Genomic DNA, 115,343 nt, shown 5'->3' with positions numbered 1-115,343 from the left:
TCACATCGAGCCCCGCCACATCGGCGGGATGGCCGCCGATCGACCGCGCGGCCTTCTCGTAGGCACGTGCCTTGAACGCGTCCCCGCCCGTGATCAGGAGGAGATCGGCGTACTCACGCAGGAGGGCTTCGACCTCCTCGTTGGAGCGAGCCATGGGACAGATTCTAGTCGCCGTACGGCCGGACGGCCCTGGCGATCCCGTGGACCTGGAGGGATCCTTGATGCGTGAAGCGCCCCACGCGGCCGCTGGGGCGCGGCGATCCGGACGCCCGTCCGGGTCGTGTGTTTCCCCGGTTTGGGGGAGGTCATGGACGTTGGATTCCTGAAGCCGTTGTTCGATCGCCCCGGCCCGTGGGCGTGCGTCTACCTCGACACCTCGCGTGTGACGGAGGACGCCCCCACGCGGCGCCGGCTGCGGGAGCGGTTCGTGGCCGGTCAGCTGACCGCCCAGGGCGCCGACCCCCGCACCCGTGAGGCGCTGGTGAGCAGGCTGGCCGGCCGGCGGGCGGCCACCGCGTCCGCCGGACGGGCGCTGTTCGCCGCGGACGGCGAGGTGGTGCTCGACCTGCCGCTGGCCGCGTCCCCGGGCGACGTCGTGACGTCCTGGTCGCCACTGCCCCGGGTGGCGCCGCTGGCGTCGCTGCGCGGCGAGTGGCCGTCGTGCCTGGTGGCGTACGTGGACCGGACGGGCGCCGATCTGGAGCTGCGCGACGAGGGCGGGGCCCGCCCGGTGTGCCGCGCCACAAGCGGGGCGCCACGGGGCCGCGGCCACCGCTCGGTGCCCGCCGACCGGTACGAGTGGCACTACCGCAACCGGGTCGAGAACGACTGGGAGCACACCGCGGACCTCGTGGCCGAGGAGCTGGTACGGCAGTGGCCGGACAGCGGGGCGCCGCTGCTGGTCCTGGCGGGCGATCCGCGCGAGCGCAGGGCGGTGCGCGACCGGCTGCCCGAGCCATTGCGCGACCGGGCGGTGGTGGCGCGGCACGGCAGCCGGGCGCCCGGACCGGCCCGGGAACTCCTGGAGGCGGAGATCGACCACGCCCGCGCGGACCACGCCCGCGCCCATCTGGAAGCCGTACTGGATCTCTTCCGTGCCGGGCGCGGCCGCCCCGGCGGGCACATCGCGAGCGGCCACGACGGCTCCGCGCCCAGCGGGGCGGCGGAGGGGGTGCCCGCGGTGGTGGAGGCGTTGCGCAGCCATCAGGCGGCCACTTTGCTGCTCGGGCAGGCGGGCGGCGACATGCGCCATGAGGTGTGGGTCGGCCCCGGCGCCGATCAGGTGGCGGTGCAGCGGGCCCAGGCGCGGGCGCTGGGAGTGAGCACGCCCGAGCCGGCGCGCGCGGACGACGCGCTGATGCGGTCCGCGGCGGTGGCCGACACCGAGGTGCTGCTGGTGCCCGAGGGCGTGGCAGGACCGGCCGGGGGACTGGGCGCGGTGCTGCGCTGGCACGGACAGGCCTGAGCGCCGACAGGAGCCCTTACCGCATCTGACAGCGTGTCGAAAGCTCATCGCCTTCGAAAGCTCATCGTGTCGAAAGTTTCTTTCTCGGCGAGTCAGACACATGGGGTAAGTTCACACTTTTGTATGCTTTCTCCAGCGCGTCGTTCCCCCCTGTCGGACAGTCACTGTCCGTACGGTCACGAAAGGGGCTCCATATGCAGACGATGGAGGTTCGCCCACCGGTACCCAGCCGTTCCCGTAGTAGATGGCGTCGATACGGTCGGCTCGCCGCCGCGAACTTCGTGCGCGGCGCGTCGTACGCATCCGGCACCGCGGCCATCGGTCTGATGGCGTGGTGGGTGCAGACCCATTAGCCCACAGGTTGTCGCGACAGCCGCTCGGGGCGGCTGTCGCGGTGGTTCTAGGCTTGCGGATGGGGCTGATGGCGGAAGCGGAATCCGTGATGTGCCTGGCGGGGGGCATGGCCTCCGAGCCGGGCCCGCAGCTGGATCCCGTGAATGACCTCGATGATGCCCAGGACCAGCAGCCAGACGCCGGTCACCAGGGTGAGCGCGGCGATGGAGCCGAAGGGCGACACGATCAGCACGATTCCGGCCAGGGCGGTGATGACACCGAGGAAGATCTGCCAGCCGCGGGCGGGGATTCCCGTGTCCTGGACGGCCATGACGGTGTGCATGACACCCCGCAGCAGCCAGGCGAATCCGATCCACAGCGCGAGCAGCAGGATCGACTGGGCCGGACCCCGGAAGCAGATCAGGCCGAGGAACACGCTCACCGCGCCGCTGACGAAGCTGAGGACGCGCATCGATCCCGGGATGTGCGCCCCGAAGGCCGCGACCAGCTGAACGATGCCGGTGATCAGCAGATAGACACCGAACAGGGCGCCGACCACCGCAAGGGTGGCCGCGGGCCACACCAGCACCAGCAGCCCCAGCACGATCGCGACCAGACCCGCGGTCAGCAGCATCTGCCACGCGGCATCCGACAGGGTGCCCAGCAGGCCGGTGAAGGGGCGGTCAGGACCGGCGGCGCGCTCATCGCGCTGTTCGGCGTCGCGCGAGTTGTCCGAGGGGAACGTCATCGTCGTCCACCTCCTTGAGGGAACAGTGACACCACCATCGTCGCTCCCCCCGCGCCTTATCGCCTGATGGTGGCGCGTGGGCCCGGCCGATGTGCCCTTCACGCGTCATCGTGGCGCCTGGGGCGGCGCCATCGTGGCGCGGTCAGCCGCCCGTCGCGAAGCCGGGGAAGAGGGTCATCCCGCCGTCCACGTACAGCGTGGTGCCCACGACGTAGTCGCACAGGTCGGAGGCGAGGACGACCGCCGCGTACGCGATGTCCTGCGGCTCACCGATCCGGCCGTAGGGGATCAGCTCCAGCAGGGCGTTCCGGGCGTCCTCGGTGTCCCACGCATCACGGTTGATCGGGGTCCGGATGGCACCCGGCGCGACCGCGTTCACCCTGATCTTCTGCGGCGCCAGCTCCTGGGCCATGGTCTGCATCATCATCGACACACCGCCCTTGGACGACGCGTAGTTCACATGACCGGCCCAGGGGATGATCTGGTGGACCGAGCTCATGCAGATGATCTTCCCGGCCGCCCGTGACACCTCGGGAACGACACCGCGCCGCTGGAATTCCTTGACCGCCTCCCTGACGCACAGGAACTGACCGGTGAGGTTGACCGAGAGCACCTTCTCCCAGTCCGCCAGGGTCATCTCCACCGTCGGAGCGTCGCGCTGGAGGCCCGCGTTGGCGACCAGGATGTCGATCGTGCCGAGCCGGTCGACCATGGTGGACACCATGTCGACCACCTGGTCCTCGCGCGACACATCCGCCTGGTGGGCGTAGGCGCGCACACCGTGGCCCTCGATCTCCTTCACGACGGCCTCGGCGGCAGGCCGGTCGGAGACGTAGTTGACGACCACATCGGCGCCCGCGCGCCCCAGGGCGATGGCGGTCGCCTTGCCGATGCCCGAGTTGGCCCCGGTCACCAGCGCCTTCTGGTCCGTGAGGAGCCCCAGGTCGGACAGCGAGGGCGGGCCTTGGGGGGTGGTCATCAGTGTTCTCCTTCGCTGGGTGTCCGCCGCCGGGTGTCCGTGGGTCGCGCGTCCCGACCCTTCCAGCCCGGGGCGGACCCGGCGCTCTCCACGGCGCCACGGTCACCCGCTGAGGCGATGCACATCGTTCCAGCGGCGCAACGCGGGGGAGCGGCGGGCGGTACGTCGTTCAGCTTGCGACCGGCTCGGCCATGGCCTGGGCGCGCAGCGTCGAGCAGGTGCGGTTGATGAGCCGGGAGACATGCATCTGGGAGATGCCCAGCTGCTCGGCGATCCGGCTCTGGGTCATGTCGCAGAAGAACCGCATGTAGAGGATCTGGCGCTCCCGGTCGGCCAGCCGCCGGAGCCCGGGGCGCACCGCCTCGCGTTCCACCACCCGGTCGTACTCGGGCTCCTGGCAGCCGAGCGTGTCCGCCAGCGAGTAGCCGTCGTCCGCGCCGGTCAGCTGGGCGTCGAGGGACAACGGGGTGAAGCTGCCCATGGCCTCCATGCCGATGCGCACCTCCTTCTCGCTGAGGCCGGTGCGCTCGGCGATGGCCTCGGTGGGCACCGTGGCGTCGTCGAGGGACTGCGACAGCTCCCGGTGCGCGACCCGCACCCGGTTGCGCAGCTCCTGGACCCGGCGCGGGACGTGCAGCACCCACAGGTGGTCCCGGAAGTGGCGCTTGATCTCGCCGACGACGGTGGGCACCGCGAAGCCCGCGAACGCCGTGCCGTGCCCGGGGTCGTACCGTTTGACGGCCTTCACCAGGCCGAGCGCGGCCACCTGCTCCAGGTCCTCCAGGGCTTCGCCCCGGTTGCGGTACTGGCGGGCCAGCCGCCGCGCCATCGGCATCCACGCCTCCACCACCCGCTGCCGCAGCGCCTCCTTCTCGGGGCCGTCGGGGAGGCGGGCCATCTGGTGGAACTCGGCGCTGGTGTCGGGGGCGTCGTCGTGCGGGTGCTTCGAGGAAGCGGACCGGGGACGTGTCCTGTGCTGCGCTGCGGTCGTCATGTCACACACCTCCTGCAGTGGGCTGACGGGTCGCCTGGGACCGTGGTCGCTGCCATGCGGGAGCGCGCAGGATACGGACCGGGGGCCGTGTCCTGGAGCCGTCAGAGCGCTCCCACGGTGCGTGCCTCCGGTCCGAAGCACGTTCAGTCGCCTGCCCTGGGCCTCCAGGGGTAAACCCAACCGGTTCCCGGGCTCAGCCCAGCAGTGCCGCCACCGTGATGAGCACCGGCGCGGCCAGCACCGTGGACAGCAGGATGGACTCGCGGGCCAGGATGGTGCTCGTGTCGTAGCGCACGGCGTAGGTGAAGAGGTTCTGTGCCGAGGGGAGCGCGGAGGTGACGACGGCCGCGAGGAGGGCCGGGCCGCTGAGCCGGAAGACTCCGGCCGCGATGGCCCAGGCCACCACCGGCTGGCCGAAGGATTTCAGCGCCACCGACAGCAGCACCGGGCCGCGCTCCTCGCCGCGCCCGGGCAGCTCACTGCCCGGCAGCGAGATGCCGAAGGCGAGCAGCACGGCGGGTACGGCCATGCCGCCCATCAGCGTGAACGGTTCCATGACGGGCCCGGGCACCCGCCACCCCGAGGCGGCCACCGCGACCCCGGACAGCGAGCCGATGACGACGGGGTTGCGGAAGGGGGTGGTCAGCCGGCGAACCAGCGAGGGCGGATGCTCCCCGGGGCGGCTGAGGTCGATGACGGTGAGTGCGATCGGGGTCATCACCAGTTGCTGGAACAGCAGCACCGGGGCGATGAGGGACGCGTCGCCGAGGACGTACACGGCGATCGGGATGCCGAGGTTGCCCGCGTTCACATAACTCGCGCACAGGGCGCCGATCGTGGTGCGGCCCACGCTCCACTTGCGTACCGCGCCGACCGCGACGAACGCGCCCGCCACCACGAAGGTGCTCAGGGCCGTGACGAGCAGCGGGGTCGAGACGACGACGGACAGGTCGGCGCGGGCGAGCGTGGAGAACAGCAACGCGGGGGAGGCGACGTTGAAGGAGAGCCTGGTCAGGACCTCCCGCCCCGACCCGCCCAGCGCTCCTCGGCGGCCGAGCACATAGCCGGTGACGATGATGCTCGCGATGACGCCGAAGCCGGTGATCACACCGCCCACGGGGCCTCCGCCCGGCCGGAGTTCCGGTGGGCCGCGGGGTGCCGCGGGCCGGGGCGGGGTCTCGGGACGCGGGGCGAGGGACGGGGCGCGGCGGTCATGAGCGGTGTCTTCCCGGGCTGGAGTTGTCAGCATGCACCCTACAAGTAACCCGGGCGCGCGGTGCAGAAGACCGGACGCTGTCCCACTATGTGATCGTCAGGACGCGTTCACCCTTCGCCAGCGAGCTGTTGCCGGCGAAGATCTGGATCTCTCCCTTCTCCACCGTGAACGTGCCGTCCCGGTCATGGGTCCAAAAGCCCAGATCCTCGGCGCCCAGCCGGAAACGGACGGTGGTGGACTTGCCGGCGCCGAGGGTGATCCGGCGGAAGCCGCACAGCCGCCGCACCGGTTGTACGACGCTGGCCACCGGGTCGCGCAGATACACCTGCACCACCTCGTCCCCCTCGCGGTCCCCGGTGTTGCGCACCGTGACCGCCACCTCCACGGTGTCGCCCTCGCGCAGCGCGTCGGCCGTGACGCGGCTGACGGACAGCTCCGGCGCGCCGATGTCGAAGGTGGTGTAGCCGAGGCCGTGGCCGAAGGCGAACTGCGGGCCGTCGGCGAGATCGAGGTACTTGGAGGTGTACTTGTTGTCCGGGTCGTAGGGGCGCCCGGTGTTCTCGTGGTTGTAGTAGAGGGGGATCTGCCCGACCGAGCGCGGGAAGGACACGGGCAGTTTGCCGCCGGGGTTCACGCTGCCGAACAGGACGTCCGCGATGGCGTTTCCGCCCTCGATGCCCGGATGCCACGCCTGGAGCACGGCGGGCGCCGAGTCCAGCCAGCCGCCCATCGTCAGCGGGCGGCCGCTGACCTGGACCACGACGAAGGGCGTGCCGGTGTCCGCGATCGCCGCGATCAGCTTCTCCTGCTGCCCGGGCAGGCTGATGTCGCTGCGTACGGCCGCTTCCCCGCTGAGCGCCGAGGCCTCCCCGACCACGACGATCGCCACCTCGGCCGCCCTGGCGACCGCGGCGGCCTTGGCGATGCCGCCGGTGTCCTCGCCCGCCGGGTCCACGCCGCGGGCGTGGTCGACCCGGGCCTTCGGCGCGGCGTCCTTGACCGCGTCCAGGACGGTGACCGGCGCGAACGCGTCCGCCCAGGGCCCGGCCCAGGAGCCCCGCAGATCGGTGGAGTCGCCGAAGGGCCCGACGACGGCGATGGAGGAGACCGACCGGCTGAGCGGGAGCAGCGCCGTCTTCCCCTTCCCGGCCGGGACGTTCTTGAGCAGCACCATGGTGCGCGCGGCCGTCTCGCGCGCCGCCGCCCGGGACTCCTTGGTGGGCTCCTCGATTGCCGCGTCCTCGTCCGCGTAGGGGTGTTCGAAGAGCCCGAGCCGGAACTTGAGCCGCAGGACGCGGGCCACCGCGTCGTCCAGCCGCGCGGCGGTGATCGCCCCGCTGCGCAGCAGCCGCTTGCCGTGGTCGGCCAGGGTGGTGCTGACCATCTCCATGTCGACCCCGGCGTTCAGCGCCAGCCGCCCGGCGTCGGCGTGGTCGGCGGCGAAGCCATGGACCGTCATTTCCTGAACGCCGTTGTAGTCGCTGACGACGACGCCGCCGAACTCCCACTCCTCTTTGAGGATGTCGGTGAGGGTGTGCCGGTTGCCGTGGGCGGGCACCCCGCCGATGGTGTTGAAGCTCGCCATGACGGTGGCCACCCCGGCGTCCACGGCCGCGAGGAAGGGCCCGAGGTAGAGGTTGCGCAGCCGGGCCTCGGAGACGTCCACCGTGTTGTAGTCGCGTCCGCCCTCGGCGCCGCCGTACGCCACGAAGTGCTTGGCGCACGCCGCGAGCCGGTCCTTCGCGCTCAAGTCCTCGCCCTGGTAGCCGCGGGTCTTGGCGGCGGCGAACGCGGCCGTCAGATGCGGGTCCTCGCCGCTGCCTTCGGAGATCCGCCCCCAGCGCGGTTCGTGGGTGACGTCCATCATGGGGGAGAAGGCCCAGTGCACCCCGCCCGAGCGGGCCTCCCTCGCCGACACCTCGGCGTCCCGTTCGGCCACCGCCGGGTCGAAACTCGCGGCCTGGGCCAGCGGGATGGGGAAGGTGGTCCACATGCCATGGATGACATCGAGGCCGAACACCAGCGGGATGCCCAGGCGTGACTCCTCCACGGCCATCCGCTGGAGCGCGTTGGTGGACTTCGCGCCGTAGATGTTGAGGACGGAGCCGAGCCGTCCCTGGCGGGCCGCCTTCTCCGCCGCGGCGGTCTGCCCGCCGCCGGGCCCGGTGTCGCCGGTCCAGGCGAGCTGCTGCAGCTGGCCCAGTTTCTCCTCGACCGTCATCCGCCCCAGCAGGGCCTGGACCTTGGCCTCGTACGGGGCGGGCTCCGCCGTAGGTCCCTCGCCCGGGCCCGGCCGCTCCCGGGCGTGGGCGGTGCCGGTGGCGGCCCTGCCCGCGATGGCGGTGCCACCGGCCGCGGCGAGCACCGTTCGTCTGCGCACACCATTCATGTTCTTCGTCCCTTGAAGAGTCTTGAAGAGTTCTGAGGGTGTTCCGGGTGTCCGACGGTTTTGATCTTTAAAAAGTTGAACCGAAGGTACGGAGTCGCCCCGGGGCCGTCAAGGGTGCGCCCATTGACAGGCGTGGTGCGGGCTCCCATACTTCGCCACGGTTAACCGTGAACGGTTAACCAATGTCCCGGGCAACGAGGCCCCGAGCAGGAGAACCACATGACCTCACGCCACGCGTCCGTACAACTCCGCCGCACCGTGCTGTCGAGCTTCATCGGCAACACCATCGAGTTCTATGACTTCCTGCTCTACGGCCTCGCCAGCGCGCTGGTGTTCGGCGATCTCTTCTTCCCGAGTCTGAGCCCGTTCGCGGGCACCCTCGCCTCGTTCGCCACCTTCGGCATCGGCTTCATCGCCCGCCCGCTCGGCGGCTTCGTCTTCGGCCACCTCGGCGACACCATCGGCCGGAAGACCACGCTGGTCACGACGTTGTGCGGGATGGGCGCCGCCACCTTCGCCGTCGGTCTTCTGCCAACGTACGACACCATCGGGATCTGGGCACCGGTGCTGCTCGTGGTCTTGCGCTTCATCCAGGGCTTCATGGTCGGCGGCGAATGGGGCGGCGCCATGCTGATGGTCGTCGAGAACGCCCCGGCACACCGCCGCGGTTTCTTCAGCGCCTGGCCCAACACCGGCGGCTTCTCCGGACAGCTGCTGGCCACCGGAATGTTCGCGCTGATGGGCCTCCTGCCCGACGGGTCCTTCCAGTCCTGGGGCTGGCGCGTGCCGTTCCTGTGCAGCGCGGTGCTGGTGGGCGTAGGGCTGTGGATGCGCGGCCGGCTCGGCGAGTCCGCAGTGTTCGAGCAGGTCAAGCACGAGGAGGGCAAGGCCAAGGCGCCACTGCTGGACGTGCTGCGCCATGACTGGCGGAGCGTGCTGCTGATCATGTCGCTGCGGTTCAGCGAAAGCGTGCCGTTCTTCCTCCTCACCGTCTTCGCGGTGTCCTACGGACCGGAACACCTCGGCATCCCGAAGGCCACCCTGACCACCGCCATCATGATCGCCTCGGTGCTCGCCTTCCCCGCCCACGGCTTCTTCGGCGCGCTGTCCGACAAGGTGGGCCGCCGCCCGGTCTACGTCTACGGCGGCCTGGCCGCCGCGGCCCTGGCCTTCCCGGCGTTCTGGCTGCTGAAGTCCGGCTCCGCGGTGCTGATCGTGCTGGCGTACTGCCTGGTCATCAATCTCGCCCACAACGCCTGCAACGCCGTCCAGCCCGCCCTGTTCACCGAGCTGTTCGGCTCCAAGGTCCGCTACAGCGGCGCCTCGGTCGGCGCCCAGCTCGGCGCGATCGTGGCCGGTGGTCTCACTCCGTTCATCGCCACCGCGCTCACCGGCGGCGGCGACAACTGGATCCCGGTGGCCGCCTACGCGAGCGCCGTCGCCCTGATCTCGGCGGCCGCCGCGTACTTCTTCACCCCCGAGACCTCCCGACGCGACCTGGTCGACACCAGCTCCGCGATGGCGGCCGGACCCGAACCCGCGCCCGCGCCGGACACCAAGCCGGCCGCGGCGCCGGAGACCGGCGCGGTCGCGTGACCGTCCACCGCGAGTTCGTCCTGCGCGACGACCCCCGCTTCGGCCACTGCCACGCCTCCACCCTGCTGCCGCTGCCGGAGGGCGAGGCGCTGGCCGCCTGGTTCGCCGGAAGCCGGGAGGGCGCGGACGACGTGGCGATCTGGCTGGCGCGGCGGACCGGCGGCGGGTGGCAGGCGCCGGTGAAGGTGGCGGACGAGGCGGGGCTGCCGCACTGGAACCCCGTCCTGTTCGCCACCGGCCACGGCGAGGTGCTGCTCTTCTGCAAGACCGGCCACCGCATCCCCGGCTGGCGCACCCGGGTGCTGCGCTCCCGGGACGGCGGCCTCGGCTGGTCCGCCCCCGCCGAACTGGTGCCGGGCGCGGAAGGGGCCGGTGGGCGCGGGCCGGTGAAGAACAAGCCGATCCGCCTCGCCGACGGCGGCTGGCTCGCGCCCGCCTCCGTCGAGGAGCCGCGGAGCGCCGGTGGCCGCTGGGACGCGTTCACCGACCGCTCGGACGACGGCGGCGCGAGCTGGCGGCGCTCCGCGCCCGTACCGCTGGACCGCCCGGCGTTCCGCGGCGCCGGGGTCATCCAGCCGACGCTGTGGGAGAGCGCCCCGGGCGAGGTCCGGATGCTGCTGCGCAGCTCCTGCGGCCGGGTGTGCCGCAGCGTCTCCCACGACGGCGGCCGTACCTGGTCGACCGCGCGGCCGCTGGACGTCCCGAACAACAACAGCGGTCTGGACGCCGTACGGCTCGCCGACGGCCGGGTGGTGCTGGCGCACAACCCGGTGGCCGCCGCGTGGGGCGCCCGTACCCCGCTGGTGCTGTCCGTGTCCGAGGACGACGGGATCACCTGGCGCCGGGCGGTGGTGCTGGAGGACCGGCCCGCCGCCCGCCCCGGCGCCATCGTCCCGGACGAGACGGGCGTACGGACCGACGGCCGAGCCGAGTTCTCCTACCCGGCGGTCGTGCCCTGGGCGGACGGCGTCGCCGTCACGTACACCTGGCAGCGGCGCGGCATCGCCTTCGCCACCGTTTCCGGAGCGGCCCTGGGGAGGAATAATGAGTCGGCGGTTAACGGTTGACTGAAGACGTTCCGCCCCCCCCAGAAGGAGCCCGTCGGTGCCCATCACCTCGCTACAGCAGCAGTCCCTCGGCGATCGGGTCGCCCACGAGCTGCGCGTCCTCATCATCTCAGGACGGCAGCGCCCCGGCACCCATCTCGTCGAGGGCGCCCTCGCCGAGCAGTACGACGTCAGTCGCGGACCGGTCCGCGACGCGCTGCGGCAGCTGGAGGCCGAGGGGCTGGTCGAATCCCGGCGCCGCGGCGTCTTCGTCACCGGGCTCACCGAGGACGACGTCGACGAGCTGTACACGCTGCGCGAATCCCTGGAGACCCTGGCCCTCACCCTCGCCATCGGCCGGGCCGGACCCGGCGACTGGGACCGGGCCCAGGGCTTCGTCGACCGGATGCGGGACGCCGCCGACCGCTCCGCGCCCAGCGACTTCGCCCTCGCCGACCTGGAGTTCCACTCCCAGTTCTACCTGCTGTCCGGGCACCGCCGGCTGGTCGCCGTCTGGGAGCAGTACCGCCCCACCTTCGGCGTCGTCCTCGACGTCACCAACGCCCAGGACGTCGATCTGCACCCCTCCGCCGAGGCCCATGTCGACCTGCTGGAGACCGTGCGCGGGGGCGAGACCGAGACCGCCGTCACCACCCTGCGCGAGCACCTCCTCGGCGCCAGGAACCGGCTCCGCTCGGCGCTGCGCGCCGCACGGGCCGCCAACGAGGGCTGACCGGCGGCCCGGGGGCGCCGGGACCTTCAGTGCCCGCGCTCGTCCATGCCCGTCATCAGGGCCTGGTGACTGGCGCGCACATGCTCGCGCATCACCCGCTCGGCACCGTCGCCGTCCTTGGCCTGGATCAGGCTGAGGACGCGGTGATGCTCGGAGTCCGACTCGATGAGCCGCCCGGGGCGGGACAGCGAGGTGCGCACCAGCCGGGCGTAGGCGAGCTGGTTCATCAGGGTGCGGTAGTGCCCCTCCAGCTTGCTGTTGTCCGCGCCCCTGACGATCAGATCGTGGAACTCGTGGACCAGCGCCGCGTACCGCTCCGCGTCGCCGTCCCTGACGGCCTGGTCGGCCGCCCGCATGCTGGCCTCCAGCTGCTCCACCTCCGGTACGTTCCCACGGAAGGCGAGCAGCCGGGCGGCGGCGCCCTCGAACAGCTCCTTCATCTGGAACAGCTCGGTCAGCTCACGGCGCGACGGTACGGCGACGAACGTGCCGACCCGGGGCCGGACTTCCACCAGCCCTTCTATCTGGAGCTGCTTGAGGGCCTCGCGGATGGGGGTCCGGCTGACCCCGAAGGTCTCGGACAGCGCCATCTCGGACAGGCTGGAGCGGGGCGGCAGTTCGCCACTGATAATCATCTGCCGCAGCTCTTCGGCAACCCTCGCCTGCATGCTGGTCTGCTGAAGCCGCTTGCCTGTGGGTCGTTGCATGGCACGTGACAGTAGGCGGGGCGCTCTCGCCCCGTCAACCGAGGACAGGCTCGTGTGGTCTGCCATACAAGAGCGCTCCCGCCTGGACATCATCACCTCATGCCGTCATGACCTGAGGATGAACGGATCCCCGGCCGGTTCCTCGCTGGTGTTGATCCACACGCTCTTCAGCCGGGTGTACTCCCGGATGACCTCCGTGCCGTGCTCGGTGCCCATGCCGCTGTTCTTGAAGCCCGCCCGGGGCGACATCGGCGACATCGAACGGTAGGTGTTCGCCCACACCGTGCCCGACTCCAGCCGGGACGCCATCCGGTGCACCCGGTTCACATCCCGGGTCCACACCCCCGCCGCGAGGCCGTACGCCGAGTTGTTGGCGATCGAAAGCGCCTCGTCCTCGGACTCGAAGGGCAGGACGGTGGCCACCGGCCCGAAGATCTCCTCCTGGCAGATCCGCAGCGTGTTGTCGACGCCGGTGAACACGGTGGGGGAGTAGAAGTAACCGTTCAGCCCGGTGTCAGGGCGGGTCCCGCCGCACACCACCTTTCCGCCCTCGGAGCGGCCCAGCTCGACATAGCCCTCGACCTTCTCCAGCTGCTCGGCGATGGCCAGCGGGCCCAGCTCGGTGGCGTCGTCGAGCGGGTCGCCGATCGCGATGGTCGCGGCCCGGGCCGCGACCCGCTCCAGGATCTCGTCGTACACCTCGCGATGCACCAGCACCCGGCTGCCCGCCACACAGGTCTGGCCCGCGGCGGCGAACACCCCGGCGATCACGCCCATGGCGGCCGAGCCGAGGTCGGCGTCCGGGAAGATGATGTTGGGCGATTTGCCGCCCAGCTCCAGGGTGCAGCGGATCAGCCGGCCGGCGCAGGTACGGGCGATCCGGCGGCCGGTTTCGGTGGAGCCGGTGAAGCTCACCTTGGCCACGTCCCGGTGCTCGGTCAGCGGGCCGCCCGCGGTGGCGCCGAAGCCGGTGACCACGTTGACCACGCCCGGCGGGAAGCCCGCCTCCGCGAAGAGCGGGGCGAGCGCCAGCAGCGAGGCCGAGGTGTGCTCCGACGGCTTGATGACCATCGTGTTGCCCGCGGCCAGCGCCGGGGCGAGCTTGGTGGCGGTGAGCAGCAGCGGGGAGTTCCAGGGGGTGATGGCACCCACCACGCCCACCGGTTCGCGCAGCGTGTAGTTGAGCAGTTCGCGGCTCGCGCCCGGGATGACATCACCCTGGATCTTGTCGGCGAGCCCCGCGTAGTAATAGAAGTACTCGGGCAGACCCGCGAGTTGGGCCCGCATCTCGCGCAGCAGCTTGCCGTTGTCCAGGGATTCGGTGCGGGCCAGCTCCTCGGCGTGTTCGCCGATCAGATCGCCGAGGTCGCGCAGCAGCCGGCCGCGCCGGGTCTGGCTCAGGTCCCGCCAGCGTGGATCCTCGAAGGCGGCGCGGGCGGCGTCCACCGCGCGCTCCACATCGGGGGCGGTGCCGTTCGCCGCCTCGTACCAGGGCTCGGCGGTGGCCGGGTTGACGCTGGCGAAGTAGCCGCCGTCGGCGGGGGCGGTCCACTCGCCCGCGATGTAGTGGTCGTGGCGCGGCAGGCGGTTCATGAGCTGTGGCACTCCTGATGTCCGGTGTGGGTGAGGATCGCGTCGGCCAGTCGCTCCGGGCGCTCCAGCGGCAGCAGATGGCGGGCCCCGGGCACGATCACCGCCCGGCCGCCGGGGATCCGCCGCGCGAGCCGCTGCGACATGGCCGGGGTGGAGCCGGGGTCGTCCTCCCCGGTCACCGCGAGGGTGGGCGCGGTGATCCGGGGCAGCCGCGGCCACAGCCCGGCGTCGGCGGTCGCGAAGACGTCGTAACAGGCGAGGTAGGAGACGGGGTCGTTGGCCAGCAGCGTGTCCAGCACCCGCTGCGCCAGAAGGGGCTCCTGGGCCCGCCAGCCGGGCGAGAACCAGCGGTCGACAGCCGCCCACGCGGACGCCCCGAAGTCCCGGGCCGCCACCTCCCGCCGCCGCGCCACCGCCGCGCGCTCGTCCTCCGACCGCCCCGCCACCGAGCTGACCAGCGTCAGCGAGGCGGTGAGGTCCGGCCGGTCCAGACCGAGCTGCTGGGCGACCAGGGCGCCGAGCGAGAAGCCGACGACATGCGCCGGCCCGCTCAGCAGGGCCGCCACGTCCGCGGCCAGCTCGTCGACCGACACCCCGGGTGCCGCGGCCGGGGAGGCGCCGTGGCCGCGCAGATCGACCAGCGTCACCCGGTGCCGGGCCGTGAGCGCGGGCAGACACCGCTCCCACATGCGCCGGTCGAGCCCGACCCCGTGCAGCAGGACGAGGCCGGGCCCGGCGCCGTGCGTCTCGTGCGCCAGCGCGACCGGTGTGGTGGAGCGCGCCCCGGGCGGACGGGCCGGGCCACCCGTCCGGGGCGCGTGCCTACCGCCGCCCGTGCCCATGGTGCTCACTGCTCCGTGGCGAGCGGGGCCAGCCGGGCCTGGGGGCGGCCCTGGGCGGCGGCCGCGAGCCCGATGACGATCTCGTCGGCGCGCGGTCCGTCCGCCACCCGCACCTCGATGCTCTGGTGGTGCGAGCGGATCGTGGCGTCGGTGATGTGCTTGAGCGGGATGTCGAAGACCGTGCCCGCGGCCGCGCGCTTCTCCACGGCCGGCAGCAGGGTGGTCGCCTTCGCCGCCTTGCGGAAGTGGTCGCCGAACTTGAGCGTGTGGATCAGCCCGGAGCCGTGCTCGATCTCCCCGTCCAGGCCCACGATGGCGGCCTTCCCGTACGCCTCGACCGGCGCGCCCAGCGCCTCGACCACCCGCGGCGCCAGCAGCTCGCCGAGCTTCGGCGCCACCTCGTCGATGCCCGGCAGCAGATCCGTCACATAGCCCTGCCCGGCCCAGGGGTTCTCGATGACGGCGAGCACCACCGCGGTACGGGCCGGCGGGTCCACCGGACGGCCGCCCTCGCTGTGGATGTCCTCGGTGAAGGTGATGATCTTGCGGACGTTCACTGCACGGTCTCCATGTTTTTCGGGGCTGCCGTATCTGCAGGGTCTTCCAGGTCGGCGAGGCGGATGACGGGATCGGTGGCCCGGTCCCCGATCCGCGCGTTGGGGCGGGGGCCGGACGCGCCGGCCGCGATGACGACGATCTCGTCGGGCCGCGGCGCGTCGGGGATGCGGATCTGGCACGTCTGGTAGTGCGAGCGGGTCGCGGCCGCCGTCTTGTGCCACAGCGGCACGGTCAGCGGCTCACCCGCCGGGAGCCGGTCGTCGCTGAACACGATGATCGAGGTGCCCTCGGTCAGCTCCCGCAGGACATTGCCGAAGAACGGGGTGTGGATCAGCGCCCCGCCGTGTTCGATCTCCCCGTTCAGCCCGACGATCGCGGCCTTGCCGAACGCCTCGACGCGCTCCACGCCGCCCAGCGCCTCGCTCACCCGGTCGGTGAGCATCCGCGCGAGCCCCGGGGCGATCCGCTCGACCTCGGGCTGCAGATCGGCGACCAGGCCCAGGCCCGCCCATGGGTTACGGATCACCGCCGCGGCCGCGACCCGGCGCACGGAGGCGGCCACCGGCCGCCCCAGCTCCAGCAGCACCTCGTCGGTGACGCTGGCGACCTTGCGCAGGCCCAGGTCAGCCATGGTGGCCGCCATCGGTGAACCGCGGCATGACCTTCTCCGCGAACAGCTCCAGGCTGCGCATCGCCTTGCGGTGCTCCAGACCGGGGTGGGTGGTCCACAGCAGCAGATGCTCCAGGCCCACCTCCTCCCGCAGCTCGGCGATCTTCTCCGAGACGTACTCGGGGGTGCCGACCAGCAGATTGCGCTTCGCCAGGAAGTCGAAGGACAGCTCGTGGGCGTCGGTCAGTTCCTCGCCCGCCTCCATGAGGTTGCCCAGGCCCCGGAAGTGCATGATCCACCGGTAGGTGGTCATCAGCGCCTCCTCGAAGTCCGCGCGCGCCTGCTCCATGGTGTCGGCCACGTACACGTCCCGTACCAGGCCGATGCCCTCGCCGAGCGCGTACTCGCGGCCCGACGCCTGGCTCGCGGTGGTGCGGTACAGCTCGAAGCGCTCCTTGAGCGCCGAGACCGGCGGCAGCCAGAACATCCCCTGGACCCCGTCGGCCGCGGCCGCCTTGATCGACCGCGGGCTGTCGATGACCTGCCACAGCGGCGGATGCGGGCGCTGCAGGGGGAACGGCGTCACCTGCATCTTGGTGATGACCCCGTCCTCCATGTAGTCCGGGGTGGCGGGGGAGAGCGGATGGTTCCACTTCACCCCGGGGGCGGGGAACTGGTAGAAGCGGCCCTGGTGCGAGAAGAACTCGCCGCTCCACGCCTTGCGCAGGATTTCCACGGTCTCGTCGTACAGCGCGCGGTTCTGCTCCTGGTCACGCGGGTCGGCGAGCGCGTTCAGATTGAGCGCCTCGCGCCCGTACAGCCCACGGCCGAGACCGACCTCGACCCGGCCGCCGGAGAGCTGGTCGAGCATCGCGATGTCCTCGGCGAGCCGCAGCGGATGCCAGAAGGTGGCGATGTTCGCCGCCTGGCCGATCCTGATGTTCTCGGTACGGGCGGCGATGTCGGCGCCCATCAGGACCGGGTTCGGGGTGATCTCGATGGCCTCGTGGCCGAAGTGGTGCTCGGTGTACCAGGTGGACCAGAAGCCCGCGCGGTCCGCGGCGACCGCGAACTCCCGTGCCTCGTCCATGACGTCGGCGTAGGAGCCGAGCCGGCCCGGTGCCCCGAGGTTGTGGAATATCGAGAATCGCATGCAGCGTCCGTCCTGTTCTTCCGGGTCGCGCTGTGCCATGGCAGGGAGGCTAGGAGTCCGGTTGGAGCCCGTCAAGGGTTAACGCCCAGGCAACAACTTTGACCTGTGTATTTGGTGCGAGATCGGTTCTTTCCCGGCTCATTTGTCCCAAGGTGTTGACAGCGGCTGGCGCCGTTCTTAGCGTCCTCTGCCATACAAGAGCCGATTGAGGGATCTGTCATGACGCACACTCTTGACCGCACCGCCCGCATCCGCTCCGCCTGGCGGGCCGCCTGGGATCAGGGCCGGATGGAGGCGTTCGACGAGTTGCTGAGCCCCGGCTATGTCCGGCGGCGCGGCCCGGCCGCGGCGCCCCAGGACCGCGAGCAGTTCAAGAACTCCGTACGCGCCATCCGTGAGGCGTTCCCCGATCTGCACACCGAGATCGAGGAGATCGTCGAGGACGGCGAGGAGCTGGCGATCCGCTGGCGCAGCACCGGCAGCCACACCGGCGACTTCCTCGGCGTGCCGCCCACCGGCCGCCCGGTCGAGGTCTCCGGCGCCACCTTCACCCACTTCGACAACGGTGTGATCGCCGAGGAATGGGTGACCTGGGACCCCCGTCAGCTGCTGGAGGCGCTGGGGATCATCACCACCACCCAGGAGGCCGCCGTCGACGCCGACCTGGTGCGCGGGGTGCACCGCAAGTTCATCACCGGCGTGACCGTGGTGACCACCGACGACGCCGGTACGCCCAGGGGCCTGGCCGTCAACGCCTTCTCCAGCATCTCACTGGACCCGCCGATGGTGCTGGTCTGTGTGCAGCGCAGCTCCACCACCCACCCCGCGCTGCACCGGTCCACCCATCTGGGCATCAACATCCTCGCCGCCGGTCAGCTGGACGTCGCCAAGGTCTTCGCGTCCAAGTCCGACGACAAGTTCGCCGGTCTGTCCTGGACCCCGGGCGACTCCGGCGTCCCCCTGATCGACGGGTCCTGCGCCCAGCTGGAGGTGGAGATCGGCGAGCGGCTGGAAGCGGGCAGCCACACCGTCTTCACCGGCCGGGTGGTCGCGGCCCGTCACGAGGACCTGGCACCTCTGGTCTACAGTGGTGGCGGGTTTTTCGATATCTCGAACACAGCGCCTTTGCCGTGGTGAGACGCCTTCGGCCGCGCCCGGACCCATCCTCCCCTCCGCACCCTGCCACCCCCTGACGCCCTGATCTCCCCTGTCCCCAGGAGCCAAGCCCATGACCCACGACGACGTGGCGCCGGTCTACGGCAGCGCGGTCACCAAAGTCGAACCCTTCGGGGTCGATCACATCCCCGACAACGAGCGGCACGGCAAGCCCAGCTCCCAGTTCTTCGTCTGGTTCGCCGCCGGCCTCAACTTCCCGATCATCCTCCTCGGATTCAGCGCGATCAGCCTGGGCCTCAGCTTCACCGGCGCGGTCGCCGCGATCGTCGTCGGAGCCGGAGTCGGCTCGCTGCTGATGGCCGTGATGTCCAAGATGGGCGTACGGCTCGGGGTGCCGCAGCAGATCCAGGCGCGCGGTCCGCTGGGCTTCTTCGGCAACTTCCTGCCGGTGGCGTACATCAACGTGTTCGCCGGGGTCGGCTGGGCCTCGGTCACCGTGATCCTCGGTGGCAAGGCGATCTCGGAGCTGACCCATCTGCCCTACTGGCTCTGCGGATTGCTGCTCACCGCGATCGAGCTGGTGGTGTCCATCTTCGGCTACAACATGATCAATTTTCTTCAGCGGGTGCTCACTTATGTACTGACACCGCTGTTCGCGATGATCACGGTCGTGGCCCTGGTGCGGGGCGCGGGCACCTTCGAGGCCAACCCGAAGGCGTCCGGCTACATCGGGGACACCGGCGGCTGGATCACCTTCTGCGGCTGGTTCCTCTCCTTCCTGGTCGCCTGGGCACCGTTCGCCTCCGACTACTCGCGCTATCTGCCGGACACCCCGACGATGGTGAACCGCACCGCCTGGTACACCGGGTTGGGCAACTTCGTCACCATCTGCTGGCTCGGCATCCTGGGCGTCCTGGTCGGCTCGAACGCCAACAGCACCGACTCCATCACCGCCCTCCACGAACTGGCCGGGCCGTTCGCCGTGCCCGCGCTCATCGCGGTCGGTCTCTCGGCGCTCGCGCAGAACTTCCTCAACGTCTACGGCGGCGCCATCTCCGTCCAGACCCTGAAGGTGCCGGTCACCCGGACCCAGGCGGTCACCGTCATCTGTCTGCTGGCGTATGTGATCAGCCTGTGGGGTGAGTCCGGGATCGAGGAGAAGTTCTCCGTGTTCCTCAACCTCACCGCGTACTTCATCGCGCCCTTCGCCACCGTGCTGCTCCTGGACTACTGGCTGGGCGGCCGCTCCGACCCGGCGCGGATCGCCGAACTGTACGACCGCGGACGGGTGCTCTCCTGGGGCTTCGTCGCCTGGGTGGGCGGCGTGCTGGCGTCCATACCCTTCTGGGAGTCCAAGCTGTACACCGGTGCGTTCGCCTCGGCGTACCCGGGCGCCGGTGACCTGAGCATGTACGTCGGTGCGGGCGCGTCCGTGGTGCTGTACCTGCTGACCTACCGGCTGAAGCCGCTGTGGGTGCGCGCCGGTGCCAAGGCCCCGGCCGGGCCGTCCGCGGAACCCGCGGCGGTGGCGGGTTCCTGACGGCCCTTCGAGGAGCGGGCGGCATCGCGGCGGCGGTGCCGCCCGCCGGCGTCGCGCCGGCCGTTCACCGGCCCGCGCGAAGGCGGCGGGCGCGCCGGCTCACACGGGGCGGCCCAGCTCCTTGCGGAACAGGTCCAGCACATTGCCGCCGAGGATCTGGTGGACCGCGGCCTCGGAGAAGCCCCTGCCGATCAGCGCCTCGGTGACCAGGGGGAGGCCGCGGGGCCCTTCCAGCCCCGGGACGACCAGCTCGGCGTAGTCCAGGTCCTCGCACGCCGGCGGGCTGACATCGGCGCTGACCTCCTTGATGAAGTCCGGCCCCAGACCCACCCGGTCCGGCCCGGCGACCTCCGCGACATGGACGATGTGGTCGGCCAGCCGGTCCACCGTCCGCTCGGCGGGGTCGGCGGCCAGGAACTCGCCGAGGAAGTTCACGCACACCATGCCACCGGTGGCCACGATGCCGCGGATCTGCTCATCGGTGAGATTGCGGTGATGGTCGAGCAGCGCGCGCGCCGACGAATGGGTGGCCAGCACCGGACGGGTGGCCAGCTCCAGCACATGGGCGACGCCCGACGCGCTCAGATGCGAGACGTCGAAGAGGATGCCCAGCCGCTCCATCTCCCGCAGCGCCTCGACCCCGGCCGCCGTCAGCCGGCTGCCGGTGGCGTCCTCGCCGCTGCCGTCGGCCAGCGCCGTACGCCCCCAGTGGGCGATGGAGGCGACCCGCACCCCCAGGCGGTGGACGGTCGGGATCAGCTCCACGTCCGCGTCGAGCCCGGGGGCGCTCTCCAGCGCCAGCACCAGCGCGATGCGGCCCTCCGCCAGCGTGGCGTCGATGTCGGACCCGTCCAGGCACAGCCGTACCTCGTCCCGGTTGCCCTCGGCCAGCGTATGCGCGCACTCGATCATGCGGAGGGTCTCCCGCAGCGCGCCCTCGGGGCGGAACCGGTCCTCGACGAAGACCGGCAGCACCTGGAGGTCGACGCCTCCGTCGCGCAACTGGGGCAGCCACCGCTCCCGGAAGAAGGACGCCCAGCGCCGCGGCGGGCGGGCGGCGACGGCGACCAGCAGATCGTTGTGGGCGTCGGCGACGACCGCGCGGTGATGGAGTTCGCGGGACACGTGCGGCATTCCTCCACGGCTCAGGGGGAGTTACGGGATGGGGCACCCCGAACCTAGCGACGCGGTGGCGGTACGGGAAGCGGAATGCGGCCGGAATCCCGGACCACTGGTCCTTCGGCGTCCCGGACCAGTGTTCCCCGCGCGTCCGGGACCGCTGTTTCCCGCGCCCCCGGCGGGGCACCCGGGCCGGCCGGAGGTGGCCGATGGCGGACGGCGACGAGACCGCGGCCCCGCCCGGGAACGGCGCCGCGCCGCCACCGGGCGGACGGGCGCGCGGCACCGGCGACGGCGGCCTGACGGCGATCGCCGTCGCGCTCACCGTGGCCACCGGCGCGATGGACGCGATCAGCTTCCTCGCCCTCGGCGGCGTCTTCACCAGCGTCATGACGGCCAACCTCTCGCTCCTCGGCATCTCGGCGGGCGCCCAGGACCCGGACCGGGCCCGGGACGCCGCCGTCGCGGTGGCCGGTTTCATCGCGGGCGCCCTGCTCAGCGCCCGTATCGTCCGGGGCGAGCGAGCCGCCGTGCGCACTCGCTGGGCCCTGGGCGTGGATGTGCTCGCGCTCGGCGGGCTGTGGGCGGGGTGGGCCACCGCGGGCGGCCACCCCGGCGGGGGCGTGCGGCTGGGGCTGCTCGCGGTGGCCGCGCTCGCCATGGGCGGTCAGAGCGGTCTGGTGCGCGCCATCGGGCCGCCGGGGATGTCCACCACGTACCTCACCGGCACCCTGACCGGTCTGCTGGTCGACGTGGCCCGCGACGGCCGGGTGCGCTGGATCAGCGTGGCGCTGCTCGCCGCCCTCGTCGTGGGCGCGGCGCTCGGCGCCCTGCTGGTCACCCGTGCCGCTCCGGCCGCGCCCGCCCTCCCGGCCGGGCTGGTCGCGCTGGTCCTGGTGGTGTCCTTCACCCCGTACCGGGGTCGCGGCGGGCATATCCGGCATTGAGCAGCTTTTGGGATACTGGGAGTCGTATCGGGAGGTGGTTCGAGATGACCCGCGCAGTCGGTATCGACCTGGGGACGACGAACTCCGTGGTCTCGGTCCTCGAGGGCGGCGAGCCCACCGTCATCACCAACACCGAAGGCGCCCGGACCACCCCCTCGGTGGTCGCCTTCGCGAAGAACGGCGAGGTGCTGGTCGGCGAGGTCGCCAAGCGCCAGGCGGTGACCAACGTGGACCGCACCGCCCGGTCGGTCAAGCGCCACATGGGGGAGGAGCGCTGGCGCTTCCCCGCCACGGGCGAGGTGGACGGCAAGCGCTACACCGCCCAGGAGATCTCCGCACGGGTGCTGCAGAAGCTCAAGCGCGACGCGGAGGGGTACCTCGGCGAGGATGTCACGGACGCCGTCATCACCGTCCCCGCGTACTTCAACGACAGCCAGCGCACCGCCACCAAGGAGGCGGGCGAGATCGCCGGGCTGAAGGTGCTGCGCATCATCAACGAGCCCACGGCGGCCGCCCTCGCGTACGGGCTGGACCGGGAGAACGACCAGCGGATCCTGGTCTTCGACCTCGGCGGCGGCACCTTCGACGTCTCGCTGCTGGAGATCGGCGAGGGGGTCGTGGAGGTCAAGGCCACCAACGGGGACACCCACCTGGGCGGTGACGACTGGGACCAGCGCGTCGTCGACCACCTGGTGAAGCAGTTCAAGAACCATTACGGGGTCGATCTGTCCAAGGACAAGATGGCGGTGCAGCGGCTGCGCGAGGCCGCCGAGAAGGCCAAGATCGAACTGTCCGCGGCGACCGAGACCGCGATCAACCTGCCCTACATCACGGCCTCCGCCGAGGGCCCGCTGCACCTGGACGAGAAGCTCACCCGCTCGCAGTTCCAGCAGCTCACCGAGGACCTGCTGGAGCGCTGCAAGGCCCCCTTCCACCAGGCGATCAAGGACGCCGGGGTCAAGACCTCCGACATCGACCATGTGATCATGGTCGGCGGCTCGACCCGGATGCCCGCGGTGACCGGCCTGGTCAAGGAGCTGACCGGCAAGGACCCGCACAAGGGCGTCAACCCGGACGAGGTCGTCGCCATCGGCGCGTCCCTCCAGGCCGGGGTCCTCAAGGGTGAGGTCAAGGACGTCCTGCTGCTGGACGTCACGCCGCTGTCCCTCGGTATCGAGACCAAGGGCGGCATCATGACCAAACTGATCGAGCGCAACACGACGATCCCGACCAAGCGCTCGGAGGTCTTCACCACGGCCGAGGACAACCAGCCGTCGGTGCAGATCCAGGTGTTCCAGGGCGAGCGTGAGATCGCCGCGTACAACAAGAAGCTGGGGATGTTCGAGCTGACCGGTCTGCCGCCGGCCCCGCGCGGGGTGCCGCAGATCGAAGTGGCCTTCGACATCGACGCCAACGGCATCATGCACGTCTCCGCCAAGGACCTGGGCACCGGCAAGGAGCAGCGGATGACGGTCACCGGCGGCTCGGCGCTGCCGAAGGACGACATCGACCGCATGATGCGCGAGGCCGAGAGTTACGCGGAGGAGGACCACAAGCGCCGCGAGGCCGCCGAGACCCGCAACCAGGCCGAATCCCTCGTCTACCAGACCGAGAAGCTGCTGCGCGACCAGGCAGGGAAGGTGCCTGGGGACGTCCGGGAGGAGGCCGAGACGGCGGTCGCGGAGCTGAAGGAGACGCTGAAGGGCGAGGACACCACCGCGATCCGGGACGCCACCGACAAGGCCGCCACCGTCGCGCAGAAGATCGGCACCGCCCTCTACGCACAGGCGCAAGGGCAGTCCGGGACCCCGGGCGGCGGCGGAAGCGGCGACGCGGGCCGGGACCAGCCGCACGCGGACGGCGACGAGGTCGTGGACGCGGAGATCGTGGACGACGACAAGCCCAAGGGCAGCACCGGCTGACCGGTGCGGGGCTCCGGGTCACCGGCGTCGACCTGTCCGCCGGAATGGTGCGGCTCGCCCCGGTCCTATGCCCCCGGCGCCGACTTCCACCAGGCGGACATCGCCGATCTGCGCCGCGGAGGCCCGGTCGATCTCGGCCGGTTCGAGGCGGTCACGGCGTTCTTCTCGCCGCTGATGCCGCCCCGTGCCGAGATCCCGCTCGCGCTGGGCACCATCCGCCGCCTGCTGCTCCCCGGCGGGCTGTTCGCCCTGCCGATGGTGGAGGCCGATGTGGACGACTTCCCGATCCCGTTCCAGACCGCGGGCCGGGCCCGCCGGCTCACCCGCCGCCCCCCGCACCGCCGGACCGAGGCCCCTCCTCACCGGCGGAAGATCTCCAGCCGGGACGGCGCCGGACGGTCCGGCGGCGGCAGCACGAGCGCCTGCCGTCCCGGGGTGATCGAGCCCAGGACGGCCGGGTGCCGGGCGCCGGTGCAGCTCGGCACGGTGCCCGCCAGGCCGTGGGCGGTCAGGAAGCCCAGGACGGCGAAGGCGTACGCCTCCTTGGCCGCCGCCGGAAGCCCCAGCTCGTCGGAGACCCGCAGGGCGATGGCGCCGAGGTCGCGGCGGAGCGCGGCCATCAGGCCGGGGTTGCGGATGCCGCCGCCGGAGGCGATGACCTCGGTGGCGTGCACGGAGCGCGCCGCGTCGGCCACGGTACGGGCGGTCAGCTCGGTGACGGTGGCGACGACATCGTGGTCGGCGACGGGGCCGGTGGCCGCCAGCGCGGCCCGCAGATAGGGGAGGTGGAACAGCTCCTTGCCGGTCGTCTTGGGCGGCGGCAGCGCGTAGTACGGCTCGGCCAGCAGCCGCTCCAGCAGCCCGGGGTGCACGGTGCCGCGCGCCGCGAGGGCGCCGTCCGCGTCGTGGTCGAGCCGGCCGCCCGTCAGATCCCGGACCGCCGCGTCGATCAGGGCGTTCGCGGGGCCGGTGTCGAAGGCCAGCGGCTCACCGGCCCGGGGGACCACGGTGAGATTGGCGATACCGCCCAGGTTCAGGGCGGCGCACACCCCGGGCCGTCCGCGCAGCCACAGCGTGTCGACCAGGCTGACCAGCGGGGCGCCCTGGCCGCCCGCCGCCACGTCCCGGCCGCGCAGACCGGAGACGACGGGGACGCCGGTGGCCTCGGCGATCCAGGCGGGCTGTCCGAGTTGCAGCGTGCCGTGCACCCGGCCGTCCTCGGCCCAGTGGTACACGGTCTGGCCGTGCGAGCTGATCAGATCGGCCCGTCCGTCGCACAGTTCCCGGTCGGCGCGGGCGGCGAGCCGGGCGAAGGCCTGGCCGATACGGGTGTCCAGCGCGCACACCTCCGCCATGGTGGTCGCCGCCGGTGGCAGCGCGGCGGCCAGCGCCGCGCGCAACGTGTCCGGATAGGCGGCGCTGAGCAGGCCCAGCGGGGCGAGCACCAGGGTGTCGCCGTCGAGGGCCAGATCGGCGGCCGCCGCGTCCACCGCGTCATGGGATGTGCCCGACATCAGTCCGATCACGCGCACGGGGTCTCCTCCTCGGTCTCGTCGCGGGGCGTGGGCCGCTCCTCCTCCCGCAGCGCGCCCCGGTGGGCGTCGCCGCGCAGGGTGGCCAGGGCGATCAGGCTGAGGGCGCCGGTCGCGGCCACGTAGTAGGCGGGGATGTCCGCCTCACCGGTCCGTTTGATCGCCTCGGTGATGATCAGCCCGGCGCACCCCGAGAACACGGCGTTCGACAGCGCGTACGCCAGCCCCAGCCCCGTGTACCGGACCCGGGTCGGGAACATCTCGGCGAGCATCGCCGGGCCGGGGCCCGCCATCAGCCCGACCACCGCGCCCGCCACGAAGACGGCCACGCCCCGGGCGAGCGCCGGACTGCCGGGATCCTGCAGGAGGTCGAGCAGCGGGAAGGCGAGCACGGTGACCAGGGCGGCACCGGTCAGCATGACCGGGCGCCGCCCGATCCGGTCGCTGAGCAGCCCCGCGGGGAGGATGGCGGCCGCGAAGCCCGCGTTGGCCACCACGGTGGCGATCAGCGCCTGCTGGAACGTGGCGTCCAGGGTGGCCTGCAGATACGAGGGCATGACGACCAGGAAGGTGTACCCGGCCGCGGCCCAGCCCATGATGCGCCCGGCACCCAGCACGACGGCCCGGGCCACCTCGCGGCGGGAGGCGACCGGGCCGGCCGGTGTGCTCGCCGCGTTGGTCGCGCGGAACGACGGGGTCTCCTCCAGCCGCAGCCGCAGCCACAGCGCGACCAGCCCGATCGGCAGGGCCAGCAGGAACGGCAGCCGCCAGCCCCAGTCGTTCAGAGCCTCCTCGCTCAGCACGGTGGCCAGGACGGCGGCCGTCCCGGCGCCCGCGAGCAGCCCCAGCGCGACGGTGAACGACTGCCACGCCCCGTACAGTCCGCGGCGGCCCGGCGGAGCGAACTCCGTCATGATCGACACCGCCCCGCCGAACTCCCCGCCCGCGGACAGCCCTTGCAGGATCCGCACCAGGGTCAGCAGCCACGGGGCGGCGGCGCCGACCGTGTCGTACGTGGGCAGCAGGCCGATGAGCGTGGTGGCGCCGGTCATCAGCAGCAGCACCAGGATCAGGGTCGGGCGCCGCCCGATCCGGTCGCCGGCACGGCCGAAGACGGCGGCGCCGATGGGCCGGAAGAAGAACGCGAGCCCGAACGAGGCGTAGGTCTTGACCAGGCCCTCCAGGGCGCTGCCGCCCTCGGGGGTGAAGAAGTTCGCGGCGATGACCGTCGCGAAGAAGCCGTAGACACCGAACTCGTACCACTCGATGAGGTTGCCGACCGAACCCGCCACGAGGGCGCGGCGCGTGGCCGGACCGGGGAGAGAAGCGCTCACATCCGCATCACGTACCCGCCGGGGGCGGGTACGTACCGGAAGACACCGCCTACCGGAGCGGACCGGTCAGCGGCTGCTCGGCCCAGATGGTCTTGCGGTCCGCCGAGTACCGGGTCCCCCAGCGCCGGCTGAGCTGGGCGATGAGGAACAGGCCCCGGCCGCCCTCGTCCATCCACCCGGCCCGGCGCAGATGCGGGGCGGCCGCGCTGCTGTCGGAGACCTCGCAGATCAGCGACTGGTTTCTGACCAGCCGCAGCTGGATCGGGCCACGGGCGTGCACGATCGCGTTGGTGAGCAGCTCGGTGACCACGACCTGCGTGGTGGCCACGAGATGGTCCAGCCGCCACCGTGCCAGCTGGTGTGCCACCTGGGCCCGGGCCCGGGCCACGACGGCGGGCTCGGCGGGCAGGTCCCAGGTGGCGCAGCGGTCGTCGCTCAGCGCCCGGGTACGGGCCACCAGCAGCGCCACGTCGTCGGAGGGGTGCCCGGGGACCAGCCGGGAGACGACGGTGTCGCACACCGCGTCCGGCGACAGATCGCCGCACCCGTCGTCCAGGGCGCGGCGCAGCCGGTCCAGCCCGGTGTCGATGTCGTGGTCGCGCGATTCCACCAGGCCGTCGGTGTAGAACACCAGCAGGCTGTCGTCGGGCAGTTCGGCCTCGGTGGCCTCGAACGGCAGCCCGCCCACGCCCAGCGGCGGCCCGTTCGCGGACTCCAGGAACCGGGCCCGGCCGCCGGGGGTGACGACGGCGGGCGGGGGATGGCCGGCCCGGGCGAAGGCCAGGCGCCGGGTGATGGGGTCGTAGACGGCGTACACGCAGGTGGCGCCGAAGGCCCAGGCGTCGATGGCCGGTTCGGAGGCGAAACCGGCCGCGGGGTCCGTGGCGTCGCCGGACTCCTGGCCCTCGGCGGCCTGTTCGTCGACCAGCCGCCGCACCTGGTCGTCGACGTGGGCGAGCAGTTCGTCGGGGGGAAGGTCGAGATCGGCCAGGGTGCGGACGGCGGTGCGCAGCCGTCCCATGGTGACGGCGGCCTTCATCCCGTGGCCGACCACGTCCCCCACGACGAGCGCCACCCGGGCCCCGGACAGCGGGATCACATCGAACCAGTCGCCGCCCACCCCCAGCCGGCTGCCGGCCGGCAGATAGCGCGACCGGGCCTCCACCGCCGCCTGGCCGGGCAGCCGCTGGGGGAGCAGGCTGCGCTGGAGGGCGAGGGCGGTGCCGCGTTCGCGGGTGTAGCGGCGGGCGTTGTCGATGCAGACCGCGGCGCGGGCCACGATCTCGTCGGCCAGCAGCAGATCGTCCTGTTCGAAGGGGTCGGGGCGCTGCCGCCGCAGGAAGATGGCCACCCCGAGGGTGCTGCCGCGCGCCCGTACCGGCACCACCATCCAGGAGTGGATGCCCCACCGCTGGATGCCCTCGGCCCGCAGGGGATCGCCGTCGAGCCAGCCGGGGTCCGGCCCCGGGCCGTTCACCGTCTCCCGGACGGAGGTGCCGGTGGCCAGGGCGCGGGCGAAGGGGGAGTCCGGGGCGGACGCGTGGACGTCCACGTCCTCCACGTCGGCCACCGCCTCCGGGGTGCCGGGCACGATGGACTGGTGCGCGGCGCGCCGGAACACCGTTTTGCTGCCCACCGCCCCGGTGGGCGGCTCGTCGCCCTCGAAGACGGATTCGATCAGGTCGACGCAGGCGAAGTCGGCGAGCCGGGGCACCGCCACGTCCGCCAGCTCCTGGGCCGTGTGCAGCAGGTCCAGGGTGGAGCCGATGCGGACGCCGGCGTCGTTCAGCACCGCGAGCCGCTCGCGGGCGCGGTGCCGCTCGGTGATGTCGAGCACCGCGTGGCAGACGGCGAAGACCTCGCCGGAGCGGTCCTTGAGCGGGAAGACCGAGTTGGACCAGACGCGCTCCCGGCCCGGGTCGGAGGGCGCCCGGCCGCGCACCTCGACGTCGGCGACCGTGACGCCCTGGCGGAGCACCCGGTCCTGCATCTCCTCGATTCCGGAGGTGTCCACCTGCGAGACGATCTCGCCCAGGGTGCGCCCCAGGCGCTCCTCGTCCTGGACGCCGCTGAGCCGCCGCAGCGCGGCGTTCTGCATCAGGCAGCGGCACTCGGTGTCGTAGACGCTCATCGCGACCGGTGACGCCAGGCCCAGGCCGTCCAGGAGCGCGCGGCCGATGTCCTGGCGCCGCACCGACTCCTCGCGGGTGGCCTGCAGCAGCCAGTGGGGGTGCCCGTCGCCCAGGGACCAGGGCTGGGCCCACAGGACGGTGGGGATCTTGTGGCCGTCGCGGTGGCGCAGCACCGCGGGCCCGCCCCCGGCGGCGGTGTACGCGTCGAGGCGGGGCGGCCCCGGGCCCCGGTGCGCGAACAGCTCGGCCACCGGGCGTCCCACCACGTCCTCGGCCCGGTATCCGAGGAGGCTCCGGGCGCCGGCGCTCCAGCCGGTCAGCACGCCCCGCCCGTCCACCACACAGGTGGCGTCCGAGATCAGGTCGGGGAGGTGGTGGGGCCATCCACGGAAGGTGCTGTCGGCCATCGCATACGCTCTCGCCTCGTTCCGGCACGTGCAGCGAATTTTACTCCGCCCGGTTGACGGGACCCCTTGGCGTCACTCATTAATTCATATTTAATATCGGCCGTGAGCTCTTCTTCCCCCGCTCGGGGCCCCGCTCAGGGGCCCGGCTGCGTGATCGTCACCGGCGCCGCCGGCGGCATCGGCGAGGCGACCGCCCGCCGGCTGGCCGCGGACGGTGCCGGGGTGGTGATCGCCGATGTGCTGCGCGAGGAGGGCGAGGGCGTCGCCCGGGACATCCGCGCCGACGGCGGCCGGGCCGTCTTCCAGTACTGCGACGTGGCCGACGAGGCCTCCTGGGACGCGGCGGTACGCACCGCGACCGGGAGCTACGGACCGGTGGCCGGACTGGTCAGCAACGCCACCACGGTACGGATCTCGCCCGCCGACGCGATCGGCCTCGACGAGTGGAACCGGCAGCTGTCGGTCGGCCTCACCGCCGCCTTCCTCGGCTTCCGCGCCTGCCTCCCCGGCCTGCGGGCCACCCGGGGGAGCGCGGTCCTGGTGTCGTCCGTGCACGCCCTCGTCGGCCTCCCCGGCCGCCCCGCCTACGCGGCCGGCAAGGCCGGGCTCACCGGGCTGACCCGCCAGCTGGCGGTCGAGTACGGCCCCGCAGTGCGGGTCAACGCCGTCCTGCCGGGCCCCGTCCTCACCCGCGCCTGGGCCGGGATCAGCGAGGAGGACCGGCGCAGCAGTGCCGAGCAGACCGCGGCCCGCCGCCTCGGACGCCCGGCGGAGGTGGCCGGGGCCATCGCCTTCCTGCTCGGCGGCGACGCCTCGTTCGTCACCGGCGCCTCGCTGGTGGTCGACGGCGGGTGGAGCGTGCTGAAGACCAGTTCCTGAGGAGCGATTTGTGATCATCACCCGTGTGGAGACCTTCGCCGTCCCGCCCCGCTGGCTGCTGTGCCGCGTGGAGACCGACGAGGGCGTCGTCGGCTGGGGCGAGCCGGTGGTCGAGGGCCGCGCCGCCACCGTCCGCACCGCCGTCCACGAGCTGTCCGAACTCCTCGTCGGCAAGGACCCCGCGCGGATCGAGGACCACTGGCAGCTGATGACCAAGGGCTCCTTCTACCGCGGCGGCCCGGTGCTCTCCAGCGCCGTCGCCGGGCTCGACCAGGCGCTGTGGGACATCGCGGGCAAGACCCTCGGCGTGCCCGTCCACGTCCTGCTCGGCGGCCCGGTACGGGACCGGGTCCGCGCCTACAGCTGGGTCGGCGGCGACGAGCCCGCCGCGATCGGCGAGGCGGTCGCCGCCCAGGTCGAGGCGGGATTCACCGCCGTGAAGATGAACGCCTCCGGGCGGATGAACCGGCTGCCCACCGTCTCCGACATCGACGCCGTCGTGGCCCGCGCCGCCGCCGCGCGCGAGGCCCTGGGGCCGGACCGTGACTTCGCGGTCGACTTCCACGGCCGCTTCACCGCCGCGGGCGCCCGCAAAACCCTGCCCCATCTGGCCCCGTACCACCCGCTGTTCGCCGAGGAGCCGGTCCTCCCCGAATACACCCATCTGCTCGGCGATCTCGTCGCCTCCTCGCCCGTTCCCATCGCCACCGGCGAACGGCTCTACTCCCGCACCGACGCGCTGCCCGCGCTGCGGGCCGGGGTCGCGGTGCTGCAGCCCGACCTCTCGCACGCCGGGGGCATCTCCGAGGTGCGGCGCATCGCCTCGCTCGCCGAGGTCTTCGACATCCCCCTCGCCCCGCACTGCCCGCTGGGCCCGGTCTCGCTCGCCGCCAGCCTCCAGATCGCCTTCGCGACCCCCAACTTCCTCATCCAGGAACAGAGCATCGGCATCCACTACAACGACGGCGCCGAAGTCCTCGACTACGTGGTCGACCCCGAGGTCTTCCGCTTCCACGAAGGCCACATCAACCGGCCGACCGCCCCCGGGCTCGGCATCGAGGTCGACGAGAAGGCCGTGCGCGCCGCCGACGGAACCACCCCCGACTGGCGCGGCCCGATCTGGCGACACCCGGACGGCTCGTTCGCCGAGTGGTGACGGCTGTGGAACGACCTCAGCCGCGCAGTATGGCGTTGCACTCCCGCTGCAGCGCGATGTCCTGCCACATCGGGTGCTGCGGCGCGGCGTTGGAGCACACCACCGCGCCCCACGCCCCGACCCGCGCCGTCTCGGTCACGGCGCGGCGGCAGAACGCGGCCCCCACCGGGCCCTCCTCGAACGTGCCGTGCAGCGGGGTGTAGCCGATCCAGCCCTCACCGAAGACCAGCGGCACTCCCGTCTCCGCCGCCCAGTCCGCGGCCGCCTCGATCCAGGTGACCAGCTTCTGCTCCATCGCCAGCCGGTGCGTCGCGTAGCGCTCGTACAGCCAGGCGTCCCACTTGACCGGATCGCACCAGTCGTGGACGTAGATCTCCCGCGGCCCGACCGCGGTGGCCGCCAGCCGCCACCGGTCACGCTCCGGCGGCACCCAGTCCGCCAGATCGGGCGCGCCGGGGCGCAGCAGTTCCCGGCGGGCCCGAGGCTGGGGGAAGGGCCGGGCCCGGTCGCGGATCGCGAAGGTGTCGATCAGCTCGCCGAGCACCCCGTAGACGTACGGGTGGAACACGGCGACGTCGACGTTCCGGGGCACCCCGCGCAGCGAACCCACCGGCACCATGGCGTAGTTGACGGTGACCGGCCGGTTCGGGTGGCGCTCCCTGAACCGGGCGAGACCGCGCTCCAGGCGCGGCCGCAGCGCGACGACCCGGTCCTCGCCCCGCAGCCCGTCGGTGAGCCGGGTCCCCTGCACCTCGTTGTGCAGTTCGGTGAAGGCGATCCGGTCCTCCAGGCCGTGCAGGACGAGGAAGTCGATCAGGTCGGCCAGCGCGTCCGCCAGCACCTCGGCGCGCCGCTCGGGATCGACCGCCATCAGGGCGTCGAACCAGGCGCGGTCCTCGGCGAACGACGGGCTCTGCTGGTACTCCCAGCTGGAGAGGATGACGTAGCAGTCGTGCCGGAGGGCCGTCTCGAACAGCGCCCGCAGATGGGCACGCCCGTCGATCTCGGCGACCGCGCCCACGTCGTACCAACGCGTCCGCTGCCCGTAGTCGCCGCCCAGCGGGCGCAGCCGCAGCCGGCTGGTGTCGAGTCCCGAACCGAAGAGCAGGTACGGCATCGCGCAGATGCGTACCGTGTTGTAGCCGCGGGCGACGGCGTCCTCGAAGGCGCGGTCCAGATCGGCGAAGGGCTCGCCCGGGCCGGTACGGGTGTACCAGCTGAAGTCCCACAGCGAGATGGTCAGCGTGGCCGGGAGATGGGCGTGCGGCGACTGCGTCACAGGGGGCTCCCCGCGGTCGGCGTGCTCGTCGGTGAGGTCGGTTCATCGTCCGGGCGGGCCTGGGGGGTGTCAAGATGTATTCATAAATAATGCCCAGTGGTTCCGTGTTGACGAGGAGAAGCCCATGGCGTCCTATTCCGGCCGCGGCGTGCACGGCCAGGTGGTCCAGCGGCTGGGCGCCCGCATCGTCGGCGGCCACTGGGCCGAGGGCGACGTCCTGGACGTACGGGCCCTCGGCGACGAACTGGACGTCAGCCTCACCGTGATGCGCGAATCCCTGAAGGTGCTGGCCGGAAAGGGGCTCATCGACGCCCGGCAGAAGCGCGGCACCTACGTCCGCCCCCGCTCCGCCTGGAACCTCCTGGACGCCGACGTGATCCGCTGGCGCATGGCGGGCGGCGACGGCGAGCGGCTGATGCGCGACCTCACCGATGTGCGCTCCGTCGTCGAGCCCGCCGCCGCCCGCCGGGCCGCGCTGCGCCGCACCGACGCCGACCTGACCGCGCTGGAGGCGGCGCTGACCGCGATGGAACGCGCCCGGGGCGACCTGCCCGCCGAGGCGGACGCCGACGCCGCCTTCCACCGGGCGCTGCTCGCCGCCACCGGCAACGAACTCCTCGCCCGGTTCGATCTGATCCTGGAGCCCGGGCTGCGCGAGCGCGACCGGCTGGTGCACGCGCGCGGCGACGCCGACGACCCGGTGCCCAGCCACCGCCGGGTGCTGGACGCGGTGCGCGACCGGGACGCCCCGCGTGCGGAGCTGGCCATGCTCGATCTGCTCGCCAAGGCCGCCGAGGACGTCGGCGCGGCCGCGTCCCGGCCACCCGGCGACTGAGGGAGCCGCGGGCGGTCAGACCACCCAGCCGTATCCGGGCCGGGGCTTACGCGGCGCCGGTGGCTCCTCGCTCTCGATGTCGTGTTCGGCGGCCCGCAGCAACTGCTGCCCGAGATCGCTCAGGGCCCGGCCCGCCGCCAGCTCGTCGCCGATCACCGGGATGTCCCGGTCCTCCGGGTTGCACCGCGCCGTGCCCCGGCCGGTGAGCGCCGCGTCGCCGGTGTCCAGCTCGACGCGCGCCTTCGTCCTGCCCTGGTCCTCGTAGAGGTAGAGATGGACCTTCCACTCCACTGTGTGCGGCATCGTCTGCTCCTCACCTCGCGTGCGGACCCGCGGTGGGGCGGCGAGACAGCCGGAGCCACCGAAGAGCGGTCAGCGACGGTTCCTGCCGGACCACGCGGGTTCCACCACTTTCCACTCTGCATCCCATCGGGCGTAGCGGCGGCGGTCCAGCACCTGCCGGACCCGGGCCCGCCCCGCGAACGCCGCGGCGGCCACGGCCGCGGCGGTCAGCATGCCGGTGAACCAGCCCATCGTCCGCGCGGTCGAGGGGGAGGCGGGCGGCTGGGCGAGATCCCCGTCCGGGCCCACCCACACCCGTACCTCCGCACCCGCGTCGGCACCGCCGGGCACCGTGGCCACCCCGGTGTGCCGGGCCCCGTCGTCGCCCGTCCAGTCGACCTTCGCCATCCTCAGGTCGGTGGCCTCCGACTGGCCCGGCCCGCCGGGAGGGGACTCGGCGAGCCGCGCGGTGATCTGGTGCCGCGCCATCGCCTGGTCGTGTACGACGCGCATCTGCGACGCGTAGGCGGCGTTCCCCGCGCTGATCGCGGCCATCGGCAGGCCGAGCACGAGGACCAGCAGGAAGAGCACGGTGAACCAGGACTGTACCCGGTCCGTCCGCCTGCGCAGCGGGTTGCGCCCCCGGGCCGGACGGCCCAGCAGGGGCGGATGGGGCCCGGAGGTGCCCCACGGTCCGTGGGTGTTCATGGGTCTTAAGGCCTCCAGCGTGTGCTGACGAACGTCGCGCGGCGCGCCATGCGCCGGGGTGCCCCATGGCGCGCCACGCGACGGCAGGGGGTCAGGTGCGAGGGGCGGGCTGATAGGCGCCGGGCACCATCCGGGCGCTGATCGCTGTGCGGTTGTACGCGTTGATGACGACCGCGGCCCAGATCAACGCCGCCACCTGCGGTTCGTCGAACACCTCGCACGCGGCCCGGTAGACCTCGTCCGGGACGTGGCCGTCGCCGACATCGGTCACCGCCTCGGTCAGGGCGAGCGCGGCCCGCTCGCGCTCGGTGAAGAACGGGGTCTCCCGCCAGGCGCTCAGGGCGTAGATGCGCTGTTCGGTCTCGCCCCGGGCCCGGGCGTCCTTGGTGTGCATGTCCAGGCAGAACGCGCAGCCGTTGAGCTGGGAGGCGCGGATTCTGACCAGTTCCAGCAGCTCGGGCTCGACCTTCGCCTCCGCCGCCGCCTCGACGGCCGCGGCGTGCAGGGCGCCCATCGCGGCGGACACCTTCGGGGCCAGCTTCTTCAGCTCCAGCCGGGCGGTGGTGGCCTGGGGGCCGGGTGCGGTCGCGGTCATCGGTGAGCTCCGTTCGTCGGCATGAGGACATCGGCACAGCTGTCGAGCCAGCTCTGCCAGGAAGCGGCGCGCAGGGCCGGTCCCGCGCGCAGCGGACGGCCGAGCCACGCGGTCACGGGCCGGATCCCGTGCAACGCGTTGACCAGCCACACCTCGCGCCCGTCCAGCTCCTGGACGGGACACCGGCGGTGTTCGGTACGGACGCCCAGCTCCGCCGCGCGCTCCTGGATCAGGGTCGTGGTGACGCCCGCCAGCAGCGGCAGGTCCGGCGGCGGCAGGCACAGCACGTCGTCCTCCCACCACAGGACGTTCGCCGTCGTCCCCTCCAGCACCAGCCCCGAGGGCGTGGTGAGCAGCAGCTCCTGGGCGCCGCGCTGGGCGGCCCGGTGGCGCAGATGTGCCAGCAGGGACAGATCCGGTCCCTTGCGGCGTGGATGGACGCGCGGGTCGAACTCCTCGGTCAGGCAGACGGCCACATTGGCCGTCCGGGGCGGTGCGGGCCGTATCCGCAGATAGAGCCGGGCCGGTTCCGGACCGGCCAGCTCGACCCGGGGGAACCAGCGGCCGGTGCGCGGCAGCGCCGCCACCGCGTCCCGCCAGAAGCTCTCGATCCGGGCCGGGGAGTCGCCCGTCGCCTCGGCGCACGCGGCGGCGAACCGCCGGTGATGGCGGTCGAGCGCCCGCGCCCGCCCCTCGTCGACCAGCCAGGAGTCGGCGGCCAGCAGCGCGCTGTCGGGCACCGGGCGGGAGGGCGTCAGCCCGCCGTCCTCGCGCCACATCAGCGTCCACTGCTGCTGCTCCGGGCGCTGCCCATGGCCGGTGCCGTCCCGGACCGTGCCGGTATGCCGGGCCGCCGTCACCATGTCCGGGTTCGTGTCCACGCCTTCGTTCCCCTCCACCGTCAGTACTTCCGCGCCGCGTCGGCCATCGGGCCGCCGCGGGGGCCGTACGGGGCATGCTCCAGCCACGCGCCGCACCGGGGGACCACCGGGGCCAGCGTGGCCGCCGCGCGTTGGGTCACCCGCCCCCAGCGCCGGGGCCGCATATGGTCCAGGGCCGCCCCCGCGGCCACGCTGTTGAACAGCGCGGCACGACGGCGGGTGGAAGCGAACTCACCGATGGCCACGGGTGCCCGCGACGGATCGGAGCATGCCACCGATATGGCGTCGGCCGCCGCGACCGCGTCCGCGATCCCGCTGTTCATCCCGCGCGCCCCGAAGGGCGGGAACAGATGGGCCGCCTCGCCCACCAGCAGCACCCGCCCGGTCGGGTCGGTGAACGCCGAGGCGACCTTGCGCAGGAAGTGGTACCGGGACACCCACAGCACCTGGTGCGCGCAGTCCTCGCCCACCAGCCGGGGCAGCCAGCGCCGCACCGCACGCTCGGTGTCGTACGTGCCCGGCGGGTCGTCCGCCCGGCACTGCAGGTCGATCTGGAAGCCGCCGGTGAACGGCACCCGCAGCACGGTGCGGCCGCCGGTGCCGGGGTGTTCGTAGTGGAAGACCCGCTCGACGGGCATCACGGCGCCCGCCGGATCCGCCACGTCCACCACCACGTGATAGCCCTCGGAACGGGTGCCCTCCAGCGGGATGCCCAGGGCCTTGCGCACCCCGGAGCGGGCCCCGTCGGCGGCGATCACATGGCCGGCTGTCCAGCCGCCGCCGTCCGCCGAGGTCACCTCCACCCCGGTGCCGCTGGCCCGGGCCCCGGTCACCTCCGCGTCGAAGCGGAAGTCCACGCCCGCGTCCAGGCACGCCTCGTACAGGAACCGCTCGGTGTCCACCTGGCGCAGGCTCGCGAAGGCGGGCAGCTTCTCCCCACCGCCGCCGTTGCCGGAGGACTCCGGATGGGTCTGCGCGAACACCTGGCGCCCGCGGTAGAGGGTGCGCCGGGTCCGCCAGGTCGTGCCGTACGCCGCGACGCGCTGCCCGAGCCCGGGGCGGGCCCGCTCCAGCAGCCGCAGCGACTGCCGGTGCACGAACAGCGCGCGGCTCCCGGGCCGCACCCGGTCCTTCGGCCCCGACTCCAGTACGGTGACCGGCAGTCCGCGGGCGCGCAAGCCGAGCGCCGCCGTCATCCCGACCGGCCCGGCACCCACCACCAGGACCGGCCGCGCGATCGCCGCCGGGTCAGCCATGGGCCCGGGCCGTGGACAGCGTGGGCAGTTCGCCTTCGGCCAGCAGCCGGCTGATCTCCAGCCGCTTGACCTTCCAGGTGCTCGTGCGCGGCAGGTCCTCGAAGCGGCACTGCACCGGATCGGCCAGCGTCGGCAGGTCCGAGGTGGCCAGTCGCCAGCGGTCGGCGTCCAGCGGCTCGTCCCCGCGGGTGCACACCACCGGCACCGGCTCCAGGGCGGGACCGTGGACGATGATCACCTCGCGGAGTTCGGTGACCCGGGACAGCAACTCGTCCTCGACCTCCAGATTGGAGTCCACGGTGCTGTTCTGGTCGACCTCGCGGTCCAGCAGATACAGCGCTCCCCAGCGGTCGCGGTAGCCCATGTCGCCCATCCGCCACCAGCCCCGGTCGACCTGGCGGGCGTATTGGTCGGGGGCGCCGAGATAGGTGAGGATCCGGCCGCGGGTGCGGGCCTCGATGGCCCCGGGCTTGCCCGGCGGACACGTCCGGCCCCGCTCGTCCACCACCCGGATCCGGGTGAACCCGGGGATCTGGGTCCCCACCCGCCGCCCCTGCACCCGGTCCGCGCCGCGCCGGGTGTACCAGCCGAAGGCGATCGGCCCGGTCTCGCTCTGCCCGTACAGCTGCACCAGCCGCGGGTCGCGGCGGCGGGACGCGCCGAGGAGCCGCTGCACGGTGCGCGGGTGGATGGCGTCGAAGGTGGAGCCGTACGCCCGTACGTTGGCCAGCGGCGCTCCGGGCGCGTCGGCCAGGTCCTCCCACAGCACGAAGGTGTTGGGGTGGGTCTCCACGATGCCGGGCCGGTACTTCGCCAGCAGCGGGCCCGCATGGGCCGGGTCGGGGTCGAGGAGGAGCAGCAGCGGACTGCCGAAGTGCAGCAGCACGCCCAGCAGGTGGTAGAAGCGGGAGTGCACGAACGACATGTGCAGCGCGGCGGACTCGCCGCGGGTGGCCCGGCCCAGCGCCTGCTGCGGTACCAGCCGGTTCCACATGGTGTGCGCGCAGTGCACCGCCAGCTTGGGGATGCCGGTGGTGCCCGAGCTGTGCGTGATCAGGGCGGGTTCGCGCGGGTGGAGCCGGATGGGCGCGCGGCGCGGCACCCCGGCGTACTCGGCGAGCGGGACCGCGTGCCCGTTCCCGGGCGCCTCGTCCACGGTGAGCACGCCCCGGGCGAGCCCGGTGTCCAGACCGCTCAGGGTGGATTCCAGCGCGGCCCGGTCGGTGATCAGCCACGGCGCGTGCAGCCGGTCGAGCAGCACCGCGGCCACCCCGCCGCTCAGCGAGGGCGACAGCAGCGCGGGCACCGCGCCGATCCGGGAGGCGGCGCAGGCCAGCAGCACGATGTCGACGTTGTCGCTCTTGTGGATCGCCACGTGCTCGCTCGGCCGCACCCCCGCCGACCACAGCCGGGCGGCCAGATCGTCGACCAGATCCGCCAGATCGGTGTACCCGAGGTCCGTACCGGCCTCCGGCGCGACGTCCAGCGGCCGGTCGAGCGTCACCCGGACCCTGCCGTGGCGGGCCGCGGCCTCCTGGAACATCAGCCCGAGGTAGAACCCGCGCTCGGGGAGTAGCCGCTCCAACATATGCAGTACCTACCGTTCGGAATCGTTCACGAGGGTGCGCGCGGGGGCGAGGTGAGGGCCGGCGGGGGCGCGGCCGGTCACCAGGCGCCGGTCCGTACGACATGGCGCCGCAGCTTGCCGGTCTGCGTCCGGGGCAGGGATGCCACCACCCGCACCGTGCGCGGCGCCTTGAACGCGGCGAGCCGCTTCCGGGCCAGCGCGATCAGATCGGCCGACAGGGCCTGTTCGTCGACCGTCCGGCCACCGGCCACGGGCGCGGCCGGCACCACGAAGGCGTGCAGCCGGGTCGCGCCGCGGCTGTCGGGGACGGCGGCCACCGCCACCTCCCGCACGGACGGGTGGTGCCGCAGCACCTCCTCGACCTCCAGCGGGGACACGGTGATCCCGCCGACCATCTCCAGGTCGTCGACCCGGCCCAGGTGCTGGTACGTGCCGTCCGGGTTGCGCCGGGCCCGGTCCCGGGTGGCGAGCCAGCCGTCGTCCGCGGGGCGGACGGAGGCCACCGTCGGCCCGCGCACCCACAGCTCGCCCTCGGCCGCCGCGTCGGCGGCGGCCTCCACCACCGTGCCGCCGCTGTCCCGCAGCTCCATCTCGAAGCGCGGCACCGGGCGGCCCAGGGTGCCAGGGGCGTTCTCCCAGACGGTGTTCGCGCAGAAGGCGTGGCCCGCCTCGGTGGAGCCGATCTGCTCCAGGACCGGGGCGCCCAGCATCTCGGCGACCCGGTCCCTCAAGCCCTGGGGCAGGCTCTCGCCCGCGCTGACGGCCGCGCGCACCGAGGCGAAGCAGGAGGTGTGGCCGGTGCCGCGCTCGTCCACCAGGGCGGCGTACGCGGACGGCACCGAGTACAGCAGGGTCACCCGGTGCCGGGCCACCAGGTCGTCGGTGAGGCCGGGCCCGGGGCGCTGCGCGCTCAGCACCGCGGACGACCCCGAGAACAGCGGGAAGACGAAGGCGTTCCCGAACCCGTAGGCGTAGAACAGCTTGGACACCGAGAACGTCACGTCGTCCGGGCCGATGTCCAGCACCTCCCGCCCCACCAGGTCGTAGTACGCCGCGACATGGCCGTGGGTGTGGGTCACCGCCTTCGGGCGGCCGGTGGTCCCCGAGGTGTACTGGACGTACAGCGGGGCGTCGGCCGTCACCGGCTCCGCCTCCCGCGCCGCGGCCGCGGCGTCGACGCCGTCCGGGTCCGTCAGGGCCGACAGCTGGTCCGCGCCGAGCCAGCGGGCGGTGTCGAAGTGGTCCTGGAGATCGGGCCCCGAGACACACAGCGCGGCCCGTGAGTCCTCGGCCATGAAGCGGTGGTCGTCGGCGGTGAGCCCGGGGTTGACCAGCACCGCCGTCGCGCCCAGCCGGGCGGTGGCCAGGAACGTGGCCACCCACATGATGCCGTCGGGCAGCGCCATCAGCACCCGGTCCCCGGCCCCCACCCCGCGGCCGGCCAGTACGGTGGCGGCGCGCGCGGCACGGTCGTGGACCTCGCCGTGGGTCCAGATCCGGTGCGCCTCCAGGAAGGCGGGGCGGCCCGACCAGCCGCACCGGTCGGCGAGCGCCGCCAGATGCGCGGCCACGTTGGCGGACACCGACGGTACGAAGACCGACGGGGCGGACAGCGGCAGCCCCGAGGCGGCGAGCGACGGGTCCGACAGGGCGGAGTCCGGGAGAGTGGTCACCGTTCCAGCTCCTTCGCGGGGGAGTCCGGCAGCGACGGGGCCGCCGCCACCAACAGGTCGTCCAGTTCACCGGCGGGCCGCTGTTCCGAGTCGTCGTACGCGCGCATCGTCGCCGCGGTCTTCAGCAGCATCTCCTCGTACTCCTCGGCCGGGTCGGAGTCGAGGACGATGGCGCCGCCCGCCCCGATGTGCATCCGGCCGCCGGTGAACACCGCGGTGCGGATCACGATGCTGAGGTCGGCCGCGCCGTTGCAGCTGAGGAAGCCGAGGACGCCGGAGTACACGCCGCGGGCCTCGGTCTCCAGCGCGTCGATGATCTCCATGGTGCGCAGCTTGGGGGCGCCGGTCATCGAGCCGCCGGGGAAGCAGGCCCGTACGCAGTCCACGGTGCTGGTGTCCTGGCGCAGCCGGCCGCGCACGGTGGACACCAGCTGGTGCACGGTGGCGTACGACTCGGTGTTCATCAGCCGCGGCACATAGACACTGCCCGGCTTGCACACCCGTCCCAGGTCGTTGCGGAGCAGGTCGACGATCATCAGGTTCTCGGCCCGGGGCTTGGTGCTGGTGGCGAGGGCGGCCAGCGCCCGGGCGTCCTTGTCGGCGTCCCCCGAACGCGGCGCCGTGCCCTTGATCGGCTTGGCCTCGGCGATGCCGTCCGGGGTGACGCGCAGGAAGCGCTCGGGGGAGGCGCACGCCACGTCCGTGTCGCCGAACCGCAGATAGGCGGCGTACGGGGCCGGGTTGCAGCGGCGCAGCGTCCGGTAGAAGGTGTACGAGTCGCTGGGGGCGGGCAGCCACGCGGAGTTGGTGAGGCAGACCTCGTAGCTCACCCCGGCCCGCAGCTCGCGCAGGCTCGCCTCGATCGAGGCCAGGTACGCCTCCCGGTCCCGCACCAGCCAGGGTTCGACGGCGGCCGTGGTGGTGAGCGGCGGCGGCGCGGGCAGGGGCTCGGTCTGCGCCGGGACCCCGGTGAGCACGGTCACGGTCGCGTCGAGCCACTCCTTGGCCTCGCGGTGGCCGTCGGCGGTGTCCTCGCTCAGGCAGCAGATGTAGGTGACGCTCTCCTGGTGGTCGACCGCGACGAAGCGGTCGGCGAACAGCCAGCAGGCGTCCGGGGTGGCGGCCTCGTGCCGGCCCGGGGCGCCGCAGTCGGCCTTCATCTCGTAGCCGAGGTAGCCGACGTAGCCGCCGGTGAAGTCGAAGGGCAGGTCGGGGGCGTGGACCCGGCGGGCCGCCAGCTCCCGCTTGAGATAGTCGAAGACGCTGCCCTCGTAGGTGGCGGCGGGCCGCCCGGGGCGCTCGATCTCGCACACCTGGGTGGCGGTGTCGTAGGCCACGAACTCGGCCAGCGGCCCCCGTCCGTCGCCGAGGAAGGAGAAGCGCGCCTCGCCGGACTGGGTCCGCGCGCTGTCCAGCCAGAACGCCCGCGGCGCGTCCGCGTACAGCCGGGTGAAGGCCGCCTCGGTGTCGGTCGCGTCGGCGAGCCAGCGGGCGTGCAGCCGGTACGAGCGGGCCTGCGTGCCGTCCGCGGCCGGGACGCTCGCCGCCACCGGCTTCTTCGGGCGCGGGGCGCGGGGCTTGCGGGGCTCGTCGGGAGAGGCGGTGGACGTCACGGACTCGCCGTTGGCGTGCTCGATGGTCAGATCGCGGAAGTTGCTGAACATCCGGTGGCCGTATCCGGTGAGCACCGACTCCGGGTGGAACTGCACGCCCCACAGCGGGCGGGCCCGGTGCCGCAGCCCCATCAGGACGCCGTCCTCGGACCAGGCGATGCCCTGCAGGCCCAGCGGCAGCGGTTCGGCCACGCACAGCGAGTGGTAGCGAACGGCCGTGAAGTCCTGGGGAAGACCACGGAAGATGCCGCGCCCGCCGTGCTTGATCCGGGAGAGATGGCCGTGCCGCGGCTCGGGGGCGGGCACCACCCGTGCCTGGGCGCCGAGCGCGATGCCCTGGTGGCCCAGGCACACGCCCAGCACCGGAATCGTGGCCCGCTCGATCAGCCGGGCGGCGCCGGCGAAGTCACGGGCGTCGGCCGGATGTCCGGGGCCGGGGGAGACCACGATGTTGTCGAACTCGGAGAGGTCGATGTCCGCGCATTCGGGCGCGTCATTGAGAAGCACCTCCGGTTCCTCACCGTTGACCTCGGTGAGCAGATGGAAGAGGTTGTACGTGTACGAGTCGTAATTATCGACGAGGAGCGTCCTCAGCGATTCCATCCGGATTTGCCTCCTTGCTTCGGGCCGTCCATCGCCATGCGCCTGTGACGTCCTCGGATCGACTGAAGCGGCGGGTAGAGCCACTTCTTGAGGAGTCGCTGCAGGCGCGGCATGACGAGCCAGGTCACCATCGCGGTCACGCCAAGACACAGAGCCAGGGTCCGCAGCAGGAAATTGGCGCCGTCCAGGAACGGGATCACCAGCACGTTGAACATGAGGACCGGGGGGAACACCGCGCCCAGGTTCACCAGCCAGAGTTTCCATTTGGGGGGCGGCGGCAGTGGCCGCACCGGACCCTTCAACCAGTTCTGCAGTCCCGAGGTGCGCTGGGTTCCCTTTTCTTGTACGAAGGGTCCGGCCCGAGTCGCCAACCGGGCGCGCTCGAGCGAGGATTCCCATCCCTGTGCGGATACTTCCCTGTCGAATCGGTAGATGACATGCCATTCCGAGGACAGTCGGCCGGAGCCCATCACGCCGCCCCCCAGATATCCCGGAAGACGTGCCGCGGCATTGAGCATCTCAATCGCCCAGCCATAGAACTCGGTTTCGCGGCCGGGGTCCACCCGGTATGCGGCCGTCACCGTGACCGGTTCCGTGTCCACTCCAGCCGCAACTCCTTCCCGCACCCTGCACGCTCGCCTTCTCAACCCATGCTGACCTGCAAGGACTTCATGTTCTTCGCCAGCTCTTCCCAGCGAGTTGACAGGAAGTGTTCCACATCGGGAGATCCGCAACAGTCGAATGCTCAACAACGTACATAAAAGGGCCGTGACCTGCGCGTTATCTACGCTTCGAAGGCTTCGGTCGGGGTGCGGAAAAGAATCTCGGAGACGGATTGAACACAACGAAGCGCCGGGCCGTATGGAACGTAATGCGGCCCGGCGCTTCAATCCTCGGCTCGCGTCAGCCGAGTACCTTCTCCAGTGACGCCAGCGACGCCTCCAGCTCCTCCCGTGTGATGGTCAGCGGCGGTGCCAGCCGGATCGTCGAACCGTGGGTGTCCTTGACCAGGACGCCCTCGCCCAGCAGCCGCATCCCGATCTCGCGCCCGGTGCCCAGCGCGGGATCCACATCGACCCCGGCCCACAGACCGCGGCAGCGGTGCGCCGTCACGCCCTTGCCGTGCAGCGCGCTCAGCCCGGCGTCCAGCACCCGTCCCAGCTCGGCGGCGCGGGCCTGGAACTCCCCGGTGCCCAGCAGGTCCACCACGGCCGACCCGACGGCGGCGGCCAGCGGATTGCCGCCGAAGGTGGAGCCGTGCTCGCCGGGGCGCAGCACGCCCATCACCGCGCGGTCGGCGACCACGGCGGAGACCGGCACGATGCCGCCGCCCAGCGCCTTGCCGAGCAGCAGCACATCCGGCCGCACCGCCTCGTGGTCGACCGCGAGGGTGGTGCCGGTGCGGCCCAGGCCGGACTGGATCTCGTCGGCGATGAACAGCGCCCCGGCCCGCCGGGTGAGTTCACGCACCCCCGTCAGATAGCCGTCGTCCGGAATGAGCACGCCCGCCTCGCCCTGGATGGGCTCGATCAGCACGGCGGCCGTGGTCTCGTCGACCGCCGCCTCCAGCGCGGCGAGATCGTTGTACGGGACGACGCGGAAGCCCGGGGCGAACGGGCCGAACCCCTCGCGGGCCACCGGGTCGCTGGAGAATCCCACGATCGTCGTCGTGCGGCCGTGGAAGTTGCCGTCGGCCACCACGATCGTCGCCTGGTCCGGTGCGACGCCCTTGACCTCGTACGCCCATTTGCGGGCCAGCTTGATGCCGCTTTCCACCGCCTCCGCGCCGGTGTTCATCGGCAGCACCGTCTCCAGGCCGGTGAGTCGTGCCAGCCCCTCGGCGAATCCGGCGAGCTTGTCGTTGTGGAAGGCGCGCGAGGTGAGGGTGAGCCGGTCGAGCTGGCGGTGGGCGGCCTCGACGAGCGCCGGGTGGCGGTGGCCGAAGTTGAGGGCCGAATAGCCCGCCAGCATGTCGAGGTAGCGGCGGCCCTCGACGTCCCACACCCAGACGCCCTCGGCGCGGGACACCACCACCGGCAGCGGATGGTAATTGTGGGCGAGCGAGGACTCCTCGGCGCGGATCAGCTCACCGGAGGAGCGCGCGGGACGGGCCGCGGCGGACGGGGCGGTGCGTGCGGATGCGGTCATCAGCGGATCTCCTGAGTGCAGCACTTGATGCCCCCGCCGGCCTTGTGCAGCTCCGACAGGTCGACGGGGACGGGAACGTAACCGCGGGCGGTGAGCTTGCCGATGAGGCCGGTCGCGCGCGGGGCGACGAACACATGACGGCCGTCGGAGACGGAGTTGAGCCCGAAGGCCATGGCGTCGTCCCGGGTGGCGATCAGCGCGTCCGGGAAGAGGCGCTCCAGGACCTCACGGCTGCCCGGGGAGAACGCCCCCGGGTAGTAGGCGATGTTCTCGTCGTCGAGCGTGAACAGGGCGGTGTCCAGGTGGTAGAAGTACGGGTCCACCAGCAGCAGGCTGATCACCGGCACCCCGAAGAACTCCTGCACCTCCTGGTGGGCGGCGCGCGTCGTACGGAATCCGGTGCCGGCCAGGACGAACCGGCCGGCGGGCACGAGATCGCCCTCGCCCTCGCACACCGCCTCCGGCGGGTGCACCTCGAATCCGGCGGCCTTGAACCAGGAGGTGTAGGCGAGCTGCTCGGGCCGGCGCTGGGGCGCGTGGAACCGGGAGCCGAAGACCCGGCCCTGAAGGACCAGGGCCGAGTTCGCCGCGAACACCATGTCCGGCAGGCCCGGCACCGGCTCGGCGGTCTCCACCCGGTGGCCGTGGTCGGAAAAGGCGCGGATCAGCGTCTCCCACTGGGTGCGGGCGAGCGCGGTGTCGACCACGGTGTCCTCGCGCATCCAGGGATTGATGGCGTACCGGACGTCGAAAAAGCTGGGGGGACAGGTCAGATAGCGCCGGGGGCGCGGCACACGGGTCTGGGGCACGGAGCAGTCCTCTCGCTTCCCAAGGGCGACCGGGGAATGATTCAACGGTAGAAAGCGGACGAGAGGGGACACAAGAAAGGAAAATTGCGCGATGGTGCAGGGATGTTGCGTCTCGGGCCGGTTCAGCGATTGTTCATTGCGTCCAGCGCGCCGGACGGCGCGGCGGCGGGGCTGGCGCTTGCCTCGGCGCTGCCCGCGATCAGATGCGACAGCACCATGTAGCTGATGGTCCTGGCGATGAAGGGTTCGGTCCGGATGCGCTCCAGCACCTCCTCGAAGTGCTCCACATCGGTGGCCATCACGTGCAGCAGGGCGTCGGCGCCCCCGGTCACCGTCATGGCCGCGGTGATCTCCGGGTAGGTGCGCACCACTTCCGCCAGCCGCCGCGGCGGGGCCGCGCTGTCGCAGTACACCTCCACGTACGCCTCGGTCCGCCAGCCCAGGGCGGCCGGGCGCACGGTCGTGGTGAAGCCGGTGATCACGTCGTTCTCCCGCATCCGGTCGACCCGCCGCTTGACCGCGGACGCCGACAGCCCGACCGTGGCGCCGATCTCCGTGAAACTCGCCCTGGCGTTCGCCACCAGAGCCGCGACGATCTTGCGGTCCAGGTCGTCGAACGGTGCGGACTGGTTCGCCATGAGGGGTCCTTTCGGCGGCCGGTGATGAACAGTCGAAACGACGTACCGATGAGATGCCCGCGAACCGCTGTGCTTTCCCCGGCTTCCCTCCGCTTTCCCTCGTTTTCGGAAAGCTTCCGCAAAGAGGGGGCGTGCGCGGGGACACGAGGCCCGATAGCGGAGCCGTGGCGTGCCCCGGGCGCCGGGCGTACGAATCCGGGCACCGTACCTTCCGTATCCACCTTGTTGATACGGCACAACCTTCCGACGGTCCCTACCGCGGCGTAGCGTCTTCTGTTCCGTAATCGTTTCCGAACGGTGATCAGGTGGTCGTCATGACAGCTATTATCAGCTTCAGGAGAGCGCGGTGAAAAGACCGCGGGACGCGGTGGTCACCGGTGTGGGTTTCTGCCTGCCGGGCGACACCGGGCCTGTATTCACCGCGGGACAGGTATGGGATATCGCCTCCCACGGCCGCTCCGTCCTCGTACAGCGGGACATCGCCTACGGTGCGGTGAACCTCACCCCAGAGCATTTCGCGGAACGGCTCCCCGAAATCCCCGAGTTCTTCTCCCGCCACTGCACCGACGCCCACCGCTTCGGCCTGGTGTCCCTGGTCGAGGCCTGCACCGACGCCGAACTCGACCTCCAGGCCGGGGACTTGGCCGAGGCGGCCCTCCTCGTCGGCCGCGGCGGAGTGGACACCAACGTCGGTGTGTACCTCTCGCTGCTGAACACCCGGTCCGACGAGGCCACCGTGCTCGACGGCGTGGAGATGTTCGTCGCCGCCGCACTCGGCGCGACCCCCTCCGACGTCGCGGTCGTCCAGGCCCGCGGTGGCCCGCTCCACCGGCCCCTGCTACACGGTGGCCTGCGGCTGCTCGTCCGCCGCCGTACAGATCGGCAACGCCCGCAGGCTCATCGCCACCGGCGAGGTCGAGATGGCCGCCGTCACCGGAGTCGACGTCTTCGACGTCGGCCTGATCCGGCAGGGCCAGCGGCTGCACGTGGGCGCGCAGCGCGCCCACGAGGCGATGGACGCCGCCGCCATGCCCGGCCTCGCCCCGCCGGAGGAGATCGCCGCCGGCTCGGCGACGAACAACCTGCCCCGGACCCCGCCGGGGCTCGCCCGCCGCGCCGCCCTGGAGGCGTATCTGACCGGCCACATCCGGGTCGTCCTGCGGCTGAGCAGCACCACCCTCGACCCGCAGACCCCGCTGAGGTCCCTCGGGTTCGACTCGCTGCTCGCCATGGAGCTGCGGGGACGCCTGGAAACCGGCCTGAACATCAAGCTCGCCGGAAACTTCGTCTGGCAGCACCCGACCGTGGCGGCCCTCGCCGTCGGCCTCGCCCAGCACGTGGGCCTGGAACTGACCGCCCAGCAGGAACGATTGAGCGCCTACTGTAGGTGCGCTGTCCGGGCACGTTGGTGACGGGCGACGCGCCACGGTGGCCTTTCGCGCAGGTCAGCGAGGTGTCCAGCCGCCGTCCACCTACAGCTCCGAGCCGGTGACGAAGCTCGCGTCGTCCGACGTGCAGCGCGGCGTTCTCCGTCATCAGCCGGACCGCCTCCTGGGCCGCGTGGTACGAGAACTGGGTCCCGCCGCGAGCGCTTGCCGCTCGTCCGTCCAGCCGTGTGCCCGTGCTCATACCGGCACCACCTCCGCCGTGGCCACCGGCTTTCCGGTGACAAACGATTCATTCGCGGCCAGACCTGTGATCAGCGCCAGCGCCCCGTCCGCCTCGGTGGCCCGCTGCCGCGACGCGTCGGAGCGGTCCGTGGTGGCGGGCGTCCCGGTGTCCGCCGCCGGGTCCAGGGGCCCGTACAGCGCCGTCAGCATGCGTTCGTCCCCGCCGCCGTGTCCCGCGTGGTCGAACGCGGGCAGCTCCACCTCCCGGGGCGGCTCCCACAGCGGGCGCAGCACCACCCGGGGACCGCCCGCGTTGGCGAGCGCCTCGTCGCCGTGGAGGGTTCCCCGGCCGGAGGCGGTGCCCAGCACGCGCGGCTGCCAGCGGCTCTCCTCCACCTCCAGCTCCAGCCGGCCGCGGGTGCCGTTGAACATCACCCGGTAGCCCTCCCACGGGGAGTACGCCGTCAGGTGGTACGTCATGGTGGCGCCGGTGTCGTAGCGCACCAGCAGCGACATGTCGTCCTCGATGGTGATGCCGTCGCCGAACACATTGCGGTCCCGGTGGTAGCCGTCCGCCCCCTCGGCGTCGAGGTACAGCGAGCGCAGCGCGTCGTTGTCGGCCAGTTCCAGCGCGAACGGGTCGTCCCTCGCGGCGGCCGCGCCGTGGGCCCGCTCGTACTCGCGGCGGTAACCGCTGCGCTCGCCCGCCTCGCGGCCGTAGAAGCCGAGCCTGCCGTAGCCGAAGACCTCCTGCGGCCGGGCCCCCAGCCACCAGTTGACCAGGTCGAAGTGGTGGCTGGACTTGTGCACCATCAGCCCGCCGCTGTGCTGTTTCTCGCGGTGCCAGCGGCGGAAGTAGTCGGCGCCGTGCCGGGTGTCCAGCAGCCATTCGAAGTGCACCGACAGCACCTCGCCGATGGCGCCCGAGGACAGCTGCCGGTGTACTTCCTCGTGCACCGGGTTGAAGCGGTAGTTGAAGGCCACCGCCAGATGGTTGCCGGTCTCCTCGACGGTTTCGAGGATGCGGCGGCACTTGGCGGCATCGGTGGTCATCGGCTTCTCGGTGACCACCCGGCAACCGGCCCGCAGCGCGGGCACGATGTAGGCGTCGTGCAGCGCGTCCACGCAGGTCACGACCACTTCCTGGATGTCGTCCGCACGCAGCCGGCGCTCGAACTCCTCCGGGCCCCAGGCCGCCGCCTCCGGCTCACCGGCCTCCTTCAGCAGCCGCTGGTGGTGGGCGATGCGCACCGGGTTGGGGTCGCACAGCGCGGCCACCCGCAGCCCGGGACGGCGGGCCAGTGCCGTGGTGAACATCTGCGCACGGGATCCGGTGCCCACCACCACGGCCCGGGAGGGAGTGTTGCCGACGGTCATGGGTCCTCCGTAGGAAGTCGATCAACGCGTGCGCAGGATAGGCCCGCTCCGTGGCCCACCACCACGGGTCCGACACCATGCGGACACCCGCCCCGGCCGTCGTGGTCAGCGCGTGGCACCGCCGGAGGAACACCCCGCCCGGCTCAGCCGCGGCCCCGAGGCGGCGGGGCGGCGGCCACCGGGCGCAGCGTGGCCGCGGCCTGCTCATCCGGCGGTTGCTGCACCGCGGCCCCGTCGGCGGCGCGCCGCGCGAGGCCGAGCTGGGAGATGGCGTTGACCAGCCGCACCCCCGTCCCGGTGCCGGTCAGCTGCCACCGCTGGGTGCGGGCCGTGGCGGAACACGTCTGCGTGGTGACCGTGGCGCCCGCCTCCAGCGGGGCGCCCAGGTAGCGGGCTCCCTTCACCATGTCCAGGCAGTAGGCGGTGGCCGTGTCCGCCCGCACGGCGCGGAGCGTGTAGTAGCCGTCCTCGGTGGCCGACAGCTTCCACGCCGCGCCGCCGTCGTCCCCGAACCGCGCGGTGGCGCCCTCGCCACCGCCCGTGGTGGTCAGCCGGGTCGCGGAGCCGGACAGGGTGAGGGCGTACGTACCGTCCTTCACCGGCAGCCGTACGGTGTTCTCCCAGCCGGGCGCGTGGCCGATGTCCCGGGCGAGCGCGCTGAAACCGTCGTACGTGGCGGCCGGTTTCGGGCCGCCCCAGGTGGCCTGGGCGAGGAAGCGCAACGGCAGATACGCCTCCGTCTCGACCTCGTTCTCGGTCTGGGCCGCCGCCGAGTCCGGCCACATGGTGATCTTCGCCCCGCTGACGCCCGGCTGGGGGCCGCTCAGCGTCTCGCCCTCGAAGCGCAGCGGTGTCCAGTCGCTCTCGTACAGCTCCCGCGTCTTCATGGGGGAGCCGCCGCGGATGAGGTAGAGCGCGTAGGCCGCGTTCATCACCCGATGGCCCTGGGCGAGCAACGCCGAGGGCGGCTGCTCGGGTTCGGCGGTCCAGTGCTCGACTCGGATGTCCTTGTTCACGGGGACGGTGTTGTCGCCGCTCAGCCCGTCGTTCCAGATGCGCAGGGTCCGCCCCACGGCGCGCACATGGTCGTCGACGCGGTTGACGAAGTCCACGAACGCGTCCTGCGGGGTGGCCCCGGCGCCGTACTTCGCCTTGGCGTACGCGGCGATCTGCGGGTAGGCGGCGTAGTCGGAGCCCAGCATGTATTCGTCCGCGCCCATGTGCCAGTACGGGGTGTCCCATACGGTCAGCGCCTCGTCCAGCAGCCCGGTGTAGAAGGAGAACGCCTCGGGCCGGGTGATGTCCAGCCGCGACGGCGACCGGATCCCCTTGGTGTCCGCGAGCTGGAGCTCGGGGTGGTTCTGCAGATACGGGTCGATGTGCCCGGGGGAGTTGATCTCCGGTACGAGGGTGATGTGGTACTTCCGGGCCATCGCCGACAGCCGCCGCACCTCGTCCTTGGTGTAGTAGCCCCAGAACGTGGTCTTCGGGTAGTCGTCGCTGGCCACCTTCGCCTCGATCCACAGCTGGTTCAGCTTCAGATACGCCATCTCGCGCATCAGCCGCTCGAACCAGTCCGGGGAGACGTGGATGTAGCAGGCGCACACGCCCACCCCGCGCTCGGCGTAGCGCGGCACGTCGACCGCCCTGCCGTGCGGCAGCTCGCGCCCGCCGCCCAGCATCTGCAGCACGGTCCGGGTCCCCAGGAACGCCCCGGCGGCCGTGGCCCCGGTGATCCGTACGGTGTCGCCGACGATCAGTTCGTAGCCCTCGGCGCCCAGTTCCTCACGGGACGCGTCCACACCCAGCACCACATCGCCCGCCGCGCCGCCACCGCCGGTCACCACGGACAGCCGCAGCCCCGTCGCGTCGGCCACATCGCCGGCGAACGTCGCGGCGTCACCGCGCAGCTCCGCCGTCCGCGCGACCACCGCCGCCGTGGCGGCCAGCCGCAGTGTGCCCGCCTGCCCGGTCCACCGCACCGGCGCCGGTATCAGACCCGGTACGGTCGCGGCGTGCCCGGCGGCCGCCGCCGGACCGGATGACACGGCCGGTATCAGCAGGGCCAGCGCCGCCAGGACGACGGCCCCCACCGTGGCCCTCATCCGGATCCGGTGTCCGCGATGCCGCGTTCTTCCGTGATGTCGCGTTCGTCTGTGATGAGGGGGCCGTCTGTGATGAGGGGTCGACAACGGCACTCGCCTCCATGCTCACCGGGCCCCGCCCGCGGACGGCGGCCATGATCGGACAACAGGTGGTGCGGGTGCCGGACGGCCACGGGAGTCACGGCCCGGCGGCAGGGTCCTTCCCCTCCCTCCGGCCTTCTGAACCGCTACGCGAAGCCACCGGGGTTCAGCGGAGCGTGATGGGAACGTATGAACCGCCCGGTCCGGGGTACTGTCTCGTTCCAGCCACTCACGTCCCGGCGGCGTGAGGTGTTAGGAATAGGGGGTGATCGGATTTTTCGGTCGATCGAAGCACTCCCCGCCAGTCCGGACGCGGGGGCGCTTGCGCTCCCTGCTCGGCGTGCGCAGCATCGCCGGACAGGTGTTTGCCGTCCAGGCGGTCGTCGTCGTCCTGCTCATCGCCGCGGCGACGCTGGCGCTCGTACTGCAGGCGCGCAACGACAGCGAGCAGGAGGCCGTCAACCGGTCCACCGCCGTGGCCCAGGCCTTCGCCGGCTCTCCGGGCACAGCGGAGGCCATGACGGCCCGCAACCCGACCGCCGTGCTCCAGCCCCGGGCCGAGCAGGTCCGTAAGCGGGCGGGCCTGGACTTCGTCGTCGCGGCGAACACCAAGGGCGTCCGGTATACCCATCCGCTGCCGCAGCAGATCGGCAAGCAGCTGGTCGCCGACTACAGGCCCGCGCTGCGCGGCAAGGTCGTCACGGAGACCGTGCAGGGCCCCCTCGGCAAGGAAGTGCAGGCCACGGTCCCGATCCGAAAGGCCGACGGCACGGTCGTCGGCGTGATCTGCGCCGGGATGACCGCCCACGACGTCGGCGGCCGCGTCACCCGCCAGATGCCGCTGGTGATCGGCGCGGCCGGAGGCGCGCTCGCCCTCGCCACCGCCGGTACCGCCCTGGTGGGCCGGCGGCTACGGCGCCAGACCCACGGCCTGGGCCCGGCCCAGATGACCCGCATGTACGAGCACCACGACGCCGTGCTGCACTCCGTCCGCGAGGGCGTGCTCATCGTCGACGGTCACGGCCACCTCGTCCTCGTCAACGACGAGGCGCGCCGGCTGCTCGACCTGCCCCCGGACGCCGAGGGCCGCCACGTCGGCGAGCTGGGCCTCGAACCGCGCACCGCCGCGCTGCTGTCCTCCGGCCGCGTGGCCACCGACGAGGTGCATCTCGCGGGGGACCGGCTGCTGGCCGTCAACCAGCGCTCCACCCAGTGGAACGGCGGCCTCCCCGGCAGCGTCGCCACCCTCCGTGACACCACCGAGCTGCGTGCGCTGTCCGGCCAGGCCGAGGTGGCGGAGAAGCGGCTGCGGCTGCTGTACGACTCGGGCGCGAAGATCGGCACCACGCTCGACATCGCCCGCACCACCGAGGAGCTGACCCGGTTCGCGGTGCCGTGGTTCGCCGACTTCGCCACCGTCGACCTGGTGGACCCGGTGTTGCGCGGCGACGAGCCGGTGGGCGACGCCATGTGCCGTACGGCCACCTTCGGCATCCGCAACGACCACCCGCTGTGGCGGGTCGGCAAGCGGACGACCTATGTGCGCGGCGCACCGCAGGCGCTCGGCTTCGGCGCCGGGCGGCCGGTGCTCGACGCCGACATCCGGGACTTCGCCGGATGGCAGGAGCAGGACCCCGAGCAGGCCGTCCGGATCGTCGAATACGGCATCCACTCGATGATCACCATTCCGCTGCGCGCCCGCGATGTCACCCTGGGCATCGCCACCTTCTGGCGTTCGGAGAAGTCCGAGCCCTTCGACCAGGAGGACGTGGCCCTCGCCGAGGAGCTGGTCGCCCGCGCCGCCGTCGCCATCGACAACGCCCGCCGCTTCACCCGCGAGCACTCCATGGCCGTCACCCTCCAGCGCAGCCTGCTGCCGCAGGGCCTGCCCGAACAGGACGCCCTGGAGGTGGCGCACCGCTACCTGCCCGCCCAGGCCGGTGTCGGCGGCGACTGGTTCGACGTCATCCCGCTGCCCGGCGCCCGGGTCGCCCTGGTCGTCGGCGACGTTGTCGGCCACGGGCTGCACGCCGCCGCCACCATGGGGCGGCTGCGTACCGCCGTGCACAACTTCTCCACCCTGGACCTGCCGCCGGACGAAATCCTCAGCCACCTCGACGAGCTGGTCACCCGCTTCGATCAGGACCAGGCCACCGCGGACACCGACGCCGCGCCGATCAGCGGCGCCACCTGCCTGTACGCGATCTACGACCCGGTCTCCGGCCGCTGCACCATGGCCCGGGCGGGCCACCCGGGCCCTGCCCTGACCTACCCCGACGGCACCGTCACCTTCCCCGAGGTCTCCCTCGCCCCGCCGCTCGGCCTCGGCGGTGAGCCCATCGAGACGACCGAGATGCTGCTCCCCGAGGGGAGCCGGCTGGCCCTGTACACCGACGGTCTGGTCGAGGACCGCGACCGCGACCGGGACACCGGTCTGCGCCTGCTGCGCAGCACCCTGGAAGCACATCCCGGGCGCGGCCCCGAGGAGATCTGCCGGGCCGTCTTCAAGGCGATGACCTCCTCGCACCCGAGAGACGACATCGCCCTCCTCGTCGCCAGCACCCACCTCCTGGACCCCGACTCCGTCGCCGAGTGGGACGTCCCCTCCGACCCCGCCGCCGTCGCCGGAATCCGCGGCGAGGCGGCCCGCCGACTGGCCGGATGGGGGCTCGAGGAGAGCGGCTTCACCACCGAACTCATCCTCAGCGAACTGATCACCAACGCCATCCGCTACGGCTCCGGCCCCATCACCGTGCGCCTCGTCCGCGACCGCAGCCTCATCTGCGAGGTCTCCGACGGCAGCAGCACCTCCCCGCACCTGCGCCGCGCCGCCTCCACCGACGAGGGCGGCCGGGGCCTGTTCCTGGTGGCCCAGTTCGCCCAGCGCTGGGGCACCCGGTACACCCCCACCGGCAAGATCATCTGGGCCGAGCAGCCCCTCACCGCCACCGCCCCCGGCCCCGAGCCCACCGAGGAGGACCTGCTCGCCCAGTGGGGTGACCTGGACGACGTCTCGACGTAGCGGGTCGCTGCGCACGGCTGTCGGCGATATGTGCGCCAGAAGTCCGCCGCTGTGTATAACGGGGGCGGGAGGCGTTCCATGTCCGAGTTGTTCGACGCGATCGACGCACTGATCGCGGGCCAGTCCCCGCTGCCGCCACCGGCCGAGCGGGAGCGGCTGCGTACGGCCCACGGCCTGAGCCAGGAGCAGGTCGCCAAGGCGTTGAAGGTGCGCCGGGCGACGGTGGTCAACTGGGAGAGCGGAAAGACCGAACCCCGGCCGCCGCAACGCGAGGCGTACGCCCACTTCCTGAGCGAACTGGCCAAGCTGTACCCAGCCCCCGCTCCGACCCCGGCCCCGGCTCCGACGCCGACCCCGGCCCCGGCTCCGACGCCGACCCCGGCCCCGGCCCCGGCTCCGACGCCGGCCTCCGCCCCTGCCCCGGCTTCCGCCCCCGAGGCGCCGCGCCCCGCGTCTCCCGCGCCCCCGGCCGCCCCCGTATCTCCCCCCGCGGCACCGGTGGTTCCGCCACCCGCCGAGGAGACCGGGCCGCCCGCCGGGGAAACCGCGGAGCCCCGCCGCCCGGCCCCGCGACGGGCACCCCGGCAGACCACCGGGCGACCCGCACCGCACAAGACCCCCCCACCCCGGCCGGCACCGAACCCCGCTTCGCCAACGGGCCCCTGGCCGTCGTGGACGGCGACGGGGCCGCGTACTGCATTGGCGGCCTGATCCTGGACTGCCCACTGAAGGACATCCCGGCCCTGGTCGCCTGGGCCCTGTCCGAGGCCCGGTTGGGCGCCCCCCGGCTGCACCGCAACGGCAAGGACGCCGACCCCCTGCTCGTCCTCACCGCGTCCGCCGCCGAACGCCTCGGACTGCCCGCCGAACTGACCGACCGCCGGAATCTGCGACTGCCCGAGGACCACAAGGTGGTCAAGCAGATCACCAGGGCCAAGTGGCAGCTCACCCGCCGTGGCTTCGGCCCCTGGGCCTCGGTCTACCGCCCGGTGGAGGGCAACCGGCGCCACTGCGTCCGGTTCGCGGTCCTCCCCTGGGGCGCGCTCGACTCCCGGGCCTGGGGGAGCGCCGACCGGTTCGCCCCGGCCGAACTGGCGCGCGTACTGGGCGACTACGCCACCCGCGTCATCCCCCTTCACCCCGCACGGCAACCGCCCCGAGGGGCCCGCCTGGTACGCCACGCCGACCGTCGCGTACGCCGTGGAACTCGGCCACCAGGTCCGGCCCGCCGAGGCGTGGGTCCGCCCCGAGACCGGCCCCTACCTGGACGCCTGGTACACCCGGCTGCGCGACGCCTACATGGCCACCATGGAGCGGCTCGGCGTCGTCTCCGGCATGAGCCCGCCGGACTTCCTCGCCGCCATGGAGCGGCACAAGCAGACCGATCCCGGGCAGGTCGCCGTCCTGTCCGCCATCAAGGCCACGGTCAAGGGCGGCATCGGCAAGCTCCGCGAACGGCCCCAGGGCGCCCGCTACCGCCCCGGCGAACGCTGGCCCGCCCTGGAACGCCCCACCTGGCGCCCCGACATCCGCGCCGCCGTCATCTCCACCGCCCGGGTCAACATGCACCGCAAGATGCGCAAGCTCGCGGACACCGGGCTCTTTCCCGTAGCCGTGCTCTCGGACTGCGTCGTCTACCTCTCCGACGGCCCGAGCCCGCTGGACTTCCTGCCGCACACCCCCGACGGCAAGCCCCTGCCCGGCGGATTCCGCCTCGGGGTCTCACCCGGCATGGTCAAGCACGAGGGCACCCAGGAGTTCCTGTGGGCGGCTCAGCTCCTGGACGAGGGCCACAATCCCGCCCGCCACATCAAGGGCACCGACGCCGCGATCGACGGTGAGTAGGAGAGGGGACGAGCACGATGGGCATCATGGGCGACAGCCTCGACAAGGCCACGGAGGCCACCTTCACCCGCCCCCTCCCGAAATCCGCCCCCGCGCAGATGCGTTTCCTGGTGAAGCGGGAGAAGGGTTCCACCAGGGCGGTCGCGCGACGGCTCGGGGTGTCCCAGCGCACCGTCGAGCGGTATCTCACGGGCCAGTTCAAGCATCCGCGCAAGGACCTCGCCGCCCGCCTCGCCGAGGAGGTGCGCAAGGACTGGCAGCCCCGGGTGCGCGCCCGGGCCAGGCGGCAGGCCGCCACCGCCACCGGCATCGTCATCGAGACCCGGGCCCGCTTCGGTTTCACCGCCGCCCCCGGCTCCACCGACGACGGGCGTGTCCGCCTGATCACCCAGCATCTGCCCCCCGCCTACGCGGCCCGCCTCTTCGAAGCGCGGTCCACCGGCGCCACCGAACAGCAACTCCGGGACATCGCCGCCGAGGGGTTCCAGGAGATCTACTTCAAGGACGGCGGCCGCCGCGCGGACGGTCTCCTGGTGGAGTTCACCGACATCGACTACGTGGAGATGGACTTCTGACGGGCCCTTGAGCTGCTGGGTCACCATCAGGTTCCCGAGTCACCGAAAAGTGCGTTCTTCCATGTCAGCGGCGGCTCTCCTACGGTTCCCGAGTAACCACGAGAGACCGCGGAACCCCTGATGAGGAGAGCCGACAGCATGGCCATCACCCTGGTGAATCCCCCCGCACTGCCCACCATCGACGTCTACCGGCAGGTGTCGATCGCATCCGGGTCGAAACTGGTCTTCATCGCCGGACAGGTCGCCTGGGACGCCGAGGGGACCACGGTCGGCGAGGGCGACCTCGCGGCCCAGGTCGAGCGGTGCTACCTCAACATCGCCGCCGCCCTCGCCGAGGCCGGCGGCACCTTCGACGACGTGGCGAAGCTCAACGTCCACGTCGTCGACTGGACCCCCGACAAGATGCCGACCCTCCTGGAGGGGATCTCCCGGGCGGCCGCGAAACTGGGGGTCACCCCCGTCCCGCCCGCCACGCTGCTGGGTGTCGCGGCACTCGACGTACCCGAGCATCTCGTCGAGGTCGAGGCCACCGCGGTCCTCGACTGAGCCGGCTGTCGGTGGTCCGTCGCCGGTCCGTCGCCGGTCCGTCGCCGATGTGTCGGTGGCCGCTGGGATCTTCGACGGCAGGGCGCTCACCCCGAGCGCCCGCCCGCACGGCCTCCGGGCCGTGCGGGCCCTCCGCCGCAAGGGAGCTTGCCGCCATGCCGTCCGTGTCTTCCACCCCGCTCTGGGATGTCCACCGGCTGCCGCAAGCCGATGGGCGCGTCTTTCTGGTCACCGGCGGCAACGCGGGCATCGGGTACTTCATCGCGGAGCAGCTGTCCGCGACCGGGGCCACCGTCGTGCTGGGCAGCCGCAGTCCGGTGAGGGCCGAGGCCGCCATGGCCGCGATCCGGGAGCGTGTCCCCGGTGCGCGGGTGCGTGCCCTGCGGCTGGACCTCGCCGACCTCGCCTCGCTCGAAACCGCGGTGGACGCCCTGGAGACGCCGCACCTCGACGCGGTGGTGCACAACGCCGGGGTCGCCCTCGACGACCCGCCGCGCCGCGAGACCGGGGAGGGCCATGAGCTGATGTTCGGCACGAATCATCTCGGGCACTTCGCGCTCACCGGATGGCTGATGCCGCTACTGTCGGCCGCGCCGGCGGGCCGCGTCGTGACGGTGGGCAGCTTCGCGGCGAAGACCGAACGGCTCGACCTGGACGACCCGCAGTCCCGGCAGGACTACCGCCCCAAGCGCACCTACGGCCGGTCCAAGCTGGCGCAGATGCACTTCGGCCTCGAACTCGACCGCCGTCTGCGCGCCGTCGGCAGCCCGGTGGCGAGCGTAGTGGTTCACCCCGGCGGCGCCCTCGACTCCCTCACCCCCTCGCGGCCGCCCGTCCATGTGCCCACCCTCGGCGCCCGGTTGCGCGGCGCGCCCGCCGGTGTCCTGCTCCAGGGCAAGCACGCCGGGGCGTGGCCCGCGGTGCGAGCGGTGCTCGACCCGGCCGTGCGCGGCGGGCAGTTGTGGGGGCCGGGCGTCTTCAGCCTGCGCGGCAGACCCCGGACCGAACCGGTGTGGGCCCATCTCACCGACACCGCCGTCGCGGCGCGGCTGTGGGAGCTGAGCCGCACCATGACCGGCGTCGACCCCGTCCCCGTCCCCGGATGACCCCGAGAGGGTGCCGGCTCGCGCCGCTGGAGATCCCGCGCATCCGCCCCGCGCCACCTCGTCAACGGGCCAACGCCATGGGTTCAGGGCGCCACCCGGGCCACCGCGCCCGTCTCGAGGGCCACCCAGAGCGCCCCGTCCGGGCCGACCGCGATGCCATGGGGTTCCGATGAGGGAGAGGGCAGGTCGTACTCGCGGATCGCGCCGTCCGCCGTGATGCGGCCGACGCGGTTGGCGCCCCATTCGGTGAACCAGCACTCTCCGGCGGACACCGCCACGATGGCGTGCGGCTTGGCCGTACGGTCGGGGAGCGGGAACTCCTCGACCGTGCCGTCCACCGCGATCCGGCCGATCCGGCCCGCCGCGATCTCGACGAACCACAGGGCAACGCCGTCACAGGTGATCCCCACCGGCCCGGCGCCGGCCGTGGGCAGCGGATGGAGGGTGACATCACCGGCCACGTCGATCCGGCCGATGGCGTTCGCCTGGTTGAGGGTGAACCACAGCGCGCCGTCCGGACCCGCCGTGATCGCCGAAGGGAACGCCCCCTCGACCGGCAGGGCGAACTCGGTGATCGCGCCGTCGACGCCGACGCGGCCGATGCGGTCGGTGTTCATCTCGGTGAACCACAGGGCGCCGTCCGGGCCGGCAGCGATGCCGAACGGCGCGCTCCCGGGCGTCGGCACGGCGTGGGCCCCGGACCGGCCGTCCGTCGTGATACGGCCGATCCGGTGATCCTGGGAGCGGGCGAACCACAACGCCCCGTCGGGCCCGGCGGCGATGATCGTCGGCCGGCAGGTGCGCGCGTCCAGGTCGTACGTGGTGAGGCCACCGTCGACGGTGAGCCGCGCGATCTGGCCGCTGTGCACGAGGGTGACCCACAGCGCGCCGTCAGCGCCGGTGGCGAGCGCGTACGGGCCCGACCGCTCGTCCGCCACGGGGAACACCCGGACGGAGGGCGAAGCGGAGTGCGGCACGAAGGCTCCTTCCGAAGCGGCGGCGGTCACCCGACGCACCCTGCCCGTCGGGACGGGGCCTGTGCAACTGCTTTCCGCACCCCGTGCCTTAGCATCGTTACTGAGCAGTAGAGCGCCGCAACCGGAAGAGGAACCACAGTGCACAGCCCGGTCAAGCATGACGTCGTCGAGGTCAACGGAGTGCGGTTGCACATCGCGGAGCAGGGGGAGGGGCCGCTGGTCCTGCTGCTGCACGGCTTTCCGGAGAGCTGGTACTCCTGGCGCCACCAGTTCGGCCCGCTGGCCGAGGCCGGATACCGCGTCGTCGCCCCCGACCAGCGCGGATACGCCCGCAGTGAGCAGCCCGAGGACATCGCCTCCTACAGCCTGCTCCACCTCGCCGGTGATGTGATCGGGCTGATCCGCGCCCTCGGCGAGGAGCAGGCGGTCGTCGTCGGACACGACTGGGGCGCGCCGGTGGCCTGGATCACCGCGATGCTGCGCCCCGATGTCGTACGGGCCGTGGCCGGGCTGAGCGTCCCGCCCGCGCTGCCCACCGGAATGGCCCCGCCCTCGGCCACCCGGACGTACTACGGCGAGGGCTTCTACCAGAACTACTTCCAGCAACCGGGCGTCGCCGACGCCGAGTTGGGGCAGGACATCGCGTCGTCCCTCCGCCGGATCCTGTACAGCGGCTCCGGCGACAACCCCAGGACCGAGCGGCCCCGGCCGTGGGTCGTCCCCGACGGCAAGAGCCTGCTGGACACCGTGCCCGAACCGGAGCAGCTGCCCGGGTGGCTCACCGAAGCGGACATCGAGGTCTTCGCCCGCGACTACGCCGAACACGGCACCCGGGCCTTCACCGGCCCCCTCAACTGGTACCGCAACATCGAACGCAACCAGGAACTCCTCGCCCCCTTCCGGGGCCGCGGCATCGAGGTGCCCGCGCTGTACATGGTGGGCGACCGCGACCTGGTCACCTCCTTCCGCGGTGTGAACACCCTGCGCGCCTCGCTGCGCCGGATCGTCCCCCGGCTGCACGACGAGGTGACCCTGCACGGCTGCGGCCACTGGACCCAGCAGGAGCGCCCCGACGAGGTCAACGCCGCCCTGCGGGACTTCCTTGCCCACGTGGACGGCCGCGGCTGACCGCCGCGGCGGGGCCGGGGAAGGTCAGCGAGCCCTCCAGGAGCCCGGTGAGCCGCTTCGTCGGCAGCACCCGGAAGTACGCGTCACGCAGAGGCCTGCGAAAGGGGTTCTCCGCCTGCTCGACCGCGCTGATCGACCGGGCCGCCGCCACGACGCCGCTGGTCCGCTGACGGCGCTCGTCCTCGTAAGCCCGCAGCGCCCGGAGGGGGTCGGCGGCCCTGGCCAGATGCCGCGAGAGCACCACCGCGTCCTCCATCGCCATACCCGAGCCCTGGCCGAGGCTGGGAAGCATGGGGTGGGCGGCGTCGCCGAGCAGCGTCACCGGACCCCGGCCCCAGCGGTCGAGGAAGACGCGGTCGTGGGACGGGGTCGCCAGGATCGACTCTTCGGGCGTCTGCCGGATCGCGTGCCGCACTTCCTCCGCCCAGCCCGCATAGGCGAGTTCGATATCGGCCTTGCCGCCCTTCCAGTCGTGCGCGCGTTCGGCGGGCATGTTCTTCGTCCCCCACCAGTAGAGGGTGCCGCCGCCCATGTCGACCAGCCCGAACCGCTGACCGCTGCCCCAGTAGTGGGTCACCGAACCGGTGGTGAAACGCGGATGGCTGAACGGCACCAGGGCCAGCCAGCAGACGTATCCGCCGTACCGAGCCTCCTCGGGGCCGACGAGCCCGCGCCGTACCACCGAGTTGAAGCCGTCCGCGCCGATGAGGAGATCACCGTGGGTCTCGGTCCCGTCCGAGAACCGGACCGCCACCCCGGGCCCCCCGCGGCGCTCCTCGGTGCTGAAGCCCTCCGCGGTCGCGCCGAGCCTGATCGGGATACCGTCGGCGGCGTCCAGCAGGGCCTGCTGGAGCGCGGACCGTGTGATGAGAACGCTCGGTACGCCCAGCCGCCCGATGATCTCAGGGAACGGGAACTCCCTGATCAGCCGTCCGCGTGCGGTCCTGACGTGGTAGGACGTGAGGATCTGCCCATGCTTGTCGAGTCCCAGATCCAGACCGATGGAGTCCAGGGCCGCGAGGGCGTTGCTCATCACCGACAGTCCTGACCCCGCGGCCCTGAGCTCGTCCGCCCGCTCGTGGACCTCGACATCGAGCCCGGCCTCGCGCAGCGCGATGGCCGCCGTCAGGCCGCCGATCCCCGCGCCCACGACGATCGCCTTGCGGCGCCGGTGGCTGGTCATGCGTCACTCTCCCCTCAGATCGCTGTCATCGGTGTGCCACTGCTGGGGCGTGAACCCCGGGCCCGCGCCAGGAGGCGGGGCGATCAGCTCACCGACCGTGCGGGCCACGTGGACGACGTGCGGCTCCTCCATGATCGTGAGGTGGTCGCCCGGTACGTCGAGCACGGTCAGTTCCCCGCTGGTCCGCTCCCGCCAGCCGTTCGCCGGATCCCGGTGCATGCTGCCGATGGTCTCGTGCATCGATTCCAGGACATCGGGCAGCGGTTCAGCGGCGTGGATCAACGTCATGTCCTGGTGGACCGTTCCGGGCCGGTACGCGTAGGCCGCCCGCCAGTTGGTCTCGTACACACGGAACAGCCGTCGCACGACCGCTCCGGTGCTGCCTGCCGGAAGCACCCCTTCCGCGACCGCGAGAGCGGCGATGAAGTCGAACCGCTCGTCCAGTGTCGTCGGCCCGGCGGGCAGGACCTCCAGGGGCGAGTCACCGCCGCGGCGCAGCCACAACAACTCCCAGAAGAACCACGTGAGCAGGGCGTCGGACCTGACGGCACGCCGTCTTCCCGGCGCGAGAGCCGTGGTGTCGAGCAGCACCAGGTGCGCCACCTCCTCGCCCGCCGCCCGGATCTGCCGGGCCATCTCGAAGGCCACGAATCCGCCGAAGGACCAGCCGCCGAGCGTGTACGGGCCCCGGGGCCGCAGCCGGCGGAGGGCGGCGACGTAACTGGCCGCGATCTCCTCGACGCCGCCGCGCAGGGGTTCGGTCCCCGGATCCACTCCCGCGGCCTGGAGCGCGTACAGCGGCTGGTCTGGGGGCAGGTGCCGTGCGAAGCGCACGTAGCACAGCACGTTGCCGCCCATGGGATGGACGAGGAAGAGCGGGGGCCGGCCGCCGCCGGAGCGGATGGGCACGAGCGGGTCGAAGGCCGCGCTCGCCCCCGTCGACCGCAGCCGTCCGGCGAGTTGGGCCATGGTGGGCGCCGCGATCAGCTCGGACAGGGGAAGGCCGGTGCCGTAACGCTGCTCGATGAGGACGACCAGACGCATGGCGGTGAGCGAGGTGGCGCCCAGGTCGAAGATGTTGTCGTGCACGCCCACGGCGGGCCGCCGCAGCAGCTCGCCGACGATCTCCACCAGGGCCCGCTCGTAGCCGTCCCGTGGCGGCGCCGTACCGCCTGTCACCCCGGTGGTTCCCACCGTCAGCGGGCGGCGTCGCAGGGCCGCGTCGTCCCGTTTGCCGCTCGGGGTCAGCGGCAGCGCCGGCAGCCACTCGACGTGCGAGGGCACCATGTGATCCGGGAGGACGGCGCGGAGCTGCTTGCCGAGCTGCGCCGTGTCGGTGTGCTCCCGGTCGCCCACGAGGAAGGCGGCGAGGAACGCGTCACCGCCCTCACGGCGCCTCGCCACCACCGCCGCCTCGGCGAGGCCCGGGTGGTGGGAGGAGGCGAACCGGGCGATGGCCAGCTCCACTTCCGCCGGTTCCACCCGGAAGCCGCGCACCTTGACCTGTGTGTCCGCTCGGCCGGTGCACACCATCGCGCCGTCGGCCAGGGCGAAGCCGAGGTCGCCGGTGCGGTACAGACGGCGGCCCGGCCCGCCCGAGGGGCGGGGGACGAAGCGCTCCGCGGTCAGCGCGGACTGGCGCAGATACCCCTCGGCCAGGCAGGCGCCGCCGAGGTGGATCTCGCCCGTGACCCCCGCGGGCACCGGACGCATCCGGGAGTCGAGGATGAGCACCTCGGCGCCGTCGACGGGGGTGCCGATCGGCGGCAGGGACGGCCAGTGGTCCGGGTCGCCGGACAGGGTGTGGCTGGTCACGACGTGCGACTCGGTGGGGCCGTACTGATTCTCCAGCAGGGCCCCGGGCAGCCCGGCGCACAGCCGGCGGATCTCCGGGGTGACGCGCAACTGCTCGCCGGACGAGATCAGCACCCTGAGGGCGCCGGGGATCAACCCCAGGGCGGCGGAGGCCTCGGCGAGCTGCTGGAGCGCCACGTACGGCAGATACAGCCGCTGCACCCGCTCCCGTTCGAGCAGCCGCAGGAGAGCGGGCACGTCGCGCCGCTCGGCCTCGGACAACAGCACCAGGGTGCCGCCACCGCACAGGGTGGAGAAGATCTCCTGGAAGGAGACGTCGAAACTCATCGGCGCGTACTGCGCGGTGATGCCGCCGGGTACGCCGCTGGGCACGCCGTTCTGCCAGGCGATCAGCCGAGCCAGTGAGCGATGCGGCATCGCCACGCCCTTCGGCCGTCCGCTGGAACCGGAGGTGAACAGGACGTACGCGGTGTGTTCGGGTGCGATCGCGGGGACGGGCGGCGCGTCGGCGCCGGGTCCGTACCCGCTCGCGTCGAGTACCTCCTCCGGCGTCAGCGTCGTGGCCGCGCCGGACACCAACTGGTGGTATGAGGGCTGGGCGATGACCCTGAGGGGCCGGGCCTGTTCCAGCATGGCGCCGAGCCGTTCCGGCGGGTAGGCGGTGTCCAGCGGGAACGCCGCCGCCCCGGCCTTGAGCACGCCCAGGAGCACGGCGACCGCCTCCGGTGAACGGTCCATGGCGATGCCGACGCTCTCTCCTGGCGCGGCGCCCAGGGCGAGGAGCCGACGTGCCACCCGGTCGGACGCCCGGTCGAGTTCGGCATACGTCCAGCGCTGTTCCCCGAAGCCCAGGGCGATCGCGTCCGGTGTGCGGACGGTCTGCTCCCGTACGGCCCGTACGACATCCGGCGGCGTCGCTTCCACCGGTACGGCGGGTGCGGGCGAAGGTGCGGGCAAGCCGGATCCGGGCGCCTCGTCCGGGTGGCGCACGAGCCGTGAGAGGAAGCCGGTGAAGGCGTCCGCGTACAGCTCGGCCTGGGACGGGGTGAACACGCCGCCCTGGTAGTCCAGGCGCAGCCACAGACGCCCGTCCGCCGGGTCGGTGAGGGCGTTGACCAGCAGGGTGAAGTTGGTTTCCTCCCAGGTCAGGAAGGAGCGCAGCCGTACGCCCGGAAGCGCGAACACCTCGGTCAGCTGACGGAAGTGGACGTAGTTGAAAGCCGTGTCCAGGACGGTGCCGCCCAGGTCCTCCTGGATGGCGCTGAGCGGATAGCGCCGGTGTGCGTGGCTCTGCTGTTCCTGCGAGAAGGCCTCGCGGACGACGTCGAGCCCACTGTCCCGGGCGGTGTTCAGCCGGATGGGCAGGGTGTTGAGGAACAGGCCGGCGATGCGCTCCGCGCCCTCCGTCTCGGGGCGGCCGTGGGTGATCAGCCCGGTGACGATGTCCTCGGTGCCGCTGAACCGGCTGAGCGTCAGGCAATGCGCCGCGAACAGCACGGACTTCACCGGAACCGCGTGCCGCCGGGCGAAGTGCCGGATCGCGTCGGTCAGCTCGGCGGACACACTCTCCCGGCGCGTGATCAGCTCGTCGCCGCGCGGGGTCTCATGAGGGCGGAACGCGATCGGCCGTGGGGGCGAGGCGCCGTCGAGACGGTCGCGCCAGTACGTGCGCGTCGACGCGGACGCGAGCGCGGCGCGTTCCGCCGCCACGTGCCCGGCGGGGGAGGGGAGCTTGTGCTCCGCCACCGGCCCGGTGTGCAGTCCCATGGCGCTCAGGTAGTCCTGCAGCAGTTCGCGCACGAGGTTGGCGACGCTGCCGCCGTCCAGGAGGGCGTGGTGGAAGCTGAGGACCAGCTCGACGGTGTCCGGCAGGACGTACAGGCGGAAGTGGTACAGGGGCGCCCGCGGGAAGTCGTAGCGGTGGAAGCGCCGCTCCTCTATGTGCCGGGCGATCTCCGCCGGTTCCGTGTCCCCGCCGGCGCCGCGCAGGTCGTGCACCGCGAGCCCGCCGGACACGTGCGGGGCCACGAGCTGCAGCGGCTCGGAGAAGCCGCCGAGGTCGAAGGAGGAGCGCAGAGCCGGGTGGCGGGCCACCAGGCGGTCGAAGGCCCGGGTGAACGGCGCCTCGTCCCACGGGATGTCGAAGGAGTAGCGGAAGACGTCGTGGTACACGGCGGTGCGCTCCTGGGCGCGGCTGTGGTACAGCAGGCCGAGCTGGAGCCGGGAGAGCGGATAGGCGTCCTCGTACCCTTCCAGCCGGGCCCGGTCGACGCGGGAGACCAGGGCGAACGGCTCGTCCGCGGCGCCGCCGGAGGGTTCGCGGCCGCTGGTGGCCACCGCGGCCAGTCCGGCGACCGTGGGGTTTCGGATCAGGTCGGTGAGGGAGAAGAGCAGCCCCTCCTTCGCGGCCGCGGCCTGCACCCGCAGCATGAGCAGCGAGTCGCCGCCGAGGGCGAAGTAGTCGTCGTACACGCCGATGTCACCGGCTTCGAGCAGTTCGGCCCAGATGCGTGCCAGGGTCCGCTCGGCCGCGTCGCGCGGCGGTGTCTTCTCGCGCGGCCCCGTCCCGGCAGCCGGGAGGGACCGCAGGGCGCGCCGGTCGGCCTTGCCGTTGGGGGTGAGCGGCACCGCGTCGATCCGCACGAAGGCCGCGGGGATCATGAAGTCGGGCAGCCGGGAGGCCAGATGGACCCGGAGCGCACCGGGCTCCAGTTCGGTGTCCGCGACATAGCAGCCGGTCAGATACGTGCCGCGGGACGCGGACCGCCGGTCCACCACCACCGCGTCCCGCACGCCCGGCGCCGCTGCCAGCGCCCTCTCCACCTCACCCGGCTCCACGCGGTTGCCGCGTATCTTCACCTGTCCGTCGATCCGGCCCAGGTACTCCAGGGTGCCGTCGGCGAGCCGGCGGGCGAGGTCCCCGGTGCGGTAGAGCCGGTTCCCGGTCCCGGACGGGCCGTGGGCCCCGGCCGGGCCGCGGGTCCCGAAGGGGTCGGGGACGAACTTCTCGGCGGTCAGCCCGGGGCGGCCCAGATAGCCACGGGCCACCCCGACGCCGCCGACGCACAGCTCACCGGGCACCCCGGGCGGCTGCGGCCGGCCGTGGCCGTCCAGGACGTACAGGGCGGTGTTGTCGATGGGGCGGCCGATCGGCACCCGGGTGACCGGCACGCCGGGCTCGCTCGGGCAGTCGTGGTACGAGACGTCCACGGTGGCCTCGGTCGGCCCGTACAGGTTGACCAGCCGGGGCCCGGGGCCGGAGCCGGAGGCGAAGACGTGGTGGAACTGCTCGACGCGCGCCGGGGGCAGCGCCTCGCCGCTGCAGAAGACGTGCCGCAGCGAGGCGGCGTCCGCCCGTGCCGCCGCGTCGTCGCCCAGCAGGTCGAGGAACGGGCCCAGCATCGAGGGCACGAAGTGCAGCACACTGACCCGCTGGTCGCGCACGGTCCGCAGGATGGTGCGCGGGTCCTTCTCACCGCCGGGCGGCAGCAGCGCCACGGTGGCGCCTTCGACCGCCCACCAGAACAGTTCCCACACCGACACGTCGAAGGAGACCGGGGTCTTGTGCAGCAGTACGTCCCCCTCGCCCACCGGGTAGCGGCGCTGCATCCAGGCGAGCCGGTTGACGACGGAGTGGTGTTCGACCATCACACCCTTGGGCCGTCCGGTGGAGCCGGAGGTGTAGATGACGTAGGCCAGGCCGCGGGAGGTGGCGGCCGGTTCCAGCGGCCCCCGCGGGCCGTGGAGCAGGTCGGCCACGCGCAGCACCGGAACGGCCGTGTCCACCTCGGGACGTGGGGTGTCGGCATCCACGAGGACGGCGGCGGCGCCGCTGTCGCGCAGCATGAAGGCGATGCGGTCGGCGGGGTAGCCGGGGTCCACGGGCACGTAGGCGCCACCGGACTTGAGGACGCCGAGCAGGGCGACGAGCGACTCCGGCCCGCGTTCGCTCAGCACGGCGACCCGGTCCTCCGGCCGGATGCCCCTGGCGCGCAGTGCCCGGCCGACCTGGTTGGCGCGGGCGTCCAGTTCGGCGTAGGTGAGCCGCCGGCCCGCGCCATGGATGACCGCGATCCGGCCGGGGGTCCGGGCCGCCTGTTGTTCGATCAGCGCGTGCACGGTGCGGTCGGCCGGGTAGGGGACGGCCGGTCCCTGCGCCTGGCGGATCAGCTGTGCCCGCGCGGCGCCGTCGAGCAGCGGAAGCGCGGTGGCGGGCCGGTCGGGCATGTCCAGGCCGCCCACGATGAGGGCGCGCACCTGCCGGGCCACCGCGGCGATGGGGAGGTCCGCGTCGAAGACATCGCCCGCGTACTCCAGGTCGATCCGCAGATCGGAGTCGTCCTCCGGGGCCTGGACGACGACGTAGAGGGCGTCCTGCGGGTGCCGCGGAACGAACATCAGCAGGTCCCGGCCGATGCCCGGCGGCACCGTGGCCCGAGGGAAACGCAGATAGGTGAGCGTGATGTCGAACGGCTGGCGCGAGGGCCCGCCGCCCGGCGGGGCCGGCAGGGAGCGGACCAGGTCCCCGAGGGTGAGCCGCTGGTGCGGCCGCGTCTCCTCGATCGTCGTCCCGATCTCGGCGGCCAGCTCGTGCAGCGTCGCCCCGGGGCGTATCGCCACCGGCAGCGGGAGGTTGTTCGCGAGCTGGGCGACGACTCCGCGCTCCGCCGGGGTGCGGCGGTTGAGGAACGGCACGCCGAGCACGATGCCGTCGGTGCGGTGGAGACGGGCGGCGTACGTGGCGAACGCCGCGGCGAGGTAGGCGAAGGGTGAGCCGCCACCCGCGCGCAGGCGCTTGACCAGGGCGGCGTCGAGGGTGAACGTGTACCGGCCGCTCGGCGGCCGCCGGTCGTACCGGGTGCTCCTCGGGCCGGCGGGGGGCGTGCTCCGGGGGAAGAGGGCGGGACTGGCGCGTGTCAGGGCCGCACCGTGGTGGACGAGGTCCCGCTCGTGGTCCTCGGATTTCTGGTAGCGGGCGTCCGCCGCGAGGGTGTCGGTGTAGGCGGTGCCGGTGTAGGTGGTGCCGAGGCCCGGGGACGGCTGTCGCCGTCCGTTCGTCAGCAGGGCGTATTCGGTCCACATCTCGGTGCTGACCAGGTTGAGCGACCAGCCGTCCACGATCAGATGGTGGGCCTTGAGCAGCAGATGGACGACCTCGTCGCTCTCGCGCAGCAGGAGGGCGGTGAAGAGTCGGGGGCCGGCCGGCACGAAGGGCTCGGCGATGAGCCGGTCACGCCAGGTCTCGAAGGCGGCGGCCGGTTCGGGTCCGTCCGTAAGGTCGACCTGTTCGACCCATGAGCACGCGTCGCGCCTGTCGATCCACTGGTAGGGGACGCCCTCGTCTTCGCCGAAGCGCACGCTGAAGGCTTCGTGCCGGCGCAGCACCCGTGTGAGGCTCGTGCGCAGCGCCTCGGTGTCCACGGGGCCGGTGAGTCGTTCATGGACGACGATATTGAATTGCGGGTCGCCCGGGTTCTGGGCCTCGGCGGTCCAGATTTCGCGCTGATTCGACGTCAGCGGCATACGATTCACGTTTCCCACGGACTTCCTCCTTCGCTTTCCGGCCGGTCGGGTTCGCCGGGATCGGCATGGATGGAATGTCGGCTGGGGCGCACGGCGCGGCACGGCCACGGTCCCGGGACGGCGCCGGCCCGTGCGGGGGCAGGGGGCGGGGCCGCGGCCGGAGGGTTGCGGGGAGATGGTATGTGCCGGGGCGGAGCGCGAGAACGCCAAGTCCAGGGACCTTGTGGCTACCGTAAGGGGGGCACCGAAGTGCTGACGGGGGATCACCACAGCCTTTGCCGACAGCTGTTGCCGGTGCGCCTGCCCGTGCTCTGTACTTCTCGGTGTGATTCCACGCGCTGAACGTTCGCGACCATCAATCCTGTCGTGAGTGGCAAACCCCTGCACAGGAAGGTGTGAATGGCTATGAGCGGTGCCTATTTACGTGGCCTCAAGGGGTCGCTGACCGGAAATCCCGACGCCCGGCTGGTCTTTCTCTGCAATTTTGAGGTCGAGCACGCCTGGGCGCGCAATTACGTCGGACTGCCGATACCGAGACTGGCGTCGGCTCCCGCCACCGTGCAGCGCATGGAGGAACTGGGCGCCCTGCTGGCCGGAAGCGGCGACGTGATCTGCCTGGGCGAACCGCTCGACCCCGGCTTCAAGCGGTACGCCACCGGCCTCGGCTTCCACCTGCCGGCCGAGTTCGTCGTCCCCCCGGGCGAGCCCGGCGCCAGCACCGGCGAACGCATTCTGGCCTCGCCGGAGACGCTGCGGCGCCTGGCGGACCTGGCCGACGGCCGGACCTATCTGATGCCGATGGGCACCTCCGCCACCGAGCAGAAGATCTCCGAGTCGACCGGCCTGCCGCTGGCCGTCCCGGACAGCGACACGATGGAGCGGGTCAACGGGAAGATCTACAGCCGGCGTCTGGTCGAGGAACTGGGCATCCGTCCGGTGCCCGGCGAGTGCTGCGAGACGGTGGACGAGCTCACGGCGGCGGTCCGGCGCGGCCTCGACGAGGGCCAGCCGCTCATCGTCAAGGAGTCGTACGGGGTCTCCGGCAAGGGACTGATCGTGCTGGACACGCCCGCCAAGGCCGAACGGCTGCTGCGGATGGTCCGGCAGCGGACGGCCCGCACCGGCTCCCGCGCCATCCACGTGGTGGTCGAGAGGTTCCTGGACAAGAAGTGCGATCTGAACTACCAGTTCACGATCGACCGCGCCGGAGGGACCCGCCTCGACTTCGTCAAGGAGGCGCAGACCTCGGGGGGCGTACACCTCGGCCATGTGATGCCGACCCGCCTCGGCGCGGCGCATCTGGCGGAGCTGGAGGACACGGCGGCCCGGGTCGGGAAGCGGCTGCACGCGGACGGACTGTTCGGCGTGGTCGGGGTGGACGCCATCCTCGGCACGGACGACACGCTCTACCCCGTGCTGGAGATCAACGCCCGCTTGAACATGTCCAGTTACCAGGGCCCGGTCACCGAGCGCTTCCTCTCCTCCGGCGCCGCACTGGCCAAGCACTACACGCTGGACCTCGATGCCCCGGTCCGGTTCCACCAGATCGAGTCGGCCCTCGGCCCGCTGACACCGCGCGGCCCGGGCGGCACCGGTGTCGTGGTCACCTGCTTCGGAACGGTCAACGCCGAGGCCCACCGGCGGCCCCCGTTCGAAGGCCGCCTCTACACCCTGCTGTTCGCCCAGGACCGCGATGCCCTGACCGCCCTTGACGCCGAGGTGCGCGACGCGCTCGGCGCCGTGCCGACGATAGGAGAGATCCGGTGAATGCGATGGAGTTCGAGATTCAGGGCGTGCCGGTATCCGAGCTGGCCCGCGAGTACGGCACCCCGCTGTACGTCTACGACGCCGAGGTCCTGCGCACCAACTACCAGCGGCTGCGGGAGAACCTGCACCCGGCGGTCGATGTCTTCTTCTCCCTCAAGGCGAACCCGAACATCAGCATCTGCTCCTACCTCGGCTCGCTGGGGGCCGGCGCCGAGGTGTCCTCGCTGACGGAGCTGATCACGGCGCAGCGCGCCGGCGTCGCCCCGGAGAACATCATCTTCCTCGGCCCGGGCAAGACCACCAAGGAACTGCGCGCCTGCCTCGACGCCGGTCTGCACGCCGTCGTGTGCGAGTCGCTGGAGGAACTGGAGGCGCTCGACGCCCTGGCCGTCGAGGCCGGCCTGACCGACGTGCCGGTGCTGCTGCGGATGAACCCCGACTTCCAGACCAAGGGCGGGGGGCTCTCGATGGGGGGCAAGCCACGGCAGTTCGGGGTGGACCTGTCGGTGCTGCGGCAGTCGGCCGCGAGCCTGGTCCGGACCCTCCGGGCGGCGCGGGTGATCGGCGTCCACGCGTACATGGGGACCCGCATCCTCGACTACTCCGACGTCGTCAACAACACCACCAACATCCTCTCCATCGCCGAGGCACTGTGCGAGGAGCTGGGCGTCCCGCTGCGGACCGTGGACTTCGGCGGCGGTCTGGGCGTGCCGTATTTCGACAACGAGAAGGAACTCGATCTCAACGCCCTGCACGGCGAGGTCAACGCGGTGATCGAGCAGTTCGTCGAACGGCATCCGCAGACCCGGCTGATCATGGAGTTGGGCCGCTATCTCACCGCGGTGGCCGGCACCTACGTGGTGCGTGTGCTCTACGTCAAGGAGTCGATGGGGGAGCGCTTCGCGGTCGCCGACGGCGGCACCAACCACCACATGGCCGCGGTCGGCGTGGGCAGCTTCGTCAAGCGCAACTTCCCCATCCGGTCGCTCACCCGCTACCACGACCCGGCGACCGCCCCCATCACGGTCACCGGACCGCTGTGCACCCCCAACGACGTGATCGGCAAGCGGGTGGCGCTGCCTCCCGTCTCGCCCGGCGACCTGCTCGGGGTCGAGCGGTCCGGCGCGTACGGGCCGACCGCCTCGCCCGTGCTCTTCCTCAGCCACGGCTACCCGGCCGAGGTCCTGGTCCACGACGGGACACCGCACCTCATCGCCCGCCGTGACACCCCCGCGGACCTGCTGAACCGGCAACACCTGGTCCGCTTCTAACCACACCCCTTCCGACCCGAACGGAGTACCCATGGACCGCACCGAACTCGTCAACCAGATCGAGTCCGCGCTGAGCGAGGCTCTCGAGCGCCCGGTCGACGGCCTGTCGGAGGACGTCCGGCTGTTCGACGACATGCACCTGGACTCCACCTCCGTACTCGAGGTCCTCATGACGCTGGAGGACTCGGTCGGGGTGGAGGTCGACCCCGAGCAGCTGGAGATGACGGACTTCGCCACCGTCGGCAGCTTCACCGACTACCTGCTCCGGCAGATGCCGTCCGCGGCGGGCCAGGCCGCCGGCTAGCCGGGATTCTCCCAGGCCCGGCCAGCCGGGCCTGGGAGGCCGCGTGACGTCCTCGACCTCAGAAGTCTTCCAGGAAGGATCTTGATGGCCGGCAGCACACTGGCGGTACGGCAGGGGGCGGCGGTCCTTGCCCCGCCCCGTACCGTGCGCCCCGAGTTCTCCATCATGGCGGAGTACGACCGCGACCTCCTCACGTCCTTCGGCCAGAGCCCGGACGTGGTGTCGGCCGGGGACCGGCCGGTGGTCACCCACGCCGATCTGGTCCAGCGGTTGCTCGACGGCGATCCGCTCGGAACCGTGGAACCGGACCTCGTGATGGTCTCCTACGCCCTGCCCGACGTGCACCCCTTCACCACCACCTCCACCCAGCTGAACCGGGCGTTCGGCAACCGCGCGGCGAGCTTCGCGGTCGCCGAGCAGGGACTGGCAGCGCCCTTCTCGGCGCTTCGCGTCGCCGCCGCGTACTGCCGGCTCGGCTACTGCGACCAGGCCGTACTGGCGGTGCTGGAGCAGAGCACACTGCCCAACGACGACCCGCTGGTGGACGGCGCGGACCTGATCGACTCCGGTGCGCTGCTGTTGCTGCAGTCCGGCCAGGAGGGACCGGGGCTGAGCGTGCACGACGTGTGGACCCAAACCGGACCGGCCGACTGCGCCCGCCGGCTCGCCGAGGTGACCGCCGCGGACCGGGCCGACACGGCGCTGGTCGTCGAAGGCCCCCGGGGCGGGCACGACACCCTGCCGGACGGCGTGGAGGTCCACCGGCACGCCGAGCGGACCTACTGCACGAGCGTCTGGCTGGAGCTGGCCCAAAACCCCCAGTGGGCCGGGCAGTACGACACGGTCGTCCTGCACGACACCGACCCGCGCTCGGGAACCTGCTCGGCGGCGGTTCTGCGCGGCGCCGCGCACCCGGAGCCCTCGCCGTGAGCCAGGCCACGGGGGAGTCCGGTCCCCCCTTCGTCGGGGTCGACCTGCTCCGCATCGGCGAACTCGACCGGCTGGCGCGCCGCGGCTGGTTCCGGCAGCTGATGTATTCGGCCCCGGAACGCCGGGAGGCCGGGACTTTGGCGCCCAGCCGGCGCCGGGAGTTCCTGGCCGGCCGGTTCGCCGCGAAGGAGGCGGTGCTCAAAGCGCTGGGCGTCGGACTGCTCGCCGGCGTCCCGGCCTGGCAGGTCGACATCGGCCGGACCGAGGAAGGAGCCCCTCTTGTGCGGCTGACCGGCGCCGCCGCGCGCCGTGCCGCCGACATCGGCCTGGACCGGATCGCTGTGTCGATCTCGCACAAGGAAGACCTGGTCATCGCCGTCGCGGTGGGCTGGTCGGCGGCCATGCCGGAGCGCGCCGACACCGCCACGCATCAGGAGGTGGCGCAGGCGTTCGACGCCGTTCTCGCGCGGACGACGAGGGCTCGCGGCGGCGTTCTCACGAAGAGGAGGGCACTCAGTGCCGACTGATCCGACCGATCCGTGCACGGTGATGCTGCGGGTGCGCATGGGAGCCGAGGAGGCGCACTACGGCGGCGACCTCGTGGACGGAGCCCGCATGCTCCGCCTCTTCGGTGACGTCGTCACCGAGATCGCCATCCGCACCGACGGAGACGAGGGACTGCTGTCCCACTACACCGAGGTGACCTTCACCGCTCCCGTCCACGCCGGTGACTTCATCGAGGTGACCGGGCGGCTGACCAAGGAAAGCCGGCTGCGCCGGGTCGTCGAGCTGGAGGCCCGCAAGGTCATCGAGGCCCGCTACGAGGAGGGCCACAGCACAGCCGCGGTCCTCGACGAGCCGGTGGTCGTCTGCCGTGCGGTGGGGGTCGTGGTGGTGCCGGTGCACAAGGCCCGCCGGCGCGCGCTGAGCGCCTGAGCCGGCCCCACCACGCGGCTCGGAGCCACGCAGCTTCAGGAAGTACGGACCACACACAGGAGGACAACGGCGTGACCTTCTCGACCGCCTACACGCCCCGGCCGGGCAACGGACCGCAGGGGGCCCTCGACGACCAGCCGACCACCCTGGAGGCATGGGGTGCCTACGTACCGTCCCGCTCGGTCTCCCTGGAGGACGTCGGCGGCCCGCTGGGGCTGACGCGGGCTCAGATGAAAGTGCTGCGTCGCGTCTACGGCGTCCGCGACATGCGGCTGGACCCCGAACAGTCGCTCTTCGACCTCATCCTCCCGGCCGCCCGCGCGGCCCTGAAGGAGGTGACCGACCCGAGCACGGTGAAGTACCTGCTGTACGGACACGCCACCCAGGAGGTCACCCCCTCCACCATGGACGCCGCCGACGTCCTGCGCACCTCGCTCGGACTCCATGACGCGCAGGCGTTCGGGCTCACCCAGCAGAACTGCGCGATCGGGCTCGCGGCCATCGACATGGCCGGCGCCCTGCTGGCGATGGACGGTGACCCGGCGGCGCGCGCCCTGGTCGTCACCGGGGAGAAACCCTTCGCGAAGCTGAACCAGGACTACCACTCCCTCGGTTCGGTGATGGGCGAGGCCGCCAGCGCCTGCCTGGTCGCCCGCGGGGGCCGGGGGGACCGCGTGCGCTCCTACGTCACCCGCACCCGCGGCGAGTTCGCCGACGGCATCCTGATGGACCAGGAAACCCGTGAGAGGGCCAACAACGCACACGATCCGGAGGTGTGCGATGTCATCCGCGAGGCGATCGCCCAGGCCGGCCTCGAACTCGACGACATCCACCGGTTCGTGCACTACAACTCGCTGATGATCGAGGTCTCCACCGAACTCGGCGTGGACCGCGACCGGTTCTTCACCGACAACCTCCCGAAGTACAGCCACTGCTACGCCTCCGACGTCATGGTCAATTACACGACGATGCGGGACACCGGACAGCTGGAGGCCGGTCGCCACTACCTGTTCACCGCGACCGGCCTGGGCGCCACGTACTCGGCCATGGTCGTCACCCACGCGCCCGAAGGCGACCGCTGACACCGTCCGGCGGAACCGCCGCGCCGGAGGATTTCACCTCGGGCTTGCCCGTTCCCGTGGGAGGATGCACGTGCAAAACCTTGAAAAGATCCCCGAAACACCCCGCAGCGGGCCACGTGCCGGAGCGGGTTCCCTTCACTGGGCCTGGATCGTGGCCGGTGTCTCGTTCCTGGTCCTGATCGGTACGTCCGGCTTCCGTTCCCTGCCTTCGGTGGTCCTGACCCCGCTCCACGAGGAGATGGGCTGGTCCTACGGCACGATCTCCTTCGCGATCTCGCTGAACCTGGTGATCGTCGGCCTGGCGGCGCCGTACGCGGCGGCGCTGATGGAACGGCTCAGCATCCGCAGTGTGCTCTCCGGCGCGCTGGTGCTGATCGCACTCGGCACCGGGCTGCCCGCGTGGATGACGGCGCCGTGGCAGCTGGTGCTGCTGTGGGGCGTGCTGGTGGGAGCCGGCTGCGGCGCGATCTCCCTGGCCTTCGTCGCCACCCTCACCGAGCGGTGGTTCGTCAAGCGCCGCGGCATCGTCTCCGGGGTTCTCACCGCCGGAAGCACCGCGGGCCAGCTGGTCTTCCTGCCGCTGCTGGGACGGCTGAGCGACAACTCGAGCTGGCGCACGGCGTCGATCGTGGTGGCGCTCGGCTCCTTGGTCGCGGTGCCCTTCGTCATCTTCCTGCTCCGCGACCACCCGCGGGAGATGGGCCTGACCGCGTACGGAGCCGAGGAGGCGGCAGAGGGCGAACCGGGCGCGGAGCCGACGGCACCGGAGGCGGCGCCCGCGGCCACGAGCGCGTTCGGGGTGCTGCGGAAGGCGGCCCGGACACAGGATTTCTGGCTGCTGGCCGGCACCTTCGGTATCTGCGGTGTCACGACGTCCGGCTTCATACAGACCGACTTCATCCCGGCCGCGCACGACCACGGGATGACGACGACGGCCGCCGCCGGGCTGCTCGGCATCGCCGGGGTCTTCGACATCGTCGGGACCACCTTCTCCGGCTGGCTGACGGACCGGTACGACTCGCGTTACCTGCTCCTGGTGTACTACACCCTGCGAGGGTTGTCCCTGCTGATGCTGCCGTGGCTGTTCGCCGACACGGTGACGCCCGGCATGCTGGTCTTCACCATCTTCTACGGCATGGACTGGATCGCCACCGTGCCGCCGACCATCCGGCTGTGCCAGGAGTCCTTCGGCTCGTCGGCCGGTGTGGTCTTCGGCTGGCTGTGGACCGCGCACCAGCTCGGCGGGGCGCTCGCGACCGCCGTGGGCGGGGTGATCCGTGACAACTTCGGCAGCTACACGATCGTCTGGTTCACGGGTGCCACGGTGTGCCTGGCCGCGGGGGCGATGTCCCTGGCGATCCGTCCGTCCAACCCCCTCTCGCGCGAGGGGGTCCGGCTGTGACGGCCGGGCCCGAAGCCTTCGACCCGGCGGCCCGCGCGCGGATGCCCCGCTGGCTGCGGATCGGCTGGATCCTCCTGGTCGCCCTGGCCCTGCCCGTCGCCTCGGCCTCCGCACTGCCCACCCGGGCCCCGGAGCCGTCGGCGCCTTCCGCCGCATCGTGCTCCGGGGAGCGTCCGGAGGACGGCTGGGCGCCGTCATCGACCGCCATCGACGCGCAGGACAGCTACCACGCCTTCGTGGGCAACGGCTACCTCGGGCAGCGCATCCCTCCCAACGGCACCGGGTACTGGGCCGGCGAGCAGCGAACCGGCTGGCCCCTGTACACGCCGCGTTACGACGGCTCGTACGTCTCGGGCCTGTACGCCCACAACCCGTCGACCACCGACGACCGGCAGGTCATCGCCGCCCTCCCCACCTGGACCGGGCTGACCGTCGGTGTCGGCGCCGAAGCCTTCACCTCGGCGACTCCGGCCGACCGGATCTCCCACTACCGGCAGACCGTTCTCCTGCGGTGCGGCCTGGTCCGCACCTCGCTGACCTGGACCACGGCCGACGGACGCGCCACCGACCTGGTCTACGAGGTGTTCGCCGCCCGCGACCGGGAGCATACGGCCGCGGTACGGGTGCGGATGACCCCGCATTGGAGCGGTGACGCCACCGTCACCGACCTCATCGACGGCCGCGGCGCCCGGATGCTCTCGGCGACCGGTGGCGGGCGCGAGCCCGGCCGCACCATGACCGTCGGATTCCGCTCCGAGGGCACCGGGACCCGCGGCGCCATCGCCTCCACCCTCACCACAGGACCCGGCGTACACCCGCGCGACACCCGCCCGGCCGAGACCGGCCGAAGTCTGACGAACCGGCAATCCGTCGGCTTCCCGGTCCGCGGCGCGCACACGTACACGCTCACCAAGTACGTCGGCGTGGACACCGCCTTGACCGCCGACACCCCGCTCCGGGCGGCGGTGGCCGCCTCCCGGCAGGCCGCGGAGCGGGGCTGGCCGGCCCTGTTCGCCACCCACACGGCGGCCTGGGCCGCGCTGTGGCGCAGCGACATCGCGGTCGCCGGGCAGCCCGACCTCCAGGCATGGATCCGCTCCTCGGAGTACGGGATGCTGTCCAACGTCCGCGCCGGCTCCCGCAACAGCATCGCGCCGACCGGGCTGACCAGCGACAACTACGCGGGCCAGGTGTTCTGGGACGCCGACACCTGGATGTTCCCCGCGCTGCTCGCGAACCAGCCGCGGCTGGCCAGATCCATCGTGGACTACCGCTACCGCACCCGCACGGCGGCCCGCGCCAATGCCGAGCGGATCGGCTATCCCGGTCTGTTCTACTCGTGGACCAGTGGTGGCCAGGGCGACCTGGAAGAGTGCCACAGCTGGGGCCCGCCGCCGCACTGCCTCATGCAGATCCACCTCCAGAGCGATATCGCCATGGCCGTCTGGCAGTACTACCAGGCGACCGGCGACCGCGACTGGCTGCGGACACGCGGGTGGCCGGTACTGAAGGGCATCGCCGAGTTCTGGACCGGACGGGTCACCGGAAACGCCGACGGCAGCTACTCGATCGAGAACGTGGCCGGCCCCGACGAGTACAGCAACGGCGTCACCGACGGGGCCTTCACCAACGCCGGCGCGGCCACGGCGCTGCGCGACGCGACCCGTGCGGCGCGGGTGCTCGGACAGGACCCGCCCGCCGACTGGACGCGGATCGCCGACCGGCTGCGCATTCCGTACGACAGCGAGCGGCAGGTCTTCGAGCAGTACGCCGGCTATGACGGCTCGAAGATCAAGCAGGCGGACACCGCCATGCTGATGTACCCGCTGCGGTGGCCCATGACCCGCGAGCAGGCGGCTCGCACCCTGGACTACTACGCCGTACGCACCGACCCGGAAGGCCCCGCGATGACGGACGCGATCCACGCGATCGACGCCGCGGCCATCGGCGAGCCGGGATGCTCGACGTACACCTACGTGATGCGCTCGATCGAGCCGTTCGTCCGCGGGCCCTTCCACCAGTTCTCCGAGGCGCGCGGCGCCAAGGCAGGAGCGGACGACCCACTGGCGGGCGCGCCCGCGCACAACTTCCTCACCGGGGCGGGTGGCTTCCTCCAGACGTTCACCTACGGCCTGGCCGGACTGCGGTGGGAGGACGACCGGGTGCGACTGGACCCGGTGCTCCCCCCGCAGATGAAGGAGGGGGTGCGGCTGAAGGGGCTGCACTGGCGGGGCCGCACGTTCGACGTCGCCATCGGTCCCCACCGCACGACCGTCCGGCTGACCGGTGGCACACCGTTCGAGGTCGAGACCGCCGAGGGCACCCGGACGGTCGCCACGGTCGCCCCGGCCGTACTGGAGACCCGGCGCCCGGACCTCGAGGCCACGGCCAACGCCGCCCGGTGCGCGACGGCGACGGCCACCTCCGGACAGCCGGGCATGGACGCCCGGGCGGCGGTGGACGGCAGCGCCGCCACGGCCTGGGCCCCGGCCGAGGCGGACGGCAGCCTCACCGTCGACCTGGGACGCGCACGCCGGGTGACCCGCATCTCGCCGGAATGGACCTCCACCGCGCCCGAGTCGTCCACCATGCAGGTTTCGGCCGACGGCCGGCATTGGCGCCCGGCGGAGAACTCCGCCTCCTCCGGCGTGCTCCGGCACCCCGCGCTCGTCCGCTACGTACGGCTCACGCTCCAGGCGGCCGACCGTGGTGACCCTCCCGGTCTCGCGGAGCTGACGGTGAGCCAGGCATCCGCGGACCGGCCGCCCGGCGGCCGGTGACGGACGCCCGGAACCCGGGCCCTGGCCGTACCCCGCGGCCGGGGCCCGGGTTCCGGGCGGCGGCGGTCAGGGCACGGGCAGCGCCCGGTCCTGCCGGACCGGGGTGGCCGACTGGGCCAGCGCGAAGGCCAGTTCCGGCCTGCCGGAGATCTCCAGCTTGCGATAGGCACTGGTCAGATGGATCTCGACGGTGCGCCGGGTGACGAAGAGGGCCTCGGAGATCTCGCGGTTGCTGCGGCCCTGGGCGGCCAGCTCCGCCACCCGGCGCTCGCTGGGGGTGAGCCGCCGCGCATCCGATGCCTTGGCCGCCCGAAGTCTGCCTCCGACCAGCGGCAGAGCGCCGCGGACGCGGTCGGCCAGGCAGCTCGCGGAGCACTCCTCCGCCACCACCAGTGCCCGTTGCAGGGAGGATCGCGCCGTGTCCCGTCGGGCGAGGCGCTGGCAGGCGGCACCGAACTCGTTCAGCGTGTAGGCGAGTTCCACCCGCGCCGGTGAGTGCTCCAGCATGTCGACGGCCTGGGACAGGAGTTCAAGTCCCCGCTTGCCGCCGGTGACCGTGCCCAGCGTGCGGAGGCTGACGCCGATCGCCTTGTGGGTGCCCCATCTGCGCGACAGTTCCAGGTCGCGCTCGGCCATGTCGATCGCCGAGGCCCGGTCGCCGGTGGCGGCATACGCCAGGGCGGCGTAGGAGCGCCACCGGGCGATCGCCGGAGTGATCACAGGTCCGGCCTCCTGGTACCGGCCGCACTCCAGCAAGGATGCCAGGGCGGCACCCGCATCACCTTGCTCCAGCCGCAGCCGCCCGTGGGCGAGCAGATAGGCGGACCTGGCCCAGGCATCGCTGACGAGGCTGTCGGTCGGGTGCGTCTGCAGGATGTCGTGCGCGATATCGGTGGCCCCCAGGTCCAGCAGCAGGTTGGCCACGACCGCGAACGACGGCAGGGCGGGACGTTCCGGGGTTGCCCGCCCGACCACGTCGAGCAGGTCACGCGCGTGGCCGAGCCCCTCCCGCACACGGCCGGAGTGCCAGGCCACCGTGCCCAGCCCGAAGCTCGCCAGGGCGGACAGGCGCCCCGAGCCACGCCGTGCGGCGTGGTCGGCCATCCGCTGGAGCCAGCCGGCCGCCATTTCCGGATGGTCGGTGGCGACGAGGGCGAGGAGGAGGGGCGGGTAGAACCACAGCATGGCCCCGTCGAGCTCCATCCCACCCCGCAGGGCGCGGCCCGCCAGGGAACGGGCGTGCTCGGCGGTGCCGTGACCCGCCTGGGCGTGCAGGGCGCGCACCGCCAGCCAAGCCCGCTCGCCGGGGGTGTCGCCGCGCAGGTGACGACTCGACCGCGCCTCCACCAGCTCCGTGCCGATCGACGCCGAGGAGCCGTCCTGCCACGCGGCCAGGACCCATTGCGCCTCCAGCCGCAACCGCCACTCGCCGTGCTCGGGCGACTCCCCGAGCTCGGCCAGTCCCTGCCGCAGCGCCGTCACCGCCTCATGGGTGCGCCGGGTGGCGCACAACGCCGCGGCCAGCCCGCTGACCGCGGCGGCCCGCCCGCGGGTGTCCTGGCGCAGCAGCAGTTCCTGCTGGAAGTGGTAGGCGGAAGCCGTGGGATTGTCCAGCAACTCGATCGTCGCGAGTTCCGCCCGGAGGCACACCTCCACCTGCGGGGCCGGGGCCTCCGTCAGGGCTTGCCGCAGGTAGCGGGCCGAGAGGGCCGGGGCGCCGCGGGCCGCGGCCCTCCGCGCCGCGTCTCGCAGCACCGCGATGCGCCACTCGTCTCCGGTGGGCTGGGTCAGCATCAGGTGGCGGGCGACCTTCTCACTGCATTCGCCGTGGTCGCGCAGCAGCCGGGCGGCGCGCATGTGCTCCTCGGCCAGCTTCCCCGGAGCCATGGCACGGAAGAGGGCGGACCGTATCAGCGGCTGGGTGAACCGCGGATGCTCCTCCTCGGTCAGGACTCCCATGCAGCGCATCTCCCGCACCGCCTCCTGTGCGCGGAAGGGATCGAGACCGGCCAGCGCGGCCACGACGGGAAGCTGGGTACCGTCACCGAGTACCGCCAGCGCCCGGCTCATCGCCATGACCGCTTTGGACTGCCGGGCCAGGCGTATGGCGATGGTCTTTTCCAGTACGTGTCCGTTGAGTTCGGCCACGCGGCCGGCCTGAGCCGCGCACGGTCGCACCCCGTTCTTCACCAGGACCCGCAGCAACTCGTTGAGCAGCAGGGGATTACCCCCGCACGCCTCGTGGCACGCCGCGCAGAACTGCTCGTCGGCGCGTCCGCCCATCCGGTCCTGGACGAGCCGGCGCACGCTCCCGGGGCTGAGCGGGGACAGTTCCAGGGTGATGACGCCCGGCTGGAGGGCGAGTTCGTCCAGCAGCGGCGCGGTTTCCTGTCCGCTACCGCACCGCCGGGTCGTCACCAGCATCAGCGGAAGGCCGTCGATGCGGCCCGCCAGCCGGCGCATCCAGTGGAGCGACGCCTGATCGGCCCAGGTGGCATCATCCAGGACCAGGGCCAATGGGCCCATCTCGCAGGCGTTGACGACCAGCTCGTACAGGCTCTCGCCGATCACCTCGGCCTGGTCCCCGCACGCCCGGCCGCCCTCACCGGGCAGGGTGGACAGGGCGGACAGGGTCCGGGCCGCCGGGCTCTCCTGCAGGGCACGCCGGTCCGATTCGCAGAGCGCGGCAAGAAGGGAGTCGAACAACTGCCGTGCCGCCGACCACGGCCGGGCTTCTTGCGACTCGCTGCCGCACACGCGAGCCACCAGCAGACCACGGTCGCGCGCACCGGCGATCCAGGCGTTCAGCAGCGAGGTCTTGCCGATGCCTCCCGCACCCTCGATGCATACCACCGAACTGACACGGTCGGGTAAACGCTCGGCGAGTCGTCCTAAGACGGCGAGTTCTTCCCGCCGGTCGAGAAGCTCGTACTGAAGAGCCGGGCAAGACTTCTCCGCTGGAACGGTGTTCGTGAGGGGAGTGAGCAAGAGAAGATCCTTTCTTGAAAGTCTAGTGTGGTCACTAGTATTTCGATGTATGACCATGCAGAATTCGGCCGAGTCTGCGCGACAGGGCATGGATGATGGCTACACGCCGCACGGGGTTGAAAGCGATGCGCCGCTGTAACAACTACGTGAACATCTACCGTTCAGCGCCACCGCAATTCTTGGAAGGGCGGTTCGGCCGGGAGTGCAGCGCTTCGGGCGTACACCTTGCCGTCAGCGCCGCATTCGTCGAATGGCCTGGCCAGGGTGGTCGTTGTAGCCGGGGGTGAGTCAGCATCGGTCAAATGCACCTCCCCTGATTTGTCCAACATAATGAGGGGTCTATGGGGAATCAAGAAGGCCTTTGGCGGGCAGGCGCTCGCCGCGGTGCCGGGCCTGGTCGGCATTCGCCGAAGGAGCGGCCGCCCTTCCTGTCGTGCCTTCCTGTGGAGGGCTCGCGCCGAAACCCCGTCCGCGCAGGTCAATAGACACAGCTTGCGCAGCCGGAGATTCCCCCGAACTGAGCCGCGCCGGAATTCGGCAGGCGCGGTGTGGCATATCTCACCGTGAAGCCCGGTGCGCGGCCGCCCGCTCGCAGATGGCCCGGATCGCCCTCGGTCCTCGTGCGTCCGCCTCTTTCACAGCCGCAGATGCGACGCCCCGTTGAGGTCCAGGACCGTCCCCGACGCCCAGGTGGCCTCCGCCGACGCCAGATACACCACCGCGGCCGCCACCTCCTCCGGCGTGCCGACCCTGCCGAACGGGCTCTGCTCCCGCAGCGCGTCCCCCGACTCCCCGGCCAGCCGTCCCGCCACCCGCTCGGTGGCGGTGAAACCGGGCGCCACGGACGTGACCGCGATGCCGTGCGGGGCCAGCGCGACCGCCAGCGACTGGCCGAGCGCGTGCAGCGCCGCCTTGCTCGCCCCGTAGGCCGGATGGTCCGGCTCGCCACGGAACGCGCCGCGCGAGCCGATGTGCACGATCCGGCCGGGCGCACCACGGTCGATGAGGTGCCGCGCCACGCAGTAGCTCAGGTGTGCCGCGCCGAGCAGATTCACCTCGACCATCTGCCGCCAGACCCGCTGCCACTCCGCGTACGACACCTCGGCCACCCGGTGCGCGTTGTCCTCCGAGGTGGCCACGGCGGCGTTGTTGACCAGCACGTCGACGCCGCCCAGCGCCTCCTCGGCGGTGTCGGCGATCCGCTGCGCCGCGGCCGGATCACCGAGATCGCCACCGATGACCACATGTCCCTCGCCCGGCAGCGCCGCCCGGGTCTCCTCGGCGTCCGCCCTCCGCGCCCCGTAGTGCACGGCCACCCGGTCGCCCCGCTCCGCGAACGCCCGCGCGACCGCCCGCCCGATGCCCCGGGACGCCCCGGTGACCAGGACACCCCTGCCCGAAGGACCCGGCACGGCACATCACTTCCTCTGCGGTGGTAGGTACGAAGGTGCGATCGGGCTAGCCACCGAGCAGTGCGGCGATCCGCTCCTGGGGGACCGCCTCGCCGGACGCGAACGACCAGCGCGGGTCCCCGGTCTTGTCCACCAGCTTCGCGCGGACGCCTTCGGCGAAGTCCGGCTCGCGGACGAGCCGGGCCGCCACCTCCAGGTCCCGTCGCAGGCACGGGGCGAGGCTGTCGCGCTCGCCCAGGCGCAGCATCTCGTCGGTCAGCCGGAGGCTCAGCGGCGACGCGGCCGCGAGCGAGCCGAGCGTCGTCTCCGCCCAGGCCGAACCGTCCGCCCGGAGCCGGTCGACCACCTCGGACAGGGCGCCGGGCGCGAACGCCGCGGCGACGCGGCCGCCGATGTCGTCCAGGTCGGACGGCGGTGGGATACGGGCGTACTTGGCGAGCGCGTCGTCCAGTTCGGCCGTGTCCAGAGCGGCGGTGAACTCGGGCAGCTCCGCGGAGGGTATGAAGTGGGTCGCCAGCCCGGCCTTGACCGCGTCGGCCCCGCTCAGCCGCGCGCCGGTCAGCCCGAGGTAGCGGCCGAGCGCACCGCGGAGCCGGGGCAGGAAGAAGCAGGCGCCGACATCGGGGAAGAAGCCGATGAGGGTTTCCGGCATCGCGAACACCGATCGCTCGGTGGCCACACGCACCGCGCCGTGCACGGAGATGCCGAGGCCACCGCCCATGGCGACCCCGTCGATCAGCGCCACATACGGCTTGGGATACTCGGCGATCTCCTGGTTCAGGGCGTACTCCTCGCCGAAGAACCGCGTCGTGGCGGCGAAGTCGCCACGCAGCGCCGCCTCCCGGATCGCCCGGATGTCTCCTCCCGCGCAGAACGCCCGCGGCGTGCCGCTGCGGACGACGACCGCGCGGACACCGGGGTCACCGCGCCACCGGTCCAGCGCGCCGCGCATGGCGAGCACGGTGTCGGTGTCGAGCGCGTTGAGCGCGGACGGGCGGTCGAGCACCAGATGCGCCACTCCCTCGCGCACCGAGGTTTCGACAGTCGTCATGAGTGCCTCTCACAAGTCGGTCGGCAGGGTCCCTGACCAGCGTGAGCATCGTGCCCGGACCGGTCCGGAGCCCTCACGGTAGACATGGCGGCCACCGCGCAGGACGCCGGCCCCCGCCACCGGGCCGGTGCGGCCGAATCCGCCGATGACGTTCTGGTCCTCGGGTCCGCGCGGACGAAGCGGGCCCCGGTGTCCGCGGCCGGAAAGACGTCCAGGCCGGCCCATCGGGCCGGCCTGGACGCTATGGGGCAGGAGACGGATCAGGCGAGGTCGAACCGGTCGAGGTTCATCACCTTGGTCCACGCGGCGACGAAGTCGTTCACGAACTTCTTCTTCGCGTCATCGCTCGCGTAGACCTCCGCGAGCGCGCGCAGCTCGGAGTTCGACCCGAAGACCAGGTCGGCACGGGTGCCGGTCCACTTGACCTCACCCGTGGCGGCGTCGCGGCCCTCGAACGTGTCCTGGGCCTCGGACGTCGACTTCCACTGCGTGCCCATGTCGAGCAGGTTGACGAAGAAGTCGTTGGTCAGGGTGCCCGGGGTGTCGGTGAAGACGCCGTGCGCGGACTGGGCGTGGTTGGCGCCCAGGACGCGGAGGCCACCGACGAGGACCGTCAGCTCCGGGGCGCTCAGGGTCAGCAGGTTCGCCCGGTCGATCAGCAGGTACTCGGCCGGCAGCCGGTTGCCCTTCCCGACGTAGTTGCGGAACCCGTCGGCCTTCGGCTCCAGCGCGGCGAACGACTCGGCGTCGGTGTGCTCCTCGGTCGCGTCGACACGGCCCGGGGTGAAGGGCACCTCGATGTCGTGACCGGCGTCCTTGGCCGCCTTCTCCACGGCCGCCGAACCGCCGAGCACGATCAGGTCGGCCAGGGAGACCTTCTTGGCACCGGAGTTGAACTCCCGCTGGACGCTTTCGAGGGTGCGCAGCACCGTCGCCAGCTCGTCGGGGTTGTTGACCTCCCACCCGCGCTGCGGCTCCAGGCGGATGCGCGCGCCGTTGGCGCCGCCGCGCTTGTCGCTGCCGCGGAAGGTCGAGGCCGACGCCCACGCGGTGCTGACGAGCTGCGAGACGCTCAGGCCCGAGTCGAGCAGCTTGGCCTTGAGCGCCGCGATGTCCGCGGCGTCGATGACCTCGCCCTCGGCCTCCGGCAGCGGGTCCTGCCACAGCAGGGTCTCCTGCGGGACCTCAGGGCCGAGGAGGAGCGACTTGGGGCCCATGTCGCGGTGGGTCAGCTTGTACCAGGCCCGGGCGAAGGCGTCCGCGAACTCCTCGGGGTGCTCGTGGAAGCGGCGGGAGATCGGCTCGTAGATCGGGTCGAAGCGCAGCGCCAGGTCCGTGGTGAGCATGTTCGGCGCGATCTTCTTCGACGCGTCGTGGGCGTGCGGCGCCGTGCCCTCGCCCGCGCCGTCCTTCGGCCGCCACTGGTTGGCGCCGGCCGGGCTCTTGGTCAGCTCCCACTCGTAGCCGAAGAGGACCTCGAAGAAGTTGTTGTCCCACTGGGTGGGCGTGGTGGTCCAGGTGACCTCCAGGCCGGAGGTGATGGCGTCCGCGCCCTTGCCGGTGCCGAAGGTGCTCCTCCAGCCCAGGCCCTGCTCCTCGAAGGTGGCGGCCTCGGGGTCGGCGCCGACGCTGTCCGCCGGACCCGCGCCGTGGGTCTTGCCGAAGGTGTGACCGCCCGCGATCAGGGCGACGGTCTCCTCGTCGTTCATCGCCATCCGGCGGAACGTCTCGCGGATGTCCCGGGCCGCGGCGAGCGGGTCGGGGTTGCCGTTGGGGCCCTCCGGGTTGACGTAGATCAGGCCCATCTGCACCGCGCCGAGGGGGTCCTCCAGCTCCCGGTCACCGGTGTAGCGCTCGTCGCCGAGCCAGGTGGTCTCGGGGCCCCAGTACACGTCCTCGTCGGGCTCCCAGACGTCCGCGCGGCCGCCGCCGAAGCCGAAAGTCTCGAAGCCCATGGACTCCAGGGCCACATTGCCGGTGAGGATCATGAGGTCGGCCCACGACAGGCTCTGGCCGTACTTCTTCTTGACCGGCCACAGCAGACGGCGGGCCTTGTCGAGGTTGCCGTTGTCCGGCCAGCTGTTGAGCGGCGCGAAGCGCTGCTGCCCGGTGCCGCCACCGCCTCGGCCGTCGCTGATCCGGTAGGTGCCCGCGCTGTGCCAGGCCATCCGGATCATGAACGGGCCGTAGTGGCCGAAGTCGGCCGGCCACCAGTCCTGCGAGGTGGTCAGCACCTCCGCGATGTCCCGCTTCACGGCCGCCAGGTCGAGGCTCTTGAACGCCTCGGCGTAGTCGAAGTCCTCGCCGAGGGGGTCGGCCACGGCAGGGTTCTTGGCCAGGATCTTCAGATTGAGCCGCTCCGGCCACCACTGGCGGTTTCCACCGCCCTGCGTCGGATGCGGGGCACGCCCGTGCGCGACCGGGCAGCCACCTTCGCCCTCACCCTCCGTCTTGGAGTCTGTGACGATTGCTTCATGGTTCTCAGACATGGGAATCCTTCCAAACCAGGCGGATCAGGTGCCCGGAACTGCGGGCGGTGGAACAGTCGGGGCGCGGGCCCCACGTCTCCGTCTCCTGCCGAAAATGGAGGCTTCCTGTCCCTTGGCTATCGCCGGAACCGATCCTACGATGGACAGAATCTAAGTCAATAAGCCCGCCAAACCCAGATCCCATCGGAGTCCCGGACGCTCATGGGTAAAATCGGGGCATCCCACCGAACGTGAATAGGTGAGCCTGTATGAGTGACCTGCTGCGGCGACTGCGAGGACGTGGCTGGCGGATGACCTCCCAGCGGCGTGTCGTCGCGGAGGTCCTGGACGGGGACCATGTGCATCTCACCGCCGACGAGGTGCACGCCCGCGCGGCGGAGCGGCTGCCCGAGATCTCCCGGGCGACCGTCTACAACACCCTGGGCGAGCTGGTCTCCCTCCGCGAGGTCACCGAGGTCTCCACCGACGGCCGCGCCAAGCGGTACGACCCGAACGCGCACCATCCCCATCAGCACCTGGTGTGCTCCAGCTGCGGCACCATCCGCGACGTCCACCCCACCGGCGACCCCCTGGCCGCCCTCCCGGCGGAGGAGCGGTTCGGCTTCACGGTGTCCGAGGCCGAGGTCACCTACCGAGGCCTGTGCCCGTCCTGCGCCTAGGGCGCGTGCGCCGCGTCCCGCGCGGTCAGGAGGGGCAGGCGTTCCCGGGGCCGTCGCGGTAGGTGCGGTACAGGGTGCGGGGGCGCTCCTCGTCGGTGCGGGCGGGGGCCGGGTACTCGACGACGGGGACCGGCTTGCAGACGGCCCACTGGTCGTTCTTGCCCGGGCCCTCGAAGCCGTAGGTGCCTCCCGCGCCGATCAGGCAGGAATCGCAGGAGTCGCCGGAGATGCTCGGGATGATGAGGGTGTTGTAGACGTCGTCCTTCGTGGGGATGCTCGGGGACTTCGGGGCCCGCCGGCCGCCCTCGTTGATTTCGGTGTAGGTGCGGTCCACGGCGTTGGCGAGCAGGGTGAAGGCGTCGTGGTACATGACGGCGTAGCCGTCGTTGAGCTGTTCGGTGTCGAGCTTGTGCGGCTTCTTCAGCTCGTCGAAGCGGTCGAGGAAGCGGCCGAGTGCCTTGCCCGGCTTGTGCTTTCCGCTCCACCAGGCGGGGTCGACGCAGGACGCGTCCACGATCGTCGCCCGGGCGTCGTCCAGCCGCCGCGTGGGCGCGTCGGCGGTGAGGGTGGGTTCCAGGCCGATGCCCACCTTGAGGATGCGCAGCTTCGCGGTGCGGCCGCAGTCGCCCTCCTGGGCCAGGCGTTCGACGAACGCGGGCAGGTCCTGGTCGCGGCCCGCGAAGAAGACGGTGTCGGACTTCTCGTTGCAGATTTTCTGCACGGCGTCGGTGAACCGCTGGGGGATGCCCTTGTCGGTTCCGGAGGTGCCGGTGAAGTTCGAGTTGTGGTGCGCCAGGCCGTACGCGTCGCCGAAGTGCCGTTCGAAGACGCTGCGCAGGTCCTGCGAGTAGACGTCCTCGGCGCGGTTGTCCCAGACCAGGAAGCCCCGGTGCTTGCCCGGCTTCTCGGCCAGGTAGCGGCCCAGGGCGCGGGCGAACTGGTCGTTGTTGGCCGAGGTCTTGAAGAAGTACGGCGCGTTCATGGTGGCCGCGGTGATGACGGGGCCGACCGTGGGGATGCTGTGCTTGCTGAGTGCGGCGATCGCCCTGCGCGTGTCCGGCGTACTGCTGGGGATGCCGGTCACGCCGACCAGTGGCGCGCGGGTGTCCTTGGACAGTTCGGCCAGGCGCGCGACGACGGGCTCCCACTGGTCGAGGTTGCGGCCGTCGGGGGCGAGGAGCAGCTGGTAGTGCGGGCCGCCGAAGCGGTTGGCCTGCCGCTGCGCGGCGAGGGCACCGGCGAGCCCGCGGCGGATCATGTCCGTGGTCATGGCGCTGTGCTCGTCCGCGGTGAAGGGCATCATCAGCGCGATGCGCACATACGGGATCCTGGGCCCGCTCGACGGGGACTCCGCGTCCCGCCGCACCCGGGCGTTCTCGTCCGCGACCGCCTGGACCAGGGATGTGAGGCCCGGATCCGTCTCGAAGGCGGATCCGGTGACGCCTATGCAGTCCCCGTCGATGTCCCGCAGGTCGTCACCGCATCTGCCGGGGCCCCGGGCCATGCCGACGATGACGGTGATCGCGACGGCGGCCAGGGCACCGAGTCCGAAGACGGCCAGCCACTCGACCGGGCCCCACTCGCGGGGATGACGACGGAACAGACGCTGCAGCATGCTTCCTCACTGACCGGTGATGGGGAAGGGGCGCTTCTTCCGCGCCGCCGCGGGCCAGCTGCGGGCGGCCTGGCCCAGGACGGCGTGCCAGGACGGGTGCCGCGGTGAGAGGTAGGCCAGCTCTTCGCCGACGGCCTTGCACATGTCGGGGTCGGGTTCGGCGTGCGGTTCGGACACGTGCCACAGGGCGTGCAGCAGCCGGTTGACGCAGCGCTCGATCTCGTGCAGCCCCGCGTACCGGCCGTCGTGCGCGCCGAGGGCGACCTGCATACGTTCGTCGGTCCACTCCCCGGCGGGCGGGGTGGGCGCGGTGGCGGCGTACCGCAGGCACAGCAGCCAGTGCGCGGCGGCGTGTTCATCCTGCTCCGACTGGAACTCCTCCGCCAGCATGGCCACCACGGCCTCGGCGTTCCCGGCGGCGAGCGTGTGCCGCAGGGCGTCCGCCTCCCCGCTCTCACCGCGCTGGGCGTGGTGCATCCGCAGGAAGCGGTGGATGTCCTGCCAGCCACGGCCGTCCTCGGCCGCCCGTGAGGTGCGGCGCGCCTCGTGCACCAGCAGGGTCCGCAGCAGCGGATCGGTGACCAGCGGCTCGTCCGGCGGGGTGAGCTGCTGCCACTGCTGCTCTTCGAGGTAGTCGGCGGCGGAGTTGGCGGGCAGCTGATCGGGACCCTGGAGGCGCAGATGGTCGGCCAGTGCCTCGGCCGCGGTGCTGTCGCGGGCGAGCGACAGCAGGGTCAACCGGTCGCGCTGGCGCCGGTCCGGAAGCAGCCGCTCCAGGAGCGCTTCGGTGACCGGGCGCCCGTCCCCGGCCCGCAGCTGCAGAAGGTCCCGGGGGCCCACGCTGCCGCCCTTCTCGGTGGCGTCCAGCACCGCCCCGCACAGCACGGTGGTCACCGCGGGATGCCCGCCGGTGAGGGAGTGCACGGCCGAGGCCAGATAGGGGTGGAGCGGCCGGGCGGGCCGGTTCGGCACCAGCATCGGCAGGATGTCGTCCCGGCTCAGCGGGGTGAGGGGGACGGCGAGCAGCCCGGCGGAGGGGCTGAGCCCCTTGCGCTCCCAGCCGGAGGACTTCACCAGGTCGGGAAGGTTGCGGCGGACCGCGGCGGACGCCTCCTCCGGCAGACCGCCGAGCCGGGTGGCCACGACGACCAGCTCCTCGTGGTCGGGGCGCGCAGGACTGGCCCGGTGCTCCAGGAGCAGATCGAGGAAGGCCTGCCCCGGCGGGTGGTGTACGTCGTCGAGCAGGACGAGCGGCCACGGCTCCCGGTTCCACCGCTGCAGCCTGCCGTAGGAGGCGGCCACATCGTGCAGGAAGGCGGCCATCAGACTCTGCTCGGCCGCGTGCCGGTAGTCGCCGCCCTGCTGGAACCACTGCCCGAGCAGCACCAGCGGATCCTGGCCCTCCGCGCCCCGGGGGAAGCGCCGCCGGTACCACTCGCGGGCCGCGTCCGGCTGGTGCCGCTCGGCGTACTCGGCCACCACGGCGGCGGTGATGGCGTCCCGGCGGGAGGGGGCCGGCAGATCCCACGGGTCCGCCTGGCCGGACTCCGCGTACGCCGCGCCGGTGTCCGCGTCGCCGGTGTCCGCGTCGCGGGTGTCCAGACGGCCTTCGACGGCGGTGGCCCAGGCGTGCCGCAGCGTGTTCTCGTCCCCGCCGCTGAGGCGGCAGGCGTGCAGCAGCCGGGCGAACCGCAGACACGCCGCGTCCCGCTGCTCGGCGTTGCCGTGGTGCCAGCCGGAGACGGCGAACAGGCCCGGCACCAGGACGGGGAAGCGGCGGCGCAGGCCCGGCGCGAGCCCGCACACCAGCTCCGCCAGGATCTCGACCAGGGTGGAGGCGGTGGGCGTCCCGCCGTCGGCCGGGGCCGGCCGGAAGACGGCGGTTTCGCCGGCGACGACCCGTACGTGGGCGAGCGGCAGCCGGTCCCGGTAGCGCGCGGCCAGTTCCGCCAGGACGGCACTGCGCCCGATGCCGTGGTATCCCGTCACCAGCACGACGGGCAGATCGCCCTGGTGCTCCCGGGGCGTGCGGGACCGCTCGTCGAGGGTCAGGCCCGTGAGCCGGGGGACCAGCGAGCGCAGCAGGGGGTCCCGGCCATAGAGCGGTGACCCTTCCGATACGCGCATCTGGCTGTGTCCCGCCTTCGTTGCCCAACGTGCTCAACGCTGCCGGCGGCCACAACTTTAGGAGGCGGGCGGCACCGCTCCCCCGAGACATCAGCCGCTGACATCCGTACCAACTACGCCTGTAAACAGAGAATTTACCCGTTGTGGGAACATCACACCAGGTGAAGGCGGAATCACGTACGCGATGGCCCCAGCGTGACCCCGGTGTCGAACACGGGTACGGCGTGGCGCCGGGTGTCAGGGGTGCGGATAGATATCCAGTTCGACACTGTCGGGAAGCGAGTCCGCCCCGCGGATCTCGCCGGGGTAGACGAGCCGTACCCGGCGCAGCCGGGGGAGCCCGGCGAGGGAGGCGAGATCGAGCTCCGCGACCTGCGACAGATGGACCTCCTCCAGGCCCGGGAGGCGCCGGGCGATCCGCCGCAGTGGAACCGCGTCCCCCGCCCTGGCCCACACATCCAGGTGGGTGACCTGGGGGATCTCGGTGCGCGGGGCGAACAGCAGCATGCTCAGCTGCTGCGGGGACAGCGTCAGCTTGCGCAGATGCGGCAGCTCGGCGAGGAGGGAGCCCCACTCGTCCGGCGTCAGCCGCTCGCTGGCGTCCTGCAGCCGCAGTTCCTCAAGCCCCCGGCACGCCACGATGCCCGTGAGCTGGGCCGCCGCCGACGGCAGCGCCAGCAGCCGCAGCTCGGCGGCGCGCGGCAGGTCGGACAGACCGCGCCAGGGCACCTCCGGCCCGACGAGAAGCCCCTCCAGCCGGGGGCAGCCGGCCAGCTTCAGCAGGGTCTCGAACTGGGGGAGGTCCCGCAGCTCCAGCCTCCGCAGCCGCGGCAGCCGGGTCAGCGGCGCCGGGTCCTTGACGTTCCGGCACCCCTGCAGGGCGAGCGTCTCCAGCTCGGGGTAGGCGGAGAGCAGACCGAGATCCTCCAGCTGGAGGGAGTTGCGCAGACGCAGCTCGCGCAGCCGCCGCGGATCGAGCGCGGCGCTGATCTCGTCGGGGCCGAAATCCCCGTGCAGTCCCACGCGCTGATACCCGGACATGGTGCGCAGGGCGTCCAGCTCGGCGTGCGAGCGCACCGTGACGATCTCCTCGGGGGCGATGTCGAGGAGGGGGCGCACGATTTCCTCGGCGTACGCCGTCGTGTCGAACCGGTCCCAGTGGGCGAGGAGCTGAGCGCGCACCGCGGGCTGGCCGGTGCGCAGGAACTCCCGGAGCCTGGGGATGGCCGCGTCCCCGCCGATCTGGCATATCGCGTGGACGGTGGCCAGCTCCTCGTCGCCCTCCAGATCCTTCGCGGCGGGCAGCAGGCCGAGCAGCAGCGGGCCCGTCTGCGCCAGTGACCTGGCCTCCCGCAGGCTGCGCGGCGGGAGCAGCCGCGCGGCCCGGTCCTCGATCGCCTCGCGCACCGTCGGCTCCAGGCGGGTGGCCTGTTCGAGGGAGGCGAGCGCGAGGAGCCGCAGGCGCGCCCGCACCGCCGCGTCCTGCTCCCGGTCGCCCCGCTCGCGAAGGCGGGTCAGCAGATCGGCGCGCTCCTGGTGGCGGGCCTGTGCGACGGCCATCTGAACCACGTCCTCCCACTGGTCCAAGTGCGCGTTGTTCACCAGCATGCCCATGTCGCGCTCTTCCAGTACGGCCCTGGCGCCCAGGAAATCCTGAAAAGTCCGGTGAATGAAGTTCACCGCACCCGTGGCGGGTTCCCGCAACAGACCGGAACGCTCCAGCAGATACTGCAAAGCTTCCTCCGCCGTCCCCACTTCCGCCAGACGGGGCACCGAGGGCTGCAGCCGCCGCACCACGTCCACCGCGTCCGGCCGGTCCAGCTGCGTCCGCTCGTTGCGGATCAGCCAGTACGCCAGCTTCTGCAGCGGTTCCGTCGCCGACCGCTGGTCCAGCGCCGGGCGGCTGCGGCCGTACACCTCGCGCTCCAGATCGCGCCGCTCCAGGAGCATCGAGAGCGCCGCCTCGTACAGGGCGGCGCGGCCCTGCGGCAGAAAGCCGCGGCGCTCCCGGTGCAGGGCGCAGATCAGGCCGCACATCAGCGGGTTGGTCGCCAGCCGGCTCAGCTCGGGGCTGCTGCGCAGCGACAGCGTCAGCGTCTCTGCCAGCTCCTGCGACGCCCCGGCCGCCGCGTGCCAGCGCCGGATGAACTGCTTCATGTCGGCGGGCCGCATCGCGGCGAGCGTGAACTCCTGGAAGCCGTCGCGCGCCAGCCAGCCCCGCTCCAGGGCCGAGGGACGGGAGGTGAGCAGCCACAGATTGCCGGGGAAGACGGCCAGCAGCTTCTTGAGCCAGGCTCGAGTGCGGGTCCGGTCTTCCTTCGGGATCTCGTCGGCCCCGTCGATCAGCAGCACGCCGCGCCCGTGCTGCAGCACCCGCGCCGCCCATCCGTCCGGTTCGGTGCCCACCAGCGGGCAGCCGATCCAGCGAAGGAAGTCCTCGGGCATGGGCAGTTCGGCGTCCTTGCGGGCCAGGGTGCGCAGCGGCAGGACGAACGGGACGCGTCCGAACAGCTGCGTCAGCCCGCCGGGCACCCGGTCCTGCTGCGCCGTGGCGAGGGCCAGCCACTGCACCAGGGTCGTCTTGCCGGTGCCCGCGACCCCGTGCAGGAGCACCCGCTCATGGCGGGCGAAGACCCCCTCGGCCGGGCCCGCGGCCCGCTCGGCCTCCGCCTCCCGGTCGGCGCCCGGCTCGCCGTTCACCACCGGGACCGGATCGGTGCCCTCGCGGTACGGCCTGGCCTCCAGGCTCAGGTACGCGGTCTCCAGCGGCCAGTCCTGGCCGTCCGGTTCGCGCAGGTCGACGCCGTAGATCGTGAGCCGGCCGTGGCACTCGACGACGTAGCGCGCGTACTCCTCCTCGAACTCCGCGTCCTGGCGGCTGATGTCGGGCAGCCGCCGCAGGATCCTGTCCAATTTCTCGCTCTGCTCCCGGATCTCGCGGCTCAGCTCGATCTGGGCTCGGGCCGCGAAACCGGGCCGCTGGCTGAAGAAGCGCATGAGGTGCACGCACGCCGTCTCCAGGAGCCGGTCGTGGAAGCGGGCGGCGTCGTCGCTGAGGAGCCTGCGGGTGTCGGGCCCCGCGCTCCGGGACAGCTCGGCGGCCAGCCGCTCGGGGCCGAGCGCGAAGGCGTGGACGTCGTCCATGTCGAGATCGCCGAGCGCGTGCAGGGTGCGGGTCAGCGCCTGCCCGACGGAGTCGTGCTCGTCCGCGCCGATCGGCGGATCGTGGGGACCTGCGGCCCGTACCGCGCGGCGGACCAGCTCCCGGGCGAGCTTGTGCAGATCGTCCTCGGTCAGCGTGCGGTGCTCCTTGGCGAAGGACACCAGCCGGCGGATCGGGACCGGGCGCTCGCCGAACTCGGCCGCCGGCGCGCTCGCGGGCGGCACCAGCAGTCGTTTGACCACCGGCACGACCACTGCCGATGCGATCCGGAGCCCCACCGTGCCGCCGTCCACAGCAGCCCTCCCTCACCAGCGCCGACGCGCTTCCCCCGCCGGGCCCATGCCCCTCGAACCCCGCTCACCATAGCCGCGGACAGCCGTCTTGAGGCAGGGCGCGCGGGCGCCGGGCTCGCGCCAAGTGCCCGCGCCCGGGGCCGCTCAGGATACGCAGCCGCCTTCTTCGCCGCGGCGACCACGCCCCGGCCGTCCGCCGCGCCGAGCAGTCCCGCGGCCACCCAGGCGGCCACGGTGGACCGGACGTGCTGGACCAGCGCGCCCTCGCTCCGGTGAAGCAGGCGTGCGCGGGCTCCTCGGTCCCTTCGGAGAACGGGGCGAACTCGATGCCGTCGGGCGTCTTCTCCACCCGCAGCCGGAACCGGATGAGCACCCGGACGGTGTCCCCGTCCCGCCAGGTGCGGGACACCGAGGCGTAACCGCCGGGGGACCAGGGCCCCTTCACCGGCTTGCCGTTGACCGTCACCCGGAAACCGCTCGTCGCCCACGCGGGCACGCGCAAGCACAGGTCGAAGCGGGCGGTGCGGCCCCGGATGACGAGCGTGGAGCTCTGCTGAGCCGGACAGCCGGTGGACCGGGTGACGGTGATGCCCTTCTCGGCCCGGGTGAGGGTGGACGGGCTGTACAGGTTGACGTACAGGGCGGTGCCGTCGGCCCGCCTGACGTACACGCAGTCCTGGTACTTGGTGGCGCTCTCCATGCCGGTGCCCTCGCAGCAGGTCGTGCCCGCCTTGGTGGCGTAGTCGCGCACATGTCCCGGCACCAGGCCGATGAAGTACGTGACGAGGGGCTTCTCCGCGTCGGCCGTGTCCTGCTCGGAGCCGAGGACCTGGTGGTACAGGGCGCGCTCGTAGTAGTCCCCGTACGACGGCTTCTGCTCATGGAAGAACAGCATCCTGCTCAGCTTGAGCATGTTGTAGGCGCAGCAGGTCTCGGCGGTGGTGTCGCCGAGGGTCCTGGCGATGGGGCCGCGCGCGCCCCGGAACTCCCGGTTGCCGGTGCCGCCGATCCCGTACATCCGGCCCGGCACGACCATGTCCCAGAAGTTCTTCGCCGCGGGGACAGCGCTCCTCCCGCGTCTCGTCGTACAGCCGGGCCAGACCGGTGAAGACCGGGATGTGCTGGTTGGTGTGCGGCCCGTCCAGGATGTCGTCGCCGGCCGCGCAGGCGTCGATGAGCCTGTCGAGGTCGAACAGGCGGGCCGGCGCCAGGTGCTGGGCCTTGCCGCTGATCGCGTACAGATCGCAGATCGCCTCGACGATGCCGCCGAACTCACCGCTGGAGAAGATGTCCGACATCCGCCGCAGGGTGCCGGTCCCGGCCCCGGGCGCCGCGCCAGGAGCCGCTGGCCGCCCGGCCGGTGGACGGAGCCACACCACCCCCGCCGATAACGGTTTCCTACGGCGCACTCACAGCGCCGTGTACACCGCGTCGATCAGGGCCTTCTTCCGGGGGTCGTCGGCGATGTGCGGACCCATGCGGTTCATGACATAACCGAGGCTGACCTGGGCCTCGGGGTCGGCGTGGCCGCACGAACCGCCGAAGCCGTCGTGGCCGAAGGCGCGGTGGTTGGGGCCGTACGAGCCGTTGGGGCCGCTCAGCCACACACCGAGCCCGGCCTCCATGTCGTGGGGGAGGCCGTGCCCCAGGACCAGGTCGCGGCACGCCCCCTGCCCCTCACGGGCCCGCTCGACGGCCCCGGGCGAGAGCACACGATGGTCCCCGGCCAGGCCATGGCGGGCGTAGACGCCGTAGAGGGTGGCGATCGCGCGGGCCGTCCCGTGGCCGTTGGCGGCCGGGATCTGCGCGGCCCGCCACTGCGGAGTATTGGCCTTGGCGGCCCCGACGAGGGGGTTGGCCAGCGCGGCGATCGCGACCGGCTCCAACTGTGCGAACACCGCGGCCTGTTCGCTCGACGCGGCGGTGGGCGGATGCACCAGCTCGGCCGCCCGCCCGGCCTCCTTCTCCGGCAGGCCGATGCTGAAATCGACCCCCAGCGGCCCGGTGATCTCCTGCCGCAGAAACTCACCGGGCAGTACACCGGTGACGCGCCGGATCACCTCGCCCACCAAGTGGCCGTATGTCATGGCGTGGTAGCCCGACCGCGTGCCGGGCTCCCACCACGGCTCGGTGGCGGCCAGCCGTGCGCAGGTCTTCTCCCAGTCGTACAGATCGGCCACGGTGTGCCTCTGCCGCAACCCGGCCAGGCCCGCCCGGTGCGAGAGCAAGTGCCGCACCGGCAGCGCCGCCTTGCCCGCTGCCGCGAACTCCGGCCAGTACGAGGCCACCGGGGCGTCGAAGTCCAGCAGCCCCCGGTCCGCGAGCAGATGCGCGCACAGCGCCGTCACGCCCTTGGTGGTGGACCACACGTTCACCACGGTGTCCCGCTCCCACACCCGTTCGCGCCCGGCGTCCGCCCAGCCACCCCACAGATCCACCACGGTCCGACCGCCGACCTGGACGGTCACCGCCGCGCCCAGCTCCTCGCGCTCGGCGAAGTTGGCCGCGAAAGCGTCACGCACGGCGGCGAATCCCGGGTCGCAGTGGCCTTCGATACGCGGTACGGGCGGCACGGACGGCTGCGTCATGGTCCACTCCCAACAGGTGTGTTCGGCGAACTTGCAACATACCGACTGGTTGGATCAGCGAAAACCCGCGGTGCCGCGCTCGATGGACCGCCATCCGGCAAGCCCGCCCCACCGGGGGTTGCCGGGCCCTCGACGTGGGCTGCGGCCTGGGCGAACTGGCCGCCCATCCGGCATCGGTGGGCTACACCGTCGACGCCGTCGACTGGCCCGACGGCGCCACTCGCCCGGGCCGCCACCGTCCACCCGCAGGGCGTGCGGTGGCTGCGCCCGGCGCCCACGGGCCTCGGCCGCGCATGCCCCGACCGCCAGCCTGGCCACCGCGGACGTGCCCCGCACGGGAAACCAGGACCTGAGCCGAGCCGACCGTCGTCAGGGAAGGGCCTCGACCTCCAGATAGCGGTGGCGGCCGCGGCCGCGGTACTCCAGGGCCTCCCAGCCCAGCCCGCGCAGCACACGAGCGCAGTTGCCCAGCTCTTCACCCGCCGCGTACGCGGCGCCACTTCCCGGTGGCCCCAGCCACTCGACCCGCACCGCACCCGCCCGCTCGGCCTCGGCGCAGCGGTATCCCGTCGCCGGCCGGTGGCCGTCGGGGCCGACAGCCGAGGGTGGGATGCCCGCCGCTTCCAGGGCGATGGCCACGGCCCGGACCGGCTGGTGCCGCTCCCAGGCGGCGGGCGTGGCGAGCGGGTCGTCGACGGTGGTGTTCATCAGCCGACGGATCTCCAGCAGGCCGTCGTACGCCGCCCGCACCGCGGCCGCCCGTTTCCTGGGGTCCACGTCGAGGGGGGCTTCGTCGCCCGTGGCCGCCTCGAACTGTGCCGTCTTCCGGCTGTCGCCGCTCTCCGGCGTCACCTGCCACCTCCCGGTCGGGGTCTGTCGTAGGTCAGCGCTCGGCGGTACGCGCGATGCGGAATCCCACGTCGTCCACCCGGAAGGTCGGGTGGCTGCGGCGGCGTACGGAGGCCCGGCAACTCCAGTGTTCATCGAACCAGCCACCGCCACGGAGCACTCGGTAGGTGCCGTAGACCTCGGCGTCGTAGAGGTCCCAGCACCACTCCCAGACGTTGCCGAGCATGTCGTGCAGGCCCCACGCGCTGGGCTGTTTGCCGCCCACGTCATGGAGTCGTTCCCCCGAATTGCCGCGGTACCAGGCGATGTCGTCGAGGGGGCCGTAGCGCGGTCCGGTGGTGCCGGCGCGGCAGGCGTGCTGCCATTCCGCTTCGGTCGGCAGCCGGTACCCGTCCGCTGACGGGTCCCGCTCGACGCCTTCGCCATCGGCATGGAGGTGGTACGCGGGGGCGAACCCGTCCCGCTGCGACAGGGCGTTGCAGAAGACGACCGCGTCCCGCCAGGACACGCCCTCGACGGGTGCCGCGTCCGCCTGGGCGGTGCTCGGCCGCGCGCCGGTGACCTGGGCGTACAGCGCCTGGGTGACCGGGTGCGCGCCGAGCTGGTACGGCGCCAGCTCGACCGGCCAACTGCGCTGGGTCCGCCGGTCCGACAGCGTCACCTGCCCCGGCGGTATGGCGATCATCTCGTGCCCCGCGCTCGTGTTCACGGACAGACGATACCCGGGTGGACGTCGACGGCTGGATTCCCTATTTTTCCTACTGGATTAATAGGGAATGATGGCGGGCGGCCCTTGCCGAAGGAAGAGGAGCAGGCGTGACGGTGGTGGATGCGGTTGCGGAAACACCCGACCGCGCGCGTTGGCTGCAGGTCGCCCATGAGGCGGCGGACGACCTGGCCATCGACGCGGTGGTCCGCGACCAGGCAGCGAAGACACCCTTCGACGAGGTCGCGCGGCTCCGGGAGGCCGGGCTCCTGTCATTGCTGATACCCGCCGAAAGCGGGGGCGGCGGGGCGGACTGGCCCACGGCGCACGCCGTCATACGGACCATCGCCGCGGCCGACGGCGCGATCGGCCAAGTGCTCGGCTGCCACTATCTGCTGTCCTCCAGCGCGCGGTTCTTCGGCGCTCCCGGTCTCGCCGCCCGCGTCGAGCGGGAGTCCGCGGCCGGCCAGTGGTGCTGGGGCGGCGGGCTGGCCGCCGTGGAGCCGCGTCTGACACTCACCCCGGGCCGGGGCGGCTATGTGCTGAACGGACGCCAGGGGTACGCCACCGGCGTCCTGGTCGCCGACCGGCTCGCGGTGCGCGCGGACCACTCCGAGACGGGGGAGCCGCTGGCCGTGCTCGTCGACGCGGCCCGCCCCGGCGTGGTGACCGGCGGCGACGGCGGGGAGACCTTCGGCCAGCGGCTGGCGGCCGGCGGGAGCGTGGAGTTCGACGCGGTGGCGGTCGAGAGCGACGCGGTGCTCGGCCCGCTCTCCTCGGACGACGGCACCCTGTCGCCGTTCGCCGGGCTGTCCGCGCCGACCGGGCGGCTGGTCTCGGCCCAGATCTGTCTGGGGATCGCCCAGGGGGTGCTCGCGGAGGCCCGCGAGTACACCAGGGCCGTGGACGTGCCCTGGCAGCCGGAGGGGCCGTCGTACAGCTCGCCCCGTGATCCGTACGTGCTGACGACCTACGGGGAGCTGACCGTCGCCACGTTCTCCGCGTCCGCGCTCGCCGACCAGGCGCTGGAGGCGCTGGACCGCGGGCTGGCGCGCGGAGAGGACCTCACCGACGACGAGTGCGCCGAGATCACCATGCTGGCGGCGGCGGCAGAGGCGGCCGCCGCCGGTGCCGCGCAGGATGTCACGGCCCGCGCGCTGGACGTCCTCGGCGCCCGCTCCGCCGCCTCGGCGTACGGATTCGACCGATTCTGGCGCAACGTACGGACCCACACCCTCTGCGTTCCGGTCGCTCCCCGGCTCCAGGAGGTGGGGGACTACTTCCTCCGCGGCGAGCATCCGCCGTTCGCCCTGCCCTTCTGATCGCCACGCGACCGGGTGGCGGATAATCACCGCATGCGGATCTCTGCGAAGGCGGACTATGCGGTGCGGGCGGCTCTGGAGCTGGCGGTGGCGGTGGACGGTGTCTCCGTCAAGGCCGAGGCGATCGCCGCGTCGCAGGGCGTTCCGCACAAGTTCCTGGAGGGGATCCTGGGCGATCTGCGCCGCGGCGGGCTGGTGGCCAGCCAGCGCGGCGGGAACGGCGGCTACCGGCTGGCCCGCCCCGCCGATGAGATCACGATCGCCGATGTGATCCGCGTGGTCGACGGGCCCCTGGTGTCCGTACGGGGCGTACGGCCGCCCGAACTGTCCTACCACGGCCCGGCGGAGTCATTGCTGCCGCTGTGGATCGCGGTACGGGCCAATGTCCGCAAGATCCTCGGTGAGGTCACCCTCGCCGAGGTCGCCGCGGCCGAGCTGCCCGAGGGTGTCCTGGACCTCGCCGAGGACCCCGAGGCGTGGACGAACCCGTAGCTCCTCAACCAGGAACGCGGGACACCCCTTGACGGGACTCGCGAGGCGCTCGACACTCCTCGGGAGGGGATTCCTAGCGAATGGGTGGGGAATGATGAGGCCTGGGCAGGCGGCCGCCGATCGTGCGGTCCACGCGCGTCGGCCCTCTCCCCTTCTCACCTCCCGCCGCCACATCGACCTGCTGCGCGTCTGCAGCGCCGCGAGTCTCCCGTCCTGAGCCGGCAGGCCCTCGCGGGCGCCTGACGCCGTCGTCCCGCGGCACCGCGAGCGATCACCGCCACGCGCCCACCGAGGGCCGCCCGTCCCGGCCCCCGCCACGGGCCGCCCGCCGGGCGTCGCTCACCGCCGGCCGCTCACCGTACGTCTCACCGCCAGCGAAGAACCCGACCTGGGGAGAAACGTGTCCGTCACACCTGGGAAAGCCGCGCCGTCCTCGCTGTCCGTCGCATCGTTCCGAGGCAGGATCGGCCGGGACGCGCGCAGCGGACACTACGCCGTGCCGCGCCGCTACCGCCTCCATCTGGCGTTGTCCTGCCGGGACTGTCTGCGGATCGCCATCACCCACAGCCTGCTCGGCCTCGACGACACCCTCCCGGTGACCCTGCTGCCCGCCGTGCCCGACGGACCGGACGGCGGGCATTCCGCGCTGCGCCTGACGTACCAGGCCAGCGCGCACCGTTACGCCGGGCCGACCGCGGCACCGGTGCTCGGCGACGACTGGTCGGGCAGGATCGTCAGCACCCACACCCCCGACATCCTGCGCGACCTGGACCGCCGCTTCGGCAGCGGGGGCCCCGACCGCCCCGTGCTCCACCCATGCGGCGCGGAGCGGGAGATGGAGGCGATCGCACGCCTCTGCGAGCGCGGCATCGACGACGCCGCCCAGCGCGCCGGACAGCCCGGCGCCGATGACGCGGCGCGCGACACCGCGCTCGGTACGGTGTTCGGCGCGCTGGACGCGCTGGAGCGACGGCTCGCGGTCCGCAAGTACGTCCTGGGCGAGGAACTGACCGCCTCCGACGTGCAGGTGTGGGTGACCCTGCTGTGGCTCGACACCGTGCACCGGCAGCACCTGGACGCCGCCGCGGTGCACCGCATCACGGACCACCCGCACCTGTGGGCCCACGCGCGGCGGCTGGCCGCCCACCCGGCGTTCGGCCGCCAGCTCGATCTCGACGGCATCGCCCGCCGGCACCACGCGCACTGCCAGGGCCTGGAGGCCGCCGGAGCGGCGGTCCAGATCCTGGACTGGGCCACGCACGCGCGGCTCAGGACCCCCGCCGAACCCGGCTGACGGCCAGCTGCGCCCGCGAAGGCGTTGCAGGGGAGTGGGCGGCAGTGTGCGGGCGGCCCCGCGCGCGTAGTGCCGCTCCACGCAGAACCGCCCGGCGCTCAGCACCGTGGCGGAGCCGATCCGAGGGGCGATGGTACGTGCCGACCGCGTAGCGCCGTCAATGTGGCCGGGGGCGTGGCGAGAAAGGTGTCCCTCGCCGGTCCGTCATCCGGGCACCGGTTGACGCGACGCCATGTGTCCTGCTCAATTAGTTCCATGAATGTCCAGCCGCGCTTGGTCTCCCGCGACCACATCGACTTCGGTCGTGTGTGGTCCGCCATGTGTTGCGCCTGACTGGGCAGCGGGCTGTCTGATCGGCCCTTCCCTCCCTCGGTGACCCCGTCGCGGGCCGAGTTCTTCCTCCGCGCGGCCGCCGTACCCGGGCGCTGACCCGGCGTACGTACGGTCCCGCGGCCCCGGACACGCGCTGCCTTCGCACCTTCCGGCCTCATCACGCCTGTCTGCTTCACCTCCGCGCTCCCCACCACATCCGCTGATCCCCCGTCATCCACGGCCGGGTCAACAGGTGTTCCGCCCATCCCGAGAGGCTTTTCGCATGCCCGTGGAATTCCTCGGCATCGCCGCCACCCATGACGGCTCCGAGACCACCCCGCGCTCCGGCGCCGCCTTCGACAAGGAGTACACCCTCCGGCTCGCCCGGGCACACGAGGACCACGGCTGGGACCGGGTGCTCTTCGCCTACGGTTCCGGATCGCCGGACCCCGCCCCGGCCGCCGCGTACATCGCGAGCAGGCTGGACCGCCTTCAGATCCTGCTCGCCCACCGGCCCAACGTCTCGTATCCGACGTACGCCGCGAAGACCTTCGCCACCCTCGACCAGATCAGCGAGGGCCGGCTGACGGTGCACTTCATCACCGGTGGCAACGACCATGAGCAGGGCCGGGAGGGCGACACCCTCACCAAGGACCAGCGCTATGAGCGCACCCGCGAGTACATCCGGATCGTCAAGAAGATCTGGACGGCTCGCGAGCCCTTCGACCACGAGGGGGAGTACTACCGCTTCCACGACTTCGTCAGCGATGTCCTCCCCGTCCAGCAGCCCAGGCCCCGGGTCTCCTTCGGAGGTTCCTCCCCGGCGGCCTACGCGGCCGGGGGAGCGGAGGCCGACATCTACTGCCTCTGGGGCGAGCCCCTGGAGAAGACCGCGGAACAGATCGAGGCGGTGAAAGCGGCCGCGCGGGCCGCGGGCCGCACCGACGTCCCGCGCATCCAGGCGGCCTTCCGGCCGATCATCGCCCCGACCGAGGAACTGGCCTGGGAGAAGGCCCGCCGCACGGTCGGCGCGATCCGGGCGCGGCGTGAGCAGGGGCTCGTACGGCACCACCGCGACGGCGCCCCGGAGAACACCGGCTCCCAGCGGCTGATCGCCATCGCGGAACAGGGGGAGCGGTACGACCGCGCGCTGTGGACCCCGACGGCCGCCGCCACCGGCGGCGCGGGCAACTCCAACGCCCTGGTCGGCACCCCCGAGACGGTGGCTCAGGCGCTGCTGGACTACTACGACCTGGGCGTCGACATCCTCTCGGCCCGGGGTTATGACCTGCTGGACGACGCCATCGACTTCGGGCGGCACGTGATCCCGATCGTCCGCGAGGAGGTCGCCAAACGCGATGCCGAGCGCGATGCCAAAGGCGATGCCGAGCGCGCGGCGCGCGGCCCGCAGGCCCTCGCGGCGGTGCGCGCATGACCACAGCCTCGCAGCGGCCCGCCACCGGGCCGACCGTCGTCACCGTCGAGGTCGGCGACCCGCGGGTGGCGCCGCTGTTGCGGGAACTGGGCGACGAGTACTCCACCCGCTACGGCAAGGACGCCCACGCCGAACTCGCCCGGTACCCCGACGAGGAGTTCACCCCCGCACACGGCGGCGTGCTGCTCCTGCTGCTGGAGCACGGGGAGCCGGTCGCGGGCGGCGCGTTCCGCCGCTACGACGACACCACGGCCGAACTGAAGCGGATCTGGACCCACTCCGCCCACCGCCGACGCGGCCTCGCCCGCCGGGTCGTGGCCGAACTGGAGCGCGCGGCGGCGGCCCGCGGCTACCGGCGCGTCTACCTGACCACCGGGCCGCGCCAGCCCGAGGCCCGCGGCCTGTACCTGGCCACCGGCTACACACCGCTGTTCGACACCGGGGCCGACCCGGAGACCATCGGCCCGCTCCCGTTCGAGAAGCACCTCACCACCGACGCGCAGACCCGAAAGGTCCCCGCCCCGTGAACCCCTTCCACGCGAGACCGCGCCTCCGTCCGGCCGCCGCCGCGTCCCCCGCGCCGACCGGGAACCCGGTGGCCTCGGTGCACAAGGCCGACGAGCTGATCAAGGACGGGACCTGCGCCCCGATCCTCGACAAGTGGGGTACCAAGGCCTCTGCGATCGAGTCCTCGCGGATCAACCCACCCGAACACACCGCGTAGGAACCGGAACAACCTCGCCGGGCCGCATCGCGTCTAGATCAGCGACGGACGCGTGGCGGACAACTCGGCGAGGGTTGTTTCCGCCCCTTTATGCACTCAGTGTATAGAGGGAGTGGACAGAAAGGTGGCGCGCGCTTCCGTGGAACGAAGACGGAAGGCACTTATGTACGGCAAGGCATTCGCCCCGGAGTACCAGGGCTCCCTCACCACCCTGTCCGTGAACTCGTCGCTGGTCGACGTACTGGCCGCGGGCACCGAGCAGTTGCGGGCGGCCGAGCGCGGCGGCTGCCCGCGGGAGACGGCGCGCGTGGGGCTGGCGGTGGCCGAGGCCAACCGCAGGCTGGGGAATGTGTCGGATGCCGACCGGGAGTGGAAGGCCAGCTATCGGGCGGCCCGTACGGCGGGGGACACCGGGGCGATGGCGTGGGCGCTGTGGAGTGGCGGCACCCTCGCCCGGCAGCGGGGTGCGCTGGCGCTGGCGTGGCGCCTGCTCGGGTTCGCGGCCGAACTCGGCGAACAGGGAGGGGACATCCTCGCCCGTGGCTACTCGCTCGCCGGATTGGCGGAGACGGGCCGCATCCAGGGGGATTACGAGGCCGTGGGCGCGCTGCACGAGCAACTTCTCGCCGAGGCGCGGGAGCGCGGCGAGGCACGGCATACCGTATGGGCGCTGGAGGGGATCGCCCAGATGCATCGCAACACCGGGTCGTACGACACGGCGTACGCGATGTTCGAGGAGTCCGCGGCGATCGCCGCGCAGGCCGAGGACCGGCGCGGATACGCCTGGGCGCTGCGCGGCCTGGCCGACATCGTCTCCGTGCGCGACGGCGACGTGGACCGTGCGCTGGACCTGCTCGCCGAGGCGGAGGTGACATGTCGCGAGATGAACCTGATGAGCGCTCTGGCCTACAACCACAAGATGCGCGGCAACGTGCTCTACCGCGCGGGGCGTTGCGAGGAGGCGCGTGACGTCTACCAGCAGGCGCTGACCGAGTTCCGTGCCATGAGCGAGCCGCGCGGCGAGGCCCTCGCCCGGCTGGGACTCGTCAAGTCCCTGGCCCGGCTCGGGCGTGACCGCGCCCACACGGCCGCCGATCTGGCCGAACTGGCCGGTGTACTGGACCGGATCGGACTGCGGCACGCCCGCCGGATGGTGGACCGCGCGCGGACGGAGTTCGGCATCGCGTAAGCGAGGCCCCGGCCCGGGCGGTGCTTGTGCGTGAGGAGGGGCCTCCCCACGCACACGGCACCTACGCGGACGCCTGGTCGTTGTCCTTCATCGAACCCCAGCCGTGCCACCGCTCGACCTCGATCCAGGCGCTGGTACGGGAGCGGTCCCGGTCCGGGTAGGGCCCGCCGATGTAGTGGTGGGCGATACGGTCGATGTCGGCCAGGCCCTCGTCCTCGCGCATCTCCACGACACGTCCGATCAGCGTGACATGGGTGTACCAGTCGTCCTTGTCCAGGACGGTGAGGGTCACCCGCGGATCGCGGCGCAGGTGCTTCAGCCGTACCCGGCCGTCGTCCAGGTTGACCAGGACGCGGCCGTCCTCCCACGCGTACCAGGTGGGAGTGGACACGGGAGTGCCGTCCGAGCGCACGGTGGCCATGACGGCTGGATTGGGGCGGCGCAGCAGGGCGTCGGCCTCGGGCGGCAGCGGCGGCTTGGACATGAGAACTCCTTGCTGACGGGTGGCGGGGCGGGCTGTCGGAGATGGCGGGCCCCGCACTGCCCGGATGGTACGTGAACGGGCGCGCCCCGGAGCTGATCGGCGAGCGCCCGGTCCAGGTCGTGTGGGAGGGCACCGTGCGCTCGGTCAGCGGAAACGTGGTCCCGCTCGGCCACGACGCCGATGTCCTGGCTCGGCCCGGTGGGCCGTCCGCTGGCTGCCTCACCTTCAGTGGCGGCGAGGACGAGGAGGAAGCCGACCTCGAGCGCCCGGATGGTGAGGTCGATCGCAGCCGTGAGGAGACGAGCGGCATCGGCCCGCTCCCCTTCCGGCGCGACGGGACCGTCTGGTCGGTAGTGGGCGATGAGATCGCCATGGGTCGGCTTCAAGGGCAACAGTCCGGTGGCCCGCTCGCTCCGCGGGTGATCGCCGGTTGGTGTCGGCCACGCGCCGCGCGGGCCGCGCGGCGCGCAGAACGACTGCCCGGCCAGTCAGGCCATGGAGATGGCGGCGTTCATCTCCCACATGAGCACCTCGGCGCCGTCGGGGCCGCCGGTGACGCGCTGGCCCTCGGCACCGGTGATGCGGACCGCGTCGCCGGTGGCCAGGGCTCCCGCGCCCTCCAGTTCGGCGCTGCCGCGGGCGATGAAGAGGTGGACGAAGGGGGCGGCTGCGACCTCCAGGGTCTCGGCGGGGCGGATGCGAGCGACGTGCAGGGCGGCGTGCTTCTGCCGGATGCCGATCGCGCGCTGGTTGCCGTGCCCGGGCATGCCGGAGGCGAGAGTGGTCCAGCCGCCGAGGGCGAGTTCGTCGTTGATGTCGAGCTGCTCGTAGCCGGGGCGGATACCGGCCTCGTCGGGGATGGTCCACATCTGGATGAAGTGGACGGGGTCGTGGTGCTCGGGCTGGCCGGTCAGGGTCCAGGAGTCGTTCTTCTCGCTGTGCAGGATGCCGGTGCCGGCGCTCATCCGCTGGGCGAGGCCGGGGTAGATCACCCCGTTGTGGCCTTCGGAGTCCTGGTGGACGAGGCTTCCGTCGAGGACCCAGGTGATGATCTCCATGTCGCGGTGGGGGTGGGTTTCGAAGCCGGTGCCGGGGGCGACGACATCGTCGTTGGAGACCAGCAGAAGCCCGAAATGGGTGTTCTGGGGGTCCCGGTGGTGCGAGAAGGAGAAGGAGTGGTGGGAGTCGAGCCAGCCGGTGCGGGTATGGAAGCGCTCGTTGGCGCGCCGGATGTCGAGGGGGAGGGTCATGGTGCCGTCCTTCCTGTTCGCACGGCCGGAGGTGCCGACCCGAGCATGTAGTTGAACGTTATACAAAATGATGGGCAGGGTTATTCCCGTCACCCCACGGGTTCGATCGCCCGCCTCATGATTTACGGTTCAACTGATGTTCGATCGGCGGGCACGGCCCCCATGGACGACATCCGACATGGGCATCTTCCGCCGCACTCGAACGAATGACACCAACGGAACGGAGACCGCAGCCGTGAACACCCCGATCAAGGTAGCTGTCGTCTACTACTCCTCCACCGGAACCATCGCCGAGATCGGCAAGCACATCGCCCAGTGTGCGAAGGAGGCCGGCGCCGAGGTCCGCCTGCTCAAGGCGGCCGAACTGGCCCCGCAGGACGCGATCGACTCCAACGCCGCCTGGGCGGCCAATGCCGCCGCCACCGCCGGCATCCCGGAGGCCACCCCGGCCGACATCGAATGGGCCGACGCCGTGATCTTCGGCTCCCCTACCCGCTTCGGCAACATCGCCTCGCAGCTGAAGCAGTTCATCGACACTCTCGGCGGCCTGTGGGGCCAGGGCAAGCTCGCCGACAAGGTCTACAGCGGTTTCACGTCCTCCGCCACGACCCATGGCGGTCAGGAGTCCACCCTGCTCGCCCTGTACAACTCCTTCCACCACTTCGGCGGGATCGTCGTCGCCCCCGGTTACACCGACCCCGCCAAGTTCGCCGACGGCAACCCCTACGGCACCTCCCACGTCGACGCACAGGGCGACAACCCCGTCGCCCAGACCACCCGCGAGGCCGCCCGCGTCCAGGCCGAGCGCGTCGTGCGCATCACCACCGCCCTCAAGACCGGCCTCGCCGCTGCCTGAGCCGGCCACGAAGCCGGCCGACGGTCGAGCGGAACGCCCCGACGCTGGGAACGGCTCGCATCAGGGGTTCCAGTGGGGCGGCCGCTGGAACCCCTCCTCGCCGCTCCCAGCGCCACGCCGCCGGACGCGCCGGCATCCCCGATCCACCGGGGTTCCCTCACGACGGACCCGGTGAACGATGATCCGCCGGCTGCGGCCTCCAGATGGAGCCCCTCGGCGACGGCTCCCTCGTTGTGATCGGCCAGGCCGGCGGCATCCTCGCCGGGCGAACCGCGTTGGCCTGCAGCGAGGTCGCCGAACACCCTATGGTCGGACTCAACGCCGACTCCTCGCTGCGGCGCAGGATCGAGAAGCACCTGGGCCCGCACGCTCCGGTCGTGCGATACCGCACCAGCGTCGCCCACTTCGTGGTCATGCTGCTCCTCCTGGGTGCGGGTCGGGCCGGCTCTGCGCCCTTCCTGACACCACAAACATTGCCCAGGAAGTGGCGGCGGACCTCCTCGTCCGTGGGGGTCCAGCCGCGGGGCCGCTTGCTGCACGGGTTGCGGATGCCTTCGACGCGCGCCCATACCGCCCGGAACCGTTCCTCCCGGTCCTCCGCGGCCCACCGCTTCCCTGCCTCCGCGTAACGCGGCGGCGCTCGATGTCGGCCCACACCTCCTCGGCCCGGCGGCGCTCCTCGGCGCCGTACCGCAGGGGGCGGAGCGCCTGCCGCTCCTGCTTGCGGGTGCGCGGGACCGGGGCGGGCTGCTTGCGGTCCCACACCAGCAGCGCGCGGCGGCCGTCGGCGGTGACGGTCACCGGGCGGAGGCCGGCCTCGTCCGCCTCGCCGGTGACGAGGAACCCGGCCAGCGGTGCGAGTCGGGCGGCGCACCCCCGGCGCCCGGTGCGACCGGGCCGGGTGACACGGCGCGGGACGCCGTCGGCATCACGGACCAGCTCGCCGACGGCGGCCCACCGGACCGCGTCGGCGTGGTCGGTCGACCAGCCGAGCGCCTTCGCTTGTTCCTCCTGCCGGTGCTCCTCGCGGTAGTCGGCGACCGGCTGTACGGGCGCCTGCGGGGCCGGAGTGGGGGCGGCGGGCTCCTTGGCCAACTCGTCGGCCGTGGGGGCGTCCTGCGCGGCCGGGGCGGGCGGAGTCTCGCGGATGCGGTCTCCGGCGTGGGCGATGGACACGGTGGGGCGGTCGTTGCCGAAGTACCGGACGGAGACGCGGAACGGGTACGGGCTGGCGGCCGTCCACCGTTCGATGTCGTCGGCGTGCGCGGCGGCGGCCTCTTCGGCCCGGCGGGTCAGGAGGAGTACGTACGTGTGGTCACGCTCGCCGTTTCGGTAGTAGCCGGTGACGCGGAAGTCTTTGCCCCGGCCTTGTTCGAGGCCGAGGCGGCGCAGCTCGCGGGCGATGGCGACGGCCGGAGTGCGGGGAGGGAGGACGAGTGCCACAGGGTGGCTCCTTCGGGGTCGGGGCCGGGCGACGAGGGCAGGACCGGCCCGGGGACCACTTCAGCTCCCGGCGACGGGAGCGGCCACGGCAAGGCCTCTCCCGTCCTCACCCTGGCGATGACCCGCGAGGGATACGCGGGAGCCGGCGGCGCTGACGGTCTGAGTGCACGGCCCGCTGCTGCCGGTCCACGGGTGTGAGATCACCTCCACCCGCCCGTGGCGGCCCCCAGGGGTCGGCCCTGCCCTGCCCCATGTTCCGCCTTGTCGTGCCGTAGGGGGACGACCTCACCCCACAACCTCGGCAGTCGGCACCAGGGGATGACGGCGGGTCATTCCAGTTCTGTGAGCAGCGGCTTCAAGAACAGTGCATCTTTCCTGGTGCCCCACGCCATGCCGGAGTTATGATCCCACCCGTAGACATTAGTCACTTGTGCCCCACGAATATGTCCCCACCCCACGTGATCGAGACTCTGTGCGGGGTCGCGCACGAGGTCACGATCAGAATTTCCTGACCGACGGCGGGCCCGTCCGGCCGCCCTCGCCCATCGGATACTTCGTTCTATGAGGCGGTGATGGTTGTCATGAGGCGCGAATCCGAGCACGCGGTGATCCGCTCGGACTCCCCGATACCCGAGGCTCCGGGGGCGTTCCCCCTGGTGGGGCATGCACCCTACCTGGCGAGGAATCCATCGCCCTGGCTGGCTGCCTGCCGACGGGCCGGCCCCGTCGTGCGAGTTCGTCTCGGCCCACGACCCGCATACCTCGTCTGTGCCCCCGAACTGGTCCACCGCATGCTGGTGATCGACGTCGAGGCGTTCGACAAGGGCGGCCCCATTCTGGACAACGCGCGCCCGTTCGTCGGCAACGGACTGGTGACCTCGGCACACGCGGAGCACCGAAGGCAGCGGAGAATCATGCAGTCGGCCTTTCAGCCCGGCCGCATCGACGGTTACGCCTCCGTCTTCCAGCACGAAGCCGACGCCATGATCTCGTCCTGGACAGCGGGAAAAGAGGTCGACTTTCTTGCCGAGGCCCACGTCTTGGTCGCGCGGACGCTCGCGCGGACACTGCTCCCCGAAGCCGACCTGCCCGAGACCGGCTGGCTCGCGGACAAGGTCGCTGATTTCCAGGCCGGACTACTCATCCGCACTGCCCTGCCTCACCCCTGGATCCGCCGGCTCCCCCTCCCGGCCAACCGCCGCTTCGAGCAGGCCCGAAACCAGCTCCAGTCCTCGGCACGCCGAGCCATCGCAGCGGCTCGCACCCGGCCGACCCCGGGAAGCCTGGTGGACAACCTCATGGCGGCCCGCGACGAGGACGGCGACGGCTTCAGCGACCAGGAACTGGTCGACCAGATCATCACCCTCCTCCTCGGCGGAACGGAACCCATCGCCTGCACCCTCGCCTGGGCCGTACACCTCCTCACCCAGCACCCTGACGTCCAAACGCGTCTCCAGGAGGAGATGGACAGTGCCCTCAACGGGTGCACGGCCGGCCCGGAGGACTTCAGGAAGCTCCAACTGACCCGCAACGTGCTACAGGAGACCCTGCGGCTGTACCCCATCGTCTGGATGATGACCCGGGTCAGCACACAGGAGGTCGCCCTCGGTGAGCACCGCTTCCCTGCCAGGACCGATTTCCTCTTCAGCGCCTACCAGCTCCAGCACGACCCCGCTCACTTTCCGCAACCCGAGCGGTTCGACCCTGATCGCTGGGACACACCGGCCAGCGCCGCCACCCGCCAGGCGCACATACCCTTCGGCCAAGGACGCCGCAAGTGCATCGGCGACACCTTCGGCATGGCAGAAGCCACCATCGTCCTGAGCGCGGTATTGGCCCGGTGGCACCTGCGTCCGGTGCCCAACAGCCGCGTACGCAGCCGCTTCCGCTCGGATCTGAGCCCCAGCGAATTGCGCATCACGCCACACCCCAGGAATCCCGCAACCTGATTCTCCGCTCCGCCCTCCGGCCTCCACCAGCCGATCCGTCCAAGGCAGCGCGAACCGCGAACCGGTACTCGCCGAGCCGGACAAGAGCCGATTCCGCGACAGCCGCTTGGCTGTTCACCCGCGCATATGAGGCGTCATGTGGTGTGCCGCTGACGCGTTTTGCGCACCGGGGCGTGACCTGCTGCGCCACCCCCTCTTCATACGAGGAGTTCGATGAGTAATCGACTCAAGGAAATTCCCCACCTCCCGAGAAAACTGCCGTTCCTGGGGCACCTGCCGGGAATGGCCCGCGACCCCTTCGGTTTCTTCGACCGAGCAGCCGGGCACGGGCCCCTGGTCCGCGTCAGACTCGGCCCGAAGACCGCCTGTGTGGTGAACGATCCCGCTCTGCTCCGGCACATGCTGGTCGCCGGCCGCGGCGACTTCGACAAGGGGGGCGGGGTGGTCGAGGCGTTCATCAAGCTGTGGGGCGGCAACGGCGGCCTCGCGGCGTGCCCGAACGAGGCGCACCGGGTCGCGCGACCGCTGATGCAGCCCGCTTTCCATCCCAGCCGAATACCCGGTTACAACCGGCAGATGGTGCGCAATGCGACGGAGATCGTCGGGCGGTGGCGACCGGGTCAGGCAGTCGACATCGACCGGGAAATGACGCGCCTGACCACGAAAACGCTGACGAACTCGCTGTTCACCGATCCCGTCTCGGTCCGGTGTGTCGATCAGTTCCAGCACGACCTGCCGATCATCAGCAGCGGTCTCCTCGCCAGGACGATCCTGCCGGCCTACGGCCGGCTCCCGCTGCCGGCCAATCGCCGATACCGCGAGGCGCAAGCGCGGACGCGCTCGGCCATCGACTCGATGATCCGCAACCGCCGGGAGGATCCAGGTGACTACGACGACCTCTTCAGCCTGCTTCTGGTACGCAGGCCGGATGGCACCGTCGCGCTGAGCGACGAGGAGGTCCAGGGCCACATCTGGAGCTTCATGATCGGAGGCATCGACACCACTGCCGCGCTGCTGTCCTGGACCCTCAGCCTTCTGGTCCGCCATCCGCACTGGTACACACGGGTGGAGGAGGAGATCGACACGGTGCTCGACGGAGCGCCCCCCTCCCATGCCGACCTGGCACGGCTGCCCCAGCTACAGCGAGTCCTGACCGAGACACTGCGTCTGTACCCACCGGGCTGGGTGGTCAGCCGGGTGGCCCGCGCACGGACCGCGTTGGGCGGCTACCGGGTTCCCGAGGGCGCGGAACTCTACTTCAGCATTCGCACACTGCTCCGTGATCCGGCGGTCTACGCCGATCCTGACCGCTTCGATCCCGACCGTTGGCTGGAGGGGAACTGTACCCGCGCGCAGCGCGCGGCGTTCCTCCCCTTCGGGGCCGGAGCCCGCAAGTGCATCGGCGACGTCTTCGCCCTGGCCGAGGCCGCCTCGACCTTGGCCGTGCTGTTGCAGCGCTGGCGGGTTCAGCCGGTGGCCGGGTCGCGGGCCACGCTGAAGGTCGGCGTGGTGCTGCACCCCAAGGGGCTGCGCCTGCGTGTCATCCCCAGAACGTCGGCCCGTGCCCTCCGCCCCGCGGCGGAGGACGCCCCGTGCGAGCGGGGGCAGTCGGCGGGTACCCCGCATGAGACCGGCCACGGCTCGTGAGGTGCTCGCTGACCGCGCGCCGGGCCCGCCGTCGCACTCCATCGGGACGCCTGAGGAGAGGTGAAGTGTCATGAGTGAGCAGATACCGCTGTGCGGGCCACCGGCTCGGAGTTTTGATGTGCCGGAACATGTGGCCGTCATCCTCGACGGCAATCGCCGCTGGGCGCGGCATCACGGGCTGCCCGCTGTCGAGGGTTACCGGCGAGGCGCGGTGCGGGTGGGCAACTTGTGGGAGTGGTGCGAGGAGTGGGGCATCGGATATGTGACCGTGTGGGTGCTGTCGCTGGACAATCTGCACCGGCCCGGTGAGGCGGTGCGGGCGCTTTTGGAGGTCATCACAACCGGGCTTCGGAAGCTCGCCGATCAGCGTCGATGGCGGATCCGTCCCATCGGCGCACTGGAGGCCCTGCCCGATCACATTCGGGATCTGCTGTCTGAAATCGAGGCCGATACCGCAGATGTACAAGGCATGGTGGTCAATGCGGCAATCGCCTACGACGGGCGCCAGGAGATCGCGCAGGCGGCCCGCGCCCTGATGAATGAGCACTCGCCCGGAGCCGTGTCACCGGGGAGGGCCGCGCCCGGTGACACGGTGGACGAATCGGGGCTGGCCCGGCACCTGTACACGGCCGGGCAGCCGGACCCCGATCTGGTCATACGCACGTCGGGAGAGCAACGGCTGTCCGGCTTCATGCCCTGGCAGACGGCGTATGCGGAGTACCACTTCGCACCCGTGTGCTGGCCCGACTTCACGCGAGGGGACTTCGACGACGCTCTGGCCGTATATGCCAAACGTCAGCGCCGCAGCGGTTTGTGACCGGCAAGGAGAGTGAAATGCCCGTTCCACCCAGCCCCGACATCTTCGGACGCCCTTTCTTCGTACCGGAACTGCTGACCGGCCCGGAGGCGCAGTTCCACCCCGAAACCGCCGAGATGGAGCGGCAGATCGATGCGTGGACTCGCCCGTACCTGGAGCGAATGGAGTTCGATGAGCAGTCGATCTCCGCATTCCTCGCGCGGCGCCAGCCCTGGTGGCTGATCCTCATCTATCCGCACGGCGTTCCCGGCCGCCTGGTCGCCATGGCCAGGCTCATCCAGTTCATGTGTGCCTTCGACGACCTGACGGACCGGTTGGATGCCGCGGAGGTGTCGGAGCGCACCGCGAGCCTCGCACAACGGTTGGTCTCCTTCTCCTCCGACACCTCGGCCGGGGACCGGGACCCTCTTGCCGGGATGCTGGCCGACGCGTGGACGTCCGTCACCTCGGACATGACCGCGGGGCAGACGGCCCGGCTCACAGCCGCCCTCAAGGAGTTCGTCGAGGCCGAACTGCGAGGCATCGAAATGGCAGGCACGGGCGACATCTTTGAGTTCGAGGACTACCGCCGCTTCCGGCGCTTCAATGTCGGTACACCGGTCTATGTGAGGGTGGCAGATTTCGTTCTCGGGCTGTCGTTCCCGGAGGAGTTCTTCACGGACCCTGACGTGGTGGAAGCGCTGGCGCTCGTCGCGGAGCACACCGCGTTCGTCAACGACCTGCTGTCCTTCGGCAAGGAGGCCGCCTGCGGCCACTGGCAGACCAACGCGCTGGCCGTGTGGCACGTGGCGGAGGGACTCGGTCTCCAGGCGTCGGTGGATCACCTGGCAGCACATCTGCGCACGGTTCAACAGGAGTTGGCGCTCCGTT

General features: G+C 72.0%; 87 protein-coding genes and 4 pseudogenes (1 of these 91 running past the window's edge). 42 read left to right on the top strand and 49 right to left on the bottom strand.

Translation table 11 applies throughout. The features are described from left to right. Positions 1-154, bottom strand: the start of a protein-coding gene (polX, locus tag ASC60_RS27930; protein WP_055555692.1) for a DNA polymerase/3'-5' exonuclease PolX. The gene continues 1,592 nt to the left of window position 1, outside the view; the window shows 154 of its 1,746 coding nt (coding positions 1-154); it begins with the start codon at positions 152-154; its stop codon lies beyond the left edge, outside the window. Positions 155-307: 153 nt separating this feature from the next. Here polX and ASC60_RS27925 point away from each other — a divergent pair, with 153 nt between their 5' ends. Further along, a complete protein-coding gene (locus ASC60_RS27925; RefSeq protein ID WP_055555690.1) occupies positions 308-1,465 on the top strand; it encodes a hypothetical protein in 1,158 nt (385 codons plus the stop codon). A gap of 400 nt (positions 1,466-1,865) precedes the next feature. Here ASC60_RS27925 and ASC60_RS27920 read toward each other — a convergent pair whose 3' ends face one another. The 5 genes from ASC60_RS27920 to ASC60_RS27900 form a co-directional block, all read right to left on the bottom strand. Further along, complete coding sequence (locus ASC60_RS27920; RefSeq protein ID WP_055555688.1) at positions 1,866-2,546, bottom strand: HdeD family acid-resistance protein; 681 nt, start codon at positions 2,544-2,546, stop codon at positions 1,866-1,868. 142 nt (positions 2,547-2,688) lie between these two features. Further along, the gene (locus ASC60_RS27915) at positions 2,689-3,525 is read right to left on the bottom strand and encodes an SDR family oxidoreductase (protein WP_055555686.1); all 837 of its coding nucleotides are present in this window, start codon (positions 3,523-3,525) and stop codon (positions 2,689-2,691) included. 169 nt (positions 3,526-3,694) lie between these two features. Next, positions 3,695-4,519, bottom strand: a complete 825-nt coding sequence (locus ASC60_RS27910; protein WP_055555684.1) for a SigB/SigF/SigG family RNA polymerase sigma factor — start codon at positions 4,517-4,519, stop codon at positions 3,695-3,697. Between the two features lie 193 nt (positions 4,520-4,712). Next, a complete protein-coding gene (locus ASC60_RS27905) occupies positions 4,713-5,636 on the bottom strand; it encodes an AEC family transporter (RefSeq protein ID WP_055555682.1) in 924 nt (307 codons plus the stop codon). A 184-nt stretch (positions 5,637-5,820) separates the two neighbouring features. Next, on the bottom strand, positions 5,821-8,124 hold the full coding sequence (locus ASC60_RS27900; protein ID WP_107097182.1) for a glycoside hydrolase family 3 N-terminal domain-containing protein: 2,304 nt from the start codon (positions 8,122-8,124) through the stop codon (positions 5,821-5,823). Positions 8,125-8,343: 219 nt separating this feature from the next. Between ASC60_RS27900 and ASC60_RS27895 the strand changes: the two genes are divergently transcribed. The 3 genes from ASC60_RS27895 to ASC60_RS27885 are packed head-to-tail and all read left to right on the top strand — an operon-like array spanning position 8,344 to position 11,499. Then, positions 8,344-9,720 carry an MFS transporter gene (locus ASC60_RS27895; RefSeq protein WP_055555680.1) on the top strand — a complete coding sequence of 459 codons (1,377 nt, stop codon included), beginning with the start codon at positions 8,344-8,346 and terminating at the stop codon, positions 9,718-9,720. Next, positions 9,717-10,787, top strand: a complete 1,071-nt coding sequence (locus tag ASC60_RS27890; RefSeq protein ID WP_055555678.1) for an exo-alpha-sialidase — start codon at positions 9,717-9,719, stop codon at positions 10,785-10,787. Before ASC60_RS27895 ends, ASC60_RS27890 begins: the two co-directional genes overlap by 4 nt. Positions 10,788-10,824: 37 nt before the next feature. Further along, the gene (locus tag ASC60_RS27885; protein ID WP_055555676.1) at positions 10,825-11,499 is read left to right on the top strand and encodes a GntR family transcriptional regulator; all 675 of its coding nucleotides are present in this window, start codon (positions 10,825-10,827) and stop codon (positions 11,497-11,499) included. Between the two features lie 26 nt (positions 11,500-11,525). Here ASC60_RS27885 and ASC60_RS27880 read toward each other — a convergent pair whose 3' ends face one another. From ASC60_RS27880 to ASC60_RS27855, 6 genes are all read right to left on the bottom strand, one after another. After that, a complete protein-coding gene (locus ASC60_RS27880) occupies positions 11,526-12,206 on the bottom strand; it encodes a GntR family transcriptional regulator (RefSeq protein ID WP_055555674.1) in 681 nt (226 codons plus the stop codon). Between the two features lie 105 nt (positions 12,207-12,311). Further along, on the bottom strand, positions 12,312-13,799 hold the full coding sequence (locus tag ASC60_RS27875; RefSeq protein WP_055555672.1) for an aldehyde dehydrogenase: 1,488 nt from the start codon (positions 13,797-13,799) through the stop codon (positions 12,312-12,314). Beyond that, entirely contained in the window at positions 13,796-14,641 is an 846-nt protein-coding gene (locus ASC60_RS27870) for an alpha/beta fold hydrolase (protein WP_079038686.1), read from the bottom strand. Before ASC60_RS27870 ends, ASC60_RS27875 begins: the two co-directional genes overlap by 4 nt. A gap of 5 nt (positions 14,642-14,646) precedes the next feature. Further along, positions 14,647-15,198 carry an amino acid synthesis family protein gene (locus tag ASC60_RS27865; protein WP_055555671.1) on the bottom strand — a complete coding sequence of 184 codons (552 nt, stop codon included), beginning with the start codon at positions 15,196-15,198 and terminating at the stop codon, positions 14,647-14,649. Next, positions 15,195-15,830, bottom strand: coding sequence for an amino acid synthesis family protein (locus ASC60_RS27860; RefSeq protein WP_234357177.1), 636 nt, complete (start codon positions 15,828-15,830; stop codon positions 15,195-15,197). Before ASC60_RS27860 ends, ASC60_RS27865 begins: the two co-directional genes overlap by 4 nt. Beyond that, on the bottom strand, positions 15,823-16,962 hold the full coding sequence (locus tag ASC60_RS27855; protein ID WP_055555667.1) for an LLM class flavin-dependent oxidoreductase: 1,140 nt from the start codon (positions 16,960-16,962) through the stop codon (positions 15,823-15,825). The genes ASC60_RS27860 and ASC60_RS27855 overlap by 8 nt, the downstream gene beginning before the upstream one ends. 219 nt (positions 16,963-17,181) lie before the next feature. Between ASC60_RS27855 and ASC60_RS27850 the strand changes: the two genes are divergently transcribed. After that, entirely contained in the window at positions 17,182-18,099 is a 918-nt protein-coding gene (locus ASC60_RS27850; protein WP_055555666.1) for a flavin reductase, read from the top strand. Between the two features lie 91 nt (positions 18,100-18,190). Next, a complete protein-coding gene (locus ASC60_RS27845) occupies positions 18,191-19,618 on the top strand; it encodes a cytosine permease (RefSeq protein ID WP_055555664.1) in 1,428 nt (475 codons plus the stop codon). 99 nt (positions 19,619-19,717) lie between these two features. Here the strand turns inward: ASC60_RS27845 and ASC60_RS27840 are convergent, their stop codons facing one another. Then, complete coding sequence (locus ASC60_RS27840) at positions 19,718-20,752, bottom strand: dipeptidase (protein WP_199831069.1); 1,035 nt, start codon at positions 20,750-20,752, stop codon at positions 19,718-19,720. A gap of 194 nt (positions 20,753-20,946) precedes the next feature. On the opposite strand from ASC60_RS27840, the gene ASC60_RS27835 reads away from it, so the two are divergent. From ASC60_RS27835 to ASC60_RS43350, 3 genes and pseudogenes are all read left to right on the top strand, one after another. After that, positions 20,947-21,684 (top strand): YoaK family protein, encoded by a 738-nt coding sequence (locus ASC60_RS27835; RefSeq protein ID WP_055555660.1) that lies wholly within the window; start codon positions 20,947-20,949, stop codon positions 21,682-21,684. Positions 21,685-21,728: 44 nt separating this feature from the next. Further along, on the top strand, positions 21,729-23,606 hold the full coding sequence (dnaK, locus tag ASC60_RS27830) for a molecular chaperone DnaK (protein ID WP_055555658.1): 1,878 nt from the start codon (positions 21,729-21,731) through the stop codon (positions 23,604-23,606). Beyond that, a pseudogene (locus ASC60_RS43350) lies at positions 23,600-23,900 on the top strand (class I SAM-dependent methyltransferase); the annotation flags it as partial. The gene dnaK and the pseudogene ASC60_RS43350, both read left to right, overlap by 7 nt. 65 nt (positions 23,901-23,965) lie before the next feature. Here the strand turns inward: ASC60_RS43350 and ASC60_RS27825 are convergent. The 3 genes from ASC60_RS27825 to ASC60_RS27815 are packed head-to-tail and all read right to left on the bottom strand — an operon-like array spanning position 23,966 to position 29,011. Further along, complete coding sequence (locus ASC60_RS27825) at positions 23,966-25,138, bottom strand: anhydro-N-acetylmuramic acid kinase (protein ID WP_055555656.1); 1,173 nt, start codon at positions 25,136-25,138, stop codon at positions 23,966-23,968. Then, positions 25,129-26,472 carry an MFS transporter gene (locus tag ASC60_RS27820; RefSeq protein WP_055555654.1) on the bottom strand — a complete coding sequence of 448 codons (1,344 nt, stop codon included), beginning with the start codon at positions 26,470-26,472 and terminating at the stop codon, positions 25,129-25,131. The genes ASC60_RS27825 and ASC60_RS27820 overlap by 10 nt, the downstream gene beginning before the upstream one ends. A gap of 49 nt (positions 26,473-26,521) precedes the next feature. After that, positions 26,522-29,011, bottom strand: a complete 2,490-nt coding sequence (locus ASC60_RS27815) for a SpoIIE family protein phosphatase (protein ID WP_055555652.1) — start codon at positions 29,009-29,011, stop codon at positions 26,522-26,524. Between the two features lie 93 nt (positions 29,012-29,104). On the opposite strand from ASC60_RS27815, the gene ASC60_RS27810 reads away from it, so the two are divergent. Together ASC60_RS27810 and dgoD are read left to right on the top strand one after the other, a co-directional pair. Then, on the top strand, positions 29,105-29,890 hold the full coding sequence (locus ASC60_RS27810; RefSeq protein ID WP_370592973.1) for an SDR family NAD(P)-dependent oxidoreductase: 786 nt from the start codon (positions 29,105-29,107) through the stop codon (positions 29,888-29,890). A gap of 10 nt (positions 29,891-29,900) precedes the next feature. Next, positions 29,901-31,046: a galactonate dehydratase gene (gene dgoD, locus ASC60_RS27805; protein WP_055555648.1), complete on the top strand. Its 1,146-nt coding sequence runs from the start codon at positions 29,901-29,903 to the stop codon at positions 31,044-31,046. Between the two features lie 16 nt (positions 31,047-31,062). Here the strand turns inward: dgoD and ASC60_RS27800 are convergent, their stop codons facing one another. Then, positions 31,063-32,325 carry a cellulase-like family protein gene (locus ASC60_RS27800; protein WP_055555646.1) on the bottom strand — a complete coding sequence of 421 codons (1,263 nt, stop codon included), beginning with the start codon at positions 32,323-32,325 and terminating at the stop codon, positions 31,063-31,065. A gap of 124 nt (positions 32,326-32,449) precedes the next feature. Between ASC60_RS27800 and ASC60_RS27795 the strand changes: the two genes are divergently transcribed. Next, positions 32,450-33,160 (top strand): FadR/GntR family transcriptional regulator, encoded by a 711-nt coding sequence (locus ASC60_RS27795; protein WP_055555644.1) that lies wholly within the window; start codon positions 32,450-32,452, stop codon positions 33,158-33,160. A 15-nt stretch (positions 33,161-33,175) separates the two neighbouring features. Here the strand turns inward: ASC60_RS27795 and ASC60_RS27790 are convergent, their stop codons facing one another. From ASC60_RS27790 to ASC60_RS42360, 13 genes are all read right to left on the bottom strand, one after another. Next, positions 33,176-33,463 (bottom strand): DUF1876 domain-containing protein, encoded by a 288-nt coding sequence (locus ASC60_RS27790; RefSeq protein ID WP_055555642.1) that lies wholly within the window; start codon positions 33,461-33,463, stop codon positions 33,176-33,178. A 69-nt stretch (positions 33,464-33,532) separates the two neighbouring features. After that, positions 33,533-34,150 (bottom strand): hypothetical protein, encoded by a 618-nt coding sequence (locus ASC60_RS27785; protein WP_063787226.1) that lies wholly within the window; start codon positions 34,148-34,150, stop codon positions 33,533-33,535. 91 nt (positions 34,151-34,241) lie between these two features. Continuing rightward, positions 34,242-34,745: a carboxymuconolactone decarboxylase family protein gene (locus ASC60_RS27780; RefSeq protein ID WP_055555640.1), complete on the bottom strand. Its 504-nt coding sequence runs from the start codon at positions 34,743-34,745 to the stop codon at positions 34,242-34,244. Then, positions 34,742-35,524 (bottom strand): aminotransferase class IV, encoded by a 783-nt coding sequence (locus ASC60_RS27775; protein WP_055555826.1) that lies wholly within the window; start codon positions 35,522-35,524, stop codon positions 34,742-34,744. The genes ASC60_RS27780 and ASC60_RS27775 overlap by 4 nt, the downstream gene beginning before the upstream one ends. A 122-nt stretch (positions 35,525-35,646) precedes the next feature. Further along, on the bottom strand, positions 35,647-36,882 hold the full coding sequence (locus tag ASC60_RS27770) for an FAD-dependent monooxygenase (RefSeq protein WP_055555638.1): 1,236 nt from the start codon (positions 36,880-36,882) through the stop codon (positions 35,647-35,649). Continuing rightward, a complete protein-coding gene (locus ASC60_RS27765; RefSeq protein ID WP_055555636.1) occupies positions 36,875-38,470 on the bottom strand; it encodes a class I adenylate-forming enzyme family protein in 1,596 nt (531 codons plus the stop codon). The genes ASC60_RS27770 and ASC60_RS27765 overlap by 8 nt, the downstream gene beginning before the upstream one ends. A gap of 77 nt (positions 38,471-38,547) precedes the next feature. Continuing rightward, the gene (locus ASC60_RS27760) at positions 38,548-40,089 is read right to left on the bottom strand and encodes an AMP-binding protein (RefSeq protein WP_079038685.1); all 1,542 of its coding nucleotides are present in this window, start codon (positions 40,087-40,089) and stop codon (positions 38,548-38,550) included. 50 nt (positions 40,090-40,139) lie between these two features. Next, positions 40,140-42,359: an aminodeoxychorismate synthase component I gene (gene pabB / locus ASC60_RS27755; RefSeq protein ID WP_063787225.1), complete on the bottom strand. Its 2,220-nt coding sequence runs from the start codon at positions 42,357-42,359 to the stop codon at positions 40,140-40,142. Then, entirely contained in the window at positions 42,347-42,961 is a 615-nt protein-coding gene (locus ASC60_RS27750; RefSeq protein WP_055555634.1) for a hypothetical protein, read from the bottom strand. The genes pabB and ASC60_RS27750 overlap by 13 nt, the downstream gene beginning before the upstream one ends. Positions 42,962-43,262: 301 nt before the next feature. Then, the gene (gene rocD / locus ASC60_RS27745; protein WP_055555633.1) at positions 43,263-44,507 is read right to left on the bottom strand and encodes an ornithine--oxo-acid transaminase; all 1,245 of its coding nucleotides are present in this window, start codon (positions 44,505-44,507) and stop codon (positions 43,263-43,265) included. Beyond that, entirely contained in the window at positions 44,507-45,316 is an 810-nt protein-coding gene (ddaH, locus tag ASC60_RS27740) for a dimethylargininase (RefSeq protein ID WP_055555631.1), read from the bottom strand. The genes rocD and ddaH overlap by 1 nt, the downstream gene beginning before the upstream one ends. Positions 45,317-45,438: 122 nt before the next feature. Continuing rightward, positions 45,439-45,954, bottom strand: a complete 516-nt coding sequence (locus ASC60_RS27735; protein ID WP_055555629.1) for an Lrp/AsnC family transcriptional regulator — start codon at positions 45,952-45,954, stop codon at positions 45,439-45,441. Between the two features lie 301 nt (positions 45,955-46,255). Then, complete coding sequence (locus ASC60_RS42360) at positions 46,256-46,783, bottom strand: hypothetical protein (protein ID WP_055555627.1); 528 nt, start codon at positions 46,781-46,783, stop codon at positions 46,256-46,258. Here ASC60_RS42360 and ASC60_RS43345 point away from each other — a divergent pair. Then, positions 46,770-47,366 carry an acyl carrier protein gene (locus tag ASC60_RS43345; RefSeq protein ID WP_055555626.1) on the top strand — a complete coding sequence of 199 codons (597 nt, stop codon included), beginning with the start codon at positions 46,770-46,772 and terminating at the stop codon, positions 47,364-47,366. The two genes, ASC60_RS42360 and ASC60_RS43345, sit on opposite strands and share 14 nt — an antisense overlap. Before the next feature lie 213 nt (positions 47,367-47,579). On the opposite strand, the gene ASC60_RS27720 is transcribed toward ASC60_RS43345, so the two are convergent. Both ASC60_RS27720 and ASC60_RS27715 read right to left on the bottom strand, forming a co-directional pair. Then, entirely contained in the window at positions 47,580-48,941 is a 1,362-nt protein-coding gene (locus tag ASC60_RS27720) for a Gfo/Idh/MocA family protein (protein ID WP_055555624.1), read from the bottom strand. Between the two features lie 143 nt (positions 48,942-49,084). Further along, complete coding sequence (locus tag ASC60_RS27715) at positions 49,085-51,046, bottom strand: family 20 glycosylhydrolase (protein ID WP_055555622.1); 1,962 nt, start codon at positions 51,044-51,046, stop codon at positions 49,085-49,087. Positions 51,047-51,449: 403 nt separating this feature from the next. On the opposite strand from ASC60_RS27715, the gene ASC60_RS27710 reads away from it, so the two are divergent. From ASC60_RS27710 to ASC60_RS27690, 5 genes and pseudogenes are all read left to right on the top strand, one after another. Further along, a complete protein-coding gene (locus ASC60_RS27710; RefSeq protein ID WP_055555620.1) occupies positions 51,450-54,149 on the top strand; it encodes a SpoIIE family protein phosphatase/ATP-binding protein in 2,700 nt (899 codons plus the stop codon). A gap of 165 nt (positions 54,150-54,314) precedes the next feature. Then, positions 54,315-55,994, top strand: a pseudogene (locus ASC60_RS43795) (helix-turn-helix transcriptional regulator); the annotation flags it as partial. 17 nt (positions 55,995-56,011) lie between these two features. Beyond that, positions 56,012-56,569, top strand: a complete 558-nt coding sequence (locus tag ASC60_RS27700; RefSeq protein WP_055555618.1) for a helix-turn-helix transcriptional regulator — start codon at positions 56,012-56,014, stop codon at positions 56,567-56,569. Between the two features lie 138 nt (positions 56,570-56,707). Continuing rightward, positions 56,708-57,115, top strand: coding sequence for a RidA family protein (locus ASC60_RS27695; protein ID WP_055555617.1), 408 nt, complete (start codon positions 56,708-56,710; stop codon positions 57,113-57,115). Positions 57,116-57,270: 155 nt separating this feature from the next. Then, complete coding sequence (locus tag ASC60_RS27690; RefSeq protein ID WP_055555615.1) at positions 57,271-58,221, top strand: SDR family NAD(P)-dependent oxidoreductase; 951 nt, start codon at positions 57,271-57,273, stop codon at positions 58,219-58,221. Positions 58,222-58,304: 83 nt separating this feature from the next. Here the strand turns inward: ASC60_RS27690 and ASC60_RS27685 are convergent, their stop codons facing one another. Beyond that, positions 58,305-59,198, bottom strand: a complete 894-nt coding sequence (locus tag ASC60_RS27685) for a hypothetical protein (protein ID WP_055555613.1) — start codon at positions 59,196-59,198, stop codon at positions 58,305-58,307. Positions 59,199-59,336: 138 nt separating this feature from the next. On the opposite strand from ASC60_RS27685, the gene ASC60_RS27680 reads away from it, so the two are divergent. After that, positions 59,337-60,326, top strand: coding sequence for an alpha/beta fold hydrolase (locus ASC60_RS27680; protein WP_055555611.1), 990 nt, complete (start codon positions 59,337-59,339; stop codon positions 60,324-60,326). Here the strand turns inward: ASC60_RS27680 and ASC60_RS27675 are convergent. After that, positions 60,277-61,509: an FAD-dependent monooxygenase gene (locus tag ASC60_RS27675; protein ID WP_055555609.1), complete on the bottom strand. Its 1,233-nt coding sequence runs from the start codon at positions 61,507-61,509 to the stop codon at positions 60,277-60,279. The two genes, ASC60_RS27680 and ASC60_RS27675, sit on opposite strands and share 50 nt — an antisense overlap. A gap of 3 nt (positions 61,510-61,512) precedes the next feature. After that, complete coding sequence (locus ASC60_RS27670; protein WP_063787224.1) at positions 61,513-68,847, bottom strand: non-ribosomal peptide synthetase; 7,335 nt, start codon at positions 68,845-68,847, stop codon at positions 61,513-61,515. Between the two features lie 405 nt (positions 68,848-69,252). Here ASC60_RS27670 and ASC60_RS27665 point away from each other — a divergent pair, with 405 nt between their 5' ends. The 9 genes from ASC60_RS27665 (at position 69,253) to ASC60_RS27625 (ending at position 79,319) form a co-directional block, all read left to right on the top strand. Further along, positions 69,253-70,614 (top strand): ATP-grasp domain-containing protein, encoded by a 1,362-nt coding sequence (locus ASC60_RS27665; RefSeq protein ID WP_055555607.1) that lies wholly within the window; start codon positions 69,253-69,255, stop codon positions 70,612-70,614. Between the two features lie 5 nt (positions 70,615-70,619). Then, positions 70,620-71,885: a type III PLP-dependent enzyme gene (locus ASC60_RS27660; RefSeq protein WP_055555605.1), complete on the top strand. Its 1,266-nt coding sequence runs from the start codon at positions 70,620-70,622 to the stop codon at positions 71,883-71,885. Positions 71,886-71,916: 31 nt separating this feature from the next. Further along, complete coding sequence (locus tag ASC60_RS27655) at positions 71,917-72,189, top strand: acyl carrier protein (protein WP_055555603.1); 273 nt, start codon at positions 71,917-71,919, stop codon at positions 72,187-72,189. An 84-nt stretch (positions 72,190-72,273) separates the two neighbouring features. Continuing rightward, positions 72,274-73,119: a hypothetical protein gene (locus tag ASC60_RS27650; protein ID WP_055555601.1), complete on the top strand. Its 846-nt coding sequence runs from the start codon at positions 72,274-72,276 to the stop codon at positions 73,117-73,119. Further along, positions 73,116-73,646, top strand: coding sequence for a holo-ACP synthase (locus ASC60_RS27645; protein ID WP_055555599.1), 531 nt, complete (start codon positions 73,116-73,118; stop codon positions 73,644-73,646). The genes ASC60_RS27650 and ASC60_RS27645 overlap by 4 nt, the downstream gene beginning before the upstream one ends. Beyond that, positions 73,636-74,055: a 3-aminobutyryl-CoA ammonia lyase gene (locus ASC60_RS27640; RefSeq protein ID WP_370592971.1), complete on the top strand. Its 420-nt coding sequence runs from the start codon at positions 73,636-73,638 to the stop codon at positions 74,053-74,055. Before ASC60_RS27645 ends, ASC60_RS27640 begins: the two co-directional genes overlap by 11 nt. 71 nt (positions 74,056-74,126) lie before the next feature. Then, complete coding sequence (locus tag ASC60_RS27635) at positions 74,127-75,137, top strand: 3-oxoacyl-[acyl-carrier-protein] synthase III C-terminal domain-containing protein (protein WP_055555597.1); 1,011 nt, start codon at positions 74,127-74,129, stop codon at positions 75,135-75,137. A gap of 64 nt (positions 75,138-75,201) precedes the next feature. Continuing rightward, the gene (locus ASC60_RS27630; protein ID WP_079038675.1) at positions 75,202-76,539 is read left to right on the top strand and encodes an MFS transporter; all 1,338 of its coding nucleotides are present in this window, start codon (positions 75,202-75,204) and stop codon (positions 76,537-76,539) included. Positions 76,540-76,580: 41 nt separating this feature from the next. Further along, positions 76,581-79,319 carry a discoidin domain-containing protein gene (locus tag ASC60_RS27625; RefSeq protein ID WP_055555816.1) on the top strand — a complete coding sequence of 913 codons (2,739 nt, stop codon included), beginning with the start codon at positions 76,581-76,583 and terminating at the stop codon, positions 79,317-79,319. A gap of 66 nt (positions 79,320-79,385) precedes the next feature. On the opposite strand, the gene ASC60_RS27620 is transcribed toward ASC60_RS27625, so the two are convergent. From ASC60_RS27620 to katG, 4 genes are all read right to left on the bottom strand, one after another. Continuing rightward, a complete protein-coding gene (locus ASC60_RS27620; RefSeq protein WP_234357180.1) occupies positions 79,386-82,364 on the bottom strand; it encodes an AAA family ATPase in 2,979 nt (992 codons plus the stop codon). Between the two features lie 578 nt (positions 82,365-82,942). Next, positions 82,943-83,719 (bottom strand): SDR family NAD(P)-dependent oxidoreductase, encoded by a 777-nt coding sequence (locus tag ASC60_RS27615; protein ID WP_055555594.1) that lies wholly within the window; start codon positions 83,717-83,719, stop codon positions 82,943-82,945. A gap of 46 nt (positions 83,720-83,765) precedes the next feature. Next, positions 83,766-84,770 (bottom strand): enoyl-CoA hydratase/isomerase family protein, encoded by a 1,005-nt coding sequence (locus ASC60_RS27610; protein WP_055555592.1) that lies wholly within the window; start codon positions 84,768-84,770, stop codon positions 83,766-83,768. Between the two features lie 260 nt (positions 84,771-85,030). Beyond that, positions 85,031-87,259, bottom strand: coding sequence for a catalase/peroxidase HPI (gene katG / locus ASC60_RS27605; RefSeq protein ID WP_055555590.1), 2,229 nt, complete (start codon positions 87,257-87,259; stop codon positions 85,031-85,033). Positions 87,260-87,507: 248 nt separating this feature from the next. Between katG and ASC60_RS27600 the strand changes: the two genes are divergently transcribed. After that, on the top strand, positions 87,508-87,918 hold the full coding sequence (locus ASC60_RS27600) for a Fur family transcriptional regulator (RefSeq protein ID WP_055555589.1): 411 nt from the start codon (positions 87,508-87,510) through the stop codon (positions 87,916-87,918). Between the two features lie 25 nt (positions 87,919-87,943). Here the strand turns inward: ASC60_RS27600 and ASC60_RS27595 are convergent, their stop codons facing one another. The 7 genes and pseudogenes from ASC60_RS27595 to ASC60_RS27565 all read right to left on the bottom strand — a co-directional run bounded on the left by ASC60_RS27595 (position 87,944) and on the right by ASC60_RS27565 (position 99,238). Then, on the bottom strand, positions 87,944-89,533 hold the full coding sequence (locus ASC60_RS27595) for an ABC transporter substrate-binding protein (protein ID WP_055555587.1): 1,590 nt from the start codon (positions 89,531-89,533) through the stop codon (positions 87,944-87,946). A gap of 6 nt (positions 89,534-89,539) precedes the next feature. Then, on the bottom strand, positions 89,540-91,660 hold the full coding sequence (locus ASC60_RS27590) for an ATP-binding protein (protein ID WP_055555585.1): 2,121 nt from the start codon (positions 91,658-91,660) through the stop codon (positions 89,540-89,542). A gap of 237 nt (positions 91,661-91,897) precedes the next feature. Further along, positions 91,898-95,116: an NACHT domain-containing NTPase gene (locus tag ASC60_RS27585; protein ID WP_055555584.1), complete on the bottom strand. Its 3,219-nt coding sequence runs from the start codon at positions 95,114-95,116 to the stop codon at positions 91,898-91,900. A 155-nt stretch (positions 95,117-95,271) separates the two neighbouring features. Beyond that, a pseudogene (locus tag ASC60_RS27580) lies at positions 95,272-96,426 on the bottom strand (beta-L-arabinofuranosidase domain-containing protein); the annotation flags it as partial. Between the two features lie 99 nt (positions 96,427-96,525). Further along, positions 96,526-97,704, bottom strand: a complete 1,179-nt coding sequence (locus tag ASC60_RS27575) for a serine hydrolase (RefSeq protein WP_055555580.1) — start codon at positions 97,702-97,704, stop codon at positions 96,526-96,528. A 369-nt stretch (positions 97,705-98,073) separates the two neighbouring features. Next, positions 98,074-98,556: a hypothetical protein gene (locus tag ASC60_RS27570; RefSeq protein ID WP_055555578.1), complete on the bottom strand. Its 483-nt coding sequence runs from the start codon at positions 98,554-98,556 to the stop codon at positions 98,074-98,076. A gap of 31 nt (positions 98,557-98,587) precedes the next feature. Then, positions 98,588-99,238: a formylglycine-generating enzyme family protein gene (locus ASC60_RS27565; RefSeq protein WP_055555576.1), complete on the bottom strand. Its 651-nt coding sequence runs from the start codon at positions 99,236-99,238 to the stop codon at positions 98,588-98,590. 131 nt (positions 99,239-99,369) lie between these two features. Between ASC60_RS27565 and ASC60_RS27560 the strand changes: the two genes are divergently transcribed. The 7 genes from ASC60_RS27560 to ASC60_RS27530 all read left to right on the top strand — a co-directional run bounded on the left by ASC60_RS27560 (position 99,370) and on the right by ASC60_RS27530 (position 106,027). Further along, entirely contained in the window at positions 99,370-100,581 is a 1,212-nt protein-coding gene (locus tag ASC60_RS27560) for an acyl-CoA dehydrogenase family protein (RefSeq protein WP_055555574.1), read from the top strand. 33 nt (positions 100,582-100,614) lie between these two features. After that, positions 100,615-101,073: an Rrf2 family transcriptional regulator gene (locus ASC60_RS27555; protein ID WP_055555572.1), complete on the top strand. Its 459-nt coding sequence runs from the start codon at positions 100,615-100,617 to the stop codon at positions 101,071-101,073. A gap of 400 nt (positions 101,074-101,473) precedes the next feature. Further along, positions 101,474-102,367, top strand: a complete 894-nt coding sequence (locus ASC60_RS27550) for a glutathione S-transferase C-terminal domain-containing protein (RefSeq protein ID WP_055555570.1) — start codon at positions 101,474-101,476, stop codon at positions 102,365-102,367. 595 nt (positions 102,368-102,962) lie between these two features. Continuing rightward, positions 102,963-104,114 (top strand): LLM class flavin-dependent oxidoreductase, encoded by a 1,152-nt coding sequence (locus ASC60_RS27545; RefSeq protein WP_055555569.1) that lies wholly within the window; start codon positions 102,963-102,965, stop codon positions 104,112-104,114. Continuing rightward, entirely contained in the window at positions 104,111-104,641 is a 531-nt protein-coding gene (locus ASC60_RS27540; RefSeq protein ID WP_055555567.1) for a GNAT family N-acetyltransferase, read from the top strand. Before ASC60_RS27545 ends, ASC60_RS27540 begins: the two co-directional genes overlap by 4 nt. Beyond that, complete coding sequence (locus ASC60_RS42355) at positions 104,638-104,838, top strand: hypothetical protein (RefSeq protein WP_055555565.1); 201 nt, start codon at positions 104,638-104,640, stop codon at positions 104,836-104,838. The genes ASC60_RS27540 and ASC60_RS42355 overlap by 4 nt, the downstream gene beginning before the upstream one ends. Before the next feature lie 163 nt (positions 104,839-105,001). Beyond that, a complete protein-coding gene (locus ASC60_RS27530; protein ID WP_055555563.1) occupies positions 105,002-106,027 on the top strand; it encodes a tetratricopeptide repeat protein in 1,026 nt (341 codons plus the stop codon). Positions 106,028-106,088: 61 nt separating this feature from the next. Here the strand turns inward: ASC60_RS27530 and ASC60_RS27525 are convergent, their stop codons facing one another. After that, the gene (locus ASC60_RS27525) at positions 106,089-106,511 is read right to left on the bottom strand and encodes a PPOX class F420-dependent oxidoreductase (protein WP_055555561.1); all 423 of its coding nucleotides are present in this window, start codon (positions 106,509-106,511) and stop codon (positions 106,089-106,091) included. Between the two features lie 488 nt (positions 106,512-106,999). Beyond that, positions 107,000-107,761 carry a pirin-like bicupin family protein gene (locus tag ASC60_RS27520; protein WP_055555559.1) on the bottom strand — a complete coding sequence of 254 codons (762 nt, stop codon included), beginning with the start codon at positions 107,759-107,761 and terminating at the stop codon, positions 107,000-107,002. A gap of 235 nt (positions 107,762-107,996) precedes the next feature. Here ASC60_RS27520 and wrbA point away from each other — a divergent pair, with 235 nt between their 5' ends. Together wrbA and ASC60_RS44195 are read left to right on the top strand one after the other, a co-directional pair. Continuing rightward, a complete protein-coding gene (wrbA, locus tag ASC60_RS27515; protein ID WP_055555557.1) occupies positions 107,997-108,617 on the top strand; it encodes an NAD(P)H:quinone oxidoreductase in 621 nt (206 codons plus the stop codon). Positions 108,618-108,820: 203 nt separating this feature from the next. Beyond that, positions 108,821-108,994: pseudogene (locus ASC60_RS44195) on the top strand (LysR family transcriptional regulator); the annotation flags it as partial. A 34-nt stretch (positions 108,995-109,028) separates the two neighbouring features. Here ASC60_RS44195 and ASC60_RS43330 read toward each other — a convergent pair. Then, positions 109,029-110,060: a hypothetical protein gene (locus ASC60_RS43330; RefSeq protein ID WP_055555556.1), complete on the bottom strand. Its 1,032-nt coding sequence runs from the start codon at positions 110,058-110,060 to the stop codon at positions 109,029-109,031. Between the two features lie 572 nt (positions 110,061-110,632). Between ASC60_RS43330 and ASC60_RS27505 the strand changes: the two genes are divergently transcribed. From ASC60_RS27505 to ASC60_RS27490, 4 genes are all read left to right on the top strand, one after another. Next, positions 110,633-112,009, top strand: a complete 1,377-nt coding sequence (locus ASC60_RS27505) for a cytochrome P450 (protein WP_079038671.1) — start codon at positions 110,633-110,635, stop codon at positions 112,007-112,009. 213 nt (positions 112,010-112,222) lie between these two features. Next, positions 112,223-113,656: a cytochrome P450 gene (locus ASC60_RS27500; RefSeq protein WP_079038670.1), complete on the top strand. Its 1,434-nt coding sequence runs from the start codon at positions 112,223-112,225 to the stop codon at positions 113,654-113,656. 70 nt (positions 113,657-113,726) lie between these two features. Continuing rightward, positions 113,727-114,473: a polyprenyl diphosphate synthase gene (gene uppS, locus ASC60_RS27495; protein WP_063787223.1), complete on the top strand. Its 747-nt coding sequence runs from the start codon at positions 113,727-113,729 to the stop codon at positions 114,471-114,473. Beyond that, on the top strand, positions 114,470-115,343 hold an 874-nt coding region (locus ASC60_RS27490), incomplete at its 3' end, for a hypothetical protein (RefSeq protein ID WP_159043329.1). The genes uppS and ASC60_RS27490, both read left to right, overlap by 4 nt.

Source organism: Streptomyces sp. NBRC 110028 (assembly GCF_001417735.1).
Classification (GTDB): domain Bacteria; phylum Actinomycetota; class Actinomycetes; order Streptomycetales; family Streptomycetaceae; genus Streptomyces.
Note: the sequence above shows the minus strand (reverse complement) of the source record. Positions and strands in the feature narration are given on the sequence as shown.

What these genes read in the sequence shown, in the direction of transcription:
- ASC60_RS27925 (WP_055555690.1), top strand. Translation starts at nt 308, where the DNA reads ATGGACGTTGGATTCCTGAAGCCGTTGTTCGATCGCCCCGGCCCGTGG.
- ASC60_RS27920 (WP_055555688.1), bottom strand. Translation starts at nt 2,546, where the DNA reads ATGACGTTCCCCTCGGACAACTCGCGCGACGCCGAACAGCGCGATGAG.
- ASC60_RS27915 (WP_055555686.1), bottom strand. Translation starts at nt 3,525, where the DNA reads ATGACCACCCCCCAAGGCCCGCCCTCGCTGTCCGACCTGGGGCTCCTC.
- ASC60_RS27910 (WP_055555684.1), bottom strand. Translation starts at nt 4,519, where the DNA reads ATGACGACCGCAGCGCAGCACAGGACACGTCCCCGGTCCGCTTCCTCG.
- ASC60_RS27900 (WP_107097182.1), bottom strand. Translation starts at nt 8,124, where the DNA reads ATGAATGGTGTGCGCAGACGAACGGTGCTCGCCGCGGCCGGTGGCACC.
- ASC60_RS27895 (WP_055555680.1), top strand. Translation starts at nt 8,344, where the DNA reads ATGACCTCACGCCACGCGTCCGTACAACTCCGCCGCACCGTGCTGTCG.
- ASC60_RS27880 (WP_055555674.1), bottom strand. Translation starts at nt 12,206, where the DNA reads ATGCAACGACCCACAGGCAAGCGGCTTCAGCAGACCAGCATGCAGGCG.
- ASC60_RS27875 (WP_055555672.1), bottom strand. Translation starts at nt 13,799, where the DNA reads ATGAACCGCCTGCCGCGCCACGACCACTACATCGCGGGCGAGTGGACC.
- ASC60_RS27870 (WP_079038686.1), bottom strand. Translation starts at nt 14,641, where the DNA reads ATGGGCACGGGCGGCGGTAGGCACGCGCCCCGGACGGGTGGCCCGGCC.
- ASC60_RS27860 (WP_234357177.1), bottom strand. Translation starts at nt 15,830, where the DNA reads ATGGCTGACCTGGGCCTGCGCAAGGTCGCCAGCGTCACCGACGAGGTG.
- ASC60_RS27855 (WP_055555667.1), bottom strand. Translation starts at nt 16,962, where the DNA reads ATGCGATTCTCGATATTCCACAACCTCGGGGCACCGGGCCGGCTCGGC.
- ASC60_RS27850 (WP_055555666.1), top strand. Translation starts at nt 17,182, where the DNA reads ATGACGCACACTCTTGACCGCACCGCCCGCATCCGCTCCGCCTGGCGG.
- ASC60_RS27845 (WP_055555664.1), top strand. Translation starts at nt 18,191, where the DNA reads ATGACCCACGACGACGTGGCGCCGGTCTACGGCAGCGCGGTCACCAAA.
- ASC60_RS27840 (WP_199831069.1), bottom strand. Translation starts at nt 20,752, where the DNA reads ATGCCGCACGTGTCCCGCGAACTCCATCACCGCGCGGTCGTCGCCGAC.
- ASC60_RS27835 (WP_055555660.1), top strand. Translation starts at nt 20,947, where the DNA reads ATGGCGGACGGCGACGAGACCGCGGCCCCGCCCGGGAACGGCGCCGCG.
- dnaK (WP_055555658.1), top strand. Translation starts at nt 21,729, where the DNA reads ATGACCCGCGCAGTCGGTATCGACCTGGGGACGACGAACTCCGTGGTC.
- ASC60_RS27815 (WP_055555652.1), bottom strand. Translation starts at nt 29,011, where the DNA reads ATGGCCGACAGCACCTTCCGTGGATGGCCCCACCACCTCCCCGACCTG.
- ASC60_RS27795 (WP_055555644.1), top strand. Translation starts at nt 32,450, where the DNA reads ATGGCGTCCTATTCCGGCCGCGGCGTGCACGGCCAGGTGGTCCAGCGG.
- ASC60_RS27790 (WP_055555642.1), bottom strand. Translation starts at nt 33,463, where the DNA reads ATGCCGCACACAGTGGAGTGGAAGGTCCATCTCTACCTCTACGAGGAC.
- ASC60_RS27785 (WP_063787226.1), bottom strand. Translation starts at nt 34,150, where the DNA reads ATGAACACCCACGGACCGTGGGGCACCTCCGGGCCCCATCCGCCCCTG.
- ASC60_RS27780 (WP_055555640.1), bottom strand. Translation starts at nt 34,745, where the DNA reads ATGACCGCGACCGCACCCGGCCCCCAGGCCACCACCGCCCGGCTGGAG.
- ASC60_RS27775 (WP_055555826.1), bottom strand. Translation starts at nt 35,524, where the DNA reads ATGTGGCGCGAGGACGGCGGGCTGACGCCCTCCCGCCCGGTGCCCGAC.
- ASC60_RS27770 (WP_055555638.1), bottom strand. Translation starts at nt 36,882, where the DNA reads ATGGCTGACCCGGCGGCGATCGCGCGGCCGGTCCTGGTGGTGGGTGCC.
- ASC60_RS27765 (WP_055555636.1), bottom strand. Translation starts at nt 38,470, where the DNA reads ATGTTGGAGCGGCTACTCCCCGAGCGCGGGTTCTACCTCGGGCTGATG.
- pabB (WP_063787225.1), bottom strand. Translation starts at nt 42,359, where the DNA reads ATGGAATCGCTGAGGACGCTCCTCGTCGATAATTACGACTCGTACACG.
- rocD (WP_055555633.1), bottom strand. Translation starts at nt 44,507, where the DNA reads ATGACCGCATCCGCACGCACCGCCCCGTCCGCCGCGGCCCGTCCCGCG.
- ASC60_RS27735 (WP_055555629.1), bottom strand. Translation starts at nt 45,954, where the DNA reads ATGGCGAACCAGTCCGCACCGTTCGACGACCTGGACCGCAAGATCGTC.
- ASC60_RS27720 (WP_055555624.1), bottom strand. Translation starts at nt 48,941, where the DNA reads ATGACCGTCGGCAACACTCCCTCCCGGGCCGTGGTGGTGGGCACCGGA.
- ASC60_RS27715 (WP_055555622.1), bottom strand. Translation starts at nt 51,046, where the DNA reads ATGAGGGCCACGGTGGGGGCCGTCGTCCTGGCGGCGCTGGCCCTGCTG.
- ASC60_RS27700 (WP_055555618.1), top strand. Translation starts at nt 56,012, where the DNA reads ATGGGCATCATGGGCGACAGCCTCGACAAGGCCACGGAGGCCACCTTC.
- ASC60_RS27695 (WP_055555617.1), top strand. Translation starts at nt 56,708, where the DNA reads ATGGCCATCACCCTGGTGAATCCCCCCGCACTGCCCACCATCGACGTC.
- ASC60_RS27690 (WP_055555615.1), top strand. Translation starts at nt 57,271, where the DNA reads ATGCCGTCCGTGTCTTCCACCCCGCTCTGGGATGTCCACCGGCTGCCG.
- ASC60_RS27675 (WP_055555609.1), bottom strand. Translation starts at nt 61,509, where the DNA reads ATGACCAGCCACCGGCGCCGCAAGGCGATCGTCGTGGGCGCGGGGATC.
- ASC60_RS27670 (WP_063787224.1), bottom strand. Translation starts at nt 68,847, where the DNA reads ATGCCGCTGACGTCGAATCAGCGCGAAATCTGGACCGCCGAGGCCCAG.
- ASC60_RS27665 (WP_055555607.1), top strand. Translation starts at nt 69,253, where the DNA reads ATGAGCGGTGCCTATTTACGTGGCCTCAAGGGGTCGCTGACCGGAAAT.
- ASC60_RS27660 (WP_055555605.1), top strand. Translation starts at nt 70,620, where the DNA reads ATGGAGTTCGAGATTCAGGGCGTGCCGGTATCCGAGCTGGCCCGCGAG.
- ASC60_RS27655 (WP_055555603.1), top strand. Translation starts at nt 71,917, where the DNA reads ATGGACCGCACCGAACTCGTCAACCAGATCGAGTCCGCGCTGAGCGAG.
- ASC60_RS27650 (WP_055555601.1), top strand. Translation starts at nt 72,274, where the DNA reads ATGGCCGGCAGCACACTGGCGGTACGGCAGGGGGCGGCGGTCCTTGCC.
- ASC60_RS27630 (WP_079038675.1), top strand. Translation starts at nt 75,202, where the DNA reads ATGCACGTGCAAAACCTTGAAAAGATCCCCGAAACACCCCGCAGCGGG.
- ASC60_RS27625 (WP_055555816.1), top strand. Translation starts at nt 76,581, where the DNA reads ATGCCCCGCTGGCTGCGGATCGGCTGGATCCTCCTGGTCGCCCTGGCC.
- ASC60_RS27620 (WP_234357180.1), bottom strand. Translation starts at nt 82,364, where the DNA reads ATGGTCATACATCGAAATACTAGTGACCACACTAGACTTTCAAGAAAG.
- ASC60_RS27610 (WP_055555592.1), bottom strand. Translation starts at nt 84,770, where the DNA reads ATGACGACTGTCGAAACCTCGGTGCGCGAGGGAGTGGCGCATCTGGTG.
- katG (WP_055555590.1), bottom strand. Translation starts at nt 87,259, where the DNA reads ATGTCTGAGAACCATGAAGCAATCGTCACAGACTCCAAGACGGAGGGT.
- ASC60_RS27600 (WP_055555589.1), top strand. Translation starts at nt 87,508, where the DNA reads ATGAGTGACCTGCTGCGGCGACTGCGAGGACGTGGCTGGCGGATGACC.
- ASC60_RS27595 (WP_055555587.1), bottom strand. Translation starts at nt 89,533, where the DNA reads ATGCTGCAGCGTCTGTTCCGTCGTCATCCCCGCGAGTGGGGCCCGGTC.
- ASC60_RS27590 (WP_055555585.1), bottom strand. Translation starts at nt 91,660, where the DNA reads ATGCGCGTATCGGAAGGGTCACCGCTCTATGGCCGGGACCCCCTGCTG.
- ASC60_RS27575 (WP_055555580.1), bottom strand. Translation starts at nt 97,704, where the DNA reads ATGACGCAGCCGTCCGTGCCGCCCGTACCGCGTATCGAAGGCCACTGC.
- ASC60_RS27565 (WP_055555576.1), bottom strand. Translation starts at nt 99,238, where the DNA reads ATGATCGCCATACCGCCGGGGCAGGTGACGCTGTCGGACCGGCGGACC.
- ASC60_RS27555 (WP_055555572.1), top strand. Translation starts at nt 100,615, where the DNA reads ATGCGGATCTCTGCGAAGGCGGACTATGCGGTGCGGGCGGCTCTGGAG.
- ASC60_RS27545 (WP_055555569.1), top strand. Translation starts at nt 102,963, where the DNA reads ATGCCCGTGGAATTCCTCGGCATCGCCGCCACCCATGACGGCTCCGAG.
- ASC60_RS27540 (WP_055555567.1), top strand. Translation starts at nt 104,111, where the DNA reads ATGACCACAGCCTCGCAGCGGCCCGCCACCGGGCCGACCGTCGTCACC.
- ASC60_RS27530 (WP_055555563.1), top strand. Translation starts at nt 105,002, where the DNA reads ATGTACGGCAAGGCATTCGCCCCGGAGTACCAGGGCTCCCTCACCACC.
- ASC60_RS27525 (WP_055555561.1), bottom strand. Translation starts at nt 106,511, where the DNA reads ATGTCCAAGCCGCCGCTGCCGCCCGAGGCCGACGCCCTGCTGCGCCGC.
- ASC60_RS27520 (WP_055555559.1), bottom strand. Translation starts at nt 107,761, where the DNA reads ATGACCCTCCCCCTCGACATCCGGCGCGCCAACGAGCGCTTCCATACC.
- ASC60_RS27505 (WP_079038671.1), top strand. Translation starts at nt 110,633, where the DNA reads ATGGTTGTCATGAGGCGCGAATCCGAGCACGCGGTGATCCGCTCGGAC.
- ASC60_RS27500 (WP_079038670.1), top strand. Translation starts at nt 112,223, where the DNA reads ATGAGTAATCGACTCAAGGAAATTCCCCACCTCCCGAGAAAACTGCCG.
- uppS (WP_063787223.1), top strand. Translation starts at nt 113,727, where the DNA reads ATGAGTGAGCAGATACCGCTGTGCGGGCCACCGGCTCGGAGTTTTGAT.